The sequence below is a fragment of the Sphingomonas sp. PP-CE-3G-477 genome (genome assembly GCF_003050745.1).
In the GTDB taxonomy this organism is placed as follows: domain Bacteria; phylum Pseudomonadota; class Alphaproteobacteria; order Sphingomonadales; family Sphingomonadaceae; genus Sphingomonas.
The window spans coordinates 57672-171355 of the sequence record NZ_QAOF01000008.1 but is presented as its reverse complement, the minus strand read 5'-3'; the positions used below and the strand labels follow the sequence as shown (position 1 = coordinate 171355).

Below are 113684 nucleotides of genomic sequence, written 5' to 3'. Positions count from 1 at the left end.
GTCGCATTCTCGATCACGCCATCGACGTCGTAGCCATCCGCGCCGTACAGCTTCTTGCCGAGCTTCAGGTCGGGTAGCGATACCTCGAACACCTCGTCGCGACCGCCGGAATCGTCCGTGGCGATGGCCGTGCCGTCGGCGCGGAACGTCACCGGAATGACGATATCCTGCTTGCCGCGGGCAGATGCGATGATCTTGAACGGATCGCGATTGGCGCTGCGGTACAGAAGCGAGCTCTTTCGGGTATCGTCGTCGTAGCGATAGCCCATCCGGACGACGCCTGCGCCATCGGCATACCAGTCGAAGACGTTCGTCTGGCTGCCAGCGACGGTCTTGGTCTTGCCGGTCGAGAGATCCACCTCAGAGACTGAGGGATACCATTGGCTTTCGCTTTCGATCCCGGTCTGGCGCGACAGAAGGACACGCGGCGTCCCGTCGCGCGCCGTCCACAGGATTTCGTCCGCGCGGACACCCGAATGCGTCCAGTCGATCCGGTTGACCTTGGTCATGTCGGCTTTGACGCCCAGTGTGCGCGTGATGTAGATCTCTTCGCCGTACAGCATGTCCTGCGAACCGACGCCGACCGCGAGCCAGTCGTCACCGACCCAGCGCCACCAATTGATGTCGACCGTCGCCCCGACCTTGATCGCGGCGAGCTTGCCACCGGGAAACAGCGGCGCGACGACCAGCACCTGGACGCCGTCGATCGCCATCTTCGCCGCGATGCGCGTGCCGTCGGGCGACAGCTTCGGATTGGCGATGCCGGGCAGTTTGGCGAAGGTTTCGACCGGTACCGGGGTCGAGACGGTAGCGGTGGCCTTCGGCGTGGCGGCGGGCGGTGGCGCGGTCTGTGCCGCCGCGATCGCCGGTATCATTGCACCAGCCAGCAGACCCATACGCCACGTCATTGATAGTCTCCCCCAAGCCATTCCCCAACGACCGTGGGCACAGAGTATCGCGTTCGGTAGCCTGAACAAGAGGGGGATGCAGCGGATCGGCGCAGCGCCGAAGTCGATCGGACCGAGCGGAAATTGCGCACGCGGCGCACAGCCGTGTTGTCGTGCGGGAATGGATGGCAAATATTGAAGAACCGGGCAGTGAATGGATCGCCGAGCGGCCAGGGTAACTTGGCCGCTCGGCGACTCTAATCAGATCACCCCACTCCGCCGCCGGCGAGTGCCGCGAGCAACAGCAGCGCGACGATGTTAGTAATCTTGATCATCGGGTTCACCGCAGGGCCGGCCGTGTCCTTGTAGGGATCGCCGACGGTGTCACCTGTGATAGCGGCCTTGTGCGCCTCGGACCCCTTGCCGCCGTGATGGCCGTCCTCGATGCATTTCTTGGCGTTGTCCCACGCGCCGCCACCGCTCGTCATCGAGATCGCGACGAACAGCCCGGAGACGATCACGCCCAGCAACATCGCGCCGAGCGAGGCGAAGCCGGCGGCCTGGCCCGCGACTGCGGTGATGATGAAATATACGGCGAGCGGTGAGAGGACGGGCAGCAGCGAGGGCACGATCATCTCGCGGATCGCCGCCTTGGTGACGAGATCAACCGTCCGTGCGTAGTCGGGGCGGCTGGTGCCGAGCATGATGCCCGGGTTGTTGCGGAACTGCTCGCGGACTTCCTCGACGACGGCGCCGGCTGCGCGACCCACCGCGGTCATTCCGAACGCGCCGAACAGATACGGGAGCAGTGCGCCAAGCAACAGGCCCACGATGACGTACGGGTTGCTGAGGCTGAAATCGACCGTGACGTCAGGGAAGTACGTAGCAAGATCGGTAGTGTAGGCGCCGAACAGCACCAGCGCCGCGAGTCCGGCAGAGCCGATCGCATAGCCCTTGGTAACCGCCTTGGTGGTGTTACCGACCGCGTCGAGCGCATCGGTCCTCTGCCGGACGTCGTCGGGCAGCCCGGCCATCTCGGCGATCCCGCCTGCGTTGTCGGTGACCGGGCCGTAGGCGTCGAGCGCGACGACCATGCCGGCCTGCGCGAGCATCGCCGTTGCCGCAAACGCAATGCCGATGATCCCGGCCAGCTGATACGCGACGATCACCGCGACGACGATGACCAGCGTCGGCAGCGCGGTGGATTCGAGGCTGATCGCGAGGCCCTGGATGACGTTGGTACCGTGGCCGGTCTCGGATGCCTTCGCGATCGACTGGACCGGGCGGTGGTTGGTGCCGGTGTAGTATTCGGTGATCCAAACGATCAGCCCGGTCACGACGAGGCCGATCATCATCGACCAGAACAGGTCCATGCCGGTGAAGCTCTGCGTCAGCGAGGGGGCGGCTTGCGTGGTGAGATCGTCGCTCGCGGGATCGAGGAAGCCTGCGCCGCCGATCACGCGGTGAAGGTCGCCGAGCACATACTGCGTGGCGAGGTAGATCGCCGGGATCGACAGGATCGTCGAGGTGAAGAACCCCTTGTACAGCGCCCCCATGATGCTGCCGCCACCGAGCCGGACCATGTACGTGCCGATGATCGAGGTGACGATGCACACGCCGCCGACAAGCAGCGGGAGAGTCATCAGCCGCATCAGTTCTGCGCCGCTCGCCTGGATCAGCAGCGCGATCGAGATCATCGTGACACCCAGCGTGACGACGTACGTCTCGAACAGATCGGCGGCCATGCCCGCGCAGTCGCCGACGTTATCGCCGACATTGTCCGCGATTACGGCGGGGTTGCGGGGGTCGTCCTCCGGGATAACTGCCTCGACCTTGCCGACCAGATCCGCGCCAACGTCCGCCGCCTTGGTGAAGATGCCGCCGCCCAATCGCGCGAAGATCGAGATCAGCGAGGCGCCGAACGCGAGTGCGGTCAGCGCCTCGACGATGATCCGGTCGTTGGGCGCGTGGCCTGCGGGTCCGGTCAAATACCAGAAGAACGCGCTGATCGCGAGCAGGCCGAGACCCGCCACGAGCATGCCGGTGACCGCACCCGATCGGAACGCCAGCGTCAGGCCAGCCTGCAGCGAGGTCCGCGCGGCCTCCGCGGTGCGGACGTTGGCACGGACCGAGATGTTCATCCCGACATAGCCCGCGACACCCGAGAGCACCGCACCGATGACGAAGCCGATCGTCGAGAGATAGCCGAGCGTGAAGAGCAGAATCGCCGCGACGATGACTCCGACGATCGCGATCGTGGTGTATTGCCGCCCGAGATAGGCCTTGGCGCCTTCCTGAATGGCGGCGGCGATGTCCTGCATCTTTGCGTTGCCGGGGGACGCGGCGAGCACCTGTCGACTGGTGGCGAAACCATATAGGACGGCGATGACGCCGCCGATCATGGCCAAATAGACGGTCGTCATACGGCAATATCCCTCTTGTCAGGTCCTCTCCGGTCCCGGATTTGCCGAGTCCCGATGTAAGGAACCTACCAGTGCAGGGGTATTGCGCAAGTTATCCTCTAGGTTTGTGTTCGTAGCCTAGACTTGGCGGGAGCGGGACGGGTTTGCCGGAGTCGTGAAGGGTAAGTCCCGAGCCGGCTGAAAACGCGCCGATCAGAGTGGCGTCGGTAACGAAATCTTGCGGTGCAGCAAAAAGGAGTTGGTAGTCGTCTCCCGCGGTGGCTGCGGCGATCCGGTCGCCGGAGAAGGTGCGATAGGCGTCGGAGAGGGGAATGCGCGAGAGGTCGATGCTGACGGCGAGGCCACTGGCGAGCGCCATGCGGGACGCGTCGATGAGCAGCCCGTCGGAGACGTCCATCATAGCATGGACCTGGGGACCGAGGATGCGGCCGTCGCCGAGCCGTGGCTGCGGGCGCCGGTATGCGGCGAGCAGTTCCGCTGGGCCTTGTGCACCGAGTGCGATGGCTAGCCCCGCACCGGCATCGCCGATTGTGCCGGTGACGTAGAGCGCGTCACCTACCCGTGCGCCGTTGCGGGCAGGGGCGGCGGCGTCGCTGCCGAACGCGGTGACCGTCAGGACCCGCGGCGCATTCGGTGGAAGCGTCACGGTGTCGCCGCCGATGATGCGCGTGCCAAAGGCCGTCAGGACTTCCGCGAGCCCTTCGAGAAACGCGTGATCCCAAGCATCGTCGCCAAGCGGGTAGTTGAGGAGGATGCCTTCGGGTCTAGCGCCCTTGGCGGCCAGATCGGAAAGGTTGGTCGCGACCAGCTTCAACGCGACGTCCTGCGCGGGGTCGGTCTGGAGAAAGTGCACGCCTTCGACGAGCGTGTCAGTGGTGACGACGAGCGGGCCTGCGTCGAGCAGCGCGGTATCGTCGTTGAGGCCACGCGCCGCCGGGTGCAGCGGGAGCCGGCGGAGAGCGGCAATAAACTCGGCTTCGTTCACTCTCTGCTCCCTCTCCTCTCCGGGAAGAGGGCTGGGGTGAGGGGCTGCCACACAGCGCATCGCCCGGTACAGCCCCTCACCCCGATCCTCTCCCCGGAGGGGAGAGGGAGTTCGTCAGGCCCGCACTTCCTTGGCGATACCATCGAGCAACCCGTTCACGAACCCCGACTCGCGCTTGTCGTAGAACGCATGCGCGACGTCGACATATTCGCTGATCACCGCGGCGACCGGCACGTCCTTGCGCGCCAGCAGCTCGTACGTGCCGACGCGGATGATCGCCTTCATCGGCTTGTCGAGCCGCGCAAGCGTCCAGCCCTTGGCGAGCTTGCCCTCGATCAGCACGTCGATCTCGCCGGCGCGGGCGTTCGCACCGGTCACCAGGTCGTCGAAGAAATCGACGTCGGCCTCGGCATATTCGACGTCTTCGATCGTCGCGCCGAGGCGGTGCTGGTGGAATTCGTTGAGCAGGACGGGCATCGCGGTGCCCTCCATCTCGTGTTGGTAGGTCGCCTGGACGGCGGCGAGGCGAGCGGCGGCACGCGCCTTGGTGCGGGGGGCGGTTCGAGTCATAAGCGGTTGCCTGTAGGCGCGGGGGGGCTGTGTGTCAGCCCTTTGCGTTTCGCGCGCGGTGGTGAGGAAGAATGGTTCGCGCAGAGGCGCAGAGAGCGCGGAGGTGTATCGCTCGCCGCGGAGCGGCCCTCCCATCACCGTTCAATGAGGAGATCGTAGCGGCTACGCCGCGCGCAACACCTCCGCGCTCTCTGCGCCTCTGCGCGAACAATCTAACTGTTGAGCCGCAACCGCAAAGCCACTGATTTTGCGTGCGCGGGGAGCCCTTCGGCATTGGCCAGCGCGACCGTGGCTGGCCCGAGTTCGCGCAGCGCAGCTTCGTCCAACGCCAGGAAGCTGGTGCGCTTCATAAAGTCGAGCACGGACAGCCCCGACGCAAACCGCGCACGGCGGCCGGTGGGGAGGACGTGGTTCGGCCCGGCGACGTAATCGCCGATCGCCTCTGGAGTGTAGCGGCCGAGGAAGACCGAACCTGCATGGCGGATGCGGTCGAAGAAGCCTTGCGGGTCGGGGATCGCCAGCTGGAGATGCTCCGCGGCGAGGCGGTCAACCAGCGGGATCGCATCCGCCAGCGTGTCGACGACGACGATCGCGCCGTTGGTGTCCCACGCGACGCGCGCGACCGCTTCGGTGGCAAGCTCGCGCAACTGGCGGTCGACCGCGTCCGCCACCTTGTCGGCGAACGCCGCATCGTCGGTGAACAGGATCGACTGCGTGGTCACGTCGTGCTCGGCCTGGCTGAGCAGGTCGGCGGCGGTCCATTCGGGGTCGTTGAGCGCGTCCGCGACGACGACGATCTCGCTTGGCCCCGCGACCATGTCGATGCCGACGACGCCGTAGACCTGGCGCTTGGCCTCGGCGACCCAGGCGTTGCCGGGGCCGGTAATCACGTCGACCGGCTCGATCCGGCCTGCGCCGTACGCGAGCGCTGCGACAGCCTGCGCGCCACCGACTCGCCAGACTTCATCGACGCCCGCGAGATGTGCGGCGGCGAGGACCAGCGGGTTGATCTGACCGTCCGGGGTCGGCGTGACCATCGCAAGACGGCCAACGCCCGCAACCTTGGCGGGGATCGCGTTCATCAGCAGCGACGAGGGGTAGGCAGCGCGCCCACCGGGGACGTAGATGCCAGCGGCGTCAACGGGGAGCCAGCGCGCGCCGAGCCTCACGCCTGCCGAGTCGACCGAGTCGCTGTCAAGCGGGCGCTGCTTCTCATGATACGCGCGGATGCGGGTCGCGGCGAGTTCGAGTGCGGTGCGCAGGTCCGGGTCGAGCGCCTCGAACGCGGCCTTGCAATCGGCGGCGTCGATCTGCCAGCCCGTGACTTCGAGGTCGTGGCGGTCGTGCTTCTGCGTGAGGTCGCGGAGCGCGGTCTCACCGTCGCGGCGTACCGAGGCGATGATTGCGGCGACGTCCTGCGTGACGCCGGCGTCGGTTTCGCGGCGGTCTTCGACGAGCGCCGTGAAGCGCGTCGCGAAGTCCGCGTCGGATGTGGAAAGGCGGATCACTTGCCCCCCTCCCGCATGCGGGAGGGGTTGGGGGTGGGCACGCGCTCACCGCTGGCGTTACGCCGGAGGATGGCGCGAGCCCAACCCCCGCCCCCTTCCCGCTCGCGGGAAGGGGGGCAGAAGAGAGCGGTCATGCTGCGATCTCCTGCGCTTCGACGGCGCGACGGAACGCTTCCACCAACGGCACGACCCGGCTTCGCGTCTTCATCGCAGCGCGGTTGACGACAAGGCGGCTGGTGACTTCCATGATCGTCTCGACCTCGACCAAGCCGTTTTCCAGCAGCGTGCGCCCCGACGACACCAGATCGACGATCCGCGGCGCCAACCCCAGCGTCGGCGCCAACTCCATGGCACCGTTGAGCTTCACGCATTCCGCCTGCACGCCTCGCGATGCGAAATGCGCCGCCGTCACATGCGGGTATTTCGTCGCCACGCGGACGTGGCTCCAGCCGCGCGGATCGTCCTGCGCCGCCATCTCGGCCGGCTCGGCGACCGACAGCCGGCAATGCCCGATGCCGAGGTCGACCGGCGCGTAGAGTTCCGAATAGCCGAACTCGGCGATCACGTCCGACCCGACGATGCCGAGTTGCGCCGCCCCGTGAGCAACGAACGTGGCGACGTCGAACGCGCGCACCCGGATCAGCGAGATCGCCGGATCGTTGGTCGCAAAGCGCAACGCACGCGAGTTTTCGTCCGAGAACGACGCTTCGGGATGCACCCCGGCGCGCGCGAGCAACGGCAGGGCCTCGGAGAGGATGCGTCCCTTGGGGACGGCGATAATGATATGAGAATCTGGCACGCGCCGGGCTTTACGGGTGGGGCTGGGCGGGTGCAACAACCTGCACATGGCAAATGAAACGGCAAACCGCGCGGCGTTCGATATCCAGGCGGGCTATTGTGCCGCGATGGACGCGCCTATCACCGCGCTGATCTGTACCGCATTGGCGGAGTCGATCGATCGCGACAGCGAGACAGGGCGGCGGACACTCGACTGGTCTGGCGAGCCGGTCGCCGACGCGCTGGCGTTGCGATTGGTCGGAGGCTTGCACGCGTTGCACCGGGCGGACGTCGATCCGGCGCTCTCAGCCGTATTTTCGGGTGCAGAGACTGACCCGAGGCGCGTCGTCGCGACGTTGAAGGCGACGCTCATCACCCATGATTCGGCGGTGCTGCCGTGGCTCGATGGTCCGCCGCAGACCAACGAAGCCGGGCGGTCGGCGGGGCTGATGACCGGGCTGCTTCATCTGGCGACGCGCTACGGCGCCAAGTTCGAGGTGCTGGAGATCGGATCGAGCGCCGGGCTGAACCTGCTGATCGACCGCTATCGGTTCGATCTCGGCGGCGTGATGGTCGGGCCGGCCGGTTCGCCGGTGACGATCCGCCCCGAATGGCGGGGTGAAACGCCGCCCGACATGCCTGTCGAGATCGAGTCGGCACGCGGTGTCGATATCCACCCGCTCGACCTGTCCGAACCGGCGGCGGGGACGCGGTTGGCGGCGTATGTCTGGGTCGATGCGGTCGAGCGGCAGGCGCGGCTTGCGGCGGCGATCGCGATGGTGCGTGACGGCGGCGTCGATCTGGTCGAAGGCGATGCCGCCGACTGGGTCGAGGCGCGATTGGCCGAGCCGCAGCCGGACGGCGTTACGCGCGTGCTGATGCATTCGGTGGTGTGGCAGTATCTGCCGGCGACCTCCCGCGAGCGGATCCGGGTTGCAATGGACGCAGCGGGCGCGCGCGCGACGGTGGAGCGACCGCTCGGCTGGGTCATGATGGAGCCGAACCGCGACCTGCACCGCCACGAGGTCCGCGTACGCGGATGGCCGGGCGAGCGGTCGATGGAACTGGTCGCGCTGACGCATGCGCATGGCGCCTGGGTCGAGGGCCTCGCCGCCCCCTACGAGACGCGCGACTACGTCATGCGACGTGGCGCCTACGAGAAGGACTGAGGCGCCAGATACGAGGGCGGCCCGGGATCGCTCCCGGGCCGCCCAAACTTGGTAGACGGTCTTAGTAGAAGAAGCCGTTGTTCACCTGCACGACGCGGCCCGAGCGCGTGTCGACCAGGACGACGTCGCGGCCATAGCGGACCCAGCGCTGATACCCGTAGGCCGGGCGCGACAGGCGATAGGTCTGATAGTCGTTGATCCAGTATTGGCGGCCGTAATAGTTAGGCGCGAAGCGGTAGCCGACGGTTACCGGGCGATAGCGATAGCCGCGCGGGCCGACATAGGCGGGGCGGCGATAGATATCACCGTGCGTGCGACGATAATCGCGCCAGTCCTCGCGGGCCTCGCGGCGGTCTTCGCGGAGTTCCTGGCGGGCTTCGCGGACGTCTCGGCGATCGCCATAGCGACGCGCGTCGTTCAGGTCGCGCCGGCTTTCGAGGACTTCGCGCTGGCTGCGGCGCGCTTCACCGTAGCTCTGCGCGGTTGCGATGGTGGGGGCGAGGGTGGCGGCGGCAACGGCCGCGAGGATGATCTTACGCATGACTGCTCTCCTATATCGACGCCGAAACAACGGCATAAACAGGGTTTTGCTCCCCGGCCGCTGAACGCTTTCCGAATGCGGTGGTCAGGATTTAGACAGGTGCGCGTAATATTCCCGCGCCGTCGTCAGGACGACGGAACGTGGAGAGTGCCGTCACACCTCTTCGCTCGCTCAGATCCCCCAGCGGCGCATGGCGGCGATCACCGCATCGGGCTTTTGCCACGGCACAAAATGCCCCGCGTCGATCTTCTCGATCGTGAGGTCGGGAACATAGGCGGCGAGGTCGAGCTGGCTCGGCAGCAATGCGCTGTCCTTCATTCCCCAGATCACCAGCACTGGCATCGCGGTCGGCGGAAACGGTGCATCGAGAAAGGCGGGGCGGGGCGGGGTTTCGTCCATGGCGGGCACGACGATCGCGCTGGCACGGTACCAGTTGAGCATCGCGGTGATCGCGCCGGGCTGGCCCCATTCGTCGAGATAGGCGGCCTTGTCCTCGGCCATCGCGGCGAGATCGGCGTGCTTCGAGAAACTGGTGTCGAAGAAGGTTTCGAGGCCAATCGCGGCGATGTGCTTTTCGAGATCAGGGTTGCGGAACGCACGGATATACTGGCTGGCGGCGCGCTGTTCGAGGTCGTCGAACATGGTGCGCTGGAAGACGAGCGGGTGGGGGGCGTTGATGATGACGAGCTTCGCGATGCGCTCGGGGTGGCGCAGCGCGGCCATCCAGGCGACCGCGCCGCCCCAGTCGTGGCCGACCAGCGTGAAGCGGTCGATGTCGAGGTGGTCTGCGAGTGCGATCAGGTCGGCGACGATCTTGTCGGGGGTGTAGCTGTCGACGCCCTCGGGTTTTGACGAGCGCGCGAAGCCGCGTTGATCGGGCGCAACGACATAGTGATCGCGGGCGAGATCTGGGGTGATGTCGCGCCAGGTCCGATGCGATTCGGGGAAGCCGTGGAGCAGGATGACAGGCGGGCTCGCCGGGTCGCCGCTGATCGCGACGTCGAGTTCGACGCCCGTGGATAACGCAATGCGTTGCAATGTCATGATTCCCCTCCCGCTCGCGGGAGGGGTCAGGGGAGGGCCTGCCCGTCGCGCTGCCCTTGGAACATGCCCTCCCCCGACCCCTCCCGCAAGCGGGAGGGGAGATTACGTCTTCTGCTCCCCTCCCGCTTGGGGGAGGGTCGGGGGGCGGGCTCCCGGCCAGTTTCAAACGGAGTGGGCGTTGATAGCGCGTGCCCACCCCCTACCCCCTCCCGCATGCGGGAGGGGAAGAGTTACGGATAGCTGACCGTCTTCGGGATCGCCGGGATCTCGATCCATTCCTTTTCGTCGCCGGGTACCTTGGGGAAATTGCCCGCATTCCAGTCCCGCTTCGCCTGCTCGATACGATCGCGGTTCGAGCTGACGAAGTTCCACCAGACGTGGCGCGGCGTCGTGAACGCATCGCCGCCGCATAGCATTGCACGGCCGCCATGCGCCGACCGCAGCGTCGCTGAGATGCCGGGGCGCAGGACGTACAGCACTTGCGGCTCCAGCTTCACGCCTTCCAGCGTCGCCTCGCCCATTGCGAGGTAGATCGCGCGCTCCTCGGCGGCCGCGTCGATCGGCACGCTCGCGCCCGGATCGAGCGCGATGTCGGCGTAGATCGTCCCCGAATAGGTCGTGGTCGGCGCGGTCTCGCCCCACAGGCTCCCCATGATGATCCGCGAGCGAGCGCCGTGCGCCTCGATCGTCGGCAACTGTGCCTTGGTGACGTGCTCGAACGCCGGGTCAATCTCCTCGACCGCCTCGGGCATCGCCAGCCAGGTCTGGATACCCGACAGGTTCGGCCCTTCGGCACGCTCGTCGCCGGGCGAGCGCTCTGAATGGACGATGCCGTGGCCCGCCGTCATCAGGTTCACCGCGCCCGGCTCGATCCGCGCCTGCGTGCCGAGCGAATCGCGGTGGTCGATCGCGCCGTCGAACAGATACGTCACGGTCGACAGGTTGATATGCGGATGCGGGCGCACGTCGATGCCTTGCCCGATTTCGAGATGCGCGGGGCCCATCTGGTCGAAGAACAGGAACGGGCCGACCATCGTCCGCGCCTTGTTCGGCAGCGTGCGGTGAACCTTGAAGCCGCCGAGATCGTGCGTCGACGGCAGGATGGTCTGGAGGACGAAATCATCGAGCATGGCGTGATCCCTTGGCAGGTTCCGTGGCGTCGAGCAGTTCGACCAGGTCTGCTGGATAGAGCGTTTCGTGGAAGCCCGCGATGTCGTTTCGGGAAAACCAGCGGTGACCGACGAGCAGTTGCTTCTCCTGTTCGGTGAGATTGCCCGCCTTCACGTCGCAGGTGTCGATGTCGATCCGGAAATAGCGTTCGTCCGCGGTGACCTCTGTGCCTTCGAAGGTCCGGAAGTCGACGACGCGGCGTGCGACTTCGGGACCGCAGTCGATGTCGAGGCCGACTTCTTCCCACAGTTCGCGGCGAGCGGCGGCGGCGTAGCTCTCGCCCGGATCGACTGCGCCGCCCGGCGTGCACCAGAGCGGCGGGCGATCGGTCGGCGTGAAGCGGAACATCAATACGCGATCCTGGCCGTCGACAAGGAGGATGCGCGCGGCTGGGCGTGGGGTCCTCATAGCCAGGTGCACCAACCCGGCGAAGGCCGGGGCCCAGTTGGAAAGGCCGATATGGTGGCGGGCAGCCCGTCGTTACCCCTGACCCCCAACTGCACCCCGGCCTTCGCCGGGGAGGTGTTGGTTGGCGAGGTGCTGAGTGTTAGAACACTGCCAAGCCTCATTCGGCATCCAGCTCGGGATAGGCGCGGAAGATGCCGTCGGTGTTGAAGGCGAGGCGGCGGTCGCTTTTCAGATACGCCTTGATGCCCGGCAGTTCCGCGACCTGATCATGGATGCGAACCAAATTCGGATAGTCGGGTTCGAGCGTCTTCATCCGCTTCGGGAACATGTACCGCAGCCCCTCGATCACCTGAAACAGAGACGTATCGGCGTAGGTCCATTTGTGATCGATCAGCCAGTCACCCGCATTCGCCTGCGCTGCATCCTCGAAATGGCCGAGATACTTCGGCATCCGCGCCTCGCGGAACTGCTTGGCAGCCCGCGCCGCCTCGGGCTTCTGATCGTCGTAATAGTCCATCATCGCGACCGGATGATGGACGTTGTGGACCTCCGCGACGAGGTCGGCGATCGTCAGTTGGAGCTGGTTGAGCCACAGCCGGTCCGCCATGTTCGACGGCGCGAGGCCGTGGCGCTCGCCGAGATACATCAGGATATTGGCGACCTGCGCGATCACCAGACCGTCGAGCTCCAGATACGGCGGCGCGAACGGTGTCGGTCCGGTGCGGTCGTTCAGATCGGCAAGCAAACCTTCTTCGCCTACGCCACGCGCGCAATCCTCATACGCGATCTCGGCGCCTTCGAGCGCGAGGCGGACGAACTCGCCGCGTCCTTGGAGGGAGGGCCAGTACCAGAGCTTGTACGCCATCAAATCTCCCCAGGCGCGCGCGCCTTGATGGCGAGCGCGTGAATCTTCGTGCTCAACAGTTCGGCGAGCGCCTGGTTCACGAGCCGCTGGCGCGAGACGCGATTAAGGCCTTCGAACTGCGGAGTTTCTACCTCGACGCGGAAATGCGTCTCGCCGGTGCCGTCGTCCCCCATATGGCCGGCGTGAAGCCCGCTCTCGTTGACGACGGTCAGCTGCGTCGGGGCGAGTGTCGCGGTAAGGCGGGCGGTGATCTGGTCCTGTACGGAGCCGGTGGCGAGGTCTGTCATGCTCCCTATATAGCCCGTTTTGGAAGCGCGGGGAGCCGGTGGCGGACGACGGATACACAAACGATGGGCGAAAAGAGCGGAAAGAACGCCCCAGCCCACGGTTTCACGGCCGCGTGGAAGGGACGGGTCGTGTCTGCATGTGGCGCGACTGCGAGGAGCCCGGCGAATTCCGTGCGCCACCACTGGAGGGGCCGAGCGACGGCGGACCGCCGCAGTTCCGCTGGTTCTGCCTCGAGCATGTCCGCGCGTTCAATTCGGGGTATAATTTCTTCGACGGTATGACCGCGGACGAGATCCATTATGCGCAGCGCCCGTTGGCGGGCTGGGAACGCGAGACGCGGGCATTCGCGCACGGCGGCGGCGACACCCCGCCGAAATGGGCGGACTTCGCCGACCCGATCGATGCGATCGGTGCACGCTTCGGCGAGCGGATGGCGGCGGGGCGCAAGGATGGCCGCGTGCTGTCCGACGGCGAACGGCGCTCGTTGCGCGTGTTGGGGCTAGGCACGGACACCGATCGGACGGCACTCCGCAAACGCTACAGCGAACTCGTCCGCCGCTATCACCCCGATCGCAACGGCGGCGACCGTGCGCACGAGGCGGAATTGCAAAAGGTGATCGCGGCGTACCAGCACCTGAAGGGCGCGACCGCGTTCGCCTGACGGAGCGGGAATTGATCCATACTTACTCTGATCGATATTTCACGACGCCCCCGCCGGAACCGCACGGCTGGCGAGCGGTTCGTCTAACTCTTCCGGTCAATCGCCCGACCAATCGTACAGCGGCGGTTGAGTAACTGCCCGCGCTTGGCCTAGAGCTACCGGGAACACGAGGCCAACATGACCGATATCCCGAATACCCTGCCAGACAGCCGCGAGACCACGATCCTCGACGCACCCGACCGCATGGTGAAGGTGCGCGAGATGTTCGGGATCGATTCCGACATGGAAGTGCCGGCCTTCTCCGAAGCCGACGAGCGCGTCCCCGATCTCGATCCGGCGTACGTCTTCGATGCCGACACCACGCTCGCCGTGCTGGCCGGCTTCGCACATAACCGTCGCGTGATGGTCCAGGGCTATCACGGCACCGGCAAGTCGACGCATATCGAGCAGGTCGCGGCGCGACTCAAATGGCCGTGCATCCGTATCAACCTCGATGCGCATATCAGCCGCATCGACCTGATCGGGCGCGACGCGATCGTCCTGAAGGACGGCCAGCAGATCACCGAGTTCCGCGAAGGCCTGCTGCCCTGGGCGTTGCAGACCCCGACCGCGCTCGTGTTCGACGAATATGACGCCGGCCGCCCGGACGTGATGTTCGTAATCCAGCGCGTGCTGGAGACCGAGGGCAAGCTGACGCTGCTCGATCAGAACCGCGTGATCCGCCCGAACCCGTGGTTCCGCCTGTTCGCGACCGCCAACACGGTCGGCCTCGGCGACACGAGCGGGCTGTACCACGGCACGCAGCAGATCAATCAGGGTCAGATGGACCGCTGGAACATCGTCGTCACGCTCAACTATCTGCCCGCCAAGGTCGAGGCGCAGATCGTGCTCGCCAAGTCCGGTGAATACGACAAGCCCGAGGGCAAGAAGACCGTCGAGAACATGGTCCGCGTCGCCGACATGACGCGCAAGGGCTTCGTCAACGGCGACATCTCGACCGTGATGAGCCCGCGCACCGTGATCACCTGGGCCCAGAACGCGCTGATCTTCGGCGACGTCGGCTTCGCGTTCCGCCTGTCGTTCCTCAACAAGTGCGACGAGGCGGAGCGGCCACTGGTCGCCGAATATTACCAGCGCGTGTTCGGCAAGGACCTCCCCGAGAGCGTGGTGGGTAAGGCGTAAGCCTTTGGCCAACGAAACCCCTCTCGATCGCTTCAAGGCGGTTCTTGCCGGCACTGTGCGCGCGATTTCGGAGGAGCCGGAGGTCGAACTCGCCTTCACCGCGGACGCACCGACGCAGAGCGGCAAGCACATCAAGGTGCCGATGCCCGCTCGCGCTCTGCCGCTGGAGCAGGTCGCGGAGGCGCGTGGGTTCGCGGACGGCTTCGCGCTACGGTTGAAGCATCACGACATTGCACTGCATAATCGTGCGGCGCCGATCGAGGCGGTGGCGCGTGCGGTGTTCGATTCCGTCGAGACTGCACGAGTCGAGGCGCTCGGCTCGCGTGGCTATGCGGGCATCACCGAGAACCTCGACCGCGCGCTCGATGTACGTCTGCGCGCCGACCCGATCACACGCGCGCGCAATCGTGACGAAGTACCGTTGTCGACTGCCCTCGGTTTGATGGTGCGCGAGCGGCTGACCGGGCAGGAATCGCCCGCGATTGCCGCGCCCGGCCTCGCGCTGGTCCGCGAGTGGATCGAGAGCAAGACCGATCTCGCCGCGCTGGCCTACGCGCTCGACGACCAGAAGGCGTTCCAGGGTCTCGCGCGGAAGATGTTGCAAGAGTTGGAACTGGTCGAAGGCGATCAGGTCCCAGAAGAGAGCGACGAAGGCGGCTCCGAGGACGAGGGCACCGACGAACAGCAGCAGGACGAGGGCGACGAAGGCGACGACCAGGGCGAGGACGGGCAGGGCGAAGTCGAGGCACGTGGCGAACAGTCCGAGCAGCAGAGCGAGGAAAGCGACGGCCAGGAGCAGAGCGACGAGTCGATGGACGACATCGACGGCGAGCCGGGCGACGATGGCGAGGAAGGCATGCAGCCGGTCCGCCCGAACCGTCCCTTCGCGGACATGGGCGGCGCGTTCGACTACAAGCCGTGGACGACGCAATTCGACGAAGTGATCGCTGCTACCGAGCTGTGCGACGCCGACGAACTCGCGCGCCTGCGCGGCTATCTCGACCAGCAGCTCGTGCACCTGCAATCGACCGTGTCGAAGCTCGCCAACCGCTTGCAGCGCCGCCTGATGGCGCAGCAGTCGCGCTCGTGGGATTTCGACCAGGAGGAGGGCATCCTCGACGCGGCGCGCCTCGCGCGCGTGATCGTCAACCCGACGCTGTCGCTGAGTTACAAGGCCGAGCGCGAGACCGACTTCCGCGACACCGTCGTGACGCTGCTGATCGACAATTCCGGCTCGATGCGTGGCCGCCCGATCTCGATCGCGGCAATCAGCGCGGATATCCTCGCGCGCACGCTGGAACGATGCGGCGTGAAGACGGAGATCCTCGGCTTCACGACGCGCGCCTGGAAGGGCGGGCAAAGCCGCGAGACGTGGCTCGCCGCCGGGCGTCCGCCGCAGCCGGGTCGCCTCAACGACATCCGCCACATCGTCTACAAGCGTGCCGACGAGCCGTGGCGGCGCGCGCGCAACTCGCTCGGCCTGATGATGCGCGAGGGGTTGCTGAAGGAGAATATCGACGGCGAGGCGCTGATGTGGGCGCATGCGCGTCTGGTCGCACGGCCCGAGGAACGTCGCATCCTGATGGTGATCAGCGACGGCGCGCCGGTCGACGATTCGACGCTCAGCGTAAACTCGGGTTCGTATCTCGAACGCCATCTGCGCCAGGTGATCGGCTGGATCGAGAGCAAGTCGCCGGTCGAACTGGTCGCGATCGGCATCGGTCACGACGTCACCCGTTATTACGCGCGCGCCGTGACGATCATGGACGTCGAGCAGCTCGGCGGGACGATCATCGAACAGCTGGCCTCGCTGTTCGACACCGAGTGATCACGGCTTGAGCGAGGGGCCGGGGATCGTCGCGCCATCGGACGGGTTTCACGGCCCGGTAAAACGATCGATCACGATTGCCGGCCACCAGACCTCGATCAGCCTAGAGCCCGTATTCTGGCAGGCGCTGGAAGCCGACGCGGTGCGCCACGGGCTGCCGCTATCCGCGCTCGTTGCCGAGATCGACGCGATTCGTATCGTCGCGGACGATCCCCCCAACCTCGCTAGCGCGTTGAGAACATGGCTCTTCAGTAACAATATGTGATAACCAGTCGCAATAGCGTTGACAGTGCGAACGACTCTCAATAGCGAGCCCCCAACTATCAAGGGGTTTCGCATGTCCGGTTTCTCGTCGCGCTCATCCGCCGCGCCTGCATTTCTGGCGCTTTCGTGCGTTGGATTCATCGCCAGCGCGCCGGCCCATGCCGCCGATCGCCCTGCCGAAGCGGCCAAGCTTCACGCGACGGACGATCAGGACAAGCAGCTCGAGCGCGACGAGATCGTCGTCAACGGCAAGAACGCGCCCGCGACCACGCTGGAGAGCCCGAAGGCAACGCGCAGCCTGCTCGACACCACGCAGACCGTGACGATCATCGGCGACCAGACGATCCGCAAGCAGAATTTGCTGACCCTGCGCGACGTGTTGCAGACGATCCCCGGCATCACCTTCGGCGCGGGCGAAGGCGGCGGCGGCTACGGCGACAGCATCAACCTGCGTGGCTATTCGGCCAACAACGACATCACGATTGACGGCGTCCGCGACAGCGCACAGTATAGCCGCAGCGAGACGTTCAACCTGCAACAGGTCGAGGTCTATAACGGCGCGAACAGCGTGTTCGGCGGCGGCGGATCGGTCGGCGGCACGATCAATCTCGTGACCAAGCGCCCGCAGGCGGAGACGCTGACGGTGGTATCTGGCGGCGTCGGCAGCGACGATTATTATCGCACGACGATCGATTCGAACGTCCGGGTCAGCGATCTGGTCGCGGTCCGCCTCAACGCAGTCGCGCACAAGAACGACATTCCGGGCCGCGACGTCGAGTATAACAAGCGCTGGGCCGTCGCGCCGTCGCTGATCGTCGGTGTCGAAGGGCCGACCAGCTTGACGTTGCAATATCTGCATCAGGAGGACGAGAACGTTCCGGTCTACGGCGTGCCGTATTTCCGCAACGCGGTGAACAACGGGCCGCTGCCGGGTGCCGACAACTCCGGCTATTACGGTATCCGGAATCTCGACAAGCAGGACATCACCGTCGACCAGGCGACCGCCACGGTCAGCCACAGCTTTTCGGACAAGGTCTCGATCCGCAATCTGAGCCGATGGCAGCGCGTCCAGCAGGACTCGTTGACCAGCGCGCCGCAGGGTGTGTTCTGTCTGTCGACCGGGTTCCAGCCATTACCGCTGACGAACGTCGCGACCACGCCTCTTACGTGCGCGGCGACGAGCGCGACCGGACCGCAGAACATTCCAGGCACCTATTATCCCAGTGGCCCGCGCGGTTTCGTGCGGAACCAGGAGAACCAGATTCTCTACAACCAGACCGATCTCCGCTCGGTCTTTGATACCGCCGGGCTTGAGCACACGCTGGTCCTCGGCGCGTCCTTCGCGCAGGAGGATTACACCATCGTCACGGGCAACACGCTGCGTACCGCGACCGGTGCGACGGTCGCCCAGCCACCGATCAACCTCGCCAATCCGAACACCGACTACACCGGCGCATTTAACTTCATCCAGGCCGGCCGGTCGCAGGGCACCACCAGCAATGCGGCTGTCTACGCCTTCGACACGATCAAGGTGATCCCGCAGATCGAGGTGAATTTCGGCCTGCGCTACGAGCATGCCAAGGGCCGTTTCCGCGCCGATACCTTTTCGGTCGTGCCCGACGCGACGCTCGGCACCTATACGCGCGGCCTGAACCAGACGAGCGACGAGACCCTGTTCTCGTACCGCGGCGGCATCAACTTCAAGCCGATCGAGACGGTCAGCCTGTATGCGTCGTACGGCAACTCCACCACGCCGACCTCGGCGACCGTCCGGCTCGGTTGCGGAACGCTGATCAATGCGCCCGCGGGTCAGTTGGACCCATGCGACGTAAAGCCGGAAAAGGCGGTGAACTACGAACTCGGCGCGAAGGCGGACCTGTTCTCGCGCAAGCTGCAACTTACCGCGGCTGTGTTCCGTAACGAGCGAACCAACTACCGCGTCGCCACGAACGACCCGATCGTCACGACTCTCGGCGTCAACGACGGCCGTTCGCGCGTCGACGGGATCGCGCTGGGCGCTAGCGGCAGCATCTCGCACGCCTTCTCGATCTTCGCCAACTACACGTATCTGAAGGCGAAGATCATCCAGAGCGTTTCAAACTTCTGTCTCGCCAATCCAGGGCCGGTCCGTACGACCGTCGGTACGGTCACGACGACGACCAACGCGTGCGGCAACTCGGCCGCGATCCTCGATACGCAGGCGGGGCAAGCGCTCGCCAATACGCCAAAGCATTCGGGCAGCCTGTTCGCGACCTACACGCTGCCGTTCGGTCTACAGCTTGGGTACGGTCTGACATATCAGGGTGCGTTCCCGTTGAACCAGAGTGCGTTGGCCACCCCGCTCGCACCGACGACGGTCGTGACGCCGGTATTCCACTCGGCGGATTACCTGACGCATCGCGCGTTCCTGTCGTACACCGTCGGCAACGGCCTGACCGCGCAGCTCAACGTGCAGAACTTCACCAACGAGAAATACTACACCGGCATCCGCAACAATGGCTGGGCGACGCCTGGCGAGGCGCGCTCGGTGCGGCTGACGCTGTTCTACAGCATGTGACGCTCGGCGGCGATGCGGGCAGATTGCCGGTATCGCCGCCGCATTCTAGAGTGATGCCATGTTGATCGCGATCCCCGATGTCCTCGATGCTGCCGGCGTCGCCCGTGTCCGCGCGCTAATCGATCAGGCCGAGTGGATCGACGGCAACGCGACGTCGGGGCCACAGAGCGCGCTCGCCAAGCGCAACGAGCAACTCCCCGAGGACTCGGTCGCCGCGCGCGAGGCTGGCGGGATGGTCCTCGATGCGCTCGGCCGATCGGCCTTGTTCGTGGCGGCGGCGCTGCCGCTGAAAGTGTTCCCGCCGCTGTTCAACCGCTACGCCGGAGGACAGGATTTCGGGCTGCACGTCGACAACGCGATCCGGATGAAGCGCGGCACCGATTTCCGCATCCGCAGTGATCTGTCGGCGACACTCTTCCTCGACGATCCCGCGACGTACGACGGCGGCGAACTGGTGATCGAGGACCAGTTCGGTCCGCAGTCGGTCAAGCTGCCCGCCGGGCATATGGTGCTGTATCCCGCTTCCAGCCTGCACCGGGTGACGCCGGTCACGCGCGGATTACGTACCGCGTCGTTCTTCTGGCTCCAGTCTATGGTGCGTGACGACGGCGCGCGGCGGATCCTGTTCGATCTCGACCAGGGCGTGCAGGCGGTCGCGGCCGCACAAGGCCAGGGCGATCCGGCGACCGTGCGGCTGACCGGCGTGTACCACAACCTGCTGCGCCGCTGGGCCGACGCCTGACCCGCGATTGACGCGCGGCGATCCGCCTGCGACGCCGGCGCGAACAGGGCGGAGTGATGGGCGAATGAGCAAGCTGGCGATGCGGCGCGCGTGGTTCCAGGTCCACAAGTGGATCGGGCTGGTGCTGGCGATCCTGATCATCCCGCTGTCGCTCAGCGGCGCGGCGCTGGTGTGGCATGACGCGCTCGACCGGATCGTCGATCCGGCGCGCTATGCGGTCTCGGGGAGGACCGTGGTCGGGCCCGACAGCTATGTCGCGGCGGCGCGCGCTGCGTTAAAGCATGGCGAGCGGATCGCGAATTTGACGATGCCCGACGACGGCGGTCCGGTGATCGTCGCGGCCAGTTCGGTCAGCGCGCCGACCCGGCCGGGGCCTCCCCAGCGGACGATAGTGTATCTCGATCCGCCAACCGCGCGCGTGCTGGAGGTGTCGCCCTCGAACGGCGGGCTCGTGCGGTTCCTCCATGTGCTGCACGGAAGTCTGCAACTGCCCGGCGTCGGGCGCTCGATCGTCGGCTGGATCGGCGTCGCGATGATGGTGTCGTGCTTTACCGGGCTGTGGCTGTGGTGGCCGACGGTGGGGAAGTGGACGCGCGGGTTGCGGTTCCGACGGCACCGCGACGTCGAGACCAACCTGCATCACCTGTTCGGCTTCTGGATCGCCCTGCCGTTGTTCGTGCTGTCGCTGACCGGTGCCTGGATCTCGTTCCCGCAGGTCTTCGGAAAGCTCACCGGCGAGGCGTCGCGGCCGAGAGGCGGTCCCGATCGCAACGCGATGATGCGCGCAAAACCGCTGGCGTCGCCCGCGCAGCCGCTCGCGGTGGCGATCGGCAAGGCGCGGGCTATCGTCGACAATGCGCCGTTGCGGAGCGTCACGTGGCCGACCGATCTCAGCGCGGACTGGACGGTGACGTTTCAGGCCAGAGGCTACGGTAGCGGCGCGCCGATCGGAGTAAAGATCGCCGACGACACCGGCGGCGCGACCGCGGCGGCGGCGCGGCCGCAGGGCGGCGTGGCGCGGTGGATGCGGCGGATCCACGATGGCACCGACATGGGTGCGCTGTGGCAGGTGATCATCTTCCTGGGCGGGATATTGCCCGCGGTGCTGGCGGTGACCGGCGTGATCATGTGGGTGCGCGCACGCAAGTGGAAGGCCGAACTGGCAGCGCGGCGGACGTAACTCGTCCCTCGCCCCTTCGGGGAGAGGGAAGGAGGAGCCTCTTGGCGACGGGAGGGTGAGGGGCGGTTAGGATTCAAGTCCCGAGCCTCACGCCCCTCACCCTCCCACACGCAAGCGCGTGCGGGCCCCTCCCTCTCCCCGGCGGGGAGAGGGGCAGCAGTTACCGCCCCAGCAGCACCCGCGCCTGACCGGCGATCTGCGCCAGCATCGCCGCGTTCGGCACCGCCGCGTGCCGCGCGCGGTCGATCACCGCCTTGAACTGCGCCACCCGCGCCGCATTCGTCAGCAGCCACTTCTCGACCGCACCCTGCGGATCCTGCGCCCCACACCGCGCAAGGAACTCCAGCCGCAACTGCTGGAAATCGCGTGCCAGCCCGGCGACCAGCAACCGCTCCCACGGATCGGTCGGACTGATCCGCGCCGCATTCGCCTGCGCCCAGTCGAGTCCCAGCGCCTGCCCAAGATGCGTGAACGCCCGCGTCACCACCGCCTCGTCGAGCGCCATCCGCTCGCCGAGATCCGCCAGCCCGACTGCGCCGTCCATCTCGAACAGGCGAACGACCTTGCGCACCAGATCGCCCGGCGCACCGACCGCTTCGAGCTGCCCCGCGATACGGTTGCTCTGCGCGCTCGCCTCTTCGAGCAGCAACGCCGCGGTCTGGCTGTCGAGCTGCGTGATCCCCTTCGCCAGCCGCGCGAGCACGTCGCCCGGCACCGCGCCCGGCGCCGACACGCGCAACAGATCGGCGATCTGCGAGCGCGTCGCGACCGCCACCTCGTCGAACAGCGCGATCCGCGCCGCCTCGGGCATCACCGCCGTCTCGATCTCCGCCCACAAGGCCGGTAGGTCGAACAGGCGCTCTGCGACGACGAACATCGCCGCGATATCGCCCATCGCCGCGCCTTCCTCTTCCGCCAGTTCGAACGGGTAGAGAATGCCAAGACGGTTGACGATCCGGTTGGCGAGCTTGGTCGCGACGATCTCGGACCGCAGCCGATGCTCGTCGATCGCCGTCTCGAACCGCGCGCGCATCGCCGCCGGGAAGGCAGCATGCAAATCCGGCTTCAAAGCGTCGTCCTTGGCGACATCGCTATGCTCGATCGCATCCTGCAACCCGAGCTTGGCGGTCGCCAGCAGCACCGCCAGTTCAGGTCGCGTGAGCCCCAGGCCATCTTGGCCGCGCCGCAGCAGGATATCGTTCGATGCCAGCCCCTCGACCGCACGATCGAGCCGACCGCCGCCCTCGAAGATCTCGATCACGCGCACATAGCTCGGCACCGCGACCGCGCCGTCCGCCTCGGCGATCGACAGCGCCAGCGTCTGGAGGCGGTTGTCCTCCAGCACCAGATGCGCGACGTCGTCGGTCATGCTGGCAAGCAGCGTATTGCGGTCCTCATAGTCGAGCCGCCCTTCGATCATCTCGCGGTTGAGCGCGATCTTGATGTTGACCTCGTTGTCCGAGCAGTCGACGCCTGCCGAATTGTCGATGAAGTCGGTGTTGATCCGACCCCCGCGCGCCGAGAACGCGATACGCGCCGCCTGCGTGACGCCGAGGTTCGCGCCTTCGCCGATCGCGATCACGCGCAGATCCTCGGCGTTGACGCGCAGCCGGTCGTTGGCTGGATCGCCGACCGCGACGTTCGCCTCCGATGCCGCCTTCACATAGGTGCCGATGCCGCCGAACCAGAGCAGGTCGGCCGGTGCCTTGAGGATCGCCGAGATCAAAGCGCCCGGCTCCATCTCGCTTGCGGTCACGCCGAGCGCAGCCTGCACCTCAGGCGACAGCTTCACGACCTTGGCGGTGCGCGCGAACACGCCGCCGCCCTTCGAGATCAGGCTGGCATCGTAATCCGCCCAGCTCGACCGCGGCAGCGCGAACATCCGGTTGCGCTCGTCCCAGCTGGTCGCCGGATTTGGATCGGGATCGAGGAAGATGTGGCGGTGATCGAACGCCGCGATGACCTTCAGCGTCTTCGACAGCAACATGCCGTTGCCGAACACGTCGCCCGACATGTCGCCGCAGCCGACGACGGTGATGCTCTCGCTCTGCACGTCAAGGCCGCGTTCGGCGAAGTGCCGCTGGACGCTCAGCCACGCGCCCTTCGCGGTGATCCCCATCGCCTTGTGATCGTAGCCGACCGAGCCACCCGAGGCGAACGCGTCGCCCAGCCAGTAGCCGCGTTCGAGCGCGAGGGCGTTCGCCACGTCGCTGAACGTCGCGGTGCCCTTGTCAGCGGCGACGACGAAATACGGGTCCTCGCCGTCAAGGATCGTCACGCCGTCGGGATGGACGACCTTGCCCTCGACGATGTTGTCGGTGATCGACAGCAAGGTGCGGATGAAGATCCGGTAGCTTTCGGTGCCCTCGGCCAGCCACGCGTCGCGGTTCGACGGGGCGGGAAGTTGCTTGGGATAGAAGCCGCCCTTCGCGCCGGTCGGCACGATGACCGCGTTCTTGACGCGCTGCGCCTTCATCAGTCCGAGGATCTCGGTGCGGAAATCGTCGCGACGATCGGACCAGCGCAGGCCGCCGCGTGCGACCGGGCCGGCGCGGAGGTGGATACCTTCGACGCGGGGCGAATAGACCCAGACTTCGCGCCACGGCACGGGGGCGGGGAGGCCTGGAATCAGATGGCTGTCGAGCTTGAACGCGAGCGCTTCCGATGCGGCTGGCGTGAACGCGTTGGTCCGCAGAGTCGCCGCGATGAGGTTGCGATACGCGCGCAGGATGCGGTCGTCGTCGATCGCCGTGACCGCATCGAGCCCGGCTTCGATTGCCTGGTCCGCCTCGATCGCGTTGCCCGGGTGCTGCGGATGATGGACCGCGGTGAACCGCGCGATCAGAGCCGCCGCAACCTTCGGCGCACGCCGCAATGCATCGACCACGGTGGTCAGGCCATACGGAAGCCCCGCCTGGCGCAGATACCGGAACCACGCGCGGAACAGCACGATCGCCTCGGGACGCATGCCGAGTTCGACGATCAGCCGGTTGAACGCATCGTTCTCGGCCGCGCCTTCCAACACTGCGGCGATCGCGCCTTCGAGCACGGGCGCGTCGCTCTGTTGCGCGGCGTCGTTCGCCTCCAGCACGAAGTCATGCACGAACGGCACGCTGTCGTCACGCAACCGCGTCGGTAGCTCGCCGATCACGCGGAAGCCGAAATTCTCCAGCACCGGTACGGCGTCCGACAGGGGGAGGGCGCCACCCAGCTTGTAGATCTTCAGCTGTGGATCGGCACCGGCCTCACCCGGGACGAGGCGCACGCCACGCGCGTCCGTATCGGCCAGCGCGGCGATCCGCTGGATATCCTCGGCAGCCTCCGCAGGCGTGCTAAGATTGCGATAATTCTGCGGGAACGCAGCCGCCCATTTCAGCGCCAGACGCGCAGCGCGTGGCGGCGGCAAGGTCTCGACGAGGGCAGCCTCGACGTCCGATACCCAGCCGCGCACCATCCGCTGCAACCGCAGCGCAAGCGGTGCGACGTCGGGCATCCGGCCATCGCCGCGCAGATCGAGCGTGTAGCGGATCATCGCGACCTCGCCGTCCTCCAACGCGATCGACCAGTTGAGCACGCTGGCATTCGCCGCCTCCGCCAGCATGTCGCCGATCGCGACACGGCGCGTGTTGGTCACGTCGTCGCGGGGCAGCCAGACGAACCCGAACAGGTGACGCCCGAGCGCGGACTCGACCAGCACGAGCGCCGGCCGGGGCCGATCCGCGATGCTCATCGCCGTCAGTGCCAGATCCTCCAACGCATCGGGTGCGAACGCGATCACCAGGTCGTGCGGCAACGCCGTGAACGCATGCGTCAGCGCTTTGCCGGCATGACCACGCGGATCGAACCCGAATTTGGCCTTCATCGCCGCCAGGCGCGTGCGCAATACCGGCACGTCGCGCGGCATCGCGGCCAGCGCGGCGCTGGTCCACAGCCCGCTGTAAATCGACAGCCCGGCGACCGTCGCGCCCTCCATCACCGGCACCACGACCAAGTCGAGCGGGACGGCGCGGTGAACAGTCGAGATCAGGTTCGACTTCAGCAGCAACGGCGCGTCGTTGCCCGCCTCGAACCACTTGATCGCGAGCGCGCGTGAGGCCTCGGCAAGGATCGGCACGCGGTGTTCGTTGTGCGCGATACCGAGCGCGGCATGGCCGCTCCCGTCACGATGCCAGATCTGATGCCCGAGCAGCGTCAGATGCCCGTTCAGAAACCACTGCAACAGAGCGGCGCCTTCGCCCTCGGGCAGCTTGGCGATATCGTCGTCAAGCGCGGCTTGCATCGCGCGCCAGTCGGTAACGGCGGCACGGACGTCGGCCAGCACGGCGGTCAGGTCCTCGATCAGCCCGCGACGGTCGCGCGCATCGGCACGCTCCATCTCCAGATAGATCATCGATTCGGGGCGGCCTGCACCCTGGCCATCAGCGTCGATAGCATGCAGCGTGCCGTCGGGCGCCCGTGTCGTGCGGACGACGGGGTGGATGATCCGGTCTACCGCGATATCCTGCGCACCGATCGCCGCGGCGATCGAATCGACCAGGAACGGCATGTCGTCGTTGACGATCGCGAGGCGCATCCGCCGCCGCGTGTCGTCCGCGCTGATCGGCTCGATCGCGATCGCCGGCGCACCGTCGTCGCGGTGCGCGGCGGTCGCGGCGACGAACGCCGCGGCCTGCGCGACCTCGCTCGCCCCGAAGTCCCTCAGTTCGCCCGGAAGGGCCCGTTCGGTCAGCCGGCCCGCGAGGGTTTCGGTGAGCGTCTTCAACGATTGGTTCGCCATAGGTCAGGGCCTATGCGCCCGCCTTCCGGCTAGCTCAACCCTTGTGGCAGGTGCGAAGGGATATGCTGCAACGCACCTAGATCGCGCCGTGCTCGGCCTCGGCGATCATGGTCAGGTCACTACCGAACCCGTCGAGAAAGCTTGGCAGTCCTCCGGTCGGCACATGGTGGCGCCGCGCATGCCGCAGGACCGTGGCGAACTCCGCCAGTCGCGCCGCGCCGAACGCGGGACCAAACACGAGCGCGACGATCCGTGTCGTCGTTTCCGTTTCGCCGGGAAGGCCTGGCGCGGACCACAGCGCCGCACCGTCGTTGCCGTCATATTCGGCCGACACGGCGAGGTCGTGCGCCTGTCCGAGCGCCCGGTGGAGTGCCGCGCGGCTTCGCGTCTCGGCGTCACGGACTTGCGCAGCGCTCTCGCGGGCCATCGTCAGCTGATCGCCGAGCGGTCCGGCGATGACGTCCGCGGGCAGCGGATCGTCGTCCGACAGGATTGCCTGTGCCTGGGTGTATGGGGTCGGCGGTTCGGCATCGAACCCGCCGCTTGGACCATCTGCCCAGATCTGCGCCCCGTCCGACGGCGCGGACTGTGCGGGCGGGGTGGTGCTGACCGAGGCATGGAGTTCGGCCGACAGTGCCTCCAGCATGTCCGCGTCGGCGAGTTCCTTCCAGTTGATGACGCCGTAGATGAAGTCGATCGAGTCGCCGCTCGACGAGAACGGCATCAGGATGCCGCGGTACAGCGTCGTGCGGCCGCGGCTGCTGACGAACTCCGCCTCGAAGCCGATCGGTGCGCGGTTGGCGATGATCTGGAGGTAATGGTCGGTGAGCCGGGAGAGCAGCGAGCGGCTCGGCACGTCGGCGATCGTCGCGATCGGCCCTTCCAGCCCGCATTCCTCGCGCAGCGCGCGGCCGAGATACGCGATCTTCGGGTCGCCCATGCCGCGGCTGAAGTCGAGCAGCACGCTGTGCGGTCCGAAATCGGTGATCGTCTCGGGTTCGAGGTTGGCGATCGACGGGTAGGGGCGACCGTTCAGCAGCGACACCCAGTGGTTGTAGGCGCGGACGTGCATCCGTCGCTCGTCGCCGCCGAGGTCGAACATCACGTCGTTGACGCCGGCGTCCGCCATGTCGCGGACGAACGCCGTGCGCGCGTCAACGCCCCCGTGTTGCCCGTCGCGCCGGACTCCCATCGGCCCGTCGCTCAGCTCACAAACTCGATCCATGCCGACTGGCCCCCAAAGTCACCGCTATACATCTACACCCCCATGGTGAACGACCCGTAAACACGCAAACCGCTTGTCAGCGCAAAAAAGCCCTGTTAAGCGCCGCCCCCTCGACCGGATACATCCAGCGTCGGGCCGCTTTAGCTCAGTTGGTAGAGCATCGCATTCGTAATGCGGGGGTCACAGGTTCGAGTCCTGTAAGCGGCACCATCGACAAGTTGTTGAAAACACTCACATTTTATTGTCTCCAGCGAACTTTTCAGCGACGCAGGCTCCGGTAGCGGTCCGGTGCATCGAGCCCGGCGCACGCTTCTCGATCTTGGCGATGATGCGGTTTAGGGCGCGCACGACGGTTGGGAATTCACCGATGGCGTAGACCTCGGTTTGGCTTCCGGCGCGGTGGCCCATGAAGCCTTCGAGATCCCACTTCTCCGCGCCGTTGTTACGGACGAGCGTCGCGAGGCTGTGGCGCAGCAGGTATGGACGCCACTCGCGGCCGGCCGGCATGTCGAGGTTCGTGAGCATTGTATCCCACGCGCGATCGACGTCCTGAATGGCGCGGCCGTGATAGTTCACGAGCCAGCCCCGACCGGCGCGATCCGGAATGGGAAGCGCCGTGTACGTCTCGTATTCTTCGCGCAGCCAGCGATCGAGCAGCGGCAGAACCGGCAGGACGGCGCGGTGCTTCTTGTTCTGCGTGCGGCCCTGGGGATTCAGGTCGATCGTCGGCGCGCCTGTAGGCGTTGTACTTGTTACGGGTTGCGTTGAGCATCGGGACGGTTCCTGTGAAGGCTTGGCGGTCTGGGCGGGTGGCTGGCGATCAGCAGTCGGTAACGGCGTCGTCACCGCCGCCCGACGCTGGCGAGCGCGAGAAGCCCGGCTGCTCGGTGTTCCCGAGCTGCGTCTTGAGCGTGGCGAAGTCGGGCTGGTGGGCGGTCTGCGCCTCCGTGATCGGCTTAAGCGCGGCCGTCACGACGCCGGTGACGATCGATTTGATGTCGGAAGCGAACGATGCCGGATCGAAATTGTCGTTGGCCGGCTTGGGCTTCGGCTCTTCGATTTGCTTGTCGGGCTCGGCCGTCTTGAACTTGGCCATGACCGAGGCGAACAAACGATCGACGATGCTATCGACCTTCTCGTCATCGGCCTTCTTGGCTTCGAATTCGATGGTGACGGCGTCCGCGGCCGACGCGAATACGGTGCCAGGCGCGCGGTGCGAGAACTGCAGACGCTGGGTACCGATCGACGCGGGCGTGTCGGTGAACGCCAGGCCGATGATGCCGAACTTGCCGCTGCCGGCATAATTGGGGGTGAGTTCGACCGAGGGGTATGGCTTCTGGTCGGCCCTTGCGAGGGCCACGAGCTGATCGTTGCCTTCAACCGTGGTGTAAAGCGCGCGGCGCTTTTCCGTCTTGCCCGCGATGACGATGTCGTCGGTCTTCGCTTCGAGCGCGACCACGTCGCCGTACCCGTTGAACGGGGGCTCGGGGCTGTAGCCCGACACATGCTCGATGTTGATCCGCGGGCTGTAGGTGGCGGGCGTGAATGTCGCGACGCATTCGTCGATCATCTCGGCAGTGACCTTGCGGCCATCGCTGATGGTCTCACCTTCTACGAAGGAGCGGAACGGCTTGCTCTTGGTGCCCATGGCGGCTGGTCCTCGGTTCGATTGCGGCGCGCCGGGCGCCGTTTGATAATTTCGAACAGTGACGAAGAGGGCCGCATCCTCAAGCGGTCGGTCTTGTAGAAAGGCATTCTACAAGACGTTGATGAGGACTCCATGCAGTAAACGCGCGCTGAGCGAAGCAGTGCGCCGCCGACGAAGCTGGCTCCATCGGCGCTCTCCGATGGTTAAACTGGAGTTATGCGCGGTAGTCTCGGCCGCCACGGCTGGCTCCGATAGCGGAAACGTTACGATTCAGCGATTCACACATTACAATTTCGACCATCTCAATTATGCTACCAATCGGTCGGCAAGGTGAGCATCTAAATGGCAGCATCGATCTTTTCTCCAGCGCGTCTGGAAGCCTTGCAGCGCGTTTTATCGCAGGTGGAATTTTTTCTGCTCAACCGAGCAATAAACGCCGCGGCCTCAGCCTCAACGAACGCGATTGATCGCGCGGTGTCTGACGTTCGGCGGGCGGCCTTAGAATACATGTCGATGTTAGGTAAGTTGCTGCACAGCGAAGCGAACGCAATTGCTGACAAGGACCGCGGGCCAAACGCTTGCAGCTTAACGGCGGCGGAGCGGCGCCTCGTCGTGAGTGCTTACGGCCGTGCGGTTTCCCCATCGTTGGTCAGAATTGTTCCTGGGCCGGGATATTCGGTCGTCGCCTTGGCGGCCTTCATCAAAGGTAATCCGGCGATTACCATAGGAAATACCATTTACTTGCGATGGGGATCAAAGCTGATTGATTACAAGAATCTTGATCGAAGCGATGAAAGTATAAGACTGATACTCCATGAATACTCTCATGTAGTGCAGTACGCTCGACTAGGATTTTCCGTATTTGGAGCGCGATATGCCGCCGAACTGGCTCGAGTAGGCGGAGATGCTAATAAGCTCTATGACTACAAGGCAGGGGATAATCCATACGCTAAGCAGACGATTGAAGCTCAGGCTCAGATGGTTGGCGATTATTCGGTTGCACGTCGACATTCCGACCCGGCAAATTCAGCAGCAGCAAGAAGGTTGCGTAGCCGTTTGGCGGGGAGTGGTGTCTATGGGCTCTAGAGCATTTATAATATTACTAGTATCAACGCTGGCTACCGGTTGCCAGAGAGAGACTGAAGTTACCATGTCACAAAACGGCAGCAAGATAGTATTTACATCGACGCGCGACGGTGATCCCGCATGTAGCGATGATGTAAAGGTTTATAAATCTGATGATCAGCTGAACCCTATATGGACGTTAACTGCGCCTGATAGTGTGCCATGCCGGTCGCAGTTTGTTTACGGTGAAACCGTGCCTGGATTTATAGATAGCGGCGTCGCTCCAAAGTTGCAGGCGGGCCAAACATTTACGGTTACGATGAATGGACCGGGACTTGTTGGCGGTGGTCAGTTTACGAAGGCCCCATGACACAAATACGTTAAACAGAATTTTCCGTTCGAATTATACCATGCTGGTATTCTAGATATAATGACCAGATAGCCGGCGCTTGCCGATGGTTGGGTTTCCAAAATCGGATTTTACGCCAGCGCTCTTGTAGAAATACATTCTACAAGAGCCGAGGGGGGCGGCGAGCGTTACGGCATCGCTACGCTGGCGCCGCCGTGTCAATCCTTGCCGACCCCCTCACCATCCCCGTGGAAGAACGGGTACGTCCAGCGCGCAGCCTGTACTGGCGCGGCTGGAGCCTGGCGCAGATCAGCTCCGAACTGGACGTAAAATACGACACGGTGAAAAGCTGGGCACGCCGGCACAACTGGGAGGACGCGCCGTCGATCCGCAAGCTGGAGGACTGCCTTGAGACGCGCCTGATGGTGCTGATCTGCAAGGATAAGAAGACCGGCGACAATTATACCGAGTTGGACGCGCTACGTCGCCAGGTCGAGAGCTTGGCCAAGGTCCGCCGCTATGAAGCACCTGGCGGTCATTCCGGCGATCTGAACGACAAGGTCGCTAACCGCAACGCGGGCGAGAAGAAGAAGGCGAAGAAGAACCACTTCACCGCCGACCAGGCAGCCGAGTTGAAGGCGATGTTCCTCGACCAGTTGTACGGTTATCAAGAGGCATGGTTCGAGGCGCTGTCGTTTCGTACCGTCGTCGAGGGGTTCCATGAGATGATCCGGCGCAAAACAGAGGAAGATCTTGTTCCCTGGATCGAACGTGGCCGAGGCAGCTTGGTAGCGTCTTTCGCCAATGGAATTGCACGCGACGTAGCCGCGGTTCGAGCCGCCATCGTCACCTCTTGGTCAAACGGGCAGACCGAGGGGCAGATCACCAAGCTCAAACTCGTCAAACGCCAGATGTACGGACGCGGTAAACTCGACCTACTCGAAGCGCGATTGGTCGGCACCGCATGGCTCTGAGATCATCAAATGTGCGTCAGAGCCTCTTTTGGACGCCGATAGGGGGTCCTTTTTGGACGCCGATTGACACCGACGCGATCGAGCGCGCCTTGGCGCACGGCGAAAAAGACAAGGTTCGTGCCGCCTACCATCGCGGTGCGCACTGGGCCGAGAGAGTTAAGATGGCTCAGTGGTGGTCGGATTACCTCGATCAACTTCGCGTCGGCGGAAAAGTGATCAAGGGCAAATTTCGGAGCCGGGCATGAGGACGCGGCGGCATTGTTAGCTATCATCTCGGGGGTGCAACTGGACAGGGTTTGCGATCGCCTTTTGTTGCGCAGCTTCGCGACGGAATATCGGTGATTTGTAAACTGGAACCTGGTTTATAAATGACATATAATGCTTAACATGGCTGAGCGTTTGACACGAAAGCTAAACCAACTCCAGCGCTTGCCCGAACACGTGCTGGTCGATGCCGCATGGCTGGACCGCCACGGATACTCGTCGTCGCTACGCAGCCAATACGTCAAGTCGGGCTGGCTCACTCAAGTCGCGCCACGTGTCTATCGTCGCGCGCAGGAGCCGTTGACCTGGCAACAGGCTGTTATGTCGCTGCAGAGCTTCATGGGTTATCCGCTGACCGTGGGCGGGCGCACCGCTCTCGAAGAGCAGGGTTTTCGCCATTACCTCGGCGAACGGCACGAAGTGCATCTCTACGGCCCCGCCAAGCCGCCCGGCTGGCTCGCAAAGTTGAAGCTAGAGGTGCGATTTGTCTGGCACAACGCAACAAAGCTGTTTCCTGAGGAGCCGCTTGATCCGTGCGGACCGCCGGAAGCCTCCGATGACTTTTTACCAGCCAATTTCATGATCGGAGCTCAGGGCATGACATGGCCATTACGCCTGTCGTCCCCTGAGCGCGCCTTTCTGGAACTGCTCGACGAGCTGCCTGACCGTGAGAGCTTTCATCAAGTCGATGTGCTCGCGGAAGGGCTGGTCAATCTGAGCCCAACCAGATTGAAGCTGCTGCTCAGCCAGTGCCGTAGCGTAAAGGTCAAGCGGCTCTTCTTCTTCTTCGCCGATCGCCACCGCCACGCGTGGCGCCGTCATGTCGATCCCGCAGCATTCGATCTGGGTGCCGGAAAGCGGGCTCTGGTACCGGGCGGTCGCTTGTCGAAAGACTATAATATCACGGTCCCGGAGGATCTGCTTGGCCTTGCTTGATGCCTATCGCCAGCAAGTCGCTTTGCTGGTGCGCGTCCTTCCCTTCGTCGCGAGCGAACCCGAGTTCGCATTGAAGGGCGGAACCGCGATCAACCTCTTCATTCGCGATATGCCGCGGCTCTCGGTCGATATCGACCTGACCTACCTGCCCATCACCGACCGGCCTTCGTCGCTGGTCGCGATCGATGCCGCAATGCTGCGGATGGCAGGCCAGATCACTGCGGGGATCAAGGGTGCCAAGGTCACCCCGAGCCGGCTCCAACCGGATAACAAGATCACGAAGCTCGTGGTTCGCCATGACCGCGTGCAGATCAAGATCGAAGTGACACCGGTTCTGCGCGGTGCGGTAGGCGGGGTGGGCGTCGCTACCCTCTAGTCCCGCCGCGGCGGGTCGCAACATCGGCTGCGCCGATGTCCTCCACTCTGTTTCGGCCCTTCGGGTGCCGCCCGCCGCTCCAGCGGGACTGCCGGTTCGCTCCTGCCGCCCACCCCGCCATTCCGGCGCCGGTTGCGGTGATTTTAAGGAGTGAGGAAATGGCAAAGGACATCGCAACCAAAACCACCGGCACGCTCTACGCTGAGGTGACCGACCGGATCATCGCGCAGCTGGAGGCGGGGCGGGTGCCGTGGGTGCAGCCATGGGACGGGTCGAAACTGGAAAGCGGGCTAGCGACGAGCATCGCCGGCAAGTGGCGTTCCTCAAGCGGTTCACCGTTTTCAATGTCGACCAGTGTGAGGGGCTGCCCGAAGCGCTGTCGGTCGGCGGCGGGGCGTTCCTCGGCGAGCGCGAGACCATCGATTGCGCCGAAAGCCTTATGGCCGCGACTGGCGCGTAGATCGGCATCGGTGGCGACACGGCGTTCTACACACCGGGGGCGGATCGCATCCAGCTGCCGCCGCAGCAGATTTTTCACGATCAGGTGAATTACTACCGGACCGCGCTGCATGAGCTTGGCCATAATGCCGCGACTCGGATTATGCCGCATGGCGTCGAAAAGGCGCGGTTGTCAGCATGATCGCGCGAAACCTGTTCGGCATAATCTTCGACGCTCCAACAACCTGGAGCATCAAGATCATGACCGACATTCTGACCGAGGCGGGGACCGCGCGAGCGGTGCTGTTGACCGACTTCGAAGACTATCTTGTCAAACAGCGCGGCCTGAGTCCGCGAACGATCTATCACACGCTGCGGTTTGCTGACCGGTTCCTCGATCATCGCTTCGGTGAAGGAGCGATCAATCTGCCGGGCCTTCGCCCTGCCGATATCATCGGCTTCATCGAGCATGTTCTGACGACAGGACGCCGCGACAAGACGGTTGCGACGCATGTTCGCGCCTTCCTTCAATTTCTGTTCGCGCGCGGGGTGACGGCCACCAATCTGGCGCTGAGCCTTCCCAAGGCGGCCAAGCGGTGGGATGCGCGGCTTCCTCGGCACCTCGCTCCGGAAGGTGTCGAGGCGGTGCTCGCTTCGGCACGCAGCAATCCCCGATACGGCGCGCGCGACTATGCGATGCTGCTGATCATGGCGCGGCTCGGTTTGCGCGCGGTCGAGGTCATCGCGATCCAGCTCGACGACATCGACTGGCGTGTCGGCGAACTGACGGTGCGCGGCAAGGGCCAGCTGCACGACCGCTTGCCGATCTCGCCGGAGGTAGGCGACGCGTTGAGCGCTTATCTTCGCAACGAGCGTGGGCCGGCGACCTGCCGGACCCTGTTCGTCGCACAGCGCGCGCCGTATCGACCGTTCAAAGACGGGCAGATCCTCAACGCGATCCTCAAGGAGGCGTTGAAGGCGACCGACCAGAAGCCGGTGACTCCCTATGTGGGATCGCACCTGCTGCGTCATAGCCTTGCGACCCAGCTGGTGAACGCGGGCGCATCGCTCGACGAGGTGGGCGATGTGCTGCGGCACCGCTCGCGCTCATCGACGATGATATATGCCCGGCTCGACATCGACGGTCTACGATCCGTCGCAATGCCCTGGCCCGTGACGGGAGGCGGACAATGAGCCTCACGTCTCAGCTCGACCGCTATCTGAGCGTTCGTCGCAAGCTCGGCTACGACCTGCGAACTGCCGAGCGCATCCTCCGCCGCTTCACGCGATATGCCGATGGCGAAGGGGGTGCCCATATCGACACGGCGCTGTTCCTGCGCTGGCACGCCACGCTGGCGGAGGCGAGCCGCTCGACGCGTGCCGCGAGGCTTTGCGTCGTGCGCCTGTTCGCGCAGTGGCTGAGCGGCTTCGATCCGGCGCATGAGGTGCCGCCGCGCGGCTTGTTCCCCGACTCCACGAAGCGACCCCGCCCGCACATTTATAGTGACACCGAGGTCGGCGCGATCGTCGCAGCGGCTACCGAACTGCCATCTATCTATGGCCTTCGCGGGCTGACCTGCTCGACGTTGTTCGGGCTGGTCGCCATCACTGGTCTCAGGATTAGCGAAGCGCTGGCACTCGACCGCGACGATATCGACATCGACCATGCTGTGCTGCGCGTCAGACGCGGGAAGCTCGGTCGAGAACGGTTGCTGCCGCTCGACCCGAGCGTCATCGCGCAGCTGGCCGCCTATCTTGCCGAGCGTGACCGGCTGATCGGCCATCCGGCCGCACCGCTGTTCGTTACCGACAAGGCGACGAGGCTTACCGACTGCTCGGCCCGCTATAACTTCGCGCAGGCATGCCAGCGGATCGGCATGCGATCCCAGCAGCTGTATCAGCGGCATGGGCGGGGACCGCGCATCCACGACCTGCGCCACACCTTCGCGGTGCGCACGATGATCAACTGGTACCGCACCGGCAAAGACCCAGCGCGCGAGATGATCCGGCTGACGACCTATCTGGGGCATACCAATCCCTCCAACACATACTGGTATCTGGAAGCGGTGCCGGAACTGCTCGATCTGGCGATGGCACGCGCCACCGTGATCGGTGGGGAGACGGCACTATGAGCGCCGCCGCCTTGCCTGCGCTGATCCAGCGCTTCTTCACCGACCGGTTGTGCACGCAGCTGGAAGCGAGCCGTCATACGGTTGCCGGCTATCGCGACACGTTCCGGCTGCTCCTGCGGTATGCGAGCGCCCAGCGCGGAAAACCGCCGGTCAAGCTGACGGTCGAGGACATCGACGCCGATCTGGTCGCCGACTTCCTCGTCCACACTGAGACGGCGCGGCACAACAGCGCGCGCAGCCGCAATACCCGGCTTGCCGCGATCCGGTCGTTCTTCCGCTTCGTCGCGATGACCGACCCGACCTGGCTGCTGCACTGCCAGCGCGTCCTCGCCATGCCCAACAAGCGCTATGTGAAGCGCGCGGTGACGTTCCTCGATGCCGACGAGATGGCAGCGTTGCTGACCGCGCCGGATCGCTCGACATGGGCCGGGCGCCGCGACCACGCGCTGCTCCTGCTCGCCGTCCAGACCGGCCTTCGGGCATCCGAACTGGTCGGCCTCAGATGCGGCGATGTCGTGCTGGGAACAGGCGCTCACATCCGTTGCATGGGCAAAGGCCGAAAAGAGCGCGCAACGCCGCTGCGCCGTGACACGGCTAAGCTGCTGGCCGCGTGGATCGGCATCGACAAGGACGTGAGTAGGCCGCTGTTCCCGTCGATCCGGGGCGAACGGCTGAGCCGCGATGCACTGGAGCATCTGGTCCGCAAGCACTGCCTGACGGCGGCGCGGGCCTGCCCCAGCATCGGCGCGAAGCGGGTCACACCGCATACGCTACGCCACAGCAACGCGATGGACCTGCTCCACCACGGTGTTGATCCAGCGGTGATCGCGCTCTGGCTTGGTCACGAGAACGTCGAGACCACCCAGATCTACATCCACGCCGATATGCGGATGAAGGAGAAAGCCCTCGCTCGCGTCGCCGCTCCGCCGACACCGTCAGGCCGCTTCCGGCCAGATGATCAGCTCCTCGCGTTCTTGGAAAGGCTCTGATTATGCCGAACCGCCGCACGACCGATGCCCGGAAAACCAACCTCCGAACGAGGCCGTGCGGCATAATCCGGGTCGCGGCATTATGGCCCTTATGCCGATATCGGCATAAGGGCCACTGGACCGGCCATCCGAGCCGGCTCGACCGTGACCAGAAGGGCGCGCCGCGTAGTGCCTCCTATGCCCGCGAGGAACTGGTTGCCGAGATGTGCAGCGCGTTCACCTGCGCGGAGCTGGGCATCGTGCCGACCGTCCGCCATGCCGATTACATCGGTGCATGGCTGGAGGTGCTGCGCGAGGACTCCCGCGCGATCTTCCGCGCCGCCAGTCAGGCGAGCAAGGCGGCCGACTATCTGCTCGCGTTCCGTACCGAGGGGGTCGATGTTGCAGGGCAGGAGATGGCGGCATGACCGACCGTCCCGAAGAGCTGAAGGCGCGCGCGGAACGCGCCTTTGCGCGGTCGACTGCGCGGTCGACCGATCCGGCGCCCGGTGATTATCATGGGCCCGTGCATCCGGACGAATTGGCGAAGATGGAGCGGGCGATGCTGTCGCTCCCGCGAATAACGCGGGAGATATTCCTCGCGGTCCGGCTCGACGGTTACAGCTATGATCATATCGCCGAGGTGACCGGGCTCAGCCAGCGTCAGGTCGCGCGGCGGATGCGGACGGCGATCCGTCGTCTTGGTCGCTACAGGCGCGGCGGCGAACGCCCTGAATGGCAGCTGTGGTTCCACAAACATTTCCCGCGATGGTTTCGCTGAAACGGCCAACCTCGCCCGGCGATCGCCGGGCGAGGTTGGCGCATTCACGTTGCCCGGTTAGGTAACGCACATGAAGTCCGACGCCGATCATCTGCCCGAGCGCAACCAGACGGAGCTGGATCATATCCAGCGCATCCTGCTGGACGAGTTCGCCGCCGCGATCGCGACGGCGACCAAGCCGCACAAGCGGAACGGCAAGGTCTACAAGATCATCCTGTTCGGCAGCTATGCGCGCGACGACTGGGTCGACGAGCCGGAGAACGGCTATCAGTCCGATTACGATCTGCTCGTCGTCGTCAGCCACGCCGACCTCACCGAGATCGCCGATTACTGGTACGTCGCCGAGGACAGGATCCTACGCGATGCCGCCATCGCACGACCGGTCAACATCATCGTCCATTCTCTCGAAGAGGTGAATCAGGCGCTGTCGCGCGGCGAATATTTTTGGGTCGACATCGCGCGTGACGGGATCGCGCTTTACGACCTGCCGTGTCATGCGCTGGCAACGCCCAAGCCGCTGACGCCCGCCGACGCATACGCGATGGCGCAGGGATATCGTGATTTCTGGATGCCTTTAGCCATCCATGCACAAGCGCTCGCGGATATCAGCGTGACCAACAGCGTGTATCGGGACGCGGCATTCATGCTTCACCAGGCGGCGGAGCGGGCATACGCATGCTTTCTTTTGGTTCACACGCTCTACTTTCCGCGATCCCACAATATTAAATTCTTGCGGTCGATCGCTGAGGATAAGGATCTTCGTCTGATTGAGGCGTGGCAACGCGAAAGCAAGGTTGATCGGCGCCGTTTTGAGTTGCTCAAGCGCGCCTATGTCGAAGCCCGCTACTCGCCGAGCTACGCGATCACTGCCGACGATCTTGACGCGCTGGCGGTCTCAGTCGAACGCCTGCGCGGGATCGTCGAAACGCTATGCCGCGAGCGCCTTGATAGACTGCGAGAGGCCGCAGCCGCAGGTTAATCGATCGTCGGTCAAATCAGTCGGGCTCGTCATCGAACGCGCGTTTGCCGCGGCGGCGCCACAGCATCAGCATCTGGTCGCGATCATCACCGCGCAACCGCGCCGCGACCTCGACAAGCGCACCGAAAATCACGGCGCGATCGTCGTCGGTCAGCGGGATCAGTCCGGCCTTTGCGATCAGTCCGCCCAGTTCGATTAGATGCCGCGTTCGCTCGCGCCGCTTCACGATCCAGTCGCCCGTATCATTGCGGCTTCGTGTCGCCAGCAGCCGATGCCGCGCGGCCATCGCGCGTCGCTCCGCCGTTCGCGACGCGACCAGCTTTGCCTGCAGATCCACGCCCCGAAGTTTGAAAGAAGGCGGCACCCCGATGGCGCCATTCCTCCCGGATCGCGGCGTCCTTCGTGTCGACAGCCGAAAGCAACACGCCGGTCAGTTCTTCGATCGACACCGCGTCGGCGCCGGTCGAGATCACCAACGTGCCGAGCTGCGTTCGTCGAGCGCTGCGTAACTTTTTAGCCTTGTCGTCTAGCGCCCTCAGTTCCGAATCGTAGTCGCGAGGTTTGCGCATCCTGTCGTCCTCAATTACGTGTTGAGGGTGCCTCAGTTAGTGGTGAAGTCGATCAGCGTAAATATAATGAAACAGCGTGGGACGAAGTCGTCCCGAGATAGATGAAATCTTCGAAGGGCGGGTTTATACGTCGTGCCGACGTCGCTTGTGTAGTGTAGATGGATCGCCGTCATGGCGATCTACCATTTTTCGGCAAAGATGATCTCGCGCGCAAACGGCTCGAGCGCGCTCGCCGCGGCGGCCTATCGCTCCGCGTCGCGACTGCGCGATGAGCGGCTCGATCGTGCCCATGACTTTTCGAACAAGGCCGGCGTCGTGCATTCCGAAGTCATGCTGCCGGACGGCGCGCCCGAGCATCTGCGTGACCGCGAGCGGCTGTGGAACGAGGTCGAGGCGGTCGAGGTCCGCAAGGACGCGCAGCTCGCCCGTGAGATCGAGTTCGCGCTGCCCCGCGAGCTGGATCAGGCGGAAGGCATCCGGCTGGCGCGCGAGTTCGTGAAAGTCGAGTTCGTCGATCGCGGCATGATCGCCGATCTCAACGTGCATTGGGACATCGGTTCGGACGGACTGCCCAAGCCGCATGCCCATGTGATGCTGTCTACGCGGAGCATCGGCGAAGACGGTTTCGGTTCGAAGGTGCCATCCGCCTGCCTAGAGGACACCTGCCCCGACATCGTCTTGGCCCGCGTGATTACGTCGGATCGAAAGCCAAAGGCCTGACGCTGTGCCAGCGTGCCGGATCGTAGGGCTCTGATGGCCGCCGGGTTGTCAAGGAAAGCGTCATGGAGTCTCTGCTCTAAAGTGATGACGGTTCTTCCGTAATGATTGCTCGCAGTGATATCCTGCTCATGGCCGTAATCCCAAAGCTTGAGCGAGCGAACCGGAAATTCGCTGTGCGGCGTCTCCAATTACCTCGTCGGCCAGATGCGCATATTTAGCCGTGGTTTCCGGGAGGACATGGCCCAGCAGCTTTCCAATGGTTACCAACGGCACGTTGTCCATGATCGCGGTGGACGCGAAACTGTGCCGCAGGTCATGAAGCCTGAGATCTGGCATGGAGCAGGATAGACGGAAGCCACTCCACCACGGATCTATTGTAAGCGGTTTCGTCCCGGCCATGTTCGGGAAAACGAGCGGGCATCCTTCGCGGCGAGGAATGCTAGCCAGTACCGCGAGCGCTTGGCTGTTCAGCCAAATTGTCTTCGGTCCCGTCTTGCTGTCCGGCAGCAAGAGGTGAGGGGGGCGAACCCATTCCCAACGCAGATCCCGGATTTCGCTGATGCGCGCGCCGGTGAAGAGAAGTAGCCGCACGATCGCTACCTGTGACGGGAAGCGGTCGTCTGTTGCGCGCAACGCAGCGCCGAGACGGCTATGTTCAACCGGAGAGAGATAGCGTTCCTTTGCCGCCCGCCTATATCGGGGGAGCCCTCGGCAGGGGTTCGATCCCTTGCGACGCAGATTGAGAGCCTCGGCATATTTGACCAGGCTGCCAAGAACCGGAATGGCACGATTGTACTGTGACTCCTGATCGCCCGCGCAGTCGTCACGCCACCGCCGCACATCGGTCGACCGCACTTCGCTAATTCGCATGGCGCCGAACACGGGCGCTAGCTGAACACGCCAAGCCGTGAAATTCCGTTTGGCTGTCGATGGCTTCCAGTACCGTGCAACGTCGTTCCAATGCATATCGACGAAGTGTTCAAGCGTGATCGCATTTACGGCGGCCTTCTGCTTCGGCAGACCGTCTACGGCCGCCTCGGCAAGCAGTCGGCGAGCCTGAGTCCGCGCCAGAAGCGCCGCGACCTCGTCGGGGCGACCGAGCGTTATCCGGATATGTTTGCCGCGCTGGCGCGATCGAACCGTCCAGAAGCAGCTCCCGCTCGGCAGGACGCGAAGCCCAAAGCCTTTCAGCTCGGTATCCCAGATCGTGTATTCCGCCTGTTTCGTCGGATGCTTGCGGCGAGCGTAGTTCCCATCCAGAAACGCACTTTCGATTGCATAGCCTCCTCGGGTTGAGGAAGTAGGTTCTTTGCTCGAAACGGGTTTTTTGGAATTTATCTGGCCGTTCAGCTCCGGGACCGGATAGCAATCATCGCCCCCTAAACTGCTAGATACTTTAAGGATTGGTTCGACTGACTTTACTGAAACTTTTCTCATCTACGCATGCATAGCATGCAAGGGTGTGCTCCACTCGAGCACAGGCCAGAGCGAACGTGCGCTTTCGAGAGGTCTAGCGCTCGGCGCGGATGTTCGGGTATGGGTCAGCCTGCCACAGTAATTCCAAGCGACGGGTCAACCAATTGCCCTGTTTCGAGATCAGATCATGCGCTCGCGTTATGCTGGTGCGACCCCGTCAGCGCTGACCAGTTCGGCGCCAACGAGAGTGCCGACTAGCCTTACACGCTTCTCAACCAGGTCCACGGGCGTACGCTGAAGTTCCAGCTGATAGCGTCCGCCTGCGTCGCGGCGCAGGTAGAACGCACCACCATCGCGTGACAACGTGCCCGTTTCGTCAATTCGGGTTCCAATGTTCATCGCGAGATCCCTATCAGCGATCACGTTCCTCGCGCTTGCGATCGGCTTTGCGCGCGCGACTGACTGCGGCTGCATGCTCCCGCGCGCGCTTCTCGGAAGGCTTTTCATAATGGCGGCGCAGCTTCATCTCGCGATACACACCCTCGCGCTGCAGTTTCTTCTTTAACGCGCGTAAAGCTTGATCGACATTGTTATCGCGAACGGTAATCAGCATGCGTGCTTGCCCTGGCTGTGTCGGTAATCTCGGCTGGGCTAGTTACCGGTGAGCGGGCCGGCTGCCAAGGGAAGGCCGCATATAAGCGGCATCTTCTCCACCCAGAAAACGCTTCTTCGGATAACCGAATCTTCTGCCAATCGCGGCGCGTTATTCCGGCGCCGGAGCAGTGTGCTTCGCGGCTATCAGCTAAGCGAGGGCATTCTCACGTGCTTGCAATGGGTGGAGCGTAGCGGCCAGGGGGAGCTACGAGTTCAACGAAGCAAGTCGCCGCTCAGTACTGCCTCGACCAGTGGATCTCCAGCACGTGCCGGATCTGAACGAATTGCTGCTTCTTCCCGGCCGATAGCGCGCCAGAGACCTTGCGAGGCTTGATCGGTGACAGCGCGCTGAATTGCGGGGATGTCGATCCCGGTCGCCGCGCCGACGACCGGCCCCAGTATCGACCCGCTCCCAAACTGGTGAAGCGCGTCTCCAATTTCTGGGAACATCGCGTCAATGATCCGATCGCCGATCGCTCGCTCGAGGTAGGACGTTGCCGCGGTCGGGCCGCCGTGCACGATGGCCACTGCATCGGAGAACGTCAGCGAGCGGATCGAGTCGTAGATCAGTGGCGCGGCGCGGTCAGCTGCATCGCCCGCAGCGCGATTTACCGCGATCGCCAATTCGCGCTGTACCGGCGCCGAGCGTAACAGGGCTCCCAGAACAGCGGTCGAACGATCGTTCAGACCGGCCGGCAGGGAAATACGAGCCACCGGGTCGTTGACATATCCGTTGTCCGTGACGAGCCGGGCGAGCGCGCGCTGGCTGGAGATGCCAAGGAGCCGCCGGAGACCCTCCGTCAGATCCCCACCCGAACCGGTCGTCGCGCACCCCGGCAGGACAAGCAGCGGTGTCAGCAGTGCCGTGCCAAGCACCAGGAATCTGCGGGATGGCTCGAACATGGATCATACCTTTCGTTGTAAAGCTTCAACTGATGAACTGTTGTTGATCCGAGCCGTGATAACGCGTGCTGAACAACGAGTTTCGGACGCGATAGGCAAAGCGCTTCGGGGCTCGCGCCTTGGGCAGTCCCGGAATGTATCGTTAAAAATCATACGATCCGTGGATGCCAAACTTCACCGGAATTAATGCTCAATCCAAGGCTCGAATCGACGGTCGCGCAGGTTTCTCTGAGCAAAGCAGGGTGCCCCATTAGGCATGGGTTCGAAGCCGAAATAAGGACCGAATTTTGAGTGGGCCACGCCGGGGCCACGGATTCAGCGGTAGGCAAAAATCCGAGCTTTTCTGAGGGCTACAGCACTAAATGTGAGTCCTGTAAGCCCTACAAAATCAACGGCAAATCATCGTTTAGGCTGTGGTCTTGAGCGATTCGTGACGCATCAGCGTCGCACGCACCTGCCCCCATAACTCCTCTAAGCTGCTCATATCGTTCAGTTCGAGTGCTTTGAAATGTCGCGCAGAGAAGCAAGTTGAGTATGGTGTCGAGGCGCATGGTAATTATTGCGGCTCTGGGCAGCGCTGGGTGTCGACCTTGACGCGCTAGATAAGGAGTTTCTTCGCGAGTTGATCTAGGCCTTAGGCGATCGCTACGGAAAATAGCGGGCGTAATGTCGCGCGCAACTCCTATGTCGAAGGAGTACTCGCGGCCCACGATCCGGCGAGACTAGCGGAGTTGGAGGCGTGGCGCGTACGAGATTGAACGCGCGGGTGCCGGCGATCGGACGACAAAAGTGCGATGCAGCTATCGCGCGCTCAACGGCGATTACGCTGAGCGTTGCGTGCCGGCCAGTACAAGCATCTCGTCGATGGTCCGTCGTATCGCTTCTGGTCGAGCAACTCCTCAATTAAATACCCAGCCGGGAATAAGGCAAGGTCAACGACCGGGTCCATTTATCGGCGCGATAGGCCAAAATTGCGTCACTAGCATCTCTACATGAAGATGTTTTTATTAGCTAAGTGAACAAAAGGGTCTGTAAAGCGTATGCTGGATACCTTGGTATTATTCAGCAGCAAAGCCGCCGGTAGTTGCGACAGGGTATTATTACGAATTCAAGGAAATAGCGTGACGGATACAATCAACACGGTCGAACTTGCCGCCGAACTGACTGCAGCGTGGCTGGCGAACCCCAATACGCGTACGGCTGCCGACGACGTGCCGGCATTTCTCGTGGCGATGCATGCTGCGGTCGAGAAACTCACCGGCAATGGCGATGTGGAACCCGAAGCTGCACCGACGTCTGCGTCCGAGCCTGCGGTATCGGTGCGAAAGTCGCTGGCATCGCCCGATCACATCATCTCGATGCTTGATGGCAAGAAGTACAAGACGTTGCGTCGTCATCTGTCGACCAATGGCCTCACGCCAGAGCAGTATCGCGAGCGGTTCAATCTGAAGTCGGACTATCCGATGGTCGCGGCGAGCTATTCGGAAGCGCGCCGGGCGATGGCGAAGTCGATCGGTCTTGGCCGCAAGGCTGGCTCGACCGTCGAAAAGGCAGCCGACGGCGCGGCGAAGACGGTTCGCAAGGGCGGCAAGGCAGCGTTGGATGCCGCAAAGAAGATGCTCGGCAGCGAAGCCTGAGTGCATGGGGGAGGGCACGGCCTTCCCCCTTTTTCGACCGGCAAGATCGCGTCGGATATTGTTTCTACGACCGCGCTTTGACGCGCACCTGGCTAGGCCGCGCTGCCGTCCTCGATCAGCGCCTCGGCAAGCAGCGCGCGAATGGCGCGCAGTGCCGGGATCGGCGATGGGGTCGATTCCCGGATGATGGGCGCGGTCTTCTCTGCCGCCAGCAACTGCTGGACGCCGCGCACGGTATAGCCCTCGCGGTTGAGCAACGTGTCGATCCGTCGCACCAGATCAATGTCCTCGGCGCGGTAATAACGCCGATTACCTGCGCGTTGCAGGGGGCGAAGCTGCGGGAAACGCGTCTCCCAATAGCGCAGGATATGCTGCGGCAACCCCGTCTCGCGAGACAGTTCGCCTATCGTTCGAAACGCTGCGCCGGCTTTTCCAGTGGGAGGCGCGCCGTTATCGTCGGCGTCGCCCGACATTGATTCAGCCGGCACCGACGATGCGCTCACGCATCATCTGACTAGCGCGGAACGTCAGCACGCGGCGGGGTGCGATCGGCACCTCGATGCCCGTCTTCGGATTGCGACCGACGCGCTCGCCCTTGTCGCGGAGCACGAACGTGCCGAACCCCGAGATCTTGACGTTCTCGCCGCGCGACAGGGCGCCACACATTTCCGCAAGGATCTGTTCGACGATCTTGGACGAATCCGCGCGCGACAATCCTACGTTGCCGTGCAGCGATTCGGCCAGATCGGCTCGTGTCAAAGTACCGGTAATCGTCATTGGCAAGCTCCCACACTCGGTGAACTACCTACACAAGCAGACAGGCGACCGGAAGGACTTTGTTCTGCAAGCGAACCAAAGCGTTTCACAAGGATTAGAAGCGGATAATCGCCGCACCCCAGGTGAACCCACCGCCCATCGCCTCCAGAACGACGATCTGTCCTTGCTGGATCCGCCCGTCACGGACCGCGACGTCGAGCGCAAGCGGCACCGACGCAGCAGAGGTGTTGGCATGCTGATCGACGGTCACGACCACCTTCGCAGGTGCGAGACCGAGTTTCCGCGCTGTCGCGTCGAGGATGCGGGCGTTAGCCTGATGTGGCACGACCCAGTCGACCTGGTCCGACGACAGCCCGGCCATCGCCAGCGACTCGGTCATCACCGAAGCCAGATTGGTCACCGCATGGCGGAACACTTCGCGGCCCTTCATGCGAAGCTTGCCGACGGTCCCGGTCGTCGAGACGCCGCCATCGACATAGAGGAGTTCGTTGTGACGGCCGTCCGCGTGCAGCTTGGTCGTCAGGATGCCGCGACCGCCGTCGTCGGCCGTGTCCTGCGCTTCGAGCACGATCGCACCGGCGCCGTCGCCGAACAGCACGCAGGTCGTCCGGTCTTCCCAGTCGAGGATTCGGCTGAACGTCTCCGCGCCGATCACCAGTGCGCGCTTGGCGACGCCGCTGCGGATCATGCTGTCGACCACCTGCACCGCGTACAGGAAGCCCGAGCAGACCGCCGCGACGTCGAACGCGACGCAGTCGTCGATACCGAGCATCGCCTGCACCTTGGTGGCGCTGGCGGGGAAGGTCTGATCGGGCGTCGCGGTCGCGAGCACGATCAGGTCGATGCTCTGCGCCTCTATCCCGGCGGCGGCCAAAGCAGCTCGGCATGCATCGGCAGCGAGGGTCGCAGTCGTCTCGCCTTCGCCGGCAATGTGGCGGAAGCGGATGCCGGTACGCTCGACGATCCACTCGTCGCTGGTGTCGATCTGCTCCGCGAGTTCGGCGTTGGAGACGCGACGCGCGGGCAGGGCGGAGCCGGTGCCAATGACGACCGAACGGATCATGCCGCCTTCTCCACGCTACCAAGATCGTCGGCGATACGCCGGACCAGATCGTTGCGGACCATCTTGGCGGCATTGCCGATCGCCGTCGCCACACCGCGCTCGTTGGCGCCGCCATGGCTCTTCACGACGATGCCGTTGAGCCCGAGGAATACCGCGCCGTTATGATTGTTGGGATCGAGATGATCGCGCAGCAATTCGGTCGCCGGCTTCGAGATCAGGAAGCCGAGCTTTGATCGCACCGAACTGCGGAACGCACGCTTAAGCAGATCGGCGACGAATCGCGCGGTGCCTTCGGCGGTCTTCAGCGCGATGTTGCCCGAGAATCCGTCACACACGACGACGTCGACATCACCGCGCGACAGGCGATCGCCTTCGATGAAGCCGTTGAACTGCATGTCGACCGCAGGCGTCGCACGCAATTGGGCTGCCGCATCGCGGATCTCGTCCGTGCCCTTCATGTCCTCGCTGCCGATGTTCAGCAGCGCGACGCGGGGATGCGGAATATCGAGCGCAGTGCGCGCATAGGCAGCGCCCATGATCGCGAACTGGACGAGGTTGCGCGCATCGCACTCGGTGTTCGCGCCGAGGTCGAGCATCACCATGTCGGTGTCGCCGAGCGTCGGCAAACGCGCCGCGAGTGCCGGCCGGTCGATCCCGGGCAGCATCCGCAGCGACAGCTTCGCCATCGCCATCAGTGCGCCGGTGTTACCCGACGACACAGCAGCAGCAGCGCGACCCTGTTTGACTAGGTCGATCGCGATGCCCATCGACGTCTTCTTCGCTCGCCGGATCGCCTGGCTCGGCTTTTCGCTCGAACCGACGACTTCCGGCGCATGGACGATTTCGGAGTTCTGCGACAGGTTCGGATGAGCTTTCAGCCCTTCGCGAATCGCAGTCTCGTCACCGACCAGCAGGAAGCGCATGCCCTCGTAGCGATGACGCGCGCGGGCGACACCGGCGAGCATCACTGCCAGCCCGTCATCGCCACCCATCGCATCGACCGCGATCCAGCCGCTGTCGGGCATCGCTTATCCTTCGTTCAAGTTAGAGGTTCCGGTTGGAAGCCTCAGCCCTCGATCGAGAGGATTTCACGACCGTTATAGTGACCGCACGAGCCGCACAGGTTGTGCGGGCGCTTCAGCTCGCCACAATTGGGGCATTCCTGGAACGACGCGATCGTGAGCGAGTCGTGGCCACGGCGCATGCCGCGCTTGGAGGGCGAGGTTTTTCTTTTGGGGACGGCCATTTCGGCACCTTGTTCAATCTAAAGGTCGGGGCTCCGAGTACGTCCGGACACGGGACACAGGCAACCGACAAGAATGCCGGCCGCCTGAAGCAACCCATGCGGCCTGACGCTCGCGAAGCGTGGCGCTATAGCGATTTCACCCCGCGTTGCAAGCTTCTGCCCGGAGTGGCAGGGCATACGCCTGACAAAAGACCTGATATTCGAGGGGCAACGCCGTGATATTACCCGTAACGCTGACGATCGCCGCGGCTGCTGCCGTCGTCAACCTGTGGCTCGCCTTCCGAATCGTGCCGATGCGCGTGAAGGATAACGTGCTGATCGGGGATGATGGCAACCAGCGGCTGCAGGCGCGGATGCGTGCGCATGCCAATTTCACCGAATACGCGCCGTTCATCCTGATCCTGATCGGGCTAATCGAACTCGCCGGTGGATCGACGCTATGGCTGTGGATCGCCGGCGCGGTGTTCGTGATCGCGCGAATCGCCCATGCGTTCGGGATGGACCGGACGACGTCGAGCGTGCCGCGGGCAGGGGGCGCGCTGGCGACCTGGGCGCTGATGGCGGTGCTTGCCGGTTGGGCGCTGACGATCGCGTATCAGGCGAACAGCGTGCCCACTGCCAAGACCTTCCAGGTCGTGCCGTCGGGTGGCCGGGCATGAGTGCGCTTCGCTTGCTTGGGGCGGCAACCCTGTTGGCCGCAGCGCCAGCCATCGCGCAGGTCTCGCCCGAGCGACTGTCCGCCGACGTGAGGACGCTCGCCTCGGACTCGTTCGAGGGCCGTGCGCCTGGTACTCCCGGTGAAACCAAGACGATCGCCTGGCTGATCGCACAGTTCAAGGCGATGAAGGCGCAACCCGGCGGCCCGAACGGCAGCTGGACGCAACCCGTGCCGCTCGTCCACACCCGGATGGGCTCGGGCACCGTCCGCGCCGGCGACACCGCGCTGGTGCAGGGGCGTGATGTCTACCTCAGCACGGTCCGCGGGGTCGACCGCGTCGCGATCGCCAACGCACCGATGGTGTTCGTCGGCTACGGCGTCAGCGCGCCCGAGCGCGGCTGGGACGACTTCAAGGGCCTCGACCTCAAGGGCAAGGTCGCGGTGTTCCTCGTCAACGATCCCGATTTCGAGGCGGTCGCGGGCGACGATGCCAAGGGCAAGTTCGGCGACCGGCGGATGACCTATTACGGCCGCTGGACGTACAAATACGAAGAGGCCGCGCGACGTGGCGCGGTCGGCGCGCTGATCGTCCACGACACGGCGGGCGCGGGGTATGGGTGGAACACCGTCACCGCCCCCGCTGGCGAGAATTACGATATCGTCCGGAAGGATCCCGAATCGCGGGTGATGCTCCAGGGTTGGCTCGAAGGGGGCGCAGCGAGCCGCTTGTTCGCCGCATCCGGCCTCGATCTGGCGGCGTTACGGAAAGCGGCGCGGCGGAGCGACTTCCGCCCGGTCGCGCTGAAGCAGGCGTTCACCACCGACCTGCCGGTCAAGCACGACACCGCCGTAAGCCAGAACGTGCTCGCCAAGCTGCCGGGTACGAAGCACGCGGACGAGGTCGTGATGTTCGGCGCGCACTGGGACGCCTACGGCATCGGCGCTCCCGATGCGCAGGGGCGCACCATCCGCCCCGGCGCCAACGACGACGGTCTCGGCGTGGCGGGCGTCCTCGAACTCGCGCGCAATTTCGCCAAGGCGCCACGGACCGACCGCAGCCTCGTCTTCGCGCTGTGGAGCGGCGAGGAGCGCGGGTTGCTCGGTTCGGAGACCTATGCGGTGAACCCGGTCTATCCGGCCGCCAAGACGGTCGCCAATTTGACGCTCGACATCCTCCAGACGGCTGGTCCCGCAAAGGACGTCATGCTGGTCGGGGCGGGCCAGAACAGCCTCGAGGACATGCTCGGCGATGCCGCCAAGGCGCAAGGCCGCGTCATCACCCCCGAAGCGCTCCCCGAACGCGGGCTGTTCTACCGCGCCGACCATTTCTCGGTCGCGCGGCGCGGCGTGCCGACGCTGCTGCTGATGGCGATCAGCGGCGCACCCGATCTGGTCAAGGGCGGCCGGACAGCGGGGCAGGCGTGGCTCGACGGCTATATGAAATGCTATCACCAGACGTGCGACGCGTGGGGCGCCGACTGGGACCTGCGCAGTGCGGCGCAGGATGTGGACCTGTTCCAGACGATCGGGACTAAACTGGCGAACAGCCGGTCGTGGCCGGAATGGCGCGATGGGTCGGAGTTCAAGTCGGTGCGGGCTGAAACAGCAGCGGAGCGGAAGTAAGACCAACCCTCACGCTCGCAACCACCCCGGCGAAGGCCGGGGCCCAGTTGGAAAGGTGGCAGTAACAGAGCGCGACGCCAGCCAAACCTCGTCCCCCAACTGGGCGCCGGCCTTCGCCGGGGTGGGGCCGTTGAATGGTGGTGCTTCTGTTTCTTAATCCCCCGCGAAGGCGGGGGCCCAGGGACCAAGCGTACCGCCCTTGGTTAAGTCTGGGCCCCCGCCTCCGCGGGGGAACAGCTAGGGTTGCAAGCGGACGCTACTCCGCCAGCGCCCGATCGCTCACGAACATATTCGTCGCCCGTTCATGCGCGAACGTGCTCGCCGGCCCATGCCCCGGGATAAAGCTCGTATCGCTCCCCAGCGGCCAAAGCTTCTCGACGATCGACTTCACCAGCACCTGGTGATTCCCCCCAGGCATATCCGATCGCCCGACCGACCCCTGGAACAGCACATCCCCCACCTGCGCGAACTTCGATGGCGCGTGGTGGAAGATCACATGACCCTCGGTGTGCCCCGGCGTCTCGTACACATCGAGCACGAGATCACCGACCGACACCGTGTCGCCCTCGACCAGCCAACGGTCCGGCTCGAAATTGACCCCTGAAATCCCGTATTTCGGCCCATCCTGATCGAGTCGCTGCAACCAGAAGCGATCCGCCTCGTGCGGTCCCTCGATCGGTACGCCGAGATCGTTCGACAGCCGCTTGGCGCCCCCCGCATGATCGATATGCCCATGTGTCAGCAGGATCTTCTCGACCGTGACCCCCGCCTGTTCGACCGCCGCCATGATCCGCGGCAGGTCGCCGCCCGGATCGATCACCGCCGCCTTCATCGTCGCGGTGCACCAGATGATGGTGCAGTTCTGCTGGATCGGCGTGACGGGCACGATGGCAGCACGGAGCGGGGGCGCAGCGCGGAGTGGAGGATTTGTCATGCCCTCGAAATAGGATAGCGCGCCCGTAGGAGCAATCGCCGCTTGCGGTTTGCCTCGCGCTCCGTGCAACAGTCGCGACGATGTGGACCGCGCCCTACGTGTTGCTCGATGACGCCCGCGCGGCAGGCGCCCCGGCGCGATTGTACCGCGACCCCGTCCGGATCGTCCGCGCCGACACGCTCGCCGAGGTTCGCCCTGCGCTCGATGCGTTACGAAACGCCCGCGCGGAGGGCCTGCACGCCGCCGGCTACCTCACCTACGAAGCCGGCGTTGCGCTTGCATCCAAGCCCGTCGACGTCCGCACCGAAGGCCCGCTGCTCTGGTTCGGCCTGTTCGCCGAGTACGACACGATAGCGCCCGAAGACGTCGCCGCGTTGCTCCCCGACCCCGCTGGCGCGTGGACTGGTGCGCCCGAGCCGCTGATCGACCGCGACACCTACGACGCCAGCCTGTCGCGCGTGCTCGACCTGATCGCGGCGGGCGACATCTACCAGGCCAACCTCACCTTCGCCGCCACCGTGCCGTTCGTCGGCGACCCGCTCGCGCTCTACGCCCGGCTGCGGCGCCAAGCAAAGGCGGGATACGGTGCGCTGATCGACACCGGCGAGACGCGTTTCCTGTCGCTGTCCCCCGAACTCTTCTTCGCGCTCGACGGCGACACGCTCACCTGCCGCCCGATGAAGGGCACCGCGCCGCGAGGCGACACGCCCGATGCCGATCGCGCGCTCGCCGAAACACTCGCCGCCGACTCCAAGCAGCGCGCCGAGAACCTCATGATCGTCGACCTGATGCGCAACGACCTGTCGCGCGTCGCCACCCAGGTCGCGGTCCCCGACCTGTTCACCGTCGAGACCTATCCGACCGTCCACCAGATGACCTCGACCGTCACCGCGACGCTGAAACCAGACTGCGACGCGGTGGACGTCCTGACCGCACTGTTCCCGTGCGGCTCGATCACCGGCGCCCCGAAGCAACGCGCTATGGAGGTCATCGCCGAGGTCGAGCACGCGCGCGTCCGCGGCATCTACACCGGTGCGATCGGTCGGTTCGACGCGAACGGCGATGCGATCTTCAACGTCGCGATCCGCACCTTGGCGATTCAGGACGACGCGGCGATGATGAGCCTCGGCTCGGGCATCGTCGCCGACAGCGTGGGCGATGCGGAGTGGGACGAGTGTCACGCGAAAGGCGCATTCGTCACTGCCGGCCAGCGTCGCTTCGACCTGATCGAGACAATGGCGTTCGATCCCGACGACGGCCTGACCCGTCTCGAAGCGCATCTCGGGCGGATGAAGGCGAGCGCGGAGGTCCTGGGATTCACCTTCGATCGCCACGCCGCGCGCAACGAACTCCAGGCCGCCACTTTCCGGTTGCGCGGACCGCGCCGCATCCGCCTGCTGCTCAGCCCGTCGGGCGCGATCGCGATCGAGGCGGCACCGCTCCCGCAATCGCCCGTGCAAGCAACCGTCGCGATCGTCCCGCTGCCCGTCGCCGCGACCGACTTCCGCCTCCGCCACAAGACGAGCGCGCGGGCGTTCTATGACGGCGCGCGCAAAGCCGCGGGGACGTTCGAGGTGGTGTTCGAGGATGCGGAAGGCTTCCTAACCGAAGGCAGCTTTACCTCGTTGTTCGTCCAGCGCGGCGAAGCACTCGTCACGCCGCCGCTACGGCACGGCCTGCTCCCCGGGATATTGCGAGCCGACCTCCTCGAATCGGGCCGCGCAATCGAAGCGCCGCTGACCCGAGCCGACCTGACCGCAGGATTCTTCATGGGAAATGCGGTCCGCGGGCTCATTCCCGCCATCGTTACGGTTGCGAATTCGACCGATCGGCGCGTATAGCGCCCGCGAATTCCGCGGCGACGTTCGCGGACAACCGCAAAGGTTACACCATGCACGCATCCGCCGCGCTCGGCCGCATCAGCCCTTCGCCAACGCTCGCGATCACCTCGCGCGTTCTCGAACTGAAGCGCGCAGGCGTCGACGTGATCGGGCTTGGTGCAGGCGAACCCGATTTCGACACGCCGGACTTCGTCAAGGAGGCCGCGATCCAGGCGATCCGCGACGGCAAGACCAAATACACCAACGTCGACGGCACGATCGAACTGAAGCAGGCGATCGTCGCGAAGTTCGCGCGCGACAACAACCTCACCTACACCACCGACCAGATCAGCGTGAACGTCGGCGGCAAGCACACCCTGTTCAACGCGATGGTCGCGACGATCGATCCGGGTGACGAGGTCGTCATCCCCGCGCCGTACTGGGTCAGCTATCCCGACGTCGTGCAGTTCGCCGGCGGCGTGCCGGTGATCGTCAAGGCGGGCCCCGAGGTCGGCTACAAGCTCGATCCCGCCGCGCTCGATGCGGCGATCACGCCGAAGACCAAGTGGGTGATCCTCAACTCGCCGTCGAACCCGACCGGGGCCGGCTACACGATCGACGAGCTGAAGGCGCTCGGCGCGGTGCTCGCGCGGCACCCGCACGTCTGGATCTTCGCCGACGATATGTACGAGCATATCGTCTATGACGGCTTCAAGTTCGCGACCATCGCCGAGGCCTGCCCCGAGCTGTTCGAGCGTACGCTCACCGTCAACGGCTGCTCTAAGGCGTATGCGATGACCGGCTGGCGGATCGGTTACGGCGCAGGCGCATCGTGGCTGATCAAGGCGATGGCCAAGCTCCAGTCGCAGTCGACCTCGAACCCGTGCTCGATCGCCCAGGCGGCGGCGGTGGCGGCGCTCAACGGCGACCAATCGTTCCTCGCCGAGCGCAACACCGCGTTCCAGGGCCGCCGCGACCTCGTCGTGTCGATGCTCAACGAGATCGACGGCATGCACTGCCCGACACCGGAGGGTGCGTTCTACGTCTACCCGTCGTTCGCGGAACTCATCGGCAAGACGACGCCGAACGGCCGCCTGATCGACACCGACGAGGCGATGGTCGGCTATCTGCTCGACGACGCCAAGGTGGCCGTCGTGCAGGGCGCCGCGTTCGGCCTCAGCCCCGCGTTCCGGATCAGCTATGCGACGTCCGACGCGCTGCTCCGCGAGGCCTGCACGCGCATCCAGACGGCGTGCGCCGCGCTGAAATAACGCCGGCAACATTCGAGATACGCGGCGACATCTTCCGACAACCCTGCCGGGCGATGCCTGCTGCACGATGAACGCATCGGCCACGGCGCGTTAATCGAGAGTTTCTAAAAACGACATTGTGGTTGGCCGGCATCTCTATGACATGCCGGTCCGTAACTGACGCTGACCTATCCGGTCGGCGCCATCACTGGGTTTCATTGGGATCGCATCATGCGCAGCATCGTAAAGTCGAGTTTCTTCTGGCAGTTCAGCGGTGGTTTCGTCCTCGGAGCCATCGGCTTGCTCGCCCTCCAGCCCGCCGAAGCGCGCCAGACCTTGGCCAGCCATTTCGAGCACAGCGCCTCCGCCACCGCGCGATAACCGCCCACCTGATTACTGCGGCGACGGCCTAGCGAAGCGCAAGCGCAACCCCATGTATAAAACATGAAAAAGCCGCTTCTCGCCACGCTCGCCGCCATCGGTATCGCCGGTGCGTTTATTGCCACCGGCACCGCGCAAGGCGCCCGCGCCGTCGTCATCCCCGCCGTCAAGACCGACCTTCCTGCAGCGCCCGGCATCCAGACCGCGGTGCTCGCAGGCGGCTGCTTCTGGACGATGGAAGCGGTGTTCGAGCATGTGAAGGGCGTGAAGTCGGTCACGACCGGCTACGACGGCGGCACCAAGGCGACCGCGACCTACGACCAGGTTTCCGCCGAAACGACCAAGCACGCCGAAGCCATCAAGATCGCTTACGATCCGCGGGTGGTGAGCTACGGTACGCTGCTCCGCGTCTATTTCTCGATCGCGCATGACCCGACGACGTTGAACCGCCAGGGCCCCGACAGTGGGGAAAGCTATCGCTCGGCGATCTTCCCGCAATCGCCCGCGCAGGCGCAGGTCGCGCGGGCGTACATCGCTCAGCTTGGCGCTACGCATGCGTTCTCCGGGCCGATCGTGACGAAGCTTGAGACGGGTACGTTCTATCCGGCTGAGGCGTATCACCAGAATTTCTACGACCGGAACCCGACTCATCCGTATGTCGTGATTTGGGACAAGCCGAAGGTAGCTGCCTTCCGTGCGGCGTTCCCGACGATTTCGAGCTGAGGGCGACCTTCTCCGGACTGCCACCACCCCGGCGAAGGCCGGGGCCTAATTGGAAAGGTCAAAGTAACGGCGGACGAACCTCCGTTATACGCCGCCCGCAATTGGACCCCGGCCTCCGCCGGGGTAGTGGTTTACCTACTTGCGCGGCGACGAGCGTCAGGCAGCAACCGGAAACCGCAGCATCCGGTCCGCCACCGGCACCATAGCCTCTGCGCCGACGCCCACAGCCCGAACGATCTCCGGATGGTCCACGTCCAGCCCTCCGGTCAGCGATCCAAACGCCGGTAAGATCAGCTTAGTCGTCGTCGCCACGAAACACCGCCGCGCAACCGATTTCCCCCGTACCCTTAGCCGAAGCTTCGGATGGAAATGCCCCGACAGTTCCGGCCGCGTTTCCGCCCGGTCCGCTTCATGCCGCAGTACCAGCCCGTCGACGACCACCTCGTCCACGACCTCCCCGCCACACCGATCGAGGATCGCCGGATCGTGATTGCCCGTGATCCATGTCCAGCGAGTCCCGTCGGTCATCGCCCGCAGCATGTCCTGCGCGCGCTGCGGCAGTCGCTCGCACCCTTCGCTGTCGTGGAAACTGTCGCCCAGGCACCAGACTTCGCGCGCGCCTGTCGCCGCGACCAGCGCGGTGAGATCGGCCAGCGTCGCGATCGAGTCATACGGAGGCAGCATCTGGCCGCGCTTGGCGAACCAACTCGCCTTCTCGAAATGCAGGTCGGCGACCAGCAGCGCACGCCGCTCCGGCCAGAACAGCGCGCCTTGCGCCAACGCCAGAAGCGTATGCCCGCCGAACGAAAAGGGAACCATCCGCCCGCCATGCCGCCCCCGCCGCACCGAATCAAGCCGCCATCGTCGCGAACCGGGTGGGGCTTGCGCATGCCCCCAATCGGCGTAAAGCGCGCCGTCCCCTCAGGAGGAGCGCTGTTCGCGCCATGACGTCCGTAGCCGGAACACCGCAAACTGCCGTCGTGACCGAACCGACCGCCGAGGGGGCGGCAGGGCAGGCGTGCGCGCCGTCGGATCTGTCCGCCGCGCATCTCCACCCGCATCCGGCACTCGCCGCGCTTACCGTCGGCGCCATCGGCGTGGTGTTCGGCGATATCGGCACCAGCCCGCTCTACGCGTTCCGCGAGGCGCTCGGCCAGACGTCCGCGGGCGGTATCGATCCCACCGAGATCCTCGGCGTGCTGAGCCTGGCACTCTGGTCGCTGTTCCTCGTGGTCACGGTCAAATACGTCATCTTCCTGATGCGCGCCGACAACCAGGGCGAGGGTGGCGTGTTGGCGCTAGCCGCGCTCGCCCGTCGTGCGCTGGGCATGCGGTCGAAGGTCGCGATCGTGCTTGGCGCGGCGGGCGCGTCGCTGTTCTACGGCGATGCGATCATCACCCCGGCGCTGTCGGTGCTGTCGGCGATGGAAGGCCTGCGGACGATCCCGAGCGCGGCGCACATCTTCAACGAAGGTGTCGTCCGCGCGCTGACGATCGGCATCCTGATCGCGTTGTTCCTGATCCAGTCGCGGGGCACGGCACAGGTGTCGAAGCTGTTCGGCCCGGTCTGCATCCTCTGGTTCGTCGCGATCGGTGCCCTCGGCATCTGGCACATCGCCGACGAGCCCTCGATCGTCCGCGTGTTCCTGCCTAATTACGGCATATCGTTCCTCGCCACGCACGGCGTCACCGGGCTTTTCGTGCTCGGCGCGGTGTTCCTGACCGTCACCGGCGCCGAGGCGCTGACCGCCGACATGGGTCATTTCGGCAAGCTGCCGATCCGCATCGGCTGGTTCTTCCTCGTCTTCCCGGCACTCGCGCTCAACTACCTTGGCCAAGGCGCGTTCGCCTTGTCGCGGCTCGAGGATGCAGCGGCGCGCGGCGTACCGTTCGTCAACCAGGACTGGTTCTTCCTGATGGCGCCCGAGTCGCTGCGTCCCGCGCTGATCATCCTCGCCGGGTTCGCGACGGTGATCGCCAGCCAGGCGGTCATCACCGGTGCGTTCTCGCTGACGCAGCAGGCGATCCAGCTCGGCCTGCTCCCGCGCCTGCGCATCCGCCAGACCTCCGCCGTGTTCGCCGGCCAGATCTACCTGCCCGCGATCAACTGGCTGTTGCTGATCGGCGTGCTCGTGCTGGTGATCCAGTTCAAGACGTCGTCGGCGATGGCCGCCGCGTACGGCATCGCGGTGACCGGCACGATGGTCGTCACGACCTTGCTCGCGTACATCGTCGTCCGCCACCGTTGGAACTGGTCGCGCCCGATCGCATTGGCGGCGATCCTGCCGTTCCTGACGCTTGACCTGATCTTTTTCGGCGCGAACATCCTGCGTGTGATCGAGGGTGGCTGGGTGCCGCTGGTCATCGCCGCCGCGATCGGGCTGATCATTTTCACCTGGGTGCGCGGCAAGAAGATCGTCAGCGCGTTCGAGAAGCGCCAGAGCATTCCGCTCAGCGATCTCGCCTCGGCGCTGGAGAAGCGTCCGCCCGAGCGCGTGTCGGGGACGGCCGTGTTCCTGACCGGCAACCCGCACGCGACGCCGGGCGCGCTGCTGCATAATCTGAAGCACAACAAGGTGCTCCACGAGCGCAACCTGATCGTCAGCATCCGCACCGCCGACCGGCCGTTCGTTGACGAAGCGTCACGCGCGAAGGTGGAACGCGTCGACGACAATTTCTCGATCGTCGTGCTGACCTACGGCTTCATGGAGTCGCCCGACGTGCCGCGCGATCTCGGCGTCGGCAACAAGACCGAGCAGCTCGGGCTCGACCCCATGCGCACCTCGTTCTTCATCGGCCGCAACACACTGAAACCCGATGCGGAGAAGGGCATGCCGCCCTGGCAGGACCGAATCTTCATGTTCCTGCAACGCAACGCCAGCGACCCCACCGACTTCCTGAAGATCCCGCCGGGTAAGGTGCTCGAGCTAGGCGAACAGGTCACAGTGTAAGCCGAGCGCGGGGCGAACGGTTTCGGGGCGGGAAGCGCGTGCTCCCTCGCTCCTCCGGGGAGAGGGAAGGGGCCCGCGGCGCTTGCCGTGGGAAGGGAGAGGGGCGTTGGGATGCACGGTCTCGAGCCCCAAGCCCCTCTCCCTTCCGTCGCCTAAGGCTCCTCCCTCCCTCTCCCCGGAGGGGAGAGGGACATGGGACATCATCCCGCAAACGCCTTCACCAGATCGAAGAGGTAGTCGCGGCCGTCATACAGGGAATTCACACGAATTCGCTCGTTGAGGCCGTGGATGCCGCCCATGTCCTTGTCGATGAAGACGCCGGGTGCGCCGTAGACCGGGATTCCGATCGCTTCGAAGAAAATGCCGTCCGTCGCGCCGGTCGACATCAGTGGCAGGATTGGCAGGCCGGGGAAGTGCTTCGCCGCCACCTTGGTCACCGGCCCCATGATCTTCGGATCGAGCGTCGGCGGGATCGCGGTCGGCCGCACCGGCTGGTTCGCCGTCACCGTTACCTTCGCCCCCGCAAGTTCCTTCAACTTCGCGAGCGTGCCCTCTACCGTCTCCCCTGGAAAGATCCGGCAGTTGATGTTCGCGGTCGCGCGCTGCGGCAACGCGTTCTCCGCGTGACCCGCGTTCAGCAACGTCGCCACGCAGGTCGTGCGCAACGTGGAGTGCATCGCCTTGTCACGACTGACGATCGCATCCGCCGTCTTGTCCTCAGGGTTTGCGAGCAGCTTCGTGATCGCATCCCCCATCTCGCCCGGCATCGCCTTGGCGCTCGCCGCGAAGAACGCCTTGGTCGTGTCGGTGAACTTCACTGGGAACTCGTAGCCCTGGACTGCCTTCACGGCGTCGGCGAGCTCGTAGATCGCGTTCTCGGGAATCGGCTGCGAGCTGTGCCCGCCGGGATTGGTCGCCAGGAACGTGTAGTTCTGTGCGGCCTTCTCGCCGACCTGGATCGCCAGCAGCTGGCGCTTGCCATTATCGTCGAGCCGCCCGCCGCCGCCCTCGTTCAGCGCGAACTCGGCGGCGATCAGGTCGGGCTTCGACTTCGCCAGATACTGCGCGCCGTTCCACGCGAACGTCGTCTCCTCGCCGCAGGTCAGCGCTAGCTTGATCGTCCGCTTTGGCTTGTACCCGCTGGTCTTGAAGCGGATCATCGCGTCGGACCAGATCGCCGCCTGCGCCTTGTCGTCGACGGTGCCGCGCGCGTAATAATAGCCGCCTTCCTCGATCAGCTTGAACGGATCGCGCACCCAGTCCTCGCGCTTGGCCTCGACCACGTCGAGATGCGCGAGCAGCAGCATCGGCTTGATCGACGCGTCCGACCCCTTCAGCACCGCGACCAGCCCGCCATCCTTCGGGTGCTCGGGCACCGAGAAATAGGTTATGTCGGCATCGGCATAGCCCGCCGTCTTCAGTCGCGCGCCGATCTGCGCCGCGGCCTGCGTGCAGCTGCCGGACGACAGCGTCGTGTTGGTCTCGACCAGTTCCTTGTAGAGCCCGAGGAACGCCTTCTGGTCAGGGCGCGACTGCGCCTGTGCCCCAACCGCCGTCGTCACGGGCGTGGTCAGAATCGCCGCCGTGAGTAGCCAACCAGTCGCGCGCATCGTCGTCCCCCTGTTCGTTTCTGTGGGGAGAGTTGCAGCGAACGCGCGGTTACGCAACCTCAGCGCCGCGGTTCCCCGCCACGACGCGTTCCGCGAGGCAATGCCAGCCTGACTTCACGGTTGGCGAAATCGATGTCGACGCGGCGAAATAACTGCAGCACATCCATCCCGAGCAGCATCGCGGGACGCTCGGACAATCCGAACTGCCGGAACGGCGGCGCATCGATCGCAGTGAATGCGACGGGCACATCGCCGAGCGAGAGGCTGCCGATCGTGACGCGGTCGATCGTCGTGTAATCCGCGACCACGGTTTCGCCGGTGACGCCGGTCAGCGACACCGACTGCGACGGCCCAGCGCGGCCCAGTCCCTTGCGGGTCACCTTCCGGCGGAGTGCGCCATTGGCCATGCTCACGGACGTGCCGGTATCGAGGATCACGCGGATGCGGATGCCGTTGCAATAGGCGTCGGTGACGACGAGCTGTCCGAACAGGCTGCGCGCTTTGATCACGATCTCGTCGGGACCTGCGCGTTCGCGATTCTGGCGTTTGCGCGAGGGGGTGACGGTCATCGTCTTCGTGTCGAAGTCGATCGTCACCGCATGATCTTGCAATGTGTCGATCCCAAGCAGCCCGCGCGCACCGAGATTGATCGCGCTGATCGCCGGGGCCTCAATCGCGGCGCTGCCGATGACGCTCACCTTGAGCGAGGGGATCATGACGGTGCCGATGCTGTCCGAGCCGGTCATGCCGGTCACGCGGACGATGCGGCCAGGCGCAAGCCCGAGCGTGGCCGCGAGTTCACGGGAGATCACGGTCCGCTGCGCGCCGGTGTCGACGATAAAGGGGAAGGGGCCGGCACCGGCGATCGTCACGGGGATGGTCATTCGGGATTCGTCGTCGCCGAACAGGAGCGTGGCTGGGTCTGGTTCTGCGGTTGATGCTGCGGCTGGAAGGGGTGCAGCATTTGGGCGTGGAGAGACTGCGTCCTGAGCGCTAGCTTGGGCGGCGATGACTAGCAGTAGCGGGGCTAGCCACTTGTGCATGCTGCAAATGCTGCGCCTGATTTCGCGCGCGTGCAACTACCGTAGTTAGGGACGAACGTCCCTTCCAAACGCTACCATCCCGGCGGAGGCCGGGGCCAATTGGGGGAGGTTGCTAATGGAGGGCAGCGCTCCGTTACGGCTACCTTTCCAATTGGGCCTCGGCTTTCGCCGGGGTGGTGCTTTCAACGGGGGGCAGCGCTACGACTCAATCCGGCCGCATCGCATCCGCGATCATCGCCTCCGCCTCGATCAGCAGTGCATCATCCGAACTGTTGGTCGAGATCTTCTCGCGCCCGATCAGCGTCAGCACCGGCACCGCGAGCGGCGTGACCCGCTCCAGATCGACATGCACCATCGTCGCCGCCGCGCGGTCGAGCAGCGACGCCAGCCGCCCGACATCGGTCATCCGCGCGCGCGCATCCGCCCACGCCGCCTCCAGCAGCAGATGCGTCGGCTCGTACTTGCGCAGCACGTCGTAGATCAGGTCGGTCGAGAACGTCACCTGCTTGCCGGTCTTGCGCTTGCCGGGATGTTGGCGCTCGACCAGCCCGCCGATCACCGCGACCTCGCGAAACGCACGCTTGAGCAGATGCGATTGCTGCACCCATTCGACGAACTCATGCTCGAGGATATCCGCCGAGAACAACGCGGCGGGGTCCGTAATCTTCTCCAGCCCGTACACCGCCAGCGCGTAATCATTCGCGACGAAGCCGAGCGGTTTGAGCCCCTGCGTCTCCATCCGCCGCGTGATCAGCATGCCGAGCGACTGGTGCGCGTTCCAGCCCTCGAAGCTGTACGCGACCATGTAATGCCGCCCCTCGCGCGGGAACGTCTCGACCAGCAACTGGCCAGGCTCGGGCATGACCGACCGATACGCCTGCATCTCCAGCCACTCGCGGACGTCGTCGGGAAAGCGCGCCCAGTCGCCGGGATGCGCGAGGAACCCGCGGACACGGTCGGCGAGGTTGGTCGACAGTGGCATCCGGCTGCCGCCATAGGTCGGGATCCGCGCAGGCTTCGACGTCGCGCGCACCACCAGATCCTCGAGGTCGATCTTCATCACCTCCAGGCTGAGCCCTGCGAAGAAGAACGTGTCGCCGTGGCTCAACTGCGCCGCGAACGCCTCCTCGACGCGGCCGAGCACACGACCGTTGCCGAACCGCACATTGAGCATCGTCGCCTCGACGATGATGCCTGCATTCAGCCGATGCTGGCCGATGAATTTCGGATGGCTGACGCGCCACGTCCCGTCCGCATCCTTGGTCAGCCGCTTGAACCGGTCATACGCCTTGAGCGAATACCCGCCGTCGCTGATGAAGTGCAGCACGCGCTCGAACGTCTCGGTCGGTAGCGCGGAATAGGGGAGGGCTGAGCGGATCTCGTCGAGCAACGCAGCCTCGTGGAACGGGGCTGCGCATGCGCACGCCATCACGTGCTGCGCCAGCACGTCGAGCGCACCGACGCGGAAGATGTCCGCATCGAGCTCGCCCGCCTCGACCGCGTCGAGCGCCGCGCGTGCCTCGAGATATTCGAAGCGGTTGCCCGGCACGACGATCGCCTGCGATGATTCGTCGAGCCGGTGGTTGGCACGGCCGATCCGCTGCAACAGCCGCGACGACCCCTTCGGCGCGCCCATCTGGATCACGCAATCGACATTGCCCCAGTCGACGCCCAGATCGAGGCTCGACGTCGCAACCAGCGCGCGCAGTTTCCCCTCGGCCATCGCGTTCTCGACCTTCCGACGCGCCTCCTTGGCGAGACTGCCGTGGTGGACGCCGATCGGGAGGTTACCCGCATTCACCTTCCACAGATCCTGAAAGATCAGTTCCGCCAAGCTGCGCGTGTTGCAGAACACGATCGAGGTCTCGTGCGCCTCGATCTCCGCCATCACCTGCGCGGCGGCATAGCGACCCGAATGCCCCGACCACGGTACGCGGCCTTCGGGCAGCAGGATCGCGATGTTGGGATCTGCGCCGGCCTCGCCCCGGACCATCGCGACCTGGTCGATATCGCCATCGGGCGCGAGCCACGCGCGATAGCCGTCGGCATCTGCGACCGTCGCCGACAGCGCGACGCGGCGCATCCCCGGCGAGATCGTCTGCAACCGCGCCATGCACAGCGAGAGCAGGTCGCCGCGCTTGCCGGTCGCGAACGCGTGGACCTCGTCGACGACGATCGTGCGGAGGTTTTCGAACATCGTGATGCTGTCCGGATAGCTCAGCAGCAGCGACAGCGATTCGGGCGTGGTCAGCAGGATCTGCGGCGGCTTGATCCGTTGCCGCGCCTTGCGGTCCGACGGCGTGTCGCCGGTGCGCGTCTCGACGCGGATATCGACGCCCATCTCGTCGATCGGCGTCAACAGATTGCGCTGCACGTCGACCGCGAGCGCCTTCAGCGGGGAGACGTAGAGCGTGTGGAGACCAGTAGTCGGCGCCTCGATCAGCTCGGCAAGCGTCGGAAGGAACCCGGCAAGCGTCTTCCCCGCGCCGGTAGCCGCCACCAGCAGCGCATGATGTCCGGCGCGACCTTCCGCCAGCATCTCCAGCTGATGCCGCCGCGGCCGCCAACCCCTCGCGACAAACCAGTTTTCCAAGGGGGAGGGGAGGTCGCTCACGGCCTGTTCACGCATTACCGTCATATGGGGGCGTCGCGCCGCACCGCTATGGACCGCGTGCGCGATGGCCGGCATTTCAGCCAAAGCTCTGTTGTGAAAGACGATCGGTGTCGCTTCTTCGTTATCTTCTGCCCCTGCCGTTGCTTGCACTTTTGCCGTTCGCCAATGCCACCGCCGCCGACAAGTCGTTCGTTGGGGGCGGCGGCATCGTCCGATTGTCCTACGCCTCCAGCCTGACGCCGACGCGCAATTTCGCAGGCCGCGCGGTTATGAACCGTGGGTGGCGGCAGATGTGGGACGGCGCGCCGGTCGGTCGCGGCGTCGGCATCGTCCGCTTCTGGGAGGTCGCCCGGCCGACCAACGGCCAGGGGCAGGTGACCGAGCTGATCCAGGTTGGCTTCAGTCGGAGTGCCGACGTGGTCGCGACGTGCGGCACCGCGGGACTGGTCTCGGGCAGCGCGAGGCGCCTGCCGAACCGGATGCTCGGCGGCCACCGCTGGACGGTCTATACCAATGGCGACGCCGGCATGAGCCAGCAGGTGAACGCGACCAACTTGCGCAGCGTCATCAACGGCGCCTGCTACGCGATCGACCGCGTCACGTACGCGGTGAAGCCGGCAGCCCCGGCCAGCCGCAACGCGCCGACCCAGGCGGTTGCGGCGGCGCGGATGGATGCGATTCTGGCGACGATCAAGGTCGGCGGGCGGCGGTAACCGATCCTCCCCCGCCAGGGGGTGGTGGCGGGCGCTTTGAGCGGCCGTTCGGTGGCCGTACGCTACCAACGGCACCGCATCCTCGCGTCACGCGTTACCCCCTCCATGGCAAAACTCGGCGACTGGCTCGAACCGCATCCGCACGGCATCCTCGTCAAGCCGATCGACGCCTGGATCGACCCCTCGATCCCGACCGCCAAGGCCCTCGTCACGCACGGCCACGCCGATCACGCGCGCGGGGGGCACGAAACGGTTTGGGCCACCCCCGAAACGCTGGCGGTCATGGACGCGCGCTATGGGCCGCAAGCCGGCAACCCGGTCGCGTATGGCGAGACGATCCGCATGGGAGAGGTGGATATCGGCTTCGTCCCCGCCGGCCATGTCCTCGGCTCCGCGCAGATCGTGCTCGACTATCGCGGCGAGCGGATCGTCGTCTCGGGCGACTACAAGCGCCGCGCGGACCCGACCTGCACGCCGTTCGAACCCGTCAAATGCGACGTCTTCATCACCGAAGCCACGTTCGGCCTGCCGGTGTTCCGCCACCCCGACACCGGCGACGAGATCGACAAGCTGATCGCCGCGCTGCACGCCAACCCGGACCGCTGCGTCGTCGTCGGCGCCTATGCGCTCGGCAAGGCGCAGCGCGTGATCGCCGAACTGCGTGAGCGCGGTCACGAGGCACCGATCTACATCCACGGCGCGCTGCAACGCCTGTGCGACCTGTATGCAGAACACGGCGTCAGGCTCGGCGAATTGCTCCCGGTGGCAGACGCGAAGAAGGCGGACATGGCCGGACACGTCGTGATGTGCCCGCCCGGCGCGCTCAACGATCGCTGGTCGCGGCGGCTGCCCGATCCGATCACCGCGATGGCGAGCGGCTGGATGCGCGTTCGGGGCCGTGCGCGACAGAAAAATGTCGAGCTCCCGCTGATCCTCAGCGATCACGCCGATTGGGACGAACTGATCGCGACGCTGACCGAGATCGCGCCGCGGGAAGTCTGGGTCACGCACGGGCGCGAGGACGCGCTGGTCCACTGGTGCATGACCCGCCAGATCAAGGCGCGCGCGCTGGCGCTGGTGGGGTTCGAGGACGAGGACGACTGAACCCTCGGACCTCACGCCGGGCGCAATTCTCCGGAGAATGGCGGCGGCGTCGCTTTGCGCCACGGCAGCGCGCGTCCCTCTACCAGCGATCGCCATGCCCACTCCACCGGGGCGATGTCGAACCTTCGTACATAGGCGTTGGCGAGCAGCAACAGCGTGATATCGATCGCCAGCGCGGTCGCCATGAGACCGGTCCAGCCGAGCGTCCCGTACAGGGCTAGGCCGAACGGCGGGAACAGGATCCACAGGCAGATGATCGTCTGGAGGATGTAGATCGACAGCGCGGTCCGCCCGGCCGCGATGAACGGCCGCAACAGCGTGGCGCCGAACCCGGTGCCGAGCAGCAGGCACACCGCGCCGACATGGCCGAGCGTCATCGCCTCGCGCGCGACTTCGACGGTGGCCCACATCGTCTTGGGCGCATCGTCGAACCGCGTCTGCTCGATCGCGCCGACGATCCGCAGCGGGATGGCGACCGCGTAGGCGATCAGCGTCATGCGCAGGTAGAAGCCGCGCGATCGCGCGCCTTGCAGGATGCCGAGCTTGTAGAGCGCGGCACCGATCAGCATCACGCTGGCGGCTTCCCAGACGAACAGCAGTTCGAACCCGTGCGTCTCGAGATAGACCGTTACGCTCCACTGCATCGCCGCCCATGTCGCGAAATTGCCGGTCCGCGCCTTGTCCTCCGCGACGATCCTCGCACGGCTGTCGGCCTTGCTCTTGGCGCGCTTGGCGTCGCCGGTCGCGATCTTGGCAAGCACCTTTCGATCGTCCGCGGTGACCGGTCGACCTGCCGCGCGCGCTTCGTTGATCGCGGCGACCTGCGACCGCTCCTGCAGCGCCTGATAATAGCCGAAATATCCGCCCCCTGCGAACTGCGCGACGGCGGCGATCAGCCCGATCGTGATCAGCCAGCGCGGCCGCATCCGGCGGAACAGGAACGCGATCATAGCGGCGATCGCGTAGGTGTGGAGGATGTCGCCGGGCCACAACAGGATGAAGACGTGGACCACGCCGAACCCGAACAGCAGCAGGTTGCGGAGGTAATAGCGCTTCATCACGACGCGCTTGCCGGCGCTCAGTGCGGCGCGATCGGTCAGGATCACCATCCCCGCACCGAACAGCAGTTCGAGCATGCAGCGCGCGGTGCCGTTCGCGATCACCTCGCGCAGCCACCACGCGACCTGATCGGCCTGTGTCCACCCGATATGCCGAAAATCGCCGAACGACGCCCAGAGCGAGCCGCCCATGTCGTTGATGTTCATGAACAGGATGCCGAGGATCGCGATCCCGCGGAGGATGTCGAGAACCGCGATACGCGGCGCACCATCGGGCTCCGCCGCCTGCAAGATCGCTGGTTCGGCTGCCGTGGCGCCTAGGTCGCGTGTGGCTTGGTCGTCCATCGTTCTGGGCCCCCCCGAGATGACAGGCCCGACGCTAGGCCTATCGCGACGAAAGGCAAGCTTAGCCGGCGCCCTCTAATGTACGGGCCCGGCGGCGTTGCACGGAACTTCCTATCCCCAACGCTTCGCGGTACTTTGCAACCGTCCGCCGCGCGATGTCGAAGCCTTTGGCGTTGAGCAGATCGACCAGCGTATCGTCGGACAGGATCTTCGCACCCTCGGTATCGATCAGCGCCCGAATCGCCGATTTCACCGCTTGCGCCGACACCGCCTCGCCGCCATCCGCCGACTGGATCGCGCTCGTGAAGAAGTATTTCAGTTCGTACAGCCCGCGCGCGCACGAGACGTATTTGTTGCTCGTCACGCGGCTGACGGTCGATTCGTGCATCTCGATCGCGTCCGCCACCTGGCGCAGCGTCAGGGGCCGTAAGTGCGCGACGCCCTTGAGGAAGAACGCCTCCTGCTGCTTCACGATCTCGGTCGCGACCTTGATGATCGTCCGCTGGCGCTGGTCGAGCGCCTTCACCAGCCAGTTCGCGCTGGCGAGGCAGTCCGACAGCCACGCCTTCGACGCCTTGTCCTGCTGCCCGCCCGACAGCTCGGTATAGTAACTCCGGTTGACCAGTACGCGGGGCAGCGTGGTGGCGTTGATCTCGATCGCCCAGCCGGCCTTGGTCCGTGCGACGAACAGGTCGGGCGTCACCGACTGCGCCGGTTCGCCGCCATACCTGCACCCCGGCTTCGGATCATACCCGCGGAGTTCGCGGATCATGTCCGCCATGTCCTCGTCGTCGACGTCGCACATCCGCTTCAGCCGCGTCAGTTCACCACGCGCGAGCAGATCGAGGTTGTCGATCAACCGCGCCATGCAGGGGTCGTAGCGATCGGCTTCCTTCGCCTGCAACGCGAGGCATTCGGCAAGATCGCGCGCGCCGACGCCGGTCGGGTCGAACGTCTGGATCGTCGCGAGCACGGCCTCGACGCGCACCAGCGGCACACCGAGCCGGTTGGCGATGTCGAGTAGCGACACGGTCAGGTAGCCCGCCTCGTCGATCTGGTCGATCAGGTGCGCGGCGATGAACGCGTCTTCGTGGGGGATGGCAGGGCCGGCTTGGGCAAGCAGGTGATCCGCGAGGCTGAGGCTGGTATCCGCGAACGCGTCGAGATCGGGGCCGTCTTCACCGCCCGCTCCCCCCGCGCTCGCGCCGGTCATCGACAGCGCGCCGTCCATCCCGCTGCCGCCGTCGGCGACGCTGTCCTGCTGGTGGCTTTCGGTGGCGTAGTCGACGTCGAGCGTCGGTTCGTCGCCTGCGCCGGTGCCCGCGACCAGTTCGTCGGCGGCGACGCGTTCGTCGCGGACTTCGGGGGCGGGCTCGCGGTCCGGCGCGTCGCTATCCTCGGCGGCGCTGGCTTCGAGGAGGGGGTTGCGCTCGACTTCCTCGGCGATGAACCCCTCGATCTCCAGGTTCGACAGCGCCAGCAGCTTGATCGCCTGCTGGAGCTGCGGGGTCATCACCAGCGACTGCGACTGGCGGATGTCCAGGCGAGGGGCGAGGCTCACTAGATCCTCCCCTGCAAGGGTAGGTGGCGGCGCGAAGCGTCGACGGAGGGGGGGCGCGTCAGACGCTGCGTTCGCGGAGGTCCCCCTCCACCAGCTCCGCTGGTCCCCCTCCCCGTGCCGGGGAGGAATGGATGCGCCAGCCTGTTCATAACTCTAGAGCGAGAAGCCTTCGCCGAGGTACAGCCGCCGGACGTTCGCATCCGCGACCAGTTCCTCGGGCGAGCCGGAGAACAGCACCCGGCCGTCGTAGATGATGTAGGCGCGGTCGACGATCTCGAGCGTCTCGCGGACGTTGTGATCGGTGATCAACACGCCGATGTCGCGGCGCTTGAGGTCCTTCACCAGGTCGCGGATGTCGGCGATCGAGATCGGATCGATGCCCGCAAACGGCTCGTCGAGCAGCATGATCGACGGATCCGCCGCCAACGCGCGCGCGATTTCCGCACGCCGCCGCTCGCCACCCGATAGCGCCATCGCCGGTGCCGCGCGGAGGCGGGTCAGCCCGAACTCCTCGAGCAGCGTGTCGAGTTTCCGCTGGCGCGCCGCCTTGTCCGGCTCGGACAGCTCCAACACGGTCAGGATGTTCTTCTCGATCGTCAGCCCGCGAAAGATCGACGTTTCCTGCGGCAGATAGCCGAGGCCAAGGATCGCGCGCCGGTACATCGGCAGCTTCGTGATGTCCTCGCCGTCGAGCATGATCCGGCCCGAATCGGGCTTCACGAGGCCCATCACCGAGTAGAAGCATGTCGTCTTGCCCGCGCCGTTCGGCCCGAGCAGCCCGACGACCTCGCCGCGTCCTACCGAGACCGACACGTCCGTCAGCACGACGCGCTTGTCGTACGACTTGGCAATCGAGACGACCTGGAGCCCGTTGCTCACCGGCGGTTCGGAAATCGGCTCTACGTTCTCGATCGGGGGCAGCGTGGTGGCGTCCATGGGATCAGGCCCTCGCAAAAGTCAGTCGCCGAAAACTCGGCGTTGATGGTGTCGCCGAACAGTCGGCGGGGGTTTGGCAGGAAACATGCATGAGCGCGCCGCCGGAGGGAAGCCCCTACGAGCCCCTCACGACGCCCCTGCTGGCTCAGTTGCGCTTGGGAACCGAGAAGGTGCCGGTCACGCGACCGCCGGTTTGGGTCACAGTGCCACCGCTTGCCGCCGATCCGCCTGCGCTGCCGCCGGCGACCGACGAGCCGTCGATCACCGACCGCCCGGTGTCGAGATTCATCGTCAGGCGCCCGCCGTTCACGGTGTTGCCCGCCTGCGTGAGCGTGACCGCGCCGAGCATCGTGATGACGCGCCGGTTGAGGTCGTAGATCGCATACTGGCTTCGCGCGGTCTGGTCGGGACGCTTGACGATCACGCCGCCCGACGCGTCGAGCCGCGAGACCTGCGGGTTTCCGCCGATCACCTGGCCGGTATACGCCACCGTCATCCGCGCCGAGTTCAGCGTCATCTCGGCCTGCTTGACCGCGACGTTGCCCGACAGGATCGCGCGGTTCGCCTTGTCCTGCAGCTCGATATGATCCGCGCCGAAATCGATCGGGGCGTTGGAATTGTGCGCCTGCTGCGCGACCGCGGTCGTGGAGAGCAAGAGGGCGGACAAGCCGGCAAGAATGTGAGTGGCGCGCATGGCGGCTATTTCGGCCCTCTGGGGATGATCCGCAAGCGCGCATTGCCATCGAGCGTCACGGTCCGCTCTTCCAGGTTCGCGCGCAGCTTGTTCGCGCTGAACGTGCCCTGCTGGACGGTGCCGGTCGCCGCCCCGCCGCTTTCGAGCGTGCGCGCCTTCATGTCGATCGTCGCGTCGGTGGTCTTCAGGTCGTACCCACCCGCCGCGGTGGCGTTGAGCGGACCGAACAACTGCACCTTCTCGGTGTCCATGTCGTAGCGGCCGGTGTTCGCCTTGATGTTGGCGGGGCCGTCGGTCAGCTGGATCTGCGCGGCGAGCTGGTTGAGCTGGACGATCGGCTCGGCCGAGCTCTTCTGGATCGCCGAGGCGGCGTCGAGCGTGAACGCCTGGCCCTTCGTATCCTCGCCGCGATAGCGCGCCGCCTGCGTCTTCATCCGCTCCTGCGCGACATCGACCTTGTTCTTGTCGAGCAGGAACGACACGTCGCCGCCCGCCGTCAGCGGCGCCATCACCAGGAACGCTGCCAGCACGCCGATCGCGGTCGGCAGGCCGACGCGGGCGATCGCCACGAACCGATCGTGGCTGCCACCGGGCGCGGCCCAGTCCTGGCGCGCGGTCCGCACGCGACGGGCGACGGGGGAGGGCGGCGGAACGTCCATCAAGCGTGTGCGAAAATGTCGATTTCGGGCCAGCCGGCGATATCGAGCGCGGCGCGGGTCGGCAGGAAGTCGAAGCAGGCTTGCGCTAGCTCCATCCGGCCTTCGCGAATCAGCCGCTTGTCGAGCTCGGTCCGCAACCGGTGGAGGAAGCGCACGTCCGACGCCGCATAATCCTTCTGCGCCTCGGACAGTTCGGGGCTGCCCCAGTCCGACGACTGCTGCTGCTTCGAGATGTCCTGGCCGAGCAGTTCGCGGACGATTTCCTTGAGACCGTGACGATCGGTGTAGGTCCGCACCAGCCGCGACGCGATCTTGGTGCAATATACCGGTGCCGCGACGACGCCGAGATAATATTGGACTGCGGCGATATCGAACCGACCGAAATGATAGAGCTTCACCCGCGCCGGATCGGCCAGCAGCGCCTTCAGGTTCGGCGCGTCGTAGCCGGCTCCCGCGGCGAATCGGACGAGGTGCTCGTCAGGGCCGCCATCGGAAAGCTGGACGAGGCACAACCGATCGCGAGGCGTGATCAGCCCCATCGTCTCGGTATCGACGGCGATCGCGGCGCCGGCCGCGAACAGGTCGGCGGGAATGTCGCCTTCGTGGAGATGAACTGTCATGAGTCGGCCGTAGCCGCCCGAAGCTGAACGCTCAATGCCTCTATATGCGTCACCGATCCGAATCAGGCGACAAGAAGGCTTCGCGATCGTCGATGCGACGAGTCGTGGCTGGAGCGCGACACTTGCGCCAGTATCGATCCAAATCGAGCGCCCTCGGATCAGAATCTATTCGCGACGGCTTGTATTTTGCGCTAAGGGTTCCCTCAAGGCGCAAAAGGTTTCGCGCTGGAAAACCTGCGTTCGTCGTCCGGCACAAGGGTTTTGAGAAATTTGCGGGCGAACCGGGAAGACGAACAGAGCTTATGGGTTTCGATAAAGGTGGCCGCGGGAACCGTGGCGGGCGTGGCCGCGACAAGCGCGACAGCTTCGGCGGCGGCGACAACGAGTTCGGCGGCGGCAGCAGCTTTGGCGGTGGCGGCGATCGGTTCGGCGGCGGCGGTAGCAGCTATGGCGGCGGCGGTGGCTCGAGCTACGGTGGCGGCGGTGGCAGCAGCTACGGCGGCAGCTTCGGTGGCGGCAGCGGCGGCGGCGGCGGTGGTTACCGCGGCGGCGGCGGCGGTGGCGGCGGCTTCTCGGGCGGTGGCGGCGGCGGCGGTGGTCGCGGCATGCCTCCCCAGGTCGTCGGCGAAGGCACGGGCGTCGTAAAGTTCTTCAACGCGCAGAAGGGCTTTGGCTTCGTCGTTCGCGATGACGGCGGCGAGGACGTGTTCGTCCACATCAGCGCTGTCGAGCAGGCCGGCATGGTCGCTCTCGCCGAGGGTCAGCCGCTCGGCTTCACGCTCGTCGACCGCGGTGGCCGTATCTCGGCAACCGACCTGAAGATCGACGGCGAGCCGATGGCCGTCACCGATCGCGGCCCGCCGCGTGACCGTGATGCCGGCCCGGGCGCGCCCCGTGGTGGCGATCGCGACCGTGACGGTGGTGCAGGTGGCGCACAGCGTCAGCTCACCGGCGAGAAGGCGACCGGTACGGTCAAATTCTTCAACGCGATGAAGGGCTTCGGCTTCATCCAGCGCGACGACGGACAGCCTGACGCATTCGTCCACATCTCGGCCGTCGAGCGCGCCGGCATGTCGACGCTGAACGAGGGCGACAAGCTCGAGTTCGAGCTCGAGGTCGATCGTCGCGGCAAGTACGCAGCGGTGAACCTGAGCGCAGGCGGCTGATAGCTGTCTGACTCAGAACGCTGATCGTACCGTGTTCGGTAGGATAATGATTGCGGCCGGTTTCGCTTTGGCGGGACCGGCCGTTCTCGTTTCATCGTCTTCGCTGTCGTCGGCAGCGCAGGCCGGCCAGGGTGCTGTCGCGGCTCCGCGCGAGCCGACCCGCGTGCCGGTGTTCTCGGCGACCATCGTCGCGCGCTATCCGCACGACCGCACTGCGTTCACCGAAGGGCTGCTCTGGCACGACGGCGCCCTGTACGAGAGCACGGGGCAGGAGCGGCAATCCGACGTCCGCCGCGTCTCGCTCAAGGACGGCAAGATCCTCGCCAAGGCGCGAATCGACCCTGCGCAGTTCGGCGAGGGCCTTGCGCTGTGGAAGGACCAGCTCGTCAGCCTCACCTGGCACGACGGCATCGCGCATCGCTGGGACGTTCGCACGCTGAAACCCAAGGGGCAGAACCGCTACACCGGGGAAGGCTGGGGGTTGACCAGCGACGGCGTCTCGCTGCTCCAGTCCGACGGCAGTTCCGAGATCATTTCCCGCGATCCGCTGACACTGGCCGAACGCAAGCGCGTGGCGGTGACGATCGACGGGCGTCCCTTACGCGACATCAACGAACTCGAATATGTCCACGGTGCGCTGCTCGCCAACGTTTGGCACACCGGCTTCCTCGTCCGCATCGATCCCGCAACCGGCAAGGTGACCGCAGTGATCGACCTCCGCCCGCTCGTCGCCGAGATCGCCGCGACCGATCCCGAAGCGGTCCTCAACGGCATCGCCTGGGACGCGAAGGCCGACCGGCTGTTCGTGACGGGCAAATACTGGCCGACGCTCTTCGAGATCAAGATCGCCGCCACGCCCCAATAGGCTCTGTGGAGTTGCAGTCCCCTGGCAGCGCACCCCTACTTGTTCTCCCGCGAAGGCGGGAGCCCAGACTGGACTCCCGCCTTCGCGGGAGAACAAGGAGGGGCAGGGCGCCTCCTGAACGCTGTCTTCAGCCGCCGTCATCCGAACCCCGTCATCCTCGCGAAAGGAATCAGGCGCGCGCCTCTGGAGAGGATCGCTTCGTAGATGGGGAGTTCCTCAGAACCCCCGTCCAGCCCCCGGCGCCACTGCGCGGATCGCGGCGAGCACATGCCCGAGCAACCCATCCGCATCGTGATGGATATTATGCCCCCCCGGCATCCCAACCTTCCGCGCGTTCGCGGTGGTCAGCAGCGGACACAGGCTGTCGGTTTCTTCGAGGCCGTAGATACACGTGACCGGCGCCCAGGTCAGTCGGTTGCCGGTCGTCGCCCCCATGCTGTCGGGCGTCCCGTGGTCGTAGAGCAGTCCCGAAGGGTCGGCGCGGTAGAACACCGTGTCGCCGGGCAGGATCAAAACGATCGCCGCCACACGCGCACGCATGTCCTTCGGCAGGTTCACTAGCCCCGTCTGGACGATATCCGCGCCGTAGGACTGTCCCATCACCACGATCCGCTTCGCACCCGTGCGCGCCAGTGCGGTCCGCACGCCGTCCGCGATGATCGCATCGAGCTCCGCTCGCGTCCGATGATGCGCGAACAACGCCGGCGTGGTGATACCGACCACCGGGATGCCGTGCTCGGTCAGCCCGCGCGAGGTCGACGCGCCGAGCAGGAAGCGCAGCCCCATGTCGCCCGAGAAGTTCACCACCGCGACCGGTGGCGGTCCCGAGGCCTGGACGCCGATCGCCGGATACACATGCACCGGATCGCGGTCGAAATAGCCGGCGAGGTAGACGAACAGCACGACGATCGCGGACACGATGCCGGTCACCCAGGCGCCGCGCCGCCAGCGTCGTGCCGCTGCCGGGCGAGAATGTTTCGTAACTGTCACCGGATCATCCTGACTCGTACCAAGACCGGGTCAATACCCCGCACGGCTGCGGACTATCATGACGCGCGGATTACGTGATCATTCGCTTGAGCGTCTCGATCCGGTCCGCCTCCGCCGCGGGCTTGTCCGTCCGGATCCGCGCGATCCGCGGGAAGCGCATCGCCACCCCCGATTTGTGCCGCTTCGAATCGTGTAGCGAATCGAACGCGATCTCCAGCACCAGCGTCTTCTCGACTTCGCGCACGGGTCCGAACCGGTTCTGCGTATGGTTGCGCACGAAGCTGTCGAGCATTTTGAGCTCTTCGTCGGTAATCCCCGAATAGGCTTTCCCGACGGGGAGCAGTTCGCCCTCTTCGGTCCAGCAGCCGAAGGTATAGTCCGAATAATAAGATGACCGCCGCCCCGAGCCGCGCTGCGCGTACATCATCACGCAGTCGGCGGTCAGCGGATCACGTTTCCATTTATACCAGAGCCCGGCGCGACGTCCGCCGACGTACGGCGAATCACGGCGCTTCAGCATCACGCCTTCGATAGCCGAATCGCGCGCGGTGGCACGGATCGCCTCCAGCGCGGTGAAGTCGTCCGCGTCGATCACGACGCTCAGATCGAACCGCTCGGAGTCGAGTTGCGGCACGAACGCCTCCAACCGCTTCCGCCGCTCGGTCCAGGGTAGCGAACGCAAATCCTCGTCGCCGTCGATCAGCAGATCATAGAGCCGCACGAACGCAGGATAGTCCGCCAGCATCTTCGCCGACACGGTCTTGCGCCCAAGCCTTTGCTGCAACGCGTTGAAGCTCGCCGCCCCGCCACCATCCTCCAGCGTGCCGCCCTGATGTTCGCCCTTCACCAAAAGTTCGCCGTCGACCGTCCCAGGCGTCCGGAACGCAGCCGCGATCTCGGGGAAGCTGCCCGTCACGTCGTCGCCGGTCCGGCTGTAGAGCCGCGTTTCGTCCGCGACGTGGACGATCTGGACGCGGATGCCGTCCCATTTCCACTCCGCGGCATAGTCGACGAGGTCGACGCGAAGGTCTTCGAGCCCGTGCGCCAGCATGAACGGCCGGAACACCGGCACGTCCGCGGGCGTAGGCTGCGCGCCCGTGCCCTCCGCCCAGGCGAACAGGCTCGGATACGGCGCATCGAGCCCGTGCCAGACCTCCTCGACCGCATCGACATCGAGCCCGAACGCATCGGCGAGCGCGGTCTTCGCCAACCGCGCCGACACGCCGATCCGCAACGCGCCCGTCGCCATCTTGAGCAACGCGAACCGCTCCTCGGCGTCGGATCGGTCGAGCATGTCGGCCAGCGCACCCGGCGCATCGGCCCGCGACAATGCCGCCAGTCGCTCGACGACGTCGGTGATCGACAAGGGGGTCGGGTCGACCGGAACCGTCGGCTCAGGCCAGAGCAGCGCAACCGTCTCCGCGGTATCGCCGACATAATCGCGGCTCATCCGGAACAGTACCGGATCGACGCGTTCCTCGATCAACCCACGGATCACCGCCGACTTCACGCCCTTGAGATCGAGATCGCCGGTCAGCGCCGCCATTGCCCAGCCCCGGTCGGGGTCGGGCGTCGCGCGCAGGTAATCCGCGATCAGCTTCAGCTTGGCGTTACGCGACCGTGTGTAGGTGAGCGAGTCGAGCAGGGCGGCAAAAGCGTGCATCGTGGTTCAACGCACGGGAAGCCGCCGCCGCTCCCCGCCTGCTTTCAACGCGTGCGCGTGTAGCTGAAGAGCGCCTCGCGCGGCGCCTTGCCATCGATCCGTACCCAGACGTCGATGCGGTTCGGCCCGAGTCGCCGCATCGTCAGACCGTCGAAATGGACGGCGTCCTTCTCGATCGCGACGAGTGCGAAGCTTTCCGGCTTACGCGTTTTATCTTCCCATCCGGTCAGGTCGGCGTTGAAATGACGCAGCCGATAGGCCAGCGATTTACCGACGGGGACGATCTGGATCAGTTCGTAAAAGGCGACCTTGCCCTCTTGCGTCTGCGTGAAATGTCCCGTGATCTGACCGGCTTCGGGCGCGGAATAGACTTCCGTGGCATCGCCGCCGAGGCCGGGACCGCGCCAGCTTCCCTCCAGCCACGCGAGCGATTCGATGTTCGCGTTCGGTGACGCCACGCCGGGAACGGCGGACCGCGTCTCGTCGGGAACGGCCGCGAACGACGAGGCCGGCAAGGCCGCGAGTGCGAGGATCGAGATCCAGAAATGCATATAGCCTCCACCGTTTCCGGCAGAGGCTACATGTTTGGCGGCTCTATGCGAGTCGCAAGCGATAGCCGCGTCAGTCCACCGCGTTCTTGATGCTCTTGCCCGCAAGCAGGCCGAGCACGAGGAAGATCACGAACAGCGCGATCGCGATGAAGAACAGGATCTTGGCGATACCGATGAACGCCCCGCCGATGCCGCCGAAGCCGAGCAGCGCGAAAACTGCGCCGATGACGAGAAAGGTAATTGCAAGCTTCAACATATCGGCCTCCTGTTTGGTAAGGTCGCTCAACCGGCTTGGCGTCCGATTTGTTCCTCGGGCGTAACGATCAGGCCTTGCGGCTCGCCTCGAACAGGAACCACGCACGCTCCTCGGCGTGATCCGTCCACTCATCCACAATCCCACTCGTCGCGTTGTCCTTGGCGGCGTCGGCGGCGTCCTTGACGATGCGGAACTGCTCGACGAGCTTCAGATTGTCCTCGCGCAGTTCGGCGAGCATCTCGGTCGGGCCGACGAACGCCATGTCGTTGTCGGCGATCGTCTGGTGGCGCGAGATGTCGCTGATCGAGCGCAGCGTGGTGTTACCGGTCTTGCGCACGCGCTCGGCGATCGCGTCGGTCACGCCGATGATCTGTGCAGACTGGTCGTCGAGCAGCAGGTGATAGTCGCGGAAATGCGGCCCCGACATGTGCCAGTGGAAATTCTTGGTCTTGAGGTACAGCGCGTAGCAATCGGCGAGCGCGGCGTTCAGCGCGTCGGCGACCGACTTGGTGCTGTTGCTCGGCAGGTCGGTCGGCGTGTCGAGGGCGGGATTGATGTCGGCCATGTCTAGCTCCGGTTTGAAAGTCGTTGCGTGAACGATCCGAACACCGAATTGCTCCCGGCCGCTAGACCAATCGCAAGGCGCCGAGCGCGAGAACGATACCGAAGATCACGAATACGATCCCGATCGCGATGCGCAGCGGCTTGAGCGGCAGCTTCAGCCATGCGGCCTCGCCCATCAGCGCGGCGGGGACGATCACGACCAGCGAGCCGATCGTCGCGCCGATCGCGGCGAGCGCAGGGACAGGCGTCCGCGCGGCGAGCGTCAGGACGATGAACTGAACGCCGTCGCCGAAGGCCAGAATGAAAAGGCCGAGCGCGGTGGTGGCGATCGCGCCGATCTTCCAGCGATCGAGCCGCTCGGGTACTTTTGCCGGAAAGAAGGATCCGCCGCCCTGCAGTAACAGCGCGAGCGCCAGCATGAGTTGCTGTGCATTGGGGGCGAGCTTCGGCCCGATTACCGCGCCGAGCGTCGCCGCCAAGCTGCTCGCGGCGAGCAACGCCAGCGCCGCCATCGCGATCACCAGTCCCGGCTTGGCGTACCGGTCCGACAGGATCGCCGCGAGCCACGCCGTTCGATCGCCGACCTGCGCAAGCGCGGCCGCGACGAGAGCCGCCATCAAGGCGTCCATGGATTATCCCGCAAGACGCACCGAACACGCGGCGGCGAATACGTGGCACGCCTGGACGTCCTGCCGCTCGCACCCGACCGCATCGCGCAGGATCGACAGCCAGCCATGCACCAGCGCGCCATGCTCGCCGCGTGAGAGCGCCGAGTCGACGAAGTGCGCGACCGTGACCGCGGGATTGAGGCCGTTGGTATGCGCGATCACGCGGATCGCATCGATCTCGGTGGCGATGTCGCACGGTCGGGAATAGGGCGCACGAACGTCGATCGCGGTGATTCGCGCCGCGAGATCGGCCTTCACCGCGATCATGTCGTCGATTCGAACCAGCGCCTGCCCCACGATCCCGCTCCTGTCTTTATCTGACGGTACAATGCGCCCCGGACAGTGAATAGCGGGTTAAATGAACGGTCCTGACGTGCGGCGATGGGGTAAAGCTTGACTTCGCTCCCTCCGTCCGCCATGCGCCGCCCCTGATGGAGCGGCGGCGTCAGTTCGCCGCTTTCGCATTTTCAAGCCATAGGAATTGGGCTCATGGCCAAGCCGACCACCGTAAAGATCAAGCTGCTCAGCACCGCTGACACCGGCTTCTTCTACGTCACTAAGAAGAATCCCCGTACCAAGACGGAGAAGCTCTCCTTCTCGAAGTACGATCCCGTCGTGCGCAAGCATGTCGAGTTCAAGGAAGCCAAGATCAAGTAATCCGGCCGGCGGTGCGAACCGCCGTCTGATTGCTGAGATCCGAAAAGCCGCGGATAGCGATATCCGCGGCTTTTGGCGTTTGGGATTCCCCTCCGGTTCGTCCTCCCCCTTCCGCTTGCCCCCTCTCCCGTTCGTCCTGAGTAGCCGTCGAGTAGTCGCCGTAGGCGGCGTATCGAGAGGGCGTATCGAAGGACCGGTTGGCGCGCGGAACGCATGCTTCGATACGAGCCCTCGATACGCTCCTTGCGGAGCTACTCGGTCTCTACTCAGCACGAACGGGGTTGGGGGTTTGGCAACGGAATGTGCGAGTTAAGCAACCGGCAGGCGGAGCAGATCGGTATCCGCGCGCGCCCCGTCTCAGATCAGCGCCCCGACCGCGTCCATGAACCGCGCCAGACTGATCGGCTTGGACACATACGAGTCCGCTCCGGCCGCCCGGATCCGCTCCTCGTCCTCGCGCCCGGCATACGCCGTCACCGCCATCACCGGGATCGCCTTCAATTCCTCGTCCGCCTTCAGTTCGAGGATGATCTCATAGCCGGTGACGTGCGGCATCTGGATGTCCATGATGATCAGGTCGGGCACAAATTCCCGAGCGCGCGCAACGGCTTCGCGGCCGTCGCGTACGGGCTCGACGGCGAACTGATGCGCGCGCAACAGGTCGCAGAATAGTTTGAGGTTCAGTTCGTTGTCCTCGACAACGAGCACCTTCTTTGTCACCGCCGCACCTTATCCGGAAAGAAGGCACGATAGGCAATGCGCGACCGCGATTCAAACGAAGACGCCGAAGCGCTCGCCCTGCGCGCTTTGGTATGGACGCTGGGCGAACCCGACCGCGCGATGCGGCTGTTGTCGGTGACCGGCCTCGACCCGAGCGACCTGCGTGCGCGAGCAAACGACCCGGCGGTTTTGTCCGCGGCGTTGGGCTTTCTCGAGAACCACGAGCCGGACCTGATCGCCTGCGCCGAATCGCTCGGGGTGAAGCCCGAGGCGCTGGTCCGCGCGCACGCCAGACTAGACCAAGGAGAATTCGAAGCATGAGGCCGCTGCTGATCAGCGATTGCGACGAAGTGCTGCTGCACATGGTCAAGCATTTCGGCGTCTGGCTCGACGAGCGCCACGACATCGATTTCCAGATCCAGCACGGCGATTTCTCGACCGCGATGACGCGTCGCAATGGCGGTCCGCCGCCATCGCGCGAGGACATGTGGGCGATGCTGGGCGAGTTCTTCCCCGCCGAGATGCACCGCCAGACGCTGGTGCCGCACGCGGTCGAGGCGCTGGAGCGGCTCGCGCAGGTGGCGGACATCGTCATCCTTACCAACCTCCAGGACGAATGCCGCCAGCCGCGGATCGAGCAACTGGCGAAGTTCGGTATCGTCCACCGGGTCGAGTGCAACCAGGGCGGCAAGGGGACGCCGGTGTCGCGGCTGGTCGAGGAATATGGGTCGCCGGTCACGGTGTTCGTCGATGACCTTGCGGTGCACCACGAGTCGGTCGCCAAGCACGCGCCGGGGGTGCACCGGTTGCACATGGTTTCGGAGCCGACGCTCGCGGTGAGTGTGCCAAAGGCGCCCGAGGCGCACGCGCGGATCGACGACTGGCGCGAGGCGGCCGACTGGATCGCCGCACGGTTCGAGGCGGGTTTGCCGGCGGACGCCTGAGCCGTCTGTTCCCCCGCGAACGCGGGGGGGCGGGAGCCAAAAGCGATATCGCCCGTAATCCTGGGCTCCCGCCTTCGCGGGAGAACAGGAAGGGGCGCGGGCATCTCATCCGCCGAGAGCGCCGCACTCAAATCGTCCGTCATCCCGGCGGAGGCCGGGACCCATACGCGCTACGCTTGTGACGGTGTACGTCAGCCAGTCTGGCTCCAGCGTGCGTGAGCAACACGGACAGGTGTTGGGCCCCCGGCCCTAAGGCGGCAACCCGCCCCCACTTGACCCATCCCCCACCGCTGTGGTGATACCTCCCCCATGACCGATCGTATCGACCGCAAGCTCGAAGAGCTGGGCCTCACCCTCCCGCAGGCCGCCGCACCCGTGGCGTCCTACGTCCCGACCGTGCTGGCGAACGGCATGCTCCATATCTCGGGCCAGTTGCCGTTCAAGGACGGCGCTCTGGTTACCGGTCGCGTCGGAGACGGCGTGTCGCTCGAAGACGCGCAGGAGGCCGCCAAGCTCTGCGCGCTCATGCTCGTCGCACAGATGAAGGCGGCGCTCGGCACACTCGGCCGCGTCGAGCGGATCGTGAAGCTCGGCGTGTTCGTCAACTCGACCGGCGATTTCACCGATCAGCCGAAGGTCGCCAACGGCGCGTCGGACCTGATGGTCGCGCTGTTCGGCGATGCCGGCAAGCATGCGCGCTCGGCGGTCGGTGTTCCCGTCCTCCCGCTCGGCGCCGCCGTCGAGATCGACGCGATCGTCCAGGTTTCCGCCTAAGCTCCTTGGAGGCGCGCCCTCGCGTCTCTACCTAACGCAGTGATGAATTCGGTCACTGCTCGCATCGCCCAAGGCGTCACCTCGATCGCGGCCGAGGATTGGGAGGCGTGCTCCGGCACCGCCAACCCGTTCGTCGGCCACGCCTTCCTCTCCGCGCTCGAAGCGTCGAAGAGCGTCGGCGGCCGATCCGGCTGGCAGGCGCTGCCGGTGGTGGTCGACGGCCCCGACGGCAAACCCGCCGCGATCGCCCCTGCCTATGCCAAGAGCCACAGCCAGGGCGAATACGTGTTCGACCAGGGCTGGGCCGACGCGTGGGAGCGGGCAGGGGGGCAATATTACCCCAAGCTCCAGATCGCTGCGCCGTTCAGCCCCGTGCCCGGTCCGCGCCTGCTGCTTCGCGATCGCGAGCACGCTCCTGCGCTAATCGCCGCGCTGGAGGCGGTGACCGACCAGAGCGGGCTATCCTCCGCGCACGCCACCTTCATCGACCCCGACGAAGTCGCGCTCTTTGAGGCCGCCGGCTGGCTGATCCGCCAAGGCACGCAGTTCCACTGGAAGAACGAGGGATACGCCAGCTTCGACGACTTCCTCACCGTCCTCGCCAGTCGCAAGCGCAAGGCGATCCGCAAGGAACGCGCCGCCGCCGTCGAAGGGCTAACGATCCGCCACCTTGTCGGCGCCGAAATCACACCTGAGCACTGGGACGCGTTCTGGGTCTTCTACCAGGACACCGGCAGCCGCAAATGGGGCCAGCCCTACCTGACGCGCGCGTTCTTCGACCAGATCGGCAAGACGATGGGCGACCGCGTGCTGCTCATCCTCGCCGAGCGTGACGGCGTACCGATCGCCGGTGCGCTCAACCTGATCGGCGATGACACGCTCTACGGCCGATACTGGGGCGCGACGGAGGAGGTGCCGTTCCTCCACTTCGAACTCTGCTATTACCAGGCGATCGACGCGGCCATTGCGCGCGGCCTGAAGACCGTCGAGGCGGGCGCGCAGGGCGAACACAAGCTCGCGCGCGGCTATGCGCCGGTCGCAACCTATTCCGCGCACTACATTCCCGACCCGAGCTTCCGCCGTGCGATCGCCGACTATCTCGTGCGCGAGCGCGAAGCCGTCGCCGAGCAGCAGGAGTATCTCGGCGAGCTTACTCCGTTTCGGCGGGGCGAGCAGCAGCAGCCCGGTTGACGCGGTACAGCAGGCTGGTGCCGTCGCGCCGGATCAGCGTCAGGTCGCGGACCAGCGCCGGATCGAACTTCGGCGGGTGGATCAGCCACACGTAATCGAACGCATCGCGCGGGAATTTCTCCAGCGCCATCGAGATCGGCCGCCAGAACTGCCCACGGCACTTGATGTCGCTGACGATCTCCGAAGGGTCATGCGCAAAGCCCTTCGCCGCCGGATACTGCGTCGTCATCAGCTGCGCGCCCGCCATCGACCACTGATCGTTGGTGAACGCCAGCCGCCGCTCCAGTAGCAGCGCGGGCACATGCTCGAGCCGGGAATACGCCCAGTCGTCGCGACAGCGCCGCCCGACGAACGACACGACCCGCGAGCGCTCGGGCACCGTATCGATCGCCGCGATCGCCTGGTCGTAGCTGCGATCGTACATCAGGTAGCTGACCGTCGTCCCCGCCAGCCGCACGCCGAAGAACGCAAACCCCAGCACCGCGAGCACGGCGGCACCGCGTAGCGATAGGCCGTGTCGCGGCCGCAGCGCGATCACCGCAATCCCGAGCATGAACGGCGCGAGCCGCATGTCGGCATAGGCCGAGCCGAACACGATCCGCGGCAGCAGCACGTACACGATCGCTAGGAACAGCGCCGACAGGCTCAGGTTGCGCGAATATTCGATCGTCTGGTCGCGCACGCCGCGGAACAGGATCACGAACAGGACCGTCACCGACGCGATGTCGAACGTCATCCACCGATCGCGCAGGACCATCGTGATCCAGTTCATCTTCCAGCGCCAGTTGAACCAGTCCTGCGTCTTGCCGCCGACATGATCGCCCGATCGCCAGACCACCATCATTACCATCGGCAGCGCGAGCGGCAGGCAGTTCAGCCCCGCCTGGATGCATGCCTTGAACCAGCCATGTGCCCAGCTCTTGGGATCGCTGTCGCGGCGGATGTCGTGCTGGCGGATCAGCTCGGCGGAGAAGGCGAGTACGCCCAGCACGCCCCAGCCGAACGTATGGCACAGCCACAACAGGCACGAGACGGGGACGAAGATGATGGTCCGCAGCTGCCGCCGGTCGAGCCGCCCCATCCGCAGCCAGAGCGCGAACAGGTTGAGCGCGAGCGCCATGCCCAGCGCGAAATTCACGAATCCGAACTGGAAGGGGTAGCTGTAGGCGAGCGGCAACGCGAACAACGCGGTCGCGGGGATTCGCCCGTGCACTTCGCGCGCGATCCACAGCAGCCCGGTCACGGTCAGCGCGGGAATCGCCATCACGATCAGCTTCACTGCCAGCTGCAACCCGAAGATCGGCGCGAGCGGCACGATCAACAGGTCGATGCCAAGGTTGCCGATCATCTGCCAGCGGAAGTTATACCACTGGGAAAGCCAGGGATTGTCGCCGATCGCCAGCTGGACGCGGTACCGGCCCATATGTCCGGGCAGGTCGACCAGCGGCGGTATTTCCGGCCACAGCAATGGTATGATCGATGCGATCGCAACCGCGGCAACGAATGCGCGCGTCTGCCACCAATGCAGCTTTTCCCCCTGAGTAATCATATCGTCGAACCCTAGGGGCGGGTGGGCGCACTAGACAAGTGCGCCCACGACGAGTTGACGATCTTCCCTGCAAACTTGGGCATCGAACCGCGGTCCAGTTGGTGGCGGACTACTGGTCGCCCCTACTGATCACGCCGTCCGAGCAGGCGCAGGCGCAGTGCGTTCAGCTTGATGAAGCCCGCTGCGTCGCGCTGATCGTACGCGCCCTGGTCGTCCTCGAACGTCACGACCTTCTCCGAATACAGCGAGTTCGGCGACTTGCGGCCGACCACGTACACGCCGCCCTTGTAGAGCTTCAGCCGAACGGTGCCCGACACCTTCTCCTGGCTGTGGTCGATCGCCGCCTGCAGCATCTCGCGCTCCGGCGAGAACCAGAAGCCGTTGTAGATCAGCTCGGCATAGCGCGGTGCCAGCTCGTCCTTCAGGTGCGCGGCGCCGCGATCGAGCGTCAGCTGCTCGATGCCCCGGTGTGCGAGGTGATAGATCGTGCCGCCCGGCGTCTCGTACATGCCGCGGCTCTTCATGCCGACGAAGCGGTTCTCGACGAGATCGAGACGGCCGATGCCGTGGCGACGGCCGTACTCGTTGAGCGTCGACAGCAGGGTGGCCGGGCTCATGCCCTCGCCGTTGATCGCGACGCCGTCGCCGCGCTCGAAATCGATCGTGATGTACTCAGGGACGTCGGGCGCGTCCTCGGGGTTCACCGTGCGCGAATAGACATAGTCGGGAACCTCGTCCCACGGGTTCTCGAGCACGAGGCCTTCGCTCGATGTGTGCAGCATGTTCGCATCGGTCGAGAACGGCGCCTGGCCGCGCTTGTCCTTGCTGACCGGGATCTGGTGCTGTTCGGCGAACTCGATCAGCTTGGTGCGGCTGGTGAGATCCCATTCACGCCACGGTGCGATCACCTTGATGTCGGGCGACAGCGCGTAATAGCCGAGCTCGAAGCGGACCTGGTCGTTGCCCTTGCCGGTCGCGCCGTGGCTGACCGCATCGGCGCCGACCATCTTGGCGATCTCGATCTGGCGCTTGGCGATCAGCGGCCGCGCGATCGACGTGCCGAGCAGGTACAGCCCCTCGTACAGCGCGTTCGACCGCATCATCGGGAACACGTAGTCGCGCACGAACTCCTCGCGCAGGTCGTCGACGAAGATGTGCTCGGGCTTGACGCCCATCATCTCGGCCTTCGCGCGCGCGGGCTCGAGTTCCTCGCCCTGGCCGAGATCGGCGGTGAAGGTCACGACTTCGCAGTTATACGTCTGCTGGAGCCATTTCAGGATCACGCTCGTGTCCAGGCCACCGGAATAGGCGAGCACGACGCGGTTGATCTGATCGGTCACGGGCAGAATCCTTTGGGCAATATCCAATGCGGCGCCCCTATGCGCTGGGCGCGCGCCATGCAACCACGCGCGTTAATGGCGCGTACAACCGAACCGGTCTATCTGCGCCGCGCATCCTCTGGAGTTACTGCACCGTGCTACGCCAAAGCCTCACCCTTCTCGTCCTCGCCGGCCTTGCGACTCCGGCGCTCGCGCAGGAAACGCGCGCATCTGCCTCGGCCAAGTTCAAGGCCGAGTTCGCCGCGTCGGATACCAACAAGGACGGCGTCCTCACGCGCGCGGAAGTGCAGGCGCGGATCGGCAACATGAAGGTCGGCGGTCAGGGCCGTCCGGATCCCGTTCACGCCAAGCGTCTCGCGGACCTGTGGTTCACGAGCGCGGACAAGAACAAGGACGGCAAGGTCACGCAGGCCGAGGCGCAGGCGCTGCTCGCGGCGACGTTCGCAAAATACGATGCGAACAAGGACGGCAAGATCGGCGGCGACGAGCGCGCCGCGGCGAAGGCCGACGTGCAGGGCCCGCGCTAAGTCCATTCGCCTAATACCGTTGTTCTCCCGCGGACGCGGGAGCCCAGCTAAGTACCGTATCCCTGCTTGGTCCTGGGCCACCGCCTCCGCGGGGGAACACGGAGGTTGACGGGCGGTGTCCTGCGCCAAGCCCGACTTGTACAGGGGACGGTGCGAGAGCGGGTCAGCCTTCGCGCAAAGCCCGCTCACCCTCGATCATATAATCGCGCGTCAGCGGCAGTGTCATCCGGCTCTTCGACAGCTGGATCTGGTAATTGACCATCCCCCCGGTCCGGAACGCCGCCGCGGCGCCCGCGAGATAGAACGTCCACATCCGGTAGAACCGTTCGTCGTACAACGCGACGATCGCGTCCTTCGCGGCCACCGTCCGGTCGTACCAGAGGTCGATCGTCAGCGCATAATGCACGCGCAGCACCTCGATATCGGTCGGGAAGAACTTCAGCCCCTCATACCCCTTCACGATCTCCGACAGCGCCGGATTATAGCCGCCCGGGAAGATGTACTTGGTCGTGAAGGTGTCGGTGACGCCCGGACCGCCCATCCGGCCGATCGTGTGGAGCAGCATCACGCCGTCTTCCGTCAGCAGGTCGTGGCACTTGCGGAAGAACGCCTTGTAGTGCGCCGGGCCGACATGCTCGAACATCCCGACCGAGACGATCCGGTCGAATGTCCCGTTCAGCGCGCGATAGTCGATCAGCTCGAACTTCACCTTGTCGGCGACCCCGGCTTCCTCGGCGCGACGCCGCGCGACCTTCAACTGCTCCTCGCTCAGCGTCACGCCCAGCACTTCGGCACCGGTCTTCGCGTGCAGGTACAGCGCCATGCCACCCCAGCCGCAGCCGATGTCGAGCACGCGCATGCCCGGCTGGATCGCAAGCTTGGCGGCGATGTGCGCCTTCTTGTCGTCCTGTGCCTGCTCCAGGCTGTTGCCCGCGTCGGTGAAGTACGCGCAGGAATATTGCCGATCCGCGTCGAGGAACAGGTCGTACAGCCGATCCGACAGGTCGTAGTGATGCGCGACGTTCTTCTTCGACCGGCGCGCCATGTTCACGCGGTCGACGCGGTGCACGACCTTGCCGAGCAGCTTGATCGGCAGCGAGGGATTGAGCCCGCCGCCACGCTCCCACGGACTGTTGCCCTTGAGCAGATTGATGAGATCACGGATGTCGCCGCGCTCGATCACAAGGCGCCCGTCCATGAACGCCTCTGCCGCGCCAAGCGCCGGGTGGCGGACGATCGCGCCGGCGACGCCGGGCTGGGTCAGCCGGATCGTGACCGGGTTGTAGGCGGGGTCGGGCTTGCCGAAATGCTTGGTCGTGCCGTCGACGTGGATGAGCGTGAGTTCGCCGGTTTTAACCTGCCGGGCCAGGAAACGATCGAAAAGTGCCATGCCGCGTTAGCTAATGACTGGTACGGAATTGCGCTACCCCCGGCGGCCGATCAGATTCCGGCGTACCAGTCGTAATCCACGTTATCTTCCCAATAGCCGCCCTTGCCCTTGCCGATCCCGGCGAGGCTGGCGACCGCGTCGATCGCCATGACGTATTTGGCGTTCTTGTAGCCGAGCTGCCGTTCGACGCGCAGCCGGACGGGCGCGCCGTGCGCGACGTCGAGCACCTGATCGTTGAGCGCCCAGGCGAGGATCGTCTGCGGGTGGAATGCGTCGACCAGATCGACCGACTCGTAATAGTTTGCGCCGTTGTACAGGTCGGCACAGGTGAAGACGATGTAGCGTGCGGACTTCTGCAACCCGGCGGCGTCGAGCAGTGCGCCAAGCTTCGGCCCCTGCCACTTGCCGATCGCGCTCCAGCCCTCGACACAGTCGTGCCGCGTGATCTGTGCCCGCGACGGCATCTGGCGGAGTTGCGGGAGCGACACCGACAACGGGTTATCGACCAGCCCGCCGACCTTCAGCCGGTAATCCGCGAAGTTGTTGACGACCATCGCGGTATAATCCGCGGTCCCCGGATTGCTCGTGCCATTCGAGCGGAAGATCGGCGACATCTGCGCAGGGCTGAACTCGGGCGCGAGCGCGTTGCGGTTGCTCAGCGCGCGCTGCAGCCCGCGGTTCATGTCCTCGCCCATGAACAGGATCTTCCGCGCCTCGGGGTTCGCGGCGATCTTGTCGCAGCCGGCCAGCAGCGCGCCGGCACCGATGGTCGCGCCCATGACGAGCGAACGGCGGGTGATCAGCGAACTCATGCGACGTCCTCCGACGGGTGGGCGGGTATTTTCCAACGCCCGGTGATCATCGACCGCACCTCGTTCCAGGTCCCCGCAAGGATCACCAGCGCCAGATGCGCGATGATGAACAGCACCAGCCCGGTGGCGGCGATGAAGTGGATCGACCGCGCCGACTGCCGCCCGCCGAACACCTCGAGCAGCCACGGCCAAGCCGCATCCATCCCCGGCGACATCGTCAATCCGGTCAGGATCATCACTGGGATCAGGACAAAGATCGTCACCACATAGGACAGCTTCTGAAGGATGTTGTACGCGCCCGGCTTCTTGGGGTCGTGAAAGCGGAACGCGAGATGCTCCTTCACGTCATGCACCACTTCGCGCGGCGAAAGCTCGGCGGCACGCACGCGAAGATCGCGCTGGAAATGCTTGTTGATCAGGCTGACGATCATGAACCCGAGCAGCGCGAAGGCGAGCACCAGCGCGAACAGCAGATGCCAGCGCCGCGACAGCGCCAGATTATAGCTCGTCGGGATCGTCAGCAGGTTGAGTAGCGACACCAGCCAGCTCGGCCACTGGTCGAGCGTCGTCCACGCGGTATCGAAATTCGCGCCGTACCGTCCCCAATACAGCCGCGGATGCGCCTTCAGGATGCCGATCCCGCTACCGATCATGATGAACATCGTCACCACTGTCACCCAGTGCCAGACGCGCGTCGCCAGCCGGTGGCGCTTGATGACCGGGGGGCTGACGGGGGTGCTGACGGGGAGGGCAGTGGGATCGTTCATGCTCGACCTTCGCTATAGGCAGTCAGACAGTGACTTAGCAGGAATACATGTATGACCGAATGGCATTCTTACGAGCCCACGAACGGCCATCGCCTCCCGCACGATCCGCTGAACGCGATCGTCGCGCCGCGGCCGATCGGCTGGGTCAGCACTGTGTCCGCAGACGGCGTGGCGAACCTCGCGCCGTACAGTTTCTTCAACCTGTTCAACTACAATCCGCCGATCATCGGCTTCTCGTCGATGGGCTGGAAGGACAGCGTCGCCAATATCGAGGCGACCGGCGAGTTCGTCTGGAACCTGGTATCGCGCGATCTCGGCGAGGCGATGAATACGACTGCCGCGAACGTCGCCGCCGACGTCGACGAGTTCGCGCTCGCCCAGCTCGATATGGCCGCGTCGACAAAGGTGAAACCGGCGCGTGTCGCGGCGTCGCGCGCGCAGTTCGAGTGCAAGCTTACGCAACTCATCCGTCTGGAAACCAAGGAAGGCCGCGAACTCGACCAGTGGCTGGTGCTGGGCGAGGCGGTCGCGATCCACATCGACTCCGCGATGCTGGAGGACGGAGTCTACCAGACCGCGCGTGCGCGACCGATCCTGCGTGGCGGCGGCCCCGCGGATTACTTTACGATCACGGAGGATTCCTTGTTCAAAATGCGTCGCCCAGGCTGATAGGGCGTATATGGTGCGGCGCAGCATGTCGCGACGGCACTGACTTTACGAAAGCGATACTGCATGAAACCTGTCGATACGCGCATGGCGCTGCTCGCGCTCGCCGTCGGCGGGTTCGCGATCGGCACCACCGAGTTCGCGGCGATGAGCCTGTTGCCGCAGTTCGCGCGCGGGCTCGGGATCGACGAGCCGACCGCGGGGCATGTCATCAGCGCCTATGCGCTGGGCGTGGTCGTCGGCGCGCCGACGATCGCGGTGCTGGCGGCGAAGATCGAGCGGCGGGTGCTGCTGATCGGGTTGATGACGTTTCTCGGGATCGCCAACGGCCTGTCCGCACTCGCGCCGACCTATCATCTGATGCTGCTGGCCCGGTTCCTGAGCGGACTGCCGCATGGCGCGTATTTCGGCGTCGGATCGCTTGTCGCGGCGTCGATGGTGCCGCGCGAGAAGCGGTCGCGGGCGGTGTCGCGGATGATGCTCGGGCTGACGATCGCGACGATCGCGGGCGTGCCGCTGGCGAATGGTATCGGCCAGTGGTTTGGTTGGCGCTGGGGTTTCGGGATCGTCGCGATCATCGCGGCCGCGACGGTGGCGATGCTGTTACGGTTCGCGCCGGTACTTCGCCCTGCCAAGGATGCGAGCCCGCTGGGCGAACTCGCGGCACTGCGTAACGGGCAGGTGTGGCTGACGCTTGCGATCGGCGCGGTCGGGTTCGGCGGGATTTTCTGCGTCTACACCTATCTCGCCTCGACGTTGACCGAAGTGACGGGCGTATCGTCTGCGTTCACGCCCGTGGCGTTTGCGCTGTTCGGCGTCGGCATGACGATCGGCACTTTGGTCTGCGCGAAGGCGGCGGACGTGGCGCTGATGCCGGCGGCGGGAATCACGTTGCTGTTCGGGGCAGGCGCGCTCGCGCTTTACGCGCCGGCGACGCCGCATCTGTGGGCGATGCTGCCGGTGGTGGTGTTGATCGGCTGCGGCGGCGGGTTGTCGACGATCCTCCAGACGCGACTGATGGACGTCGCGGAGGAGGCGCAGACATTGGCGGCGGCGCTCAACCATTCCGCGTTCAATACCGCCAACGCGCTGGGCCCCTGGCTTGGCGGGCTGGCGATTGCGGGCGGATATGGGTTGCCGTCGACTGGCTGGGTCGGGACCGCGCTCGCGCTTGGCGGGTTCGCGATTTGGGCGGTCTCTTGGGCGATCGACCGCCGACGGGTCTGACTACCCTCACCGTCATCCAGCGAAAGCTGGGATCTCCCCGTTCCGGGTCGCAGCGTCCGCCAACGGTGATACCCCAGCTTTCGCTGGGGCGACGTTTTTTGGGGGGGGCGACGGTTCTGGAGAGGCTTAGAGATATCCCAATCGCTACCACCCCGGCGAAGGCCGGGGCCCAATTGGGGGACGGTGCTAACTAGGGGCAGCGGTCCGTTACCGTAGCCTTGCCAATTGGGCCCCGGCCTTCGCCGGGGTGGTGCTCATGGTGCCAATCGTTCGGACGGAGTCGATCGCTTCGTCCGTCAGCCCCGCACGATCACCGCGCGATGTCGCGCTTGGCGAGCTGCTTGTTCAGACCCAGAGCGATCAGCGTGAACACGGCGCCTGAGAACAGGTACGCGCCGCTCGCCGCCAGCCCCAGCTTGCTCGTCAGCAACAGCGCCGCCAGCGGAGCGAACCCCGCACCGAACAGCCACGCCAGATCGGTCGTCAGCGCCGAACCGGTATAGCGGTGCTGCGGCGACAGGCTCGACGCGATCGCGCCCGAGGACTGGCCGAACGACAGGCCGAACAGCAGGAAGCCAATGCCCATGAACAGGCGCTCGCCGATCTCGCCGCCATCGAGCAGCGATGGTGCGGCTATCGCGAACAGCGCGATCAGCACTGCGATCGTGCCCAGCATCGTGCGACGTCCGAACCGGTCTGCGAGCAGCCCCGACACCAGCATCGCGCCGATCCCGATGATCGCGCCGATCACCTCGACCACGAGGAAGCGACCTGCCGATTCACGCGTGAACAGCACGACCCACGACAGCGGGAACACCGTGACCATGTGGAACAGCGCGAAGCTCGCGAGCGGCACGAACGAGCCGAGCCAGATCGCCTTCCACTGCGACTGCACGGTCTCGACGACCGGCGCCGGCTCCAACTCGCGCTTGGCATACATCTCTTCGAATTCGGGCGTCACCACCAGGCGAAGGCGCGCGAACAGCGCGACGACGTTGATCGCGAACGCTACGAAGAACGGATAACGCCAGCCCCAAGCGAAGAAATCCTCGGTCGGCAGCGCGGCCACGAAGAACGCGAACAGGCCGCTCGCGACCAGCAGACCGATCGGCGCCCCAAGCTGCGGCAGCATCGCGTACCAGCCGCGATGCTTTTCCGGCGAGTTCAGCGACAGCAGCGAGGCGAGACCATCCCACGCGCCGCCGAGCGCGACGCCTTGGCCGATACGCAGCAGCGCGAGGATCGCGACCGACCAGTTGCCGACCTGGTCATAGCCGGGGATGAACCCCATCGCGACCGTCGAGGTGCCGAGCAGGAACAGCGAGATCGTCAGCTTGACGCTGCGGCCATAGGCGCGATCGACCGCGATGAAGATGATCGAACCGATCGGGCGGGCGATGAACGCCAGCGCGAACACTGCGAACGAATAGAGCGTGCCCTGCAACCGGTCGACATACGGGAACACCAGCGTCGGGAACACGAGCACCGAGGCGATCGCGTAGACGAAGAAGTCGAAGAATTCCGAGGTACGGCCGATCACCACGCCGATCGCGATCACGCCCGGCGTGACGTGCTCGCCGTCGCTGTGGATACTGCGAGCATCGGCTTCGAAGCTCGTCTCGGGGACTGTGTTTGCACTCATTCTTCAACTCGCTCTTCAGGGCGCGAACCCATCATACGCTGTTCTGGCGGATGCGGGCAGGGGCAATCTATGCTACCCCCGGTAACAATAAAGCCATGCCGATGTTGCAGTGCAGCGCCCATTGGACAAATTGTCCACTGTAGCGCGGCGAAAGCGAGGCGTAGGGGATCCGCATGATCGTTGAGAAAACCGTTTCCCGCGCGAAAAAATGGCTGGCCGTGCTGCCGCTTGCGCTGCTCACCAGCGGCTGCAACTGGGTCGTGATGTCGCCCTCGGGCGATATCGCAGTGCAACAGCGCGATCTCGTGCTGATCGCGACCGGGCTGATGCTGTTGATCATCGTGCCGGTGATCTGCCTCACGCTGCTGTTCGCGTTCCGGTATCGCCAGTCGAACAAGACCGCCAAGTACGAGCCCAACTGGGATCACTCGGTCGGCTTAGAGCTGTTGATCTGGGGCATCCCGCTGCTGATCATCATCGCGCTCGGCGCGCTGACCTGGACCAGCACGCATCTACTTGATCCGTACCGTCCGCTCGGTCGGATCAAGCCAGATGCGCCGACGCTCGCGAACAACGTGCCGGTCGGCAACCTGGTCGACAAGCAGCAGCTGGCGAACGGCGTCGGCAAGCCGCTCGAGGTTCAGGTCGTTGCGCTCGATTGGAAGTGGCTCTTCATCTATCCGGAATACGGCATCGCCACGGTCAACGAACTGGCCGCGCCGGTCGATCGTCCGATTCGTTTCCAGATGACCTCGTCGTCGGTGATGAATGCGTTCTACATCCCTGCGCTCGCCGGCATGATCTACACGATGCCCGGCATGCAGACGACGCTGAACGCGGTGATCAACAAGCCCGGCAACTACGAAGGCTTCTCGTCCAACTATAGCGGCGCAGGCTTCTCGGGGATGCGCTTCCGCTTCCACGGCGTCAGCGACGCGGGCTTCCAGGCCTGGGTCAACCAGGTCAAGCAGCGCGGGGGCGGCCTCAATCGCGCTAGCTATCTCCAGCTGGAGAAGCCGAGCGAGAAGGTCCCGGTCCGCTATTACAATGCGGTCGAGCCGAACATGTTCAAGCTGGTCGTCGAGCAGTGCGTCCAGCCCGGCAAGGTCTGCATGTCGCAGATGATGCACGGCGGCAAAGGCGGGGGGGACTCGCACGCCGGCATGGCGATGCCCGGAGTCAATGGCGGCAAGGGCCCGCAGGATTCGTCCGAGCGAGTCGAAGGCGCGTTAATGAAGGACGCGGACGAAAAGGGAAGCGGCAACCACTGGACCGCGCCGGCCGACATAAAACAGGACGGCGCCAACAGCGCGCCCGGCTCGCAGTCCAACCGCAATCATACGATGCTGACCCCCTCCACCATGCCGGGCACGCGCCCCGTCGCGAACGGCTAGAGAACCATCATGAACGACACACTGTTGAAGACTATCTTCGGCCGCCTGACCCTGGAGTCGCTGCCGCTGCACGAACCGATCGTCGTCGCCACCTTCGCGATGGTGGCGATCGGCGGGCTCGGGCTCGTCGCCGCGCTGACCTATTTCAAGGTCTGGGGCTATCTCTGGAACGAGTGGTTCACGAGCGTGGATCACAAGAAGATCGGGATCATGTACATGATCCTGGCGATCGTCATGCTGCTGCGCGGGTTCTCCGACGCGATCATGATGCGCGCACAGCAGGCGATGGCGTTCAACGGGTCCGAAGGATACTTGACCGCGCATCACTACGACCAGGTCTTCACCGCGCACGGCGTGATCATGATCTTCTTCGTGGCGATGCCGATGGTCACGGGTCTGATGAACTATGTCGTCCCGCTTCAGATCGGCGCGCGCGACGTGTCGTTCCCGTTCCTCAACAATTTCAGCTTCTGGATGACCACGGCCGGTGCCGTGATCGTCATGATGTCGCTGTTCATCGGTGAGTTCGCGCGGACCGGCTGGCTCGCGATGCCGCCCCTCTCGGGACTGGCCTACTCGCCCGACGTCGGTGTCGACTATTATATCTGGGCGTTGCAGATCGCGGGCATCGGGACACTGTTGTCCGGCGTCAATCTGGTCGCGACCATCGTCAAGATGCGCGCGCCCGGCATGACCATGATGAAGATGCCGATCTTCACCTGGACGTCGCTCTGCACCAACATCCTGATCGTTGCCGCCTTCCCGGTCCTGACCGCGGTTCTCGCGATGCTGTCGCTCGATCGCTACATCGGCACCGCGTTCTTCACGAACGACTCGGGCGGCAACCCGATGATGTACGTCAACCTGATCTGGATCTGGGGTCACCCCGAGGTCTATATTCTGGTCCTGCCGGCATTCGGCATCTTCTCGGAAGTCACCTCGACCTTCTCGGGCAAGCGCCTCTTCGGCTACAGCTCGATGGTCTATGCGACGCTCGTCATCACGATCCTCGCCTACCTCGTCTGGCTGCATCACTTCTTTACGATGGGCTCTGGCGCGAGCGTGAACTCGTTCTTCGGCATCACCACGATGATCATCTCGATCCCGACCGGGGCCAAGATCTTCAACTGGCTGTTCACGATGTACAAGGGCCGGATCCGGTTCGAACTGCCGATGATGTGGACGATCGCCTTCATGGTGACCTTCACGATCGGCGGCATGACCGGCGTCCTGCTCGCGGTGCCGCCAGCCGATTTCGTGTTGCACAACTCGCTGTTCCTGGTCGCGCATTTCCATAACGTGATCATCGGCGGCACGCTGTTCGGCATGTTCGCCGGCATCAACTACTGGTTCCCGAAGGCGTTCGGCTTCAAGCTGGACAAGAAGTGGGGCACGGTATCGTTCTGGTGCTGGGTGGTCGGCTTCTACTTCGCGTTCATGCCGCTCTACGTGCTCGGCCTGATGGGCGTGACTCGCCGGATGCGCTATTTCGACGATCCGAACCTGCAGATCTGGTTCGTCATCGCCGCCTTTGGCGCAGCCCTGATCGCAGCCGGCATCGGTGCCTTCCTGCTCCAGATATTCGTCAGCATCCGCAACCGCAAAGCGCTGGCCGATCACAGCGGCGATCCCTGGGGTGGCCGTACGCTGGAGTGGGCGACCTCGTCGCCGCCGCCGGAATACAACTTTGCGTTCACGCCGATCGTCCATGACCTGGACGCCTGGTACGACATGAAGGAGCGCAAGCACGAGCGGCCCGTGACCGGCTTCAAGTCGATCCACATGCCGAGCGGCACCGGCACGGGCGTCGTGCTCGCCGGCCTCAGCGTTGCGTTCGGGTTCGCGATGATCTGGTACATCTGGTGGCTCGCAGGGCTGGCGCTCGCCGGCATCTTCGGCACCACCATTTTCCACACGTTCAACTACAAGCGCGACTTCCACATCCCGGTCGAGGACGTGATCGCCAGCGAGGACGCGCGCACCCGCCAGCTCGCGACCCAGGGAGCCTGACGCGATGTCCGCAATACCCATGAAGGACGGCCTGAACGAGACAGAGAAGGTCTCGTTCTACGAGCTGGACGAGCACGAGCATCCCGAAGGCAGCAGCACGATGCTGGGCTTCTGGATGTACCTGATGAGCGATTGTCTTATCTTCGCGGTGCTGTTCGCGGCCTATGCCGTGCTCGGCAACAGCTATGCCGGCGGGCCCAGCCCGAAGGAGATCTTCGAGCTGCCGCTGGTGGCGGTGAACACCGCGATGCTGCTGTTCTCGTCGATCACCTACGGCTTCGCGATGCTGTCGATGGAGGAAGGTCGCCAGCGCGTCATGCAGATGTGGCTGGCGTTCACCGGCCTGTTCGGCCTGTGCTTCCTGTCGATCGAAATGTACGAGTTCGCCACCCTCATCCATGAGGGTGCGGGCCCGACCCGCAGCGCGTTCCTGTCGTCGTTTTTCACGCTCGTCGGCACGCACGGCCTCCACGTCACGATGGGCTTCATCTGGCTCGTCACGCTGATGGTGCAGGTTCAGAAGCACGGTCTGATCGCCGCGAACAAGCGTCGCCTGATGTGCCTCAGCATGTTCTGGCATTTCCTCGACGTCATCTGGATCGGCGTCTTCACCTTCGTCTATCTGATGGGCACCCTACGATGAGCGACCCCCACGCAAACACGCACGACGCGCATGCGGATCACGATCACGCAGCGCACGGCACGCGCGGCAGCTACCTCAAGGGGTTCTTCCTCTCGGTCATCCTGACCGCGATCCCGTTCTGGATCGTCATGACCGACGCGTTCAAGGATCCGTCGACCGCCGCGCTCGTCGTAATGGTGTTCGCGGTCGCGCAGATCGTCGTCCACATGATCTACTTCCTGCACATGAGCGGCAAGTCGGAGGGCGGCTGGACGATGATGGCGCTGATCTTCACGATCATCCTCGTCGTCATCACGCTCAGTGGGTCGATCTGGGTGATGTACCACATGAACACGAACATGATGCCGATGCAGGCCGCGGCAGACATGTGATGAACACGCGACCGGGCCCTGCCGTCTACGTCGCAGGCCTGGTCGCGCTGCTGCTGTTCGCCGGGTTCATGGCGCTCGGCATCTGGCAGGTCGAGCGCCGCACCTGGAAGCTCAACCTGATCGCACAGGTCGCGGCGCGTTCGCACGCCGCGCCGGTCGCGCCGCCGGGGCCCGCGTCCTGGGGCGCGATCACCGCCACCACCGACGCCTATCGCCGTATCCGCCTCGACGGCACCCTCGATAATTCGCGCGAAACGCTGGTCCGCGCCGCCACCGCGCTTGGCAGCGGCTATTGGGTCGTCACGCCTTTGCGGACCGCGCAAGGCTTCACCGTCCTCGTCAACCGCGGCTACGTCTCGCCCGAACAACGCGTCGCGCATACCAAGCCAACCGGCCCGGTCACGATCACCGGCTATCTCCGCATCACCGAGCCTGGCGGCGGCTTCCTCCGCCACAATGACCCCGCCACCGGCAAATGGTATTCGCGCGACGTCGCCGCGATCGCCAAGGCGCGCGGCCTGTCGAACGTCGCCCCCTATTTTGTCGACGCGGACAAGTCCGGCACCGCCGCCCCGGTCGGCGGCCTGACGATCATCGCGTTCCCCAACAACCACCTCGTCTACATGCTGACCTGGTTCGCGCTCGCCGCGATGACGATCGCCGCGTTCGTCGTCTTCGTCCGCCAGGATGCGCGCAAGCGGCAAGAGGCGGCATGACCTCGGCGGCGGCACGCCAAGGCTGGCAACGCTGGCTCGCGCTCGCCACCGCCCGCACCGACGCGACCGGCAACGCCAACATGCGCCAGCTCGTGACGCTGCGCTGGATCGCGGTCGCCGGCCAGTTCGTCACCATATTGTTCGCGCGCTTCGGCCTCGGCTTCGATCTCCCGCTGGTTCCGATGATGGCCGCGCTCGCCGCTGCCGTGGGCCTCAACCTCGCCAGCATGCCGCTGTACGGCTGGCGCAAGGGCGCGAACATCCAGCTCCTGCTCGCGCTGCTGTTCGACGTCGGCCTGCTCACCACGCAGCTCTATCTGGCGGGCGGCGCGACCAACCCGTTCATCTCGCTCTATCTGCTCCACGTCGTGCTAGGCGCGGTGCTGCTCGATCGCTGGTCGAGCTGGGCGATCGTCGCCGTCACCGCCGCCTGTTTCGGCGTGCTAACACTCTATTACCGTCCGCTGATCCTCCCCCCCGACTACAGCGGCGAGTATTTCCTGCTCTACACGATCGGCTCGCTGCTCTGCTTCATGCTGATCGCGACGCTGCTGATGCTGTTCATGACCCGCATCACCGGCAACCTGCGCGCGCGCGACACGCGCCTTGCCGACCTACGCCAGCAGGCCGCGGAGGAGGACCACATCGTCCGCATGGGTCTGCTGGCGTCCGGCGCCGCGCACGAACTCGGCACGCCGCTCGCATCGATCGCCGTGATCCTAGCCGATTGGCGCCGCATGCCAACGCTCGCGCAGGACGCCGACCTCCAGGCCGAGATCGTCGAGATGCAATCCGAAGTCCAGCGCTGCAAGGCGATCGTCACCGGCATCCTGCTCTCGGCCGGTGAGGCACGCGGCGAGGCGCCCGAGATCATGCCGCTCCACCAGCTCCTCGACGGAATCGTCGACGAGTGGCGCGCGGTGCACCCGTCGGTCGATTTCGACTATACCACGCGAGTCGGCGACGATCCCCAGGTCGTGTCCGACCCCGCGCTCAAACAGGTGATCGCCAACGTGCTCGACAACGCCGCCGAAGCCTCGCCGCACTGGGTCGCGTTCCGCGGCGAACGCACCGACGGCGACCTCGCGCTGATCGTCCGAGACCGCGGCCCAGGCTTCAGCGACGAACGCCTCGCCAGCTTCGGCAAACCCTATCAGTCGAGCAAGCGCGAACCCGGCCACGGCCTCGGCCTGTTCCTCGCGGTCAACGTCATGCGCAAGCTCGGCGGCGGCGTGTCCGTCGTGAACTGCGAAGGCGGTGGCGCTGAAGTCACGATCCGGATGCCCCTCTCTGCGATCGCCCTGTCATGACAAGCACCGTGACGGACGCCATGACCGAACCGAAACTCCTGGCGATCGTCGAGGACGATGAAACCTTCGCCCGCACGCTTCGCCGCTCGTTCGAACGCCGCGGCTACGAAGTGATGCAGGCGGCCAGCCACGAGGAACTCGTCGAGCAACTGGCAGAGCGTACGCCCCGTTACGCCGTCGTCGACCTGAAGCTGGGCGGCGCGTCCGGCCTTGTCTGCGTCCAGACGCTCCACGCGCACGACCCGGAGATCCTCGTCGTCGTCCTCACCGGTTTCGCCAGCATCGCCACCGCGGTCGAGGCGATCAAGCTCCGCGCGTCGCACTATCTCGTCAAACCCTCGAACACCGATGACATCGAAGCCGCGTTCGATCGCACCGAGGGCAGCGTCGACACCGAATTGTCCGAGCGCCCGACCTCGATCAAGACGCTCGAATGGGAGCGCATCCACACCACGCTCGCCGAAACCGACTTCAACATTTCGGAGACCGCGCGCCGCCTCGGCATGCACCGCCGCACGCTCGCGCGAAAGCTCGAGAAACGCCCGGTAAAATAGCGGCAACGCTTCGCCGGAGGCGCGCGTTGTCGCTTGATGCCAGCGCCCAAACCCTCACGACTCTGGCAGCCAAAGCGACTGCTCGCGACCCCGTCCGCGCTGACCTGGGAGCACGGTGCCAAGATCTCCGCCCGCGCGACCGCACTTGGCGTACCTGTCACGACGCTACCGAGCGACCGCCTCAAGCTCGACTTCCCCGAGGACTCCCGCCGCGCCTATGCCGAAGCCAAGGCAACGCTGGCGCTGGTCGTCGCGCCGCCGTCGAAGCGCAAGCTCCAGCCGATCGCCCCCAGCGCCGACTGGCGAATCGACCTCGCCGAAGGCTGCCCCGCGCATTGCGGCTATTGCTACCTCGCCGGTTCGCTAAAGGGGCCGCCCATAACGCGCGTCTACGCCAACCTCCCCGAGATCCTCGCCGAACTTCCCGCCCACCTCGGCCAAGGCACCGTGACGTCGCGCTCGACCGCGCGCGCGCATGAGGGCACGACGTTCGAGGCGTCCTGCTACACCGACCCGCTCGGCATCGAACACGTCACCGGATCGCTGTCCGCACTGATCGCGCATTTCGGCGCGTGGGAAGCCGACGTGCAGTTGCGCTTCACCACCAAGTTCGACGCCGTCGAGCCATTGCTGGGTCTCGATCACCGCGGCCGCACCCGCATGCGCGCCTCGATAAACCCCGCCGCTTATGCACGCTTCGAGGGCGGCACGAGTCCCGTCGCAGCCCGCCTGCTCGCGCTACGAAGAATGGCGGACGCGGGCTACAGGATCGGCCTGACGGTCGCGCCGATCATCGCCGCCGAAGGCTGGCGCGAGGCGTATGGCGAATTGCTCGCGGAGGCAGGCCGGGTGCTCGCCGACGTGCCCAACGTGACGATCGAACTGATCACCCACCGCTACACCCCCGGATCGAAGGCAGTGCTCGAAACCTGGTATCCCGGCTCGTCGCTCGACCTCAGCATGGCCAACCGCACCGAGAAACGCACCAAGTTCGGCTCGGTCAAATATGTCTACGACGCCGACACGATGCGCGCGCTCCGCACCTTCTTCCAGGACGAGATCGCCGCCAAGCTCCCGCAGGCGCGTATCCTCTACTGGACGTGACCGCCGCGTCGGCCGGCAACGCAGCGTTGCCATTCCCGACCTTCCGGTCGCCGCCACCGCCGCCTACCTCGGATCCATGACAAACACCCGCCAGCCAACCCTCTTCATCCCGCACGGTGGCGGCCCCTGTTTCTTCATGGACGACCCCGCCGGGAACTGGACCAGCATGGCCGCGTACCTCCGCTCGATCGCCGCCTCGCTGCTCGAAAAGCCTAAGGCGATCCTCGTCGTCTCCGGTCACTGGGAAACGCGCGGCTTCGCCTTCACCGGCGCCGCAACGCCGCCGCTGATCTACGATTACGGCGGCTTCCCCGCGCAGACCTACGAGATCCGCTACGACACGCCCGGCGATCCCGTCTTGGCGGCCCGCGCCGCTGACCTACTCCGCGAAGCCGGCCTGACCGCCACCGTCGACCCAACGCGCGGCCTCGATCACGGCGTCTTCATCCCGATGAAGGTCGCGTTCCCTGACGCCGACATCCCGGTCATCGAAATGTCGGTCGACCGCGATCTCGACCCTACGTTGCACGCCGCCGCCGGCCGCGCACTCGCTCCCTTACGCGACGAAGGCGTCCTGATCGTCGGCTCGGGCATGAGCTTCCACAACATGCGCGGCTACGGCGACCCGCGTTTCACCGCGCCGTCCGAAGCCTTCGATCAATGGCTCACCGCCGCAGTCGAGTCCGAACCGACCGGCCGGGCGGCAGCGCTAGGCGGCTGGGCTGAAGCCCCCGCCGGCCGCCTCTCGCACCCCCGCGAAGAGCACCTGCTACCGCTGATGGTCGCTGCCGGCGCTTCCGATCAAGCCGGCACGCAGGTCTACAGCGAGCGTGTGCTGCAAACCTCAATCTCCGGCTACCGCTTCAATTAAAGGAAACTCCATGGCCCTTCCCGTCCTGCTCGCGATCTCCGGCAGCCTGCGCCGCGGCTCGTACAATACCGCGATCCTGACCACGCTTGGCGAAGCGATCACCGACAAGGCCGCGCTGACGGTCTTCGCGCTGAACGACGTCCCGCTCTACAATCAGGACACCGACACCGACACGCCCCCCGCCGCCGTCGCAGCCCTGCGCGCGGCAATCGGCGCGGCCGACGGGATCGTCATCGCCTCCCCAGAATATAATCACGGCATGTCCGGCGTACTGAAGAACGCGCTCGACTGGGCCTCGCGTCCGCACGGCAAGGCGACGCTCACGGGCAAGCCCGTCTTCACGCTTACGTCGTCGCCCGGCGCGGTCGGCGGCGCACGCGCGCACGCGCAACTGAACGAGACGCTGGCCTCGATTGGCGCGCGCACCGTCCTGCGCCCACAAGCCGTCGTCGGCGCCGTGCACGAGAAGATCGCCGACGGTCGCCTGACCGACCAGCGCACGCTCGACTTCCTCGTGGCCGGCATCGACGACCTGCTCGCCGACATCGCGCGGCCCACCACCGCCGACCGCGAGGCCTCCTGACATGCGCCACGTCCTCGACCAGTATCCCGCCCAGCGCGACGACATCGCCGACTTGGTGACACGACGCCCGCTACCGGGCTCCGGCCTGCCGCAGGTCGATCCGTTCCTGTTCCTCAACCACCACGGTCCGCAGACCTATCGACCGGGCAATAGCGGCCTGCCGTTCGGCCCGCACCCGCACCGTGGCTTCGAGACGGTCAGCTTCATCCTCGAGGGCGAGATGGCGCATCTCGACAGCGGTGGCCACGAGAGCGTCATCCGCGCAGGCGGCGTCCAGTGGATGACCGCCGGCTCGGGCCTGATCCATGCGGAAATCTCGCCCGCATCATTCAAGCGCGACGGCGGCCCGCTGGAGATCCTGCAACTCTGGGTCAATCTCCCCGGCCGCCTCAAGATGACCAAGCCCGCCTATACCGGCCTCCAGCGCGAGGACATTCCCGCGATCCCGGTCGAGGGTGGCACCGTCAACCTGATCTCCGGCACGTTCGGCGGACGACAGGGCGCGTTCGAGTCCCTGACCGGCGTCGCGATGATGACGATCGAACTCGAAGCCGGCGCCAAGATCGACCTGCCATCCCCAACCGGCCGCGCGGTCTTCTTCTACGTCGTCGCTGGCGCCCCCACGGCCAACGGCACGCCGATCAAGCCGCACCACCTCGCCACATTCGGCAACGAGGGCGACACCATCACCGTCACGACCGAAGCCCCCGCCACGATCCTCTACGGCCACGCCGACCCGATCGGCGAACCCGTCGTCTCCCACGGTCCGTTCGTCATGAACACCCGCGAAGAGATCGTCCGCGCGATCGAGGACTATAACGCCGGCCTGTTCGGCAAGCCGCCCGTCATTCGCTAGGGCACCTTGCGCACCGGGGGCAGCGCGGCACAGATGTCGGCGCCCCCGGCGGGCACCGTAAAGAACGGCCCCGCCCGGTTCTCCCGCGAGGCGATCCACGCCACGAACCGCGGATTGTCCGCCGCGCGATATTCGAAATGCGGTCGCTCACCGGCGGGCAGGTCGCTCGCGAGGCGTGCGGACACGATCGGGCTACGCTCCCCCTCGGTCTTGTAGAACCCCAGATCCCCCGTCCCGCGCGGCAGCGACGACAGCCACTCGACCCCGTCGATCACGCGCCCAACTACCGCGATGTTCCGGTCGAGCGCACGCGGCGAATGCCCGATCACGGTATACAGCTCAGCGCCGCTCCCCGTGCTCGGCGCCAGATCGCGCGCGACGCCGACCATGCCGTAGCAATGCGGCACCCACTCGGTCGCGCCATTGCCCGCGAGCGGCCACCCGTCGCGACTATACCCCGCCCATTCCGCATAAGGATCGCGCTGCGACAGCCGCGCCACCGTCGTCGGCCCGGCATGCGAATATTCCGCCGATGGATTCGCGACGACGCCCGCGACCAGCGCCTTCTTCTCCGTCGCGTCACCCCATTGCGCGACGTAATTGTCCTGCAAGCGGTACACGCTCGTCCCCGCATCCCACCAATGCGCACGCGCCAACTTGCGTATGTTCGCGACGTGCACCGGCGCATAGCGAGGCGCCAGCCGCACGGTAAACCGGTGCCCATTGGCCAGGGTGAAGACCATTAGTTCGTCGTCCGGGACCGCAACCCAGTCCGCCGGCACCGGATCGGACGGGAGCGTCGCGGCGGCCGGAACGGCCTGCGCAAGCATGGCGGCGAGAAGGATATTCAACATCCCCGCAGACTGCCCGAGGCCGTCCCCGCACGCAATCGCTTGCGCGCGCGCGAAACCCGCACTAGCAGACCCGCTTCCAGAGCAATGCGGAGCGGTGGCCGAGTGGTCGAAGGCGCTCGCCTGGAAAGTGAGTATACGTCAAAAGCGTATCGTGGGTTCGAATCCCACCCGCTCCGCCACCCTGCCATCCCGGGGCGTCTCATCCATTTCCTGACCATCGGCCGGGCTGTCGGTTGCGATGTGCGGCAGTCTCGCGTCGTTTCGTCGCGTCTCAGCCAGGCATCCATCTGCAGGAGCGCCCGATGCCGATCAGGCAGTTGGGATCCGGATCGAGCTAGCCTTGATCGTTTGGCTCGGCGATGTTGCGCAACCCATGACGTCCACGAGCCGCGTTCTAATGGCCTGCCACCTGACCGCCATCGACATGCAGTATTTCGCCCGTCACGAACGTCGCGTCCTCTAGGTACAGGATGGCCTGTACCACGTCGGCGACGGTGCCCATCCGGCCCAGCGGGTGGTAGCGGCCGAGTCCGGCGCGCGTCTCGGCAGGATGCATCGGCGTTTCCATGATACCTGGTGAAATGGCGTTGGCGCGGATTCCCCGTGCGGCATACTCGATCGCCAGGCTGCGGGTTGCAGCAGCGAGACCACCCTTGGTCAACGATGCGAGAACCGAAGGGAACTCGCCGTTGGCGTGCTCGGCAAGCGTCGTGACGATCTGGACGATATGGCCACCACCACTGCGCAACATCGCGGGCAGGGCGTGCCGGGTCATGTGGAAGAATCCATCGAGGTTGGTCGCGACGATGCGTCGATACTGGTCGTCGGTATAGTCGGTAAACGCTTCGCCGATGAAGACGCCCGCGTTGTTGACCAGCGTGTCGATCCGACCGAACCGGTCGAGCGTGCGGGCAACCACCGCCTCGGCGGTCGCGGGATCGCCGACATCGCCTGCCACGGTGAGCCAGTCCGCCTCGTCGGCGTCCGTGATGTTGCGCGATACGCCGACCACACGCCAGCCGCGTTCGCGATAACCGCGTGCGATGCCCGCTCCCAACCCTTGCGACGCACCCGTGACGATGGCGACCTTGCTAGACATGATTCTTCCTGTTTTCTGCCGCTGAAGGAAACGGTTTGCGGACGCCTTTCCTGATCGGCTCAACGCCGAACCTTGCTATTTGTGCCGTCAAAACAGGGGCTTGCACAAGATGCGTGCCATCGGTGTCGTAAACGACCGGCCGCTACGCGGCGCTTCCCATGCAGCGCACTCCGGGACCAGGGAATGACCGCCTGACCGACCTGCACGTATGTTGAGTATCGGCATGATCGGTTGAACCGCTTTTCGCGCTTTTAGCACGGCCGTTTTCGTGGTCTGAAGTGGGCGGTAGCGGGCAATGATCCGCGTGACCGGGGAGCGGCGGATGCGGACGATATTCTGGGCGGGCATACCAGCGCTCGCATGTGTAGCCGCTCCGCTTGCGGCGCAGATCGTTCCGCCGCCATCCTCCGGCCACGATATCGTCGTGCAGGGGCAGCGGGCGCGACCAAGCAACTGGCGTGAGGCGGAAACCCAGCACGTCATCGTGTTGAGTGATGGTCCCGAACGGGAAGTCACGCAGATCGCGCACAATCTGGAACGGCTGTATTTCCTGTTGTCCGTCCTGTTGAACCGTACCGATCGGACCGACGATACGACGAAGCTCCGGGTAACGCTGATCGGAGACGCAGCCGAATTCCAGGCGATGGACCTGCGTAACATGCGCTGGCAGCAGGGGCCCTTCAACGAGGCGTTCGACATCCGGCGTTATTATGATCCCCGTCAGGACGGCGCCGTGCTGGCAACCACCCGAATTGATCAACGGGTAGTGCTCCAGCAAGGCGTATCGGTCGCCAACGCCTTGCAAGGGCTGCAATTGCCTACGCCTGGCGGTCCCGCCGGCGGGGCGGGGCAGATCGGTCAGTCCGGACTGTTCGGTTTGCAGAGCAGTGCTGATCTTATCCGACCGATCAACGAGGAATCCGTGCCGCTGACCGCGGAGGGCATGATCTACGCTGGCTTTGCACAGCATTACCTGACGACGTTCTTTCCCGCTGCCTATCCCCGCTGGTATCTGGATGGCTTCGGCCAGTTGTTCTCGACGTTGGTCGTTCGTGGCGAAACAACGATGGAATATGGTCGCGCGCCCGCGGGAACGACCGCCGTTCTCCACCGGTTCGGCAACTTTGCTCTGACCGACGTCTTCAACGATGCGTATCTCACACGGCCTGCGAACAAGACACGCTGGACACCGGTGCATGCATGGATGCTGACGCACTTCCTGTTCTTCTCGCCGACCCGCAACGGACAATTCCGCCAGTATCTGAAGGCGGTTGCGAGTGGAACGCCGTCGGCGGAGGCGGCTGCGGTGTTCGGCGACCCCGATGCGCTCGCCAAGGAGTTACGCAGCTACTTCTACGCAAAAAAGCCGTTCGAACGGATGACCTATCCGGCGGAGCGGGCGGGTATGCCGATCGTGCACCGGCTGTCGCTTGGTGAGGCGGCGTTCGTGAAGGGGCGGCTTGAGCTCGGTTCGCGCGTCGAGGCGACCACCGGTCCCGCCCTCAAGCAGCTAGATGCCTGGTTGCGGCGACTGCGCACGGATGCTGCGAAATTCTCGACCGACGAAGGCGCGCAAGTTCTGCTGGCAGAGGCCGAATGCCGCAGCGGCAATGGGGCGGAATGCCATGCCGCAGCGGATCGCGCCTTGGTCATTTCGCCCGGCAGCAGCGTGGGTCTGATGTGGAGTGGCGTTGCAATGACGCAGCAGGCGAAGGGCCTGGGTGGCAGCGAACGCACCGCGATGCTTCGGCAGGCGCGGAGCACGATCGCGCGAGCCAATCGTGCCGATACCGAAGCGTCGGCACCTCTTCTCGCTTATTATCGTAGTTTCGCCGATGCGGGAGAAAAGGCGCCGGCAATCGCCGTCGACGGCCTCACCAAGGCGCTGATCGCCGTGCCGAACGCGTCAGCGACCCGGCTCGCGCTTGGGACCGAGCTAGCGTCGCGCGGGATCGTCCCGCTCGCGCGAAGCACGCTGATGCCGGTCGCGCGCGGAGGGTATGACTCGCCCGAACGCGCCAGCGCCATCGCGGTTCTGGACACTTTGCCGCGACCTTAACCACCATCGGTGCCCTTGCCCTTGCCGTTGCCGCGTACGACGAGTGGCGGTGTAAACGCGCGCATGAGCGAACAAGCGTGCTCAGGAATGTCGCTCGATCTGAGGACTGCGCCAGGCCCGCATTCCGACGCATTCCGGTCCGCTGCATCGGCGGCTAGGTCGCCGATGCCAGGATGCAGTACACGAGCACCGGCACGCCGATCAGCAGGATGATGAACAGAAGGTTGAGTTCCATCAATCGACCCAACCAGTTTGGCGGGCTTTCCCTCAAATCTTCCACGTCGGATTTGGAATAGTCCTGAACGACCTCCATCCGGAAGTCATTGGAAAAGAAATGCTTCGGCCGCATTCTCAGAAAAGGTCGCGACGGATCACTCGGATCCTGATGATCCTTACCTGAAGATCCGTGCTCGTCACCTGAAGATCCGTGCTCGTCCGAATTTTGAATGTCGTCTGCCACTGTACGGTTTCCACTTACTCGAGATCATGGGCGCTTCGAGAGCGTCCCAAAGGTCAGATCGAATAAAGCCCGAACTCCAGCGGCGTCTGGCCGCGAGCTCGGGCTAACCGCGTGCGGCGAGTTGACCGGCGTGGTCGCGGAAACGTTTATGTGTCGCAGGAGCGTACATGAGAGTTACATCGTGGACCCGCGGTGTAATGTCAACGACCGTCGATCTGTTCAAAACCGAGTCTTGGGCTAGTGCAGCGAAAGACGATTTTTGATCGTGTAGATCGTTCCCCTCTGGCGCTCGTCTTGGAAAGGCACGTGATGGCGGACCGCGTCGGGTCAGCTGGTTGGACAGGTCTAGCCCGTTTGCCTCCACGCATCCTGACCGATCCGATCTTTTCATCGTCTGTCGATTGCTGTGAAACGAGGCGCCTTCTGTCTCCGCATCATCGCCAAGGTCTTTCCCGAAGATGACAAAAACGTTAGATTGATAGTGACTCGCAAAAGCGACTCTTCTAGAGGGCTCCGGTCAACGGGGGTTCAGTATGAGTTTGTCGAGTATATTGCTGGCGAGTGCGGCACTGGTCGGGGCACCTTTGCCGGCATCGGCGGAAGAGCCGAAGACCGCGGAAGCCTCCAGCGGATCGGACGACGCGCAGAAGTCCGACGAGATCATGGTCATCGGCAAGAGCTATGGTCGCGCGGTCGGCAAGACCGTGACGCCGCTGAAGGACACCCCGAACACCATCACCGTGATCGACCGCGAGCAGATCGAGGCGCAGAATTTGTTCACGCTGGAGGACGCGCTGACCGCGACCAACGGCATCACCGTCAACGGCGTCGGCAGCGAGGACCCGTCGTTCTTCTCGCGCGGGTTCGCGATCACCAATTACCTGATCGACGGCGTCCCGAGCTTTGCGTTCAACTTCCCGTCCGCCGTGCCGGACCTGTTCTTCTACGACCGGCTGGAGGTGCTGCGTGGCCCGGCAGGCCTGTTCAGCGGATCGGGCAATCCCGCCGGCAGCATCAACATGGTGCGCAAGCGGCCGCTCGACGCGTTCAAGACGCAGGCGAGCGCCGGTGCCGGCAGCTATGACAATCTACGGTTCGAACTCGACGTCTCGACGCCGGTCGGATCGAAGGCGGGCTTGCGCGTCGGTGCGATGGCGCAGGACCAGGACCAGTTCTTCGCCACGGCGCATCGCAACCGCATCGGCGGGTTCGCGGTCGGTTCGCTTGAGATCGGCGAGCGCACCACGCTGACGGTCGGCGGCTATTACGACCGCTTCCGTCCGGCGGTGCAGTCGGGACTGCCCGGCATCATCGGCGGCGCGGACGGCAGCGACGGCAAGTTGCTGGACGTGAAGCGATCGACCTATCTCGGCGCCGACTGGAACCGGTTCAACGCCGAGACCTGGACCGGGTTCGCCGAACTGGCGCACAAGATCAGCGACCGCTGGACGTTGCGCGCGACCGGGCTGTTCACCGACGTCGATCGCGTCGACATCTACAGCTATATCGGCAACCAGCCGGTCACCGCGACCAACGGCTCGACCAGCCACATCGCCTATCGCGGCGACAGCAAGCAGCAGACGCGCTCGTTCGACTTCAACGGCATCGGCAGCTTCCCGCTGTTCGGACGCGACCAGACGCTGATCCTCGGCACCGATTACCAGGCGAGTTCAGGCACGTCCTATTTCACCCGGCTGTCCAATTATGCGCGGATCGACGTGTATAATCCGGTGTCGCCGTTCGAGCCGCCGCTGAACCCGTATGGCGCGTCGCCCTATTATCCGGTGCAGGGGACGGGGGCGACCTGTCCCAATTCCAGCACCGCGATCACGCCCGCGCCCGCCAATTGCGCGCTGCAGGTCTATGGCGGTTCCTCGACCGACGTCGAGCAATACGGCCTCTACGGGCAGATGCGGCTGAGCCCGCTTGCCGGCCTGACGCTGATCGGTGGCGGCCGCGTGACGTGGTGGGATACCACGACGACCACGCTCCTGACGCCGACCGGCGTTCTGCCGCCGTCGACGCGCTACGGGATCGACAACCGCTTCACGCCCTATGCCGGGATCGTCTGGGACGTGACGTCGCAGCTCAACCTCTATGCGAGCTACGCCGACAGCTTCACGCCGCAGGCGGCACCGGTCGGCCGGGCACGCCCCGACGGGCAGCAGATCGAGCCGCTGGTCGGTGCGCAATATGAGGCGGGGACGAAGCTCTCGCTGATGAACGATCGCCTGCTGCTGTCGGCGGCGGCGTATCAGATCACGCAGACCAATCGCCTGTTCAACGATCCCGACATCCAGACCGTCGTGCTGCAGACCGGCAAGGTCCGCTCGCGCGGTATCGAGGCCGAGGCGACCGGCGAGATCCTGCCCGGCTGGCGGATCAATGGCGGCTACACCTACACCAAGACCAAGTATCTGGAGGACCAGACCACCGCGTTCGAGGGGCTGCCACTGGTGCCGATCGTGCCGAAGCATATGATCAAGGCGTTCACCAACTACGCGCCGGTCGACGGGCCGCTGGCGGGCGCGAGCCTCGGCGGCAGCGTGACGTGGTTCAGCTCGACCTTCGGCGGCACTGCGGCGGTATTCAACGCCGACGGCACGCTGCGCACCCGGTCCACCATCGTCCGCCAGCCGAGCTATGCGGTGCTCGACCTGCGCGCAGGCTACAAGTTCAACGAGCGGGTGGGTGTCTCGGTCAACGTCGCGAACGTACTCGACAAGAGCTATTACGCGCGCATCGCCGCCACCGGTCGCGGCAATTACTATGGCAGCCCGCGTACCGCGTTCGCGACGCTTCGGTACACATTCGAATGACGGCGGGCGACGCGCATGCCCGAGCGCGCTGGGCGCGACGTGGCGACATCGCGCTGCGCGTCGTCGCCGCGGTGCCACTCGGCTATGCGACCGCGAGCCTCTGGGCGATGGCGATCGCGCGGCTGCTGCCCGGTGACCGTGCCGAGGCGAGCGTCACCGCGTCGCTGATCGCGCTCGCCTTGTGCGCGCTCGCGGCGATGTGGGCATTCGCCGCGCGTAGCGGCTGGCGGGCGATCTGGACGCTGGCCATCGCCGCCGGGATCGCCGCGGCGATCGCATGGGTCTCGATCGACGTGACGGGGCGGTTATGAGCAAGGGCTTTCGACAGTCGCAGGCGTTCCTGCATACGTGGTCCGGGCTGCTGCTCGGCTGGATCCTGTTCCTCGTGTTCGTCGCAGGCACGATCGCGTTCTGGCGCGAGGGTCTCAACCGCTGGATGCGGCCGGAGATCGCGCGCGTCGAACAGCCGATGCGCGTGCTGGCCGGGTCGCAGGCATTCCTCACCGGCAAGGCGCCCGACGCCAAGAGCTGGATCATCCCGGTGGCGACAGAACGATCGCCTGGCGCGCAGGTCTTCTGGGTACCGCAACCCAAGCCCGGCGAAGAGCGCGGCAGGCGGGGCCGGCGAGGGCGCGGCGACACGCAGGCGCTGATCGGCGCCGACGGACAGGTCGCGCAGGCGCGCGAGACGCGGGGTGGGGAGTTCTTCTACCGCTTCCACTTCGATCTCCATTACATGCCGGTGATCTGGGCGCGGTGGCTGGTCGGGTTCGCGACGATGATGATGCTGGTCGCGATCGTCAGCGGGATCGTCACGCACAAGAAGATCTTCAAGGATTTCTTCACGTTGCGCCGTGCCAAGGGGCAGCGATCCTGGCTCGACGGGCATAACGCGACTGCGGTGCTGGCGCTGCCGTTCCACCTGATGATCACCTATACCGGGCTGGTCACGTTGATGACGCTGTTGATGCCGTGGGCGGTCGTCGCCAATTATACCGATCAGAATACCGTGTTCGCCGCGCTGTTCCCGACCGCCAATGTGGTCGAGCGGACCGGCCGTCCCGCGCCGTTGATCGACCTGCGACGGATCGCCACCGACGCCGAACGCCGGCTCGGTGCGCCAGCCAGTTTCATCGAGGTCAGCGATCCCGGTGACGTCGCCGCACGGATCACGATCAGCCAGAGCGCCAATTCGATGCTGTCGTCGCGGACACCGCGGCTGACCTATGACGGCGTGACGGGGCGCCTCGTCTGGCGTTCGCCGCCACCCGGCGCCGCCGCCGAGACCGCGGGCGCGATGGTCGGGCTCCATGCCGGACGGTTCGCAGACACCGGCGGCCGCTGGCTGTATTTCCTGTGCGGGATCGCCGGCACGCTGATGGTCGCCAGCGGTCTCGTGCTGTGGACGGTCAAGCGTCGCGAGCGCCTGCCCGACCCGACCCGGCCGCATTTCGGGTTCCGCCTCGTCGAGCGGCTCAACGTCGCGGTGATCGGCGGCTTCCCGCTCGCGATCGCGTGCTTCTTCTGGGCCAACCGCCTGCTGCCGGTAACACTCGGCGCGCGCGCGGACTGGGAGATGCACGTGATGTTCATCGCTTGGGCAATCGCTGCCGTGACGGCGTTCGTCGTCAGGCCGGCGCGCGGGTGGCCGGCGCTGTTCGCGTCGACCGGCGTGCTGCTCGTCGCGTTGCCGGTGTACGACGTCGTCGCGACCGATCGCGGGCTGTTCGCATCGCTGGCGATCGGCGACCTGATGATCGCGGGCATCGACGCGACGATCGCGGTGTTCGGGATCGCGTTCCTCCTGCTCGCCCGCCGCGTCGCGCGCTATCGCCCGACTGCGAAACGTGCTCGCAAGGTCAAGGCCGCTACCACCGCCAAGGTTCTGGAGCCCGCCGAATGAGCGTCCTGTCGCTTATGTTAGCCACCGCCGCGTTCGTCCTGCTCGGTCTCGCCACCGATGCGCATCATCGCCGCCGGTTCGGCGCGTGTCCGGACGCGCGCCGACGCCGAAAGCTGCGGACCGGCGGCTGGCTGGCGCTCGTCGCGAGCACCGTGCCCGCGATCCTGGCCCGAGGCTGGATCTTCGGGCCGATACTCTATGTGGGCGCGATCATGGCCGGCGCCGGGATCGCCTTCCTCACGCTCAATTTCATCCCCGCCCGGACCGACCCGCGGCCCTCGCGACCCTCCGTCAAAGGACCATAGCCTATGCGTACCCTGTTCGCGGCGCTCATCCTCTGCCTTCCTGCAACCGCGCAGGCTCACGAGATCTGGATCGAACGCGACGGCACCGGCCCCGCGCGCGTCTATCTGGGCGAGCCGGGCGAACCGATGCCGCCCGGCGGCGATCCCGAGTTCGCCAAGCTGAAGGCGCCGCGGATACTCGCGCAGCCAGGCGCGGTCCTGACGCGGCGTACCGGGTTCCTCGAGACGAACCTGCCGGCCGGTGACGTCCGCGCGTGGGACGATACGGTGTTCGCACCCTGGGGGCCGGACGGGAAGAAGGAGGGCGTGGTCTATTACGCGCGCGCCGGTCGTGCCGAAGCGCAGGCCAAGCTGCCGTTCGAACTCGCGCCGGTCACCGCGAACGGGTCGCGCTTCGTGCTGACGCGCGACGGCAAGCCGGTGCCCGGCGCCATGGTCTCGCTATACGCGCCCGATCGTTCCAAGACCGACCTGACGACCGATGACGCCGGCACCATAGAGACGGGCAAGACGGGCAAGACTGGCGAGACGGGCAAGTCGGGCGTCGCCAAGCCGGGACGCTATCTCCTGGTCGCCAGCAAGAAGGAGGACGGCCCGATTTCGCTGCCCGGCGGCGTCGCGCAGGCCGTGTACCGGATCACGACGACGACGTACGTCGTACGGTAGGGCTCCGGGTGCCGGATCGATTGGCGATTGACGGCCGATCCGGCGTCACCGAAGCCGCGATCGGAATGCGGCAAGCTGGTTTTGCCGATCGAGCGTGAACGGAGTCGAGGCGTGGCCGTCAGATCATCGAAGGGAACACCGGCGAAGCCGTGGGACGGCGCGGTCGTCCGCACATGGCTGGAAAGCCGGGTGGTCGCCGCGCGGGGCGATCAGGTCGTGGCGGAGCGCGGTGGCCGAGAGCTTCAGGACGATTGCGACAAGGCAAGCGCCGAGGAGATGGTCTGCGCGATGATGAAGGCTGGGAAGACCGCCGATCTCCAAGCGTCGTTCTCGGACACGCTGCTGCTGTTCCTCGACCGCGACGAATATATCTGGCGCGGCGTGTATAACGACACGCGGTTCGACCGGCACGTGCGGTCCTATGCCAAGAAGCTGCTCAAGATGGCCAAGACCAACGAAGGCTTCGAAAACACCACGCATTACCAGTGATAATGCGCATCCGGAGACGGCGCGCTACGTTGCGGTGAACCGAAGCGCGACCTAAATGTCAGGGACTTAGCGCCAATCCATGGGAAGCCGGCCTTGACTGACATCACCGACCGCGTTTCCCCTGTCGTACCGAAGATGACGGCCGATGCCGAGCGGATCGCGGCGGAACTGATCGGCCAGGACGTCGGAACCGATCCGTTCGTCGCCGCGGTGCGGGCTACGCGCATGCCGATGATCATCACCAATCCGCGGCTGCCCGACAATCCGGTCGTGTTCGTGAACAACGCGTTCTGTCGACTGAGCGGGTATGAGCGCGACGAGATACTCGGGCGTAACTGCCGCTTCCTGCAGGGGCCGGAAACCGACGAAGCGACCATCCAGCGTATCCGCGACGCGGTGAAGCGGGTCGAGCCGCTGGAGATCGACATCCAGAACCACCGCAAGGACGGTGAACTGTTCTGGAACCGGCTGCTGCTGGCGCCGGTCTACGACACCGAGGGCGTGCTGGCCTATTTCTTTGCCAGCCAGGTCGACGTGACGATCGAGCGGGAGCGGCTGCACGGCCTGGAGGTCAGCAACGCCTCGCTGATGGCCGAACTCACCGACCGGCTGCGGATGCAGGAGGAGCATGAGCGCGAACTGGCCTTCACGCTGAAGGCGGCACGGTTCGGCACATGGAGCCTGGAAATCCCCACCAACCGGCTGACCGCATCGGAGACTTGCAAGGAGATCTTCGGACGCCCCGTGCACGAACCTTTCACCTATGAAGACCGGCTGGAAGCGATCCACCCGGACGACCGGCAGAAAAGCGTCGCCGAGGTGGAACGCTGCATCGCGGAGGGGACCGATTACGGCGTCGTCTACCGCATCATCCGACCGGACGGCGAGATGCGATGGATCGGCTCGCGCGGGCAGCCCTTCTACAATGCGCAACACGAGGCACTGCGCATCGCCGGCGTCTCGACCGACATCACCGACCAGCGGCGTGGCGACATGATGCGCGCTGCGCTCGTAGAGCTGTCCGACGTGTTCCGTGATACCGACGAGCCCGACGATATCTCGTTCGCGGCGGCGCGGATCATCGGCAATACGCTGAGCGTCAGCCGTGCGGGCTATGGCCAGGTCGATACGCAGGCCGAAACCATCACGATCGCGCGCGACTGGAATGCGCCCGGCATCACGTCGCTCGCGGGCGTGCTCAACTTCCGCGATTACGGATCGTACATCGAAGACCTCGCCCAGGGCCGCGACGTGGTGTTCGACGATGCGCGGATCGACCCCCGTACGATGGCGAACGCCGCCGCGCTCGAGGCGATCAGCGCCCGCGCGGTCATCAACATGCCGTTGACCGAGAACGGTGATCTCGTTGCCTTGCTTTACATCAATCACGAAGCGCAGCGTCACTGGCGCGAGGATGAGCTCGCGTTCATTCGCGACGTTGCCGAG

At 65.2% G+C, this 113684-nt stretch carries 113 protein-coding genes, 2 tRNA genes and 4 pseudogenes (2 of these 119 cut by a window edge); 64 read left to right on the top strand and 55 right to left on the bottom strand.

Features of this window, described 5'->3' with window-relative positions; genetic code table 11:
- The 6 genes from C8J45_RS15405 to hisG all read right to left on the bottom strand — a co-directional run.
- Positions 1–908, bottom strand: the beginning of a protein-coding gene (locus tag C8J45_RS15405) for a S9 family peptidase (protein WP_107964009.1). 1069 nt of this gene lie to the left of the window's left edge; only the first 908 of its 1977 coding nucleotides appear in the window; its start codon is at positions 906–908; the stop codon falls past the left edge of the window.
- Between the two features lie 245 nt (positions 909–1153).
- Positions 1154–3310, bottom strand: a complete 2157-nt coding sequence (locus tag C8J45_RS15400; protein WP_107964008.1) for a sodium-translocating pyrophosphatase — start codon at positions 3308–3310, stop codon at positions 1154–1156.
- Positions 3311–3401: 91 nt separating this feature from the next.
- On the bottom strand, positions 3402–4295 hold the full coding sequence (gene thiL, locus C8J45_RS15395) for a thiamine-phosphate kinase (protein WP_107964007.1): 894 nt from the start codon (positions 4293–4295) through the stop codon (positions 3402–3404).
- 114 nt (positions 4296–4409) lie between these two features.
- Positions 4410–4865: a transcription antitermination factor NusB gene (gene nusB, locus C8J45_RS15390; protein ID WP_056488135.1), complete on the bottom strand. Its 456-nt coding sequence runs from the start codon at positions 4863–4865 to the stop codon at positions 4410–4412.
- Positions 4866–5077: 212 nt separating this feature from the next.
- Entirely contained in the window at positions 5078–6373 is a 1296-nt protein-coding gene (gene hisD, locus C8J45_RS15385; protein WP_107964006.1) for a histidinol dehydrogenase, read from the bottom strand.
- 130 nt (positions 6374–6503) lie between these two features.
- The gene (hisG, locus tag C8J45_RS15380) at positions 6504–7172 is read right to left on the bottom strand and encodes an ATP phosphoribosyltransferase (protein WP_258191484.1); all 669 of its coding nucleotides are present in this window, start codon (positions 7170–7172) and stop codon (positions 6504–6506) included.
- Positions 7173–7218: 46 nt separating this feature from the next.
- On the opposite strand from hisG, the gene C8J45_RS15375 reads away from it, so the two are divergent.
- A complete protein-coding gene (locus C8J45_RS15375; RefSeq protein ID WP_107964004.1) occupies positions 7219–8319 on the top strand; it encodes a DUF2332 domain-containing protein in 1101 nt (366 codons plus the stop codon).
- A 61-nt stretch (positions 8320–8380) separates the two neighbouring features.
- Here C8J45_RS15375 and C8J45_RS15370 read toward each other — a convergent pair whose 3' ends face one another.
- The 6 genes from C8J45_RS15370 to C8J45_RS15340 all read right to left on the bottom strand — a co-directional run bounded on the left by C8J45_RS15370 (position 8381) and on the right by C8J45_RS15340 (position 12634).
- A complete protein-coding gene (locus C8J45_RS15370) occupies positions 8381–8860 on the bottom strand; it encodes an RcnB family protein (protein WP_107964003.1) in 480 nt (159 codons plus the stop codon).
- A 171-nt stretch (positions 8861–9031) separates the two neighbouring features.
- On the bottom strand, positions 9032–9904 hold the full coding sequence (locus C8J45_RS15365; protein WP_107964002.1) for an alpha/beta fold hydrolase: 873 nt from the start codon (positions 9902–9904) through the stop codon (positions 9032–9034).
- A gap of 230 nt (positions 9905–10134) precedes the next feature.
- Positions 10135–11034, bottom strand: a complete 900-nt coding sequence (locus tag C8J45_RS15355; RefSeq protein ID WP_107964000.1) for a pirin family protein — start codon at positions 11032–11034, stop codon at positions 10135–10137.
- A complete protein-coding gene (locus C8J45_RS15350) occupies positions 11024–11482 on the bottom strand; it encodes an NUDIX hydrolase (protein ID WP_107963999.1) in 459 nt (152 codons plus the stop codon). Before C8J45_RS15350 ends, C8J45_RS15355 begins: the two co-directional genes overlap by 11 nt.
- A 157-nt stretch (positions 11483–11639) precedes the next feature.
- A complete protein-coding gene (locus C8J45_RS15345; protein ID WP_107963998.1) occupies positions 11640–12347 on the bottom strand; it encodes a glutathione S-transferase in 708 nt (235 codons plus the stop codon).
- On the bottom strand, positions 12347–12634 hold the full coding sequence (locus tag C8J45_RS15340; protein ID WP_107963997.1) for a BolA family transcriptional regulator: 288 nt from the start codon (positions 12632–12634) through the stop codon (positions 12347–12349). Before C8J45_RS15340 ends, C8J45_RS15345 begins: the two co-directional genes overlap by 1 nt.
- Before the next feature lie 137 nt (positions 12635–12771).
- Between C8J45_RS15340 and C8J45_RS15335 the strand changes: the two genes are divergently transcribed.
- The 7 genes from C8J45_RS15335 (at position 12772) to C8J45_RS15305 (ending at position 21049) form a co-directional block, all read left to right on the top strand.
- On the top strand, positions 12772–13296 hold the full coding sequence (locus C8J45_RS15335; protein ID WP_107963996.1) for a J domain-containing protein: 525 nt from the start codon (positions 12772–12774) through the stop codon (positions 13294–13296).
- A gap of 177 nt (positions 13297–13473) precedes the next feature.
- A complete protein-coding gene (gene cobS, locus C8J45_RS15330) occupies positions 13474–14478 on the top strand; it encodes a cobaltochelatase subunit CobS (protein ID WP_107963995.1) in 1005 nt (334 codons plus the stop codon).
- A 4-nt stretch (positions 14479–14482) separates the two neighbouring features.
- Positions 14483–16306 carry a cobaltochelatase subunit CobT gene (gene cobT, locus C8J45_RS15325; protein WP_107963994.1) on the top strand — a complete coding sequence of 608 codons (1824 nt, stop codon included), beginning with the start codon at positions 14483–14485 and terminating at the stop codon, positions 16304–16306.
- 7 nt (positions 16307–16313) lie between these two features.
- Positions 16314–16571, top strand: coding sequence for a ribbon-helix-helix domain-containing protein (locus C8J45_RS15320; RefSeq protein ID WP_107963993.1), 258 nt, complete (start codon positions 16314–16316; stop codon positions 16569–16571).
- A gap of 72 nt (positions 16572–16643) precedes the next feature.
- Complete coding sequence (locus C8J45_RS15315) at positions 16644–19127, top strand: TonB-dependent siderophore receptor (RefSeq protein WP_107963992.1); 2484 nt, start codon at positions 16644–16646, stop codon at positions 19125–19127.
- A 58-nt stretch (positions 19128–19185) separates the two neighbouring features.
- Positions 19186–19869: a Fe2+-dependent dioxygenase gene (locus C8J45_RS15310; protein WP_107963991.1), complete on the top strand. Its 684-nt coding sequence runs from the start codon at positions 19186–19188 to the stop codon at positions 19867–19869.
- A gap of 64 nt (positions 19870–19933) precedes the next feature.
- Positions 19934–21049 (top strand): PepSY domain-containing protein, encoded by a 1116-nt coding sequence (locus C8J45_RS15305; protein WP_107963990.1) that lies wholly within the window; start codon positions 19934–19936, stop codon positions 21047–21049.
- Between the two features lie 160 nt (positions 21050–21209).
- Here C8J45_RS15305 and C8J45_RS15300 read toward each other — a convergent pair whose 3' ends face one another.
- Complete coding sequence (locus C8J45_RS15300) at positions 21210–25826, bottom strand: NAD-glutamate dehydrogenase domain-containing protein (protein ID WP_107963989.1); 4617 nt, start codon at positions 25824–25826, stop codon at positions 21210–21212.
- 76 nt (positions 25827–25902) lie between these two features.
- Positions 25903–27018, bottom strand: coding sequence for a hypothetical protein (locus tag C8J45_RS15295; RefSeq protein WP_107963988.1), 1116 nt, complete (start codon positions 27016–27018; stop codon positions 25903–25905).
- Between the two features lie 167 nt (positions 27019–27185).
- On the opposite strand from C8J45_RS15295, the gene C8J45_RS15290 reads away from it, so the two are divergent.
- Positions 27186–27261 (top strand) — tRNA-Thr (locus C8J45_RS15290).
- Positions 27262–27282: 21 nt separating this feature from the next.
- On the opposite strand, the gene C8J45_RS15285 is transcribed toward C8J45_RS15290, so the two are convergent.
- Positions 27283–27897: a tyrosine-type recombinase/integrase gene (locus C8J45_RS15285; protein ID WP_107963987.1), complete on the bottom strand. Its 615-nt coding sequence runs from the start codon at positions 27895–27897 to the stop codon at positions 27283–27285.
- Positions 27872–28699 carry a GPO family capsid scaffolding protein gene (locus C8J45_RS15280; protein WP_107963986.1) on the bottom strand — a complete coding sequence of 276 codons (828 nt, stop codon included), beginning with the start codon at positions 28697–28699 and terminating at the stop codon, positions 27872–27874. The genes C8J45_RS15285 and C8J45_RS15280 overlap by 26 nt, the downstream gene beginning before the upstream one ends.
- Positions 28700–29041: 342 nt before the next feature.
- Here C8J45_RS15280 and C8J45_RS18960 point away from each other — a divergent pair, with 342 nt between their 5' ends.
- The 14 genes and pseudogenes from C8J45_RS18960 to C8J45_RS15225 all read left to right on the top strand — a co-directional run bounded on the left by C8J45_RS18960 (position 29042) and on the right by C8J45_RS15225 (position 37961).
- Positions 29042–29785, top strand: a complete 744-nt coding sequence (locus C8J45_RS18960) for a hypothetical protein (protein ID WP_146168633.1) — start codon at positions 29042–29044, stop codon at positions 29783–29785.
- 543 nt (positions 29786–30328) lie between these two features.
- Positions 30329–30481, top strand: a pseudogene (locus C8J45_RS19650) (hypothetical protein); the annotation flags it as partial.
- 54 nt (positions 30482–30535) lie between these two features.
- A complete protein-coding gene (locus C8J45_RS15275; RefSeq protein ID WP_258191487.1) occupies positions 30536–31087 on the top strand; it encodes a transposase in 552 nt (183 codons plus the stop codon).
- A 53-nt stretch (positions 31088–31140) separates the two neighbouring features.
- A pseudogene (locus tag C8J45_RS19645) lies at positions 31141–31332 on the top strand (integrase); the annotation flags it as partial.
- 142 nt (positions 31333–31474) lie between these two features.
- The gene (locus C8J45_RS15265) at positions 31475–32287 is read left to right on the top strand and encodes a type IV toxin-antitoxin system AbiEi family antitoxin domain-containing protein (protein WP_146168632.1); all 813 of its coding nucleotides are present in this window, start codon (positions 31475–31477) and stop codon (positions 32285–32287) included.
- Entirely contained in the window at positions 32274–32663 is a 390-nt protein-coding gene (locus tag C8J45_RS15260; RefSeq protein WP_258191483.1) for a nucleotidyl transferase AbiEii/AbiGii toxin family protein, read from the top strand. The genes C8J45_RS15265 and C8J45_RS15260 overlap by 14 nt, the downstream gene beginning before the upstream one ends.
- Before the next feature lie 35 nt (positions 32664–32698).
- Positions 32699–33211 carry an ArdC-like ssDNA-binding domain-containing protein gene (locus C8J45_RS15255; RefSeq protein WP_308811355.1) on the top strand — a complete coding sequence of 171 codons (513 nt, stop codon included), beginning with the start codon at positions 32699–32701 and terminating at the stop codon, positions 33209–33211.
- The gene (locus C8J45_RS19640; RefSeq protein ID WP_308811357.1) at positions 33130–33303 is read left to right on the top strand and encodes a zincin-like metallopeptidase domain-containing protein; all 174 of its coding nucleotides are present in this window, start codon (positions 33130–33132) and stop codon (positions 33301–33303) included. The genes C8J45_RS15255 and C8J45_RS19640 overlap by 82 nt, the downstream gene beginning before the upstream one ends.
- A 59-nt stretch (positions 33304–33362) precedes the next feature.
- The gene (locus C8J45_RS15250) at positions 33363–34295 is read left to right on the top strand and encodes a tyrosine-type recombinase/integrase (RefSeq protein WP_107964028.1); all 933 of its coding nucleotides are present in this window, start codon (positions 33363–33365) and stop codon (positions 34293–34295) included.
- Entirely contained in the window at positions 34292–35233 is a 942-nt protein-coding gene (locus C8J45_RS15245; RefSeq protein ID WP_107963983.1) for a tyrosine-type recombinase/integrase, read from the top strand. Before C8J45_RS15250 ends, C8J45_RS15245 begins: the two co-directional genes overlap by 4 nt.
- Positions 35230–36222, top strand: a complete 993-nt coding sequence (locus C8J45_RS15240) for a tyrosine-type recombinase/integrase (RefSeq protein WP_107963982.1) — start codon at positions 35230–35232, stop codon at positions 36220–36222. Before C8J45_RS15245 ends, C8J45_RS15240 begins: the two co-directional genes overlap by 4 nt.
- 107 nt (positions 36223–36329) lie before the next feature.
- Positions 36330–36629: pseudogene (locus tag C8J45_RS15235) on the top strand (zincin-like metallopeptidase domain-containing protein); the annotation flags it as partial.
- Positions 36626–36982, top strand: a complete 357-nt coding sequence (locus C8J45_RS15230) for a sigma factor-like helix-turn-helix DNA-binding protein (protein WP_107963980.1) — start codon at positions 36626–36628, stop codon at positions 36980–36982. The pseudogene C8J45_RS15235 and the gene C8J45_RS15230, both read left to right, overlap by 4 nt.
- Positions 36983–37052: 70 nt before the next feature.
- Positions 37053–37961, top strand: coding sequence for a HEPN domain-containing protein (locus tag C8J45_RS15225; RefSeq protein WP_107963979.1), 909 nt, complete (start codon positions 37053–37055; stop codon positions 37959–37961).
- 16 nt (positions 37962–37977) lie between these two features.
- Here C8J45_RS15225 and C8J45_RS15220 read toward each other — a convergent pair whose 3' ends face one another.
- On the bottom strand, positions 37978–38247 hold the full coding sequence (locus tag C8J45_RS15220) for a conjugal transfer protein TraD (RefSeq protein WP_107963978.1): 270 nt from the start codon (positions 38245–38247) through the stop codon (positions 37978–37980).
- On the bottom strand, positions 38204–38530 hold the full coding sequence (locus C8J45_RS15215) for a conjugal transfer protein TraD (protein WP_107963977.1): 327 nt from the start codon (positions 38528–38530) through the stop codon (positions 38204–38206). The genes C8J45_RS15220 and C8J45_RS15215 overlap by 44 nt, the downstream gene beginning before the upstream one ends.
- Positions 38531–38701: 171 nt before the next feature.
- Here C8J45_RS15215 and mobQ point away from each other — a divergent pair.
- Positions 38702–39169: pseudogene (mobQ, locus tag C8J45_RS15210) on the top strand (MobQ family relaxase); the annotation flags it as partial.
- Between the two features lie 207 nt (positions 39170–39376).
- Here the strand turns inward: mobQ and C8J45_RS15205 are convergent.
- From C8J45_RS15205 to C8J45_RS15190, 4 genes are all read right to left on the bottom strand, one after another.
- Positions 39377–40687, bottom strand: a complete 1311-nt coding sequence (locus C8J45_RS15205) for a site-specific integrase (RefSeq protein WP_107963976.1) — start codon at positions 40685–40687, stop codon at positions 39377–39379.
- Positions 40688–40864: 177 nt separating this feature from the next.
- The gene (locus C8J45_RS19420; RefSeq protein WP_107964027.1) at positions 40865–41065 is read right to left on the bottom strand and encodes a DUF5818 domain-containing protein; all 201 of its coding nucleotides are present in this window, start codon (positions 41063–41065) and stop codon (positions 40865–40867) included.
- Between the two features lie 13 nt (positions 41066–41078).
- A complete protein-coding gene (gene rpsU / locus C8J45_RS15195) occupies positions 41079–41279 on the bottom strand; it encodes a 30S ribosomal protein S21 (RefSeq protein WP_056052371.1) in 201 nt (66 codons plus the stop codon).
- 254 nt (positions 41280–41533) lie between these two features.
- Entirely contained in the window at positions 41534–42223 is a 690-nt protein-coding gene (locus C8J45_RS15190; protein WP_107963975.1) for a DUF4197 domain-containing protein, read from the bottom strand.
- Positions 42224–43344: 1121 nt separating this feature from the next.
- On the opposite strand from C8J45_RS15190, the gene C8J45_RS15185 reads away from it, so the two are divergent.
- The gene (locus C8J45_RS15185; RefSeq protein ID WP_258191481.1) at positions 43345–43860 is read left to right on the top strand and encodes a MucR family transcriptional regulator; all 516 of its coding nucleotides are present in this window, start codon (positions 43345–43347) and stop codon (positions 43858–43860) included.
- Positions 43861–43952: 92 nt separating this feature from the next.
- Here the strand turns inward: C8J45_RS15185 and C8J45_RS15180 are convergent, their stop codons facing one another.
- From C8J45_RS15180 to rpmF, 5 genes are all read right to left on the bottom strand, one after another.
- Positions 43953–44333 carry a MerR family transcriptional regulator gene (locus C8J45_RS15180; protein WP_107963973.1) on the bottom strand — a complete coding sequence of 127 codons (381 nt, stop codon included), beginning with the start codon at positions 44331–44333 and terminating at the stop codon, positions 43953–43955.
- 4 nt (positions 44334–44337) lie between these two features.
- The gene (locus C8J45_RS15175) at positions 44338–44637 is read right to left on the bottom strand and encodes an integration host factor subunit alpha (RefSeq protein WP_107963972.1); all 300 of its coding nucleotides are present in this window, start codon (positions 44635–44637) and stop codon (positions 44338–44340) included.
- Positions 44638–44731: 94 nt separating this feature from the next.
- Positions 44732–45700 carry a beta-ketoacyl-ACP synthase III gene (locus tag C8J45_RS15170; protein WP_107963971.1) on the bottom strand — a complete coding sequence of 323 codons (969 nt, stop codon included), beginning with the start codon at positions 45698–45700 and terminating at the stop codon, positions 44732–44734.
- Positions 45697–46725, bottom strand: a complete 1029-nt coding sequence (plsX, locus tag C8J45_RS15165; RefSeq protein ID WP_107963970.1) for a phosphate acyltransferase PlsX — start codon at positions 46723–46725, stop codon at positions 45697–45699. The genes C8J45_RS15170 and plsX overlap by 4 nt, the downstream gene beginning before the upstream one ends.
- Positions 46726–46766: 41 nt before the next feature.
- On the bottom strand, positions 46767–46946 hold the full coding sequence (rpmF, locus tag C8J45_RS15160) for a 50S ribosomal protein L32 (protein ID WP_056054400.1): 180 nt from the start codon (positions 46944–46946) through the stop codon (positions 46767–46769).
- 215 nt (positions 46947–47161) lie between these two features.
- Here rpmF and C8J45_RS15155 point away from each other — a divergent pair, with 215 nt between their 5' ends.
- Both C8J45_RS15155 and C8J45_RS15150 read left to right on the top strand, forming a co-directional pair.
- Entirely contained in the window at positions 47162–47605 is a 444-nt protein-coding gene (locus C8J45_RS15155; protein ID WP_056054403.1) for an MAPEG family protein, read from the top strand.
- On the top strand, positions 47602–49227 hold the full coding sequence (locus C8J45_RS15150) for a M28 family metallopeptidase (protein ID WP_107963969.1): 1626 nt from the start codon (positions 47602–47604) through the stop codon (positions 49225–49227). The genes C8J45_RS15155 and C8J45_RS15150 overlap by 4 nt, the downstream gene beginning before the upstream one ends.
- A gap of 256 nt (positions 49228–49483) precedes the next feature.
- Here the strand turns inward: C8J45_RS15150 and C8J45_RS15145 are convergent, their stop codons facing one another.
- Complete coding sequence (locus C8J45_RS15145; protein ID WP_107963968.1) at positions 49484–50161, bottom strand: MBL fold metallo-hydrolase; 678 nt, start codon at positions 50159–50161, stop codon at positions 49484–49486.
- A gap of 80 nt (positions 50162–50241) precedes the next feature.
- On the opposite strand from C8J45_RS15145, the gene pabB reads away from it, so the two are divergent.
- The 4 genes from pabB to msrA all read left to right on the top strand — a co-directional run bounded on the left by pabB (position 50242) and on the right by msrA (position 54335).
- Positions 50242–52002: an aminodeoxychorismate synthase component I gene (gene pabB / locus C8J45_RS15140; RefSeq protein WP_107963967.1), complete on the top strand. Its 1761-nt coding sequence runs from the start codon at positions 50242–50244 to the stop codon at positions 52000–52002.
- 50 nt (positions 52003–52052) lie between these two features.
- Complete coding sequence (locus tag C8J45_RS15135; protein ID WP_056054414.1) at positions 52053–53252, top strand: pyridoxal phosphate-dependent aminotransferase; 1200 nt, start codon at positions 52053–52055, stop codon at positions 53250–53252.
- 210 nt (positions 53253–53462) lie between these two features.
- The gene (locus tag C8J45_RS19305) at positions 53463–53612 is read left to right on the top strand and encodes a hypothetical protein (protein WP_181321233.1); all 150 of its coding nucleotides are present in this window, start codon (positions 53463–53465) and stop codon (positions 53610–53612) included.
- A 63-nt stretch (positions 53613–53675) separates the two neighbouring features.
- Complete coding sequence (msrA, locus tag C8J45_RS15130) at positions 53676–54335, top strand: peptide-methionine (S)-S-oxide reductase MsrA (protein WP_107963966.1); 660 nt, start codon at positions 53676–53678, stop codon at positions 54333–54335.
- 156 nt (positions 54336–54491) lie between these two features.
- Here the strand turns inward: msrA and pdeM are convergent, their stop codons facing one another.
- Positions 54492–55154 (bottom strand): ligase-associated DNA damage response endonuclease PdeM, encoded by a 663-nt coding sequence (pdeM, locus tag C8J45_RS15125; RefSeq protein ID WP_107963965.1) that lies wholly within the window; start codon positions 55152–55154, stop codon positions 54492–54494.
- A gap of 215 nt (positions 55155–55369) precedes the next feature.
- Between pdeM and C8J45_RS15120 the strand changes: the two genes are divergently transcribed.
- Positions 55370–57286, top strand: coding sequence for a potassium transporter Kup (locus C8J45_RS15120; RefSeq protein ID WP_258191485.1), 1917 nt, complete (start codon positions 55370–55372; stop codon positions 57284–57286).
- A 200-nt stretch (positions 57287–57486) separates the two neighbouring features.
- Here the strand turns inward: C8J45_RS15120 and C8J45_RS15115 are convergent, their stop codons facing one another.
- From C8J45_RS15115 to C8J45_RS15105, 3 genes are all read right to left on the bottom strand, one after another.
- A complete protein-coding gene (locus tag C8J45_RS15115; protein ID WP_107963963.1) occupies positions 57487–58896 on the bottom strand; it encodes a M20/M25/M40 family metallo-hydrolase in 1410 nt (469 codons plus the stop codon).
- Positions 58897–58955: 59 nt separating this feature from the next.
- Positions 58956–59780 (bottom strand): retroviral-like aspartic protease family protein, encoded by an 825-nt coding sequence (locus C8J45_RS15110; protein ID WP_258191480.1) that lies wholly within the window; start codon positions 59778–59780, stop codon positions 58956–58958.
- A 364-nt stretch (positions 59781–60144) separates the two neighbouring features.
- Positions 60145–62568, bottom strand: coding sequence for a ligase-associated DNA damage response DEXH box helicase (locus tag C8J45_RS15105; protein WP_107964026.1), 2424 nt, complete (start codon positions 62566–62568; stop codon positions 60145–60147).
- 92 nt (positions 62569–62660) lie between these two features.
- Between C8J45_RS15105 and C8J45_RS15100 the strand changes: the two genes are divergently transcribed.
- Positions 62661–63266: a hypothetical protein gene (locus C8J45_RS15100; RefSeq protein WP_107963961.1), complete on the top strand. Its 606-nt coding sequence runs from the start codon at positions 62661–62663 to the stop codon at positions 63264–63266.
- Positions 63267–63371: 105 nt separating this feature from the next.
- Positions 63372–64370, top strand: a complete 999-nt coding sequence (locus C8J45_RS15095) for a ligase-associated DNA damage response exonuclease (RefSeq protein ID WP_107963960.1) — start codon at positions 63372–63374, stop codon at positions 64368–64370.
- Positions 64371–64381: 11 nt separating this feature from the next.
- Here C8J45_RS15095 and C8J45_RS15090 read toward each other — a convergent pair whose 3' ends face one another.
- From C8J45_RS15090 to C8J45_RS15065, 6 genes are all read right to left on the bottom strand, one after another.
- The gene (locus C8J45_RS15090) at positions 64382–65773 is read right to left on the bottom strand and encodes a DUF418 domain-containing protein (RefSeq protein ID WP_107963959.1); all 1392 of its coding nucleotides are present in this window, start codon (positions 65771–65773) and stop codon (positions 64382–64384) included.
- A 61-nt stretch (positions 65774–65834) separates the two neighbouring features.
- Positions 65835–67334, bottom strand: a complete 1500-nt coding sequence (gene rpoN / locus C8J45_RS15085) for an RNA polymerase factor sigma-54 (RefSeq protein WP_107963958.1) — start codon at positions 67332–67334, stop codon at positions 65835–65837.
- 153 nt (positions 67335–67487) lie between these two features.
- Positions 67488–68270, bottom strand: coding sequence for an LPS export ABC transporter ATP-binding protein (gene lptB / locus C8J45_RS15080; RefSeq protein ID WP_107963957.1), 783 nt, complete (start codon positions 68268–68270; stop codon positions 67488–67490).
- Positions 68271–68415: 145 nt separating this feature from the next.
- Complete coding sequence (locus C8J45_RS15075; RefSeq protein ID WP_107963956.1) at positions 68416–68964, bottom strand: LptA/OstA family protein; 549 nt, start codon at positions 68962–68964, stop codon at positions 68416–68418.
- Between the two features lie 5 nt (positions 68965–68969).
- Complete coding sequence (gene lptC / locus C8J45_RS15070) at positions 68970–69623, bottom strand: LPS export ABC transporter periplasmic protein LptC (protein WP_107963955.1); 654 nt, start codon at positions 69621–69623, stop codon at positions 68970–68972.
- Positions 69623–70243: a ribonuclease D gene (locus tag C8J45_RS15065; protein ID WP_056063589.1), complete on the bottom strand. Its 621-nt coding sequence runs from the start codon at positions 70241–70243 to the stop codon at positions 69623–69625. Before C8J45_RS15065 ends, lptC begins: the two co-directional genes overlap by 1 nt.
- 302 nt (positions 70244–70545) lie before the next feature.
- Here C8J45_RS15065 and C8J45_RS19710 point away from each other — a divergent pair, with 302 nt between their 5' ends.
- Together C8J45_RS19710 and C8J45_RS15055 are read left to right on the top strand one after the other, a co-directional pair.
- Positions 70546–71409 (top strand): cold-shock protein, encoded by an 864-nt coding sequence (locus C8J45_RS19710; RefSeq protein WP_107963954.1) that lies wholly within the window; start codon positions 70546–70548, stop codon positions 71407–71409.
- A gap of 46 nt (positions 71410–71455) precedes the next feature.
- The gene (locus C8J45_RS15055) at positions 71456–72274 is read left to right on the top strand and encodes a glutaminyl-peptide cyclotransferase (protein WP_107963953.1); all 819 of its coding nucleotides are present in this window, start codon (positions 71456–71458) and stop codon (positions 72272–72274) included.
- Positions 72275–72490: 216 nt separating this feature from the next.
- On the opposite strand, the gene C8J45_RS15050 is transcribed toward C8J45_RS15055, so the two are convergent.
- From C8J45_RS15050 to C8J45_RS15020, 7 genes are all read right to left on the bottom strand, one after another.
- Positions 72491–73264 carry an AcvB/VirJ family lysyl-phosphatidylglycerol hydrolase gene (locus C8J45_RS15050; protein ID WP_107963952.1) on the bottom strand — a complete coding sequence of 258 codons (774 nt, stop codon included), beginning with the start codon at positions 73262–73264 and terminating at the stop codon, positions 72491–72493.
- A gap of 70 nt (positions 73265–73334) precedes the next feature.
- Positions 73335–74927 carry a cisplatin damage response ATP-dependent DNA ligase gene (locus tag C8J45_RS15045; RefSeq protein WP_107963951.1) on the bottom strand — a complete coding sequence of 531 codons (1593 nt, stop codon included), beginning with the start codon at positions 74925–74927 and terminating at the stop codon, positions 73335–73337.
- A 44-nt stretch (positions 74928–74971) separates the two neighbouring features.
- Positions 74972–75478 (bottom strand): DUF6265 family protein, encoded by a 507-nt coding sequence (locus C8J45_RS15040; RefSeq protein WP_107963950.1) that lies wholly within the window; start codon positions 75476–75478, stop codon positions 74972–74974.
- A 70-nt stretch (positions 75479–75548) separates the two neighbouring features.
- A complete protein-coding gene (locus C8J45_RS15035) occupies positions 75549–75734 on the bottom strand; it encodes a DUF1328 family protein (RefSeq protein WP_107964025.1) in 186 nt (61 codons plus the stop codon).
- 67 nt (positions 75735–75801) lie between these two features.
- Positions 75802–76299, bottom strand: coding sequence for a Dps family protein (locus C8J45_RS15030; RefSeq protein ID WP_107963949.1), 498 nt, complete (start codon positions 76297–76299; stop codon positions 75802–75804).
- Positions 76300–76360: 61 nt separating this feature from the next.
- The gene (locus C8J45_RS15025; protein ID WP_258191479.1) at positions 76361–76915 is read right to left on the bottom strand and encodes a TMEM165/GDT1 family protein; all 555 of its coding nucleotides are present in this window, start codon (positions 76913–76915) and stop codon (positions 76361–76363) included.
- Positions 76916–76930: 15 nt separating this feature from the next.
- Complete coding sequence (locus C8J45_RS15020) at positions 76931–77263, bottom strand: hypothetical protein (RefSeq protein WP_258191478.1); 333 nt, start codon at positions 77261–77263, stop codon at positions 76931–76933.
- Between the two features lie 192 nt (positions 77264–77455).
- Between C8J45_RS15020 and rpmG the strand changes: the two genes are divergently transcribed.
- Positions 77456–77623 carry a 50S ribosomal protein L33 gene (gene rpmG / locus C8J45_RS15015; protein ID WP_055881863.1) on the top strand — a complete coding sequence of 56 codons (168 nt, stop codon included), beginning with the start codon at positions 77456–77458 and terminating at the stop codon, positions 77621–77623.
- Positions 77624–77980: 357 nt separating this feature from the next.
- Here the strand turns inward: rpmG and C8J45_RS15010 are convergent, their stop codons facing one another.
- Complete coding sequence (locus C8J45_RS15010) at positions 77981–78343, bottom strand: response regulator (protein WP_107963947.1); 363 nt, start codon at positions 78341–78343, stop codon at positions 77981–77983.
- Between the two features lie 36 nt (positions 78344–78379).
- On the opposite strand from C8J45_RS15010, the gene C8J45_RS15005 reads away from it, so the two are divergent.
- From C8J45_RS15005 to C8J45_RS14990, 4 genes are all read left to right on the top strand, one after another.
- Positions 78380–78664 carry a DUF3572 domain-containing protein gene (locus C8J45_RS15005; RefSeq protein WP_107963946.1) on the top strand — a complete coding sequence of 95 codons (285 nt, stop codon included), beginning with the start codon at positions 78380–78382 and terminating at the stop codon, positions 78662–78664.
- Positions 78661–79287, top strand: coding sequence for a hypothetical protein (locus C8J45_RS15000; protein ID WP_107963945.1), 627 nt, complete (start codon positions 78661–78663; stop codon positions 79285–79287). The genes C8J45_RS15005 and C8J45_RS15000 overlap by 4 nt, the downstream gene beginning before the upstream one ends.
- 309 nt (positions 79288–79596) lie before the next feature.
- Positions 79597–80061, top strand: a complete 465-nt coding sequence (locus C8J45_RS14995; RefSeq protein ID WP_107963944.1) for a RidA family protein — start codon at positions 79597–79599, stop codon at positions 80059–80061.
- A 42-nt stretch (positions 80062–80103) separates the two neighbouring features.
- Complete coding sequence (locus C8J45_RS14990) at positions 80104–81252, top strand: GNAT family N-acetyltransferase (protein ID WP_107963943.1); 1149 nt, start codon at positions 80104–80106, stop codon at positions 81250–81252.
- Here the strand turns inward: C8J45_RS14990 and C8J45_RS14985 are convergent.
- Together C8J45_RS14985 and C8J45_RS14980 are read right to left on the bottom strand one after the other, a co-directional pair.
- Positions 81212–82801: a hypothetical protein gene (locus tag C8J45_RS14985; RefSeq protein WP_181321232.1), complete on the bottom strand. Its 1590-nt coding sequence runs from the start codon at positions 82799–82801 to the stop codon at positions 81212–81214. The two genes, C8J45_RS14990 and C8J45_RS14985, sit on opposite strands and share 41 nt — an antisense overlap.
- A gap of 122 nt (positions 82802–82923) precedes the next feature.
- Entirely contained in the window at positions 82924–84141 is a 1218-nt protein-coding gene (locus tag C8J45_RS14980; RefSeq protein WP_107963942.1) for an argininosuccinate synthase, read from the bottom strand.
- A 26-nt stretch (positions 84142–84167) separates the two neighbouring features.
- On the opposite strand from C8J45_RS14980, the gene C8J45_RS19415 reads away from it, so the two are divergent.
- Positions 84168–84668, top strand: coding sequence for an EF-hand domain-containing protein (locus tag C8J45_RS19415; RefSeq protein ID WP_107963941.1), 501 nt, complete (start codon positions 84168–84170; stop codon positions 84666–84668).
- 163 nt (positions 84669–84831) lie between these two features.
- On the opposite strand, the gene C8J45_RS14970 is transcribed toward C8J45_RS19415, so the two are convergent.
- From C8J45_RS14970 to C8J45_RS14960, 3 genes are read right to left on the bottom strand one after another with little or no spacing between them, the layout of a single operon-like run.
- Positions 84832–86058 carry a cyclopropane-fatty-acyl-phospholipid synthase family protein gene (locus C8J45_RS14970; protein ID WP_107963940.1) on the bottom strand — a complete coding sequence of 409 codons (1227 nt, stop codon included), beginning with the start codon at positions 86056–86058 and terminating at the stop codon, positions 84832–84834.
- A gap of 50 nt (positions 86059–86108) precedes the next feature.
- A complete protein-coding gene (locus C8J45_RS14965; RefSeq protein WP_107963939.1) occupies positions 86109–86870 on the bottom strand; it encodes a molybdopterin-dependent oxidoreductase in 762 nt (253 codons plus the stop codon).
- The gene (locus tag C8J45_RS14960; RefSeq protein WP_107963938.1) at positions 86867–87637 is read right to left on the bottom strand and encodes a cytochrome b/b6 domain-containing protein; all 771 of its coding nucleotides are present in this window, start codon (positions 87635–87637) and stop codon (positions 86867–86869) included. The genes C8J45_RS14965 and C8J45_RS14960 overlap by 4 nt, the downstream gene beginning before the upstream one ends.
- 51 nt (positions 87638–87688) lie before the next feature.
- Here C8J45_RS14960 and C8J45_RS14955 point away from each other — a divergent pair, with 51 nt between their 5' ends.
- Positions 87689–88306: a flavin reductase family protein gene (locus C8J45_RS14955; RefSeq protein ID WP_107963937.1), complete on the top strand. Its 618-nt coding sequence runs from the start codon at positions 87689–87691 to the stop codon at positions 88304–88306.
- A 63-nt stretch (positions 88307–88369) separates the two neighbouring features.
- Complete coding sequence (locus C8J45_RS14950; protein WP_107963936.1) at positions 88370–89530, top strand: MFS transporter; 1161 nt, start codon at positions 88370–88372, stop codon at positions 89528–89530.
- A gap of 310 nt (positions 89531–89840) precedes the next feature.
- On the opposite strand, the gene C8J45_RS14945 is transcribed toward C8J45_RS14950, so the two are convergent.
- Positions 89841–91172, bottom strand: coding sequence for an MFS transporter (locus C8J45_RS14945; protein ID WP_107963935.1), 1332 nt, complete (start codon positions 91170–91172; stop codon positions 89841–89843).
- A gap of 173 nt (positions 91173–91345) precedes the next feature.
- On the opposite strand from C8J45_RS14945, the gene C8J45_RS14940 reads away from it, so the two are divergent.
- The 11 genes from C8J45_RS14940 to C8J45_RS14890 all read left to right on the top strand — a co-directional run bounded on the left by C8J45_RS14940 (position 91346) and on the right by C8J45_RS14890 (position 101584).
- Positions 91346–92566 carry a ubiquinol oxidase subunit II gene (locus C8J45_RS14940; RefSeq protein WP_107963934.1) on the top strand — a complete coding sequence of 407 codons (1221 nt, stop codon included), beginning with the start codon at positions 91346–91348 and terminating at the stop codon, positions 92564–92566.
- A gap of 9 nt (positions 92567–92575) precedes the next feature.
- Positions 92576–94576, top strand: a complete 2001-nt coding sequence (gene cyoB, locus C8J45_RS14935) for a cytochrome o ubiquinol oxidase subunit I (RefSeq protein WP_107963933.1) — start codon at positions 92576–92578, stop codon at positions 94574–94576.
- Between the two features lie 4 nt (positions 94577–94580).
- Positions 94581–95219, top strand: coding sequence for a cytochrome o ubiquinol oxidase subunit III (gene cyoC, locus C8J45_RS14930; protein ID WP_056054578.1), 639 nt, complete (start codon positions 94581–94583; stop codon positions 95217–95219).
- Entirely contained in the window at positions 95216–95590 is a 375-nt protein-coding gene (gene cyoD, locus C8J45_RS14925; protein WP_107963931.1) for a cytochrome o ubiquinol oxidase subunit IV, read from the top strand. Before cyoC ends, cyoD begins: the two co-directional genes overlap by 4 nt.
- The gene (locus tag C8J45_RS14920; protein ID WP_107963930.1) at positions 95590–96306 is read left to right on the top strand and encodes an SURF1 family protein; all 717 of its coding nucleotides are present in this window, start codon (positions 95590–95592) and stop codon (positions 96304–96306) included. The genes cyoD and C8J45_RS14920 overlap by 1 nt, the downstream gene beginning before the upstream one ends.
- Entirely contained in the window at positions 96303–97616 is a 1314-nt protein-coding gene (locus C8J45_RS14915; RefSeq protein ID WP_107963929.1) for an ATP-binding protein, read from the top strand. The genes C8J45_RS14920 and C8J45_RS14915 overlap by 4 nt, the downstream gene beginning before the upstream one ends.
- Positions 97617–97636: 20 nt before the next feature.
- Positions 97637–98170, top strand: a complete 534-nt coding sequence (locus C8J45_RS14910) for a response regulator transcription factor (RefSeq protein ID WP_107964023.1) — start codon at positions 97637–97639, stop codon at positions 98168–98170.
- A gap of 36 nt (positions 98171–98206) precedes the next feature.
- The gene (locus C8J45_RS14905) at positions 98207–99274 is read left to right on the top strand and encodes a spore photoproduct lyase family protein (RefSeq protein ID WP_107963928.1); all 1068 of its coding nucleotides are present in this window, start codon (positions 98207–98209) and stop codon (positions 99272–99274) included.
- A gap of 76 nt (positions 99275–99350) precedes the next feature.
- Positions 99351–100145 carry a class III extradiol ring-cleavage dioxygenase gene (locus C8J45_RS14900; RefSeq protein ID WP_107963927.1) on the top strand — a complete coding sequence of 265 codons (795 nt, stop codon included), beginning with the start codon at positions 99351–99353 and terminating at the stop codon, positions 100143–100145.
- A gap of 10 nt (positions 100146–100155) precedes the next feature.
- Complete coding sequence (locus C8J45_RS14895; protein ID WP_107963926.1) at positions 100156–100728, top strand: NADPH-dependent FMN reductase; 573 nt, start codon at positions 100156–100158, stop codon at positions 100726–100728.
- Between the two features lies 1 nt (position 100729).
- Positions 100730–101584, top strand: coding sequence for a pirin family protein (locus tag C8J45_RS14890; RefSeq protein WP_107963925.1), 855 nt, complete (start codon positions 100730–100732; stop codon positions 101582–101584).
- Here the strand turns inward: C8J45_RS14890 and C8J45_RS14885 are convergent.
- Complete coding sequence (locus tag C8J45_RS14885) at positions 101581–102438, bottom strand: peptidylprolyl isomerase (protein ID WP_107963924.1); 858 nt, start codon at positions 102436–102438, stop codon at positions 101581–101583. The two genes, C8J45_RS14890 and C8J45_RS14885, sit on opposite strands and share 4 nt — an antisense overlap.
- 88 nt (positions 102439–102526) lie before the next feature.
- Between C8J45_RS14885 and C8J45_RS14880 the strand changes: the two genes are divergently transcribed.
- A tRNA-Ser gene (locus C8J45_RS14880) sits at positions 102527–102617 on the top strand.
- Positions 102618–102832: 215 nt separating this feature from the next.
- Here the strand turns inward: C8J45_RS14880 and C8J45_RS14875 are convergent.
- Positions 102833–103537: an SDR family NAD(P)-dependent oxidoreductase gene (locus C8J45_RS14875; RefSeq protein WP_107963923.1), complete on the bottom strand. Its 705-nt coding sequence runs from the start codon at positions 103535–103537 to the stop codon at positions 102833–102835.
- A gap of 322 nt (positions 103538–103859) precedes the next feature.
- On the opposite strand from C8J45_RS14875, the gene C8J45_RS14870 reads away from it, so the two are divergent.
- Positions 103860–105596, top strand: a complete 1737-nt coding sequence (locus C8J45_RS14870; RefSeq protein ID WP_146168631.1) for a hypothetical protein — start codon at positions 103860–103862, stop codon at positions 105594–105596.
- A gap of 154 nt (positions 105597–105750) precedes the next feature.
- On the opposite strand, the gene C8J45_RS18955 is transcribed toward C8J45_RS14870, so the two are convergent.
- On the bottom strand, positions 105751–106056 hold the full coding sequence (locus C8J45_RS18955) for a hypothetical protein (protein WP_146168630.1): 306 nt from the start codon (positions 106054–106056) through the stop codon (positions 105751–105753).
- Between the two features lie 533 nt (positions 106057–106589).
- On the opposite strand from C8J45_RS18955, the gene C8J45_RS14860 reads away from it, so the two are divergent.
- The 7 genes from C8J45_RS14860 to C8J45_RS14830 form a co-directional block, all read left to right on the top strand.
- Positions 106590–108875, top strand: a complete 2286-nt coding sequence (locus C8J45_RS14860) for a TonB-dependent siderophore receptor (RefSeq protein ID WP_258191477.1) — start codon at positions 106590–106592, stop codon at positions 108873–108875.
- Complete coding sequence (locus tag C8J45_RS14855) at positions 108872–109186, top strand: hypothetical protein (protein ID WP_107963920.1); 315 nt, start codon at positions 108872–108874, stop codon at positions 109184–109186. Before C8J45_RS14860 ends, C8J45_RS14855 begins: the two co-directional genes overlap by 4 nt.
- Entirely contained in the window at positions 109183–110778 is a 1596-nt protein-coding gene (locus C8J45_RS14850; RefSeq protein WP_107963919.1) for a PepSY domain-containing protein, read from the top strand. The genes C8J45_RS14855 and C8J45_RS14850 overlap by 4 nt, the downstream gene beginning before the upstream one ends.
- Positions 110775–111083: a DUF3325 domain-containing protein gene (locus tag C8J45_RS14845; protein ID WP_107963918.1), complete on the top strand. Its 309-nt coding sequence runs from the start codon at positions 110775–110777 to the stop codon at positions 111081–111083. The genes C8J45_RS14850 and C8J45_RS14845 overlap by 4 nt, the downstream gene beginning before the upstream one ends.
- Before the next feature lie 3 nt (positions 111084–111086).
- On the top strand, positions 111087–111749 hold the full coding sequence (locus C8J45_RS14840) for a nickel uptake transporter family protein (RefSeq protein ID WP_107963917.1): 663 nt from the start codon (positions 111087–111089) through the stop codon (positions 111747–111749).
- A gap of 111 nt (positions 111750–111860) precedes the next feature.
- Positions 111861–112238: a hypothetical protein gene (locus C8J45_RS14835; protein ID WP_107964021.1), complete on the top strand. Its 378-nt coding sequence runs from the start codon at positions 111861–111863 to the stop codon at positions 112236–112238.
- Positions 112239–112331: 93 nt separating this feature from the next.
- Positions 112332–113684, top strand: partial view of a PAS domain-containing protein gene (locus tag C8J45_RS14830; protein ID WP_258191476.1) — the 5' portion only. Its footprint extends 1236 nt past the window's final position; the window shows 1353 of its 2589 coding nt (coding positions 1–1353); its start codon is at positions 112332–112334; the stop codon falls past the right edge of the window.

Bases quoted from the DNA above. Each gene is read 5' to 3' on its own strand.
- C8J45_RS14955 (WP_107963937.1), top strand. From the start codon at position 87,689: ATGACCGAATGGCATTCTTACGAGCCCACGAACGGCCATCGCCTCCCG.
- lptC (WP_107963955.1), bottom strand. From the start codon at position 69,623: ATGGACGTTCCGCCGCCCTCCCCCGTCGCCCGTCGCGTGCGGACCGCG.
- rpsU (WP_056052371.1), bottom strand. From the start codon at position 41,279: ATGCTGATTACCGTTCGCGATAACAATGTCGATCAAGCTTTACGCGCG.
- C8J45_RS19420 (WP_107964027.1), bottom strand. From the start codon at position 41,065: ATGAACATTGGAACCCGAATTGACGAAACGGGCACGTTGTCACGCGAT.
- C8J45_RS19305 (WP_181321233.1), top strand. From the start codon at position 53,463: ATGCGCAGCATCGTAAAGTCGAGTTTCTTCTGGCAGTTCAGCGGTGGT.
- C8J45_RS15115 (WP_107963963.1), bottom strand. From the start codon at position 58,896: ATGCGCGCGACTGGTTGGCTACTCACGGCGGCGATTCTGACCACGCCC.
- C8J45_RS15105 (WP_107964026.1), bottom strand. From the start codon at position 62,568: ATGCGTGAACAGGCCGTGAGCGACCTCCCCTCCCCCTTGGAAAACTGG.
- C8J45_RS15055 (WP_107963953.1), top strand. From the start codon at position 71,456: ATGATTGCGGCCGGTTTCGCTTTGGCGGGACCGGCCGTTCTCGTTTCA.
- C8J45_RS14875 (WP_107963923.1), bottom strand. From the start codon at position 103,537: ATGTCTAGCAAGGTCGCCATCGTCACGGGTGCGTCGCAAGGGTTGGGA.
- C8J45_RS14970 (WP_107963940.1), bottom strand. From the start codon at position 86,058: ATGGCACTTTTCGATCGTTTCCTGGCCCGGCAGGTTAAAACCGGCGAA.
- C8J45_RS14910 (WP_107964023.1), top strand. From the start codon at position 97,637: ATGACCGAACCGAAACTCCTGGCGATCGTCGAGGACGATGAAACCTTC.
- C8J45_RS15255 (WP_308811355.1), top strand. From the start codon at position 32,699: ATGTCCTCCACTCTGTTTCGGCCCTTCGGGTGCCGCCCGCCGCTCCAG.
- C8J45_RS15295 (WP_107963988.1), bottom strand. From the start codon at position 27,018: ATGGGAGTCCGGCGCGACGGGCAACACGGGGGCGTTGACGCGCGCACG.
- C8J45_RS15400 (WP_107964008.1), bottom strand. From the start codon at position 3,310: ATGACGACCGTCTATTTGGCCATGATCGGCGGCGTCATCGCCGTCCTA.
- C8J45_RS15370 (WP_107964003.1), bottom strand. From the start codon at position 8,860: ATGCGTAAGATCATCCTCGCGGCCGTTGCCGCCGCCACCCTCGCCCCC.
- cyoC (WP_056054578.1), top strand. From the start codon at position 94,581: ATGTCCGCAATACCCATGAAGGACGGCCTGAACGAGACAGAGAAGGTC.
- C8J45_RS15350 (WP_107963999.1), bottom strand. From the start codon at position 11,482: ATGAGGACCCCACGCCCAGCCGCGCGCATCCTCCTTGTCGACGGCCAG.
- C8J45_RS15190 (WP_107963975.1), bottom strand. From the start codon at position 42,223: ATGTTCGAGCCATCCCGCAGATTCCTGGTGCTTGGCACGGCACTGCTG.
- C8J45_RS15145 (WP_107963968.1), bottom strand. From the start codon at position 50,161: ATGACAAATCCTCCACTCCGCGCTGCGCCCCCGCTCCGTGCTGCCATC.
- rpmG (WP_055881863.1), top strand. From the start codon at position 77,456: ATGGCCAAGCCGACCACCGTAAAGATCAAGCTGCTCAGCACCGCTGAC.
- C8J45_RS14950 (WP_107963936.1), top strand. From the start codon at position 88,370: ATGAAACCTGTCGATACGCGCATGGCGCTGCTCGCGCTCGCCGTCGGC.
- plsX (WP_107963970.1), bottom strand. From the start codon at position 46,725: ATGCCCGACAGCGGCTGGATCGCGGTCGATGCGATGGGTGGCGATGAC.
- C8J45_RS15045 (WP_107963951.1), bottom strand. From the start codon at position 74,927: ATGCACGCTTTTGCCGCCCTGCTCGACTCGCTCACCTACACACGGTCG.
- pdeM (WP_107963965.1), bottom strand. From the start codon at position 55,154: ATGGTTCCCTTTTCGTTCGGCGGGCATACGCTTCTGGCGTTGGCGCAA.
- lptB (WP_107963957.1), bottom strand. From the start codon at position 68,270: ATGGACGCCACCACGCTGCCCCCGATCGAGAACGTAGAGCCGATTTCC.
- C8J45_RS15035 (WP_107964025.1), bottom strand. From the start codon at position 75,734: ATGTTGAAGCTTGCAATTACCTTTCTCGTCATCGGCGCAGTTTTCGCG.
- C8J45_RS15215 (WP_107963977.1), bottom strand. From the start codon at position 38,530: ATGCGCAAACCTCGCGACTACGATTCGGAACTGAGGGCGCTAGACGAC.
- C8J45_RS14990 (WP_107963943.1), top strand. From the start codon at position 80,104: ATGAATTCGGTCACTGCTCGCATCGCCCAAGGCGTCACCTCGATCGCG.
- C8J45_RS15205 (WP_107963976.1), bottom strand. From the start codon at position 40,687: ATGAGAAAAGTTTCAGTAAAGTCAGTCGAACCAATCCTTAAAGTATCT.
- C8J45_RS15275 (WP_258191487.1), top strand. From the start codon at position 30,536: ATGGTGCTGATCTGCAAGGATAAGAAGACCGGCGACAATTATACCGAG.
- C8J45_RS14855 (WP_107963920.1), top strand. From the start codon at position 108,872: ATGACGGCGGGCGACGCGCATGCCCGAGCGCGCTGGGCGCGACGTGGC.
- C8J45_RS14870 (WP_146168631.1), top strand. From the start codon at position 103,860: ATGCGGACGATATTCTGGGCGGGCATACCAGCGCTCGCATGTGTAGCC.
- C8J45_RS15230 (WP_107963980.1), top strand. From the start codon at position 36,626: ATGACCGACCGTCCCGAAGAGCTGAAGGCGCGCGCGGAACGCGCCTTT.
- C8J45_RS15315 (WP_107963992.1), top strand. From the start codon at position 16,644: ATGTCCGGTTTCTCGTCGCGCTCATCCGCCGCGCCTGCATTTCTGGCG.
- C8J45_RS15090 (WP_107963959.1), bottom strand. From the start codon at position 65,773: ATGGACGACCAAGCCACACGCGACCTAGGCGCCACGGCAGCCGAACCA.
- C8J45_RS14995 (WP_107963944.1), top strand. From the start codon at position 79,597: ATGACCGATCGTATCGACCGCAAGCTCGAAGAGCTGGGCCTCACCCTC.
- C8J45_RS19415 (WP_107963941.1), top strand. From the start codon at position 84,168: ATGCGGCGCCCCTATGCGCTGGGCGCGCGCCATGCAACCACGCGCGTT.
- C8J45_RS14860 (WP_258191477.1), top strand. From the start codon at position 106,590: ATGAGTTTGTCGAGTATATTGCTGGCGAGTGCGGCACTGGTCGGGGCA.
- C8J45_RS14920 (WP_107963930.1), top strand. From the start codon at position 95,590: ATGAACACGCGACCGGGCCCTGCCGTCTACGTCGCAGGCCTGGTCGCG.
- C8J45_RS19710 (WP_107963954.1), top strand. From the start codon at position 70,546: ATGGGTTTCGATAAAGGTGGCCGCGGGAACCGTGGCGGGCGTGGCCGC.
- pabB (WP_107963967.1), top strand. From the start codon at position 50,242: ATGTGGACCGCGCCCTACGTGTTGCTCGATGACGCCCGCGCGGCAGGC.
- C8J45_RS15025 (WP_258191479.1), bottom strand. From the start codon at position 76,915: ATGGCGGCTCTCGTCGCGGCCGCGCTTGCGCAGGTCGGCGATCGAACG.
- C8J45_RS14905 (WP_107963928.1), top strand. From the start codon at position 98,207: ATGCCAGCGCCCAAACCCTCACGACTCTGGCAGCCAAAGCGACTGCTC.
- C8J45_RS14945 (WP_107963935.1), bottom strand. From the start codon at position 91,172: ATGAGTGCAAACACAGTCCCCGAGACGAGCTTCGAAGCCGATGCTCGC.
- C8J45_RS15135 (WP_056054414.1), top strand. From the start codon at position 52,053: ATGCACGCATCCGCCGCGCTCGGCCGCATCAGCCCTTCGCCAACGCTC.
- C8J45_RS15095 (WP_107963960.1), top strand. From the start codon at position 63,372: ATGGCAAAACTCGGCGACTGGCTCGAACCGCATCCGCACGGCATCCTC.
- C8J45_RS15170 (WP_107963971.1), bottom strand. From the start codon at position 45,700: ATGATCCGTTCGGTCGTCATTGGCACCGGCTCCGCCCTGCCCGCGCGT.
- C8J45_RS14850 (WP_107963919.1), top strand. From the start codon at position 109,183: ATGAGCAAGGGCTTTCGACAGTCGCAGGCGTTCCTGCATACGTGGTCC.
- C8J45_RS15040 (WP_107963950.1), bottom strand. From the start codon at position 75,478: ATGCATTTCTGGATCTCGATCCTCGCACTCGCGGCCTTGCCGGCCTCG.
- C8J45_RS15250 (WP_107964028.1), top strand. From the start codon at position 33,363: ATGACCGACATTCTGACCGAGGCGGGGACCGCGCGAGCGGTGCTGTTG.
- msrA (WP_107963966.1), top strand. From the start codon at position 53,676: ATGAAAAAGCCGCTTCTCGCCACGCTCGCCGCCATCGGTATCGCCGGT.
- C8J45_RS15280 (WP_107963986.1), bottom strand. From the start codon at position 28,699: ATGGGCACCAAGAGCAAGCCGTTCCGCTCCTTCGTAGAAGGTGAGACC.
- C8J45_RS15005 (WP_107963946.1), top strand. From the start codon at position 78,380: ATGCGCGACCGCGATTCAAACGAAGACGCCGAAGCGCTCGCCCTGCGC.
- C8J45_RS15265 (WP_146168632.1), top strand. From the start codon at position 31,475: ATGGCTGAGCGTTTGACACGAAAGCTAAACCAACTCCAGCGCTTGCCC.
- nusB (WP_056488135.1), bottom strand. From the start codon at position 4,865: ATGACTCGAACCGCCCCCCGCACCAAGGCGCGTGCCGCCGCTCGCCTC.
- C8J45_RS15225 (WP_107963979.1), top strand. From the start codon at position 37,053: ATGAAGTCCGACGCCGATCATCTGCCCGAGCGCAACCAGACGGAGCTG.
- C8J45_RS15340 (WP_107963997.1), bottom strand. From the start codon at position 12,634: ATGACAGACCTCGCCACCGGCTCCGTACAGGACCAGATCACCGCCCGC.
- C8J45_RS14845 (WP_107963918.1), top strand. From the start codon at position 110,775: ATGAGCGTCCTGTCGCTTATGTTAGCCACCGCCGCGTTCGTCCTGCTC.
- C8J45_RS15180 (WP_107963973.1), bottom strand. From the start codon at position 44,333: ATGTCGGGCGACGCCGACGATAACGGCGCGCCTCCCACTGGAAAAGCC.
- C8J45_RS15000 (WP_107963945.1), top strand. From the start codon at position 78,661: ATGAGGCCGCTGCTGATCAGCGATTGCGACGAAGTGCTGCTGCACATG.
- C8J45_RS15355 (WP_107964000.1), bottom strand. From the start codon at position 11,034: ATGCTCGATGATTTCGTCCTCCAGACCATCCTGCCGTCGACGCACGAT.
- C8J45_RS15345 (WP_107963998.1), bottom strand. From the start codon at position 12,347: ATGGCGTACAAGCTCTGGTACTGGCCCTCCCTCCAAGGACGCGGCGAG.
- C8J45_RS15310 (WP_107963991.1), top strand. From the start codon at position 19,186: ATGTTGATCGCGATCCCCGATGTCCTCGATGCTGCCGGCGTCGCCCGT.
- C8J45_RS15150 (WP_107963969.1), top strand. From the start codon at position 47,602: ATGAGTGCGCTTCGCTTGCTTGGGGCGGCAACCCTGTTGGCCGCAGCG.
- C8J45_RS14895 (WP_107963926.1), top strand. From the start codon at position 100,156: ATGGCCCTTCCCGTCCTGCTCGCGATCTCCGGCAGCCTGCGCCGCGGC.
- C8J45_RS15305 (WP_107963990.1), top strand. From the start codon at position 19,934: ATGAGCAAGCTGGCGATGCGGCGCGCGTGGTTCCAGGTCCACAAGTGG.
- C8J45_RS15245 (WP_107963983.1), top strand. From the start codon at position 34,292: ATGAGCCTCACGTCTCAGCTCGACCGCTATCTGAGCGTTCGTCGCAAG.
- C8J45_RS14890 (WP_107963925.1), top strand. From the start codon at position 100,730: ATGCGCCACGTCCTCGACCAGTATCCCGCCCAGCGCGACGACATCGCC.
- cyoB (WP_107963933.1), top strand. From the start codon at position 92,576: ATGAACGACACACTGTTGAAGACTATCTTCGGCCGCCTGACCCTGGAG.
- C8J45_RS15110 (WP_258191480.1), bottom strand. From the start codon at position 59,780: ATGACCATCCCCGTGACGATCGCCGGTGCCGGCCCCTTCCCCTTTATC.
- C8J45_RS14900 (WP_107963927.1), top strand. From the start codon at position 99,351: ATGACAAACACCCGCCAGCCAACCCTCTTCATCCCGCACGGTGGCGGC.
- C8J45_RS15065 (WP_056063589.1), bottom strand. From the start codon at position 70,243: ATGACAGTTCATCTCCACGAAGGCGACATTCCCGCCGACCTGTTCGCG.
- C8J45_RS14985 (WP_181321232.1), bottom strand. From the start codon at position 82,801: ATGATTACTCAGGGGGAAAAGCTGCATTGGTGGCAGACGCGCGCATTC.
- C8J45_RS14960 (WP_107963938.1), bottom strand. From the start codon at position 87,637: ATGAACGATCCCACTGCCCTCCCCGTCAGCACCCCCGTCAGCCCCCCG.
- C8J45_RS15030 (WP_107963949.1), bottom strand. From the start codon at position 76,299: ATGGCCGACATCAATCCCGCCCTCGACACGCCGACCGACCTGCCGAGC.
- C8J45_RS15365 (WP_107964002.1), bottom strand. From the start codon at position 9,904: ATGACATTGCAACGCATTGCGTTATCCACGGGCGTCGAACTCGACGTC.
- C8J45_RS14965 (WP_107963939.1), bottom strand. From the start codon at position 86,870: ATGAGTTCGCTGATCACCCGCCGTTCGCTCGTCATGGGCGCGACCATC.
- C8J45_RS15240 (WP_107963982.1), top strand. From the start codon at position 35,230: ATGAGCGCCGCCGCCTTGCCTGCGCTGATCCAGCGCTTCTTCACCGAC.
- rpmF (WP_056054400.1), bottom strand. From the start codon at position 46,946: ATGGCCGTCCCCAAAAGAAAAACCTCGCCCTCCAAGCGCGGCATGCGC.
- C8J45_RS15375 (WP_107964004.1), top strand. From the start codon at position 7,219: ATGGCAAATGAAACGGCAAACCGCGCGGCGTTCGATATCCAGGCGGGC.
- C8J45_RS14940 (WP_107963934.1), top strand. From the start codon at position 91,346: ATGATCGTTGAGAAAACCGTTTCCCGCGCGAAAAAATGGCTGGCCGTG.
- C8J45_RS15335 (WP_107963996.1), top strand. From the start codon at position 12,772: ATGTGGCGCGACTGCGAGGAGCCCGGCGAATTCCGTGCGCCACCACTG.
- cyoD (WP_107963931.1), top strand. From the start codon at position 95,216: ATGAGCGACCCCCACGCAAACACGCACGACGCGCATGCGGATCACGAT.
- C8J45_RS18960 (WP_146168633.1), top strand. From the start codon at position 29,042: ATGGCAGCATCGATCTTTTCTCCAGCGCGTCTGGAAGCCTTGCAGCGC.
- C8J45_RS14840 (WP_107963917.1), top strand. From the start codon at position 111,087: ATGCGTACCCTGTTCGCGGCGCTCATCCTCTGCCTTCCTGCAACCGCG.
- C8J45_RS15220 (WP_107963978.1), bottom strand. From the start codon at position 38,247: ATGGCCGCGCGGCATCGGCTGCTGGCGACACGAAGCCGCAATGATACG.
- C8J45_RS15075 (WP_107963956.1), bottom strand. From the start codon at position 68,964: ATGCGCGCCACTCACATTCTTGCCGGCTTGTCCGCCCTCTTGCTCTCC.
- C8J45_RS14915 (WP_107963929.1), top strand. From the start codon at position 96,303: ATGACCTCGGCGGCGGCACGCCAAGGCTGGCAACGCTGGCTCGCGCTC.
- cobS (WP_107963995.1), top strand. From the start codon at position 13,474: ATGACCGATATCCCGAATACCCTGCCAGACAGCCGCGAGACCACGATC.
- C8J45_RS15300 (WP_107963989.1), bottom strand. From the start codon at position 25,826: ATGGCGAACCAATCGTTGAAGACGCTCACCGAAACCCTCGCGGGCCGG.
- C8J45_RS15175 (WP_107963972.1), bottom strand. From the start codon at position 44,637: ATGACGATTACCGGTACTTTGACACGAGCCGATCTGGCCGAATCGCTG.
- C8J45_RS14885 (WP_107963924.1), bottom strand. From the start codon at position 102,438: ATGTTGAATATCCTTCTCGCCGCCATGCTTGCGCAGGCCGTTCCGGCC.